Here is a 110,911-nt window from a genome sequence, read left to right as displayed (position 1 = left end):
CCGGTGACCTGTCCGGGCTGGAGGCCTACAGCGCGTCGCGCCCGCCGCACTCCGAGGGCCTCGCCGTCACCATCGCGTCCTACCTCGCCCACGAGACCGGGCTGCCCACGATCAACCTGCTGCACCTGTCGTCGGCGAAGGCGATGGAGGCGGCGATGCTGATGGCGCGGACGTTCCCGCACGTGGACTTCCGCCGGGAGGTGACGATCGGGCACCTGCTCGCCGACGTCACCACGGCCGACGGGATCGGCGGCAAGGTCAACCCGCCACTGCGCCCGCGCGCGGACGTCGAGGCGCTGTGGGAGCACCTGCTCGCCGGGGACGTCAGCTGGGTGGTGTCCGACCACGCCTGCTGCAAGGAGGAGACCAAGTTCGGCGAGGACTCCTCCGACGTCTTCGCGGCGAAGTCCGGCTTCGGCGGCACCGAGTACCTGCTGCCCGGGCTGGTGGGGGAGGGCCGCAAGCGCGGCCTCGCCCTGTCGCGGATCGCGGAGCTGACGTCCGCGACCCCGGCCCGCCGCTTCGGGCTGCCCACCAAGGGCGACATCGCCCCCGGCTTCGACGCCGACATCGCCCTGGTCGACCCCGACACGTCCTTCGTCGTGGACCCGGCCGACTCCGCCTCCACCCAGCAGTACACGCCGTTCCGCGGCTTGGAGATCGGCTCGACGGTCACGTCGACGTTCCTGCGCGGCGAGCTCGTCTTCCACGACGGGGCCGTCGTCGGGTCCCCGACCGGGCAGTACCTGAACCGGTCGCGGAGCACCTGACCAGCCACCCTCCCGCGAGTCGCCCGTTTCCCGTGCGCGAGTCGCCCGTACCGCGAGTGGGTTGTCCGGGGAGACGCCCGCCGCCTACTGGTCCGCCGACCCCGGCTCGGCCATCTGCCGGTGCGCGGCGGCCTTGAGCTTGTCGGGCAGCACCTTGCCTGCGACGCCCTGGGCCTTCGTGCCCACCGACCCGGCGACGATCTTCGCATCACCCTTCATCAGCGCACGGAAACCCTGCTCCGCCACCTGCGCGGGGTCGTCCTTCGCCGAGGCCCCGACCCTGGTGTCGTCCATGTCCGCGCGGTGGAAGAAGTCGGTCTCCGTCGGGCCCGGCATCAACGAGGTGATGGTGATGCCGGTGTCCTTGAGCTCGTTCTGCAGCGCCTCCGCGAACGACTGGAGGAAGGACTTCGACGCGTTGTAGACGGCCTGGAACGACCCCGGCATCGTCGAGGCGATCGACGAGGTGATCAGGATCCGTCCCTCGTCCCGCACGGCCATGTCACGGAGCAGGCGCTTGGCGAGGCGCACCGTCGAGGTGATGTTCAGGTCGATGATGTCGACCTCGTCGGCCAGGTCGGTGTCGAGGAACGCGCCGCCCTGCCCGACACCCGCGTTCAGGGCCGCAGCGGCCACCGGGCGTCCGGTGTCGGTGATCGCCGTGTAGAGCTCCTCCACACCGTCGGCCGTGCGCAGGTCGGCGCGCACCGCCCGGACGTCGGCGCCGGTGGCGCGCAGTTGCGCGGTGGCCTCGTCGAGGCGGACGTCCTCGGCGTTGACGAGAAGGTCGAAGCCGTTCTCGGCGAACTGCTTCGCCAGCTCACGGCCGATTCCACTCGACGCGCCGGTGACGATGGCGAGGGGCCTGGTCTCGGAAGTGGTCATGGAGATCGGCTACCCCGTGAGATTCGGACTATCCCTGGTTTCCCGGACGTAGGTACGGGAACGCCTGGGCCGGACGATCAACCGCAGACGAGGAGGCTCCATGCGAGCGGTCACCTGGCACGGCAAGCGTGATGTCCGGGTCGACACCGTGCCCGACCCGACGATCACGGACCCGACCGACGTGATCGTGAAGATCACCTCCACCGGGATCTGCGGATCCGACCTGCATCTGTACGAGGTGCTCGGGCCGTTCCTCGACGAGGGCGACATCCTCGGCCACGAACCGATGGGCGTGGTCGAGGAGGTGGGAGCCGAGGTCACCGCGGTGCGTCCGGGCGACCGGGTGGTGATCCCCTTCAACGTCTCCTGCGGCACGTGCTTCATGTGTGGCAGCGGCCTGCACTCGCAGTGCGAGACCACGCAGGTCCGGGAGCACGGCAAGGGCGGCTCCCTGTTCGGCTACACGAAGCTGTACGGCCAGGTGCCGGGCGGCCAGGCCGAGTACCTGCGGGTCCCGTTCGGCAACACGCTCCCGATCACGGTTCCCGACGGGCCGCCGGACGACCGGTTCGTCTACCTCTCCGACGTGCTGCCCACGGCGTGGCAGGCGGTCGAGTACGCCGCGGTCCCGCCGGGTGGGTCCCTCCTGGTGCTGGGGCTCGGACCGATCGGCGACATGGCGGCCCGGATCGCGCTCCACCGCGGCGTCGGGAAGGTGATCGGCGTCGACCTCGTGCCGGAGCGGCTGGAACGGGCCCGGGCCCGGGGCGTCACCACGCTCGACCTCACCGGCCACGGCCAGCACCTCGGCGACTACGTCCGCGAGCTGACCGGCGGGCGTGGCCCGGACGCGGTGGTGGAGGCCGTGGGGATGGAGGCGCACGGCTCACCGGTCGGGAAGCTCGCCCACCAGCTCACGGGCCTGCTGCCGGACGCGGTGGCGGCGAAGCTGATGGAGACGGCGGGCACCGACCGGCTCAGCGCGCTCCACTCGGCGATCGACCTGGTGCGCCGCGGGGGCACGATCTCGATCAGCGGCGTGTACGGCGGGATGGCCGACCCGCTGCCGATGCTCACGATCTTCGACAAGCAGATCCAGCTGCGGATGGGCCAGGCCAACGTCCACCGCTGGGTGCCCGAGATCCTCCCGTTGCTGACCGACGGCGACCCGCTCGGTGTCGAGGACTTCGCCACCCACCGGCTGCCGCTTGACGCCGCACCCGAGGCGTACGCGATGTTCCAGGCGAAGAAGGACGGGATGGTGAAGACGCTGCTGCAGCCCGGACTCGGCTGAGAGTTGAGCTACCGGCGCCCCGCCTGGTCGTCGGCCGCTTCACCGCGGGGGCGGGGCACCTCAGGCGCGGGGCCCGGCGCCGGTCCGTAGCTGCCGAGCATCCGGCCCACCCGCTCGATCTCCTCGGACGGCAGGAGGTGGGGCTCCCCGAGCAGGCGCGCCTGGTGGTAGAGGCGGCAGAGCCACTCGAGGTAGATGCTGCGGGTGTAAGCCGCGGCGAGGCTGTCGCCGTAGGTGGTGGCTCCGTGGTTCTGCAGGATCACGCCGAACCGGCCCTCCATCGCGCGCACGCTGTTGTCCGCCAGTTCGACGCTGCCGTAGGTGGCGTAGGGCGCCACCCGCACCGGGCCGCCGAGCAGCGCGACCATGTAGTGCACGGCGGGTAGCTCGGTCACCAGCGTGGAGAGCGCCGTGGCGTAGAGCGGGTGGGTGTGCACGACAGCGACGGCGTCGGTCTGCGCGTAGACCCTGGTGTGCATCGGAACCTCGGACGAGGGCATCAGCCCCTCCTCCATCGGGCGCCCCTCCAGGTCGACGACGCAGATCGACGCGGCCGTCAGGCTCTCGTAGGCCACTCCCGTCGGTGTGATCGCGATGTGGTCGCCGGAGCGCACCGAGATGTTGCCCGACGTGCCCACCGTCAGGTTGTCCGCCTGCATACGGCGGCAGTACTGCACGATCTCGACGCGTTGGTTCGGCAGCAGCATGTCGGATGGTCTCCCCTCGAGCGGCTGTCGGACAGCCCGGTGGTTCCGGCATACCCCGTACAGGCGACTTGGAGCAGCACGACAGAGGGACGGACGTCATGGCCGGCAGGCACGGTGACGTGTAGAAGCCGGCTCCGGACGGCAACAGGTCAGCCGGCCACGACCTCGTCGTGGCCGCGTGACAGCCGGGGAGCCAGTGCTCCCGAGCCGGTGGTGATCAGGGCGATCACCACGAGCAGCAGCGCAGGCGTCCACGACTGCCCGTCGCTGACCGTCAGCAGCGCGGTGGCCAGCAGCGGGACGAACCCGCTCGCCACACTCGCGATGTTGGCCGACAGCGCCACCCCGCTGTAGCGCAGGCGGGCCGGGAAGAGGTCGGTGAGCAGCGCCCCGGACACGGCGTAGGGGATCGAGAGGCAGGCCACGGCGAGCGTCACCCCGAGGATCACGAGCGGGGTGGCCGTCGTGTCGATGAGCCAGAACGTCGGGAACGCGACCGCGGCCGAGACCAGCCCGCCGACCACCGTCACCAGCCCCGGCCCGTAGCGCTCGGCCAGCCGGCCGCCGACGACGAGCACGCCGATCTCGACGACCGCCGCGACCAGCGTGGCCGTCAGCAGGACGGACCTGTCGATCCCCAGGGTCGCCGTGCCGTAGCTGATCACGAACGTGGTGACGAGGTAGAAGCCGCCCACGCCCAGCAGCGTGGAACCTGCTCCCACCAGCAGCTGCGGGAACGTCCGCCGGAACACGTCGGTGACGGGGGAGCGGGCCAGCTCGTCCTCGCGCAGCAACTGCTCGAACAGCGGTGACTCCTCCACCCGCCGCCGGATCCAGACCGCGATGCCGAGCAGCGGGAACGCGGCCAGGAACGGCAGCCGCCAGCCCCAGGAGTCGAAGCTGTCCGGCGGGAGCAGCGACACCGCGAGAAATGCGCCGGAGGACAGCAGGGTGCCGATGGGCGAGCCGATCTGGGGCATCGCGGCGTAGCGGCCGCGGCGCTCCGGTGGGGCGTGCTCGACGGCGAGGGTGACCGCGCCGCCCCACTCGCCGCCGACGGCGACCCCCTGCAGCAGCCGCAGCAGGGTGAGCAGCACGGGCGCGGCTACGCCGATCGAGAAGTACGTGGGCAGCAGCCCGATGGCCCCGGTGACCAGCCCGATCATGGTGACCGTGATGATCAGGCACGTCCGCCTGCCGATCCGGTCGCCGAGATGGCCGAACAGGATCGCGCCCAGTGGCCGGGCCGCGAACCCGACGGCGAACGACGCGAACGCGCCCGCGGTGGCGACCACGGCGTCGTCACTGGCGAAGTACAGCCGGTTGAACACCAGCGACGCCGCGGTGCCGAAGAGGAAGAAGTCGTACCACTCCAGCGCCGTGCCCACGAACGCTCCGAACGCGACCTTGCGGGCGTCCGCGTCGGTGCCGGTCACCGGTCCGGGTCCAGCAGGTCGAGCCATGATCACGCCTCCTGGTCGAGACCGAGCGCCGCGGCCCCATGGACACAGCGGCCGCCGACGAACGTGGCGACCACCCCGGTCGATCCGATCCGATCCGCCGGCACCGCTCGATCGTCGGTGATGTCGTCGGTGAGCACCACGAAGTCGGCGAGCTTCCCGGGAGTCAGGCTGCCGCGGTCGGCCTCCTCACCCGCGATCCACGCCGCGTCGAGGGTGTAGGCCCGCAGGGCCGTGGTGGCGTCGACGCGCTCGTCCGGGCCGATCACGGCGCCGGACGACGAGAGGCGCTGCACCATCGACTGCATGCCCAGCAGCGGCGCCCCCGAGGCGACGGGCCGGTCGGAGCTGCCCGGCACGCGCAGGCCGGCCCGCAGGAAGCTCGCGTGCCGGTAGAGCCCCTCGGCGCGGTCCGGCCCGATCGCGGTGGCCATGGTGTCGCCGATCTCGTACAGGAAGCGGGCCTGCGGTACCGGCGTGACCCCGAGCTGTGCCATCCGGGCGATCTGGGCGGGTGTGGTGACGGCAGCGTGCTCGATGCGGGGCCGGGCGTGCGGGCGCGGGTGGCGGCGCTGCGCCTCGCCGAGCACGTCGAGGGCCAGGTCGACGGCGCGGTCGCCGATCGCGTGCGCGGCGATCCGCCAGCCGGAGCCGTGGGCGTCGAGGATCCGGGCCCGCATGACCTCGGGGTCGTCCTGGAGGTAGCCGTGGGAGTGCCGGTCGCAGAACGGGTCGAGCATCGCGGCGGTGCGGGCCACCAGCGACCCGTCCAGGAAGATCTTCATCGGGCCGATCCGCAGCCGGTCGTCACCGAAGCCGGTGCGGACGCCGAGGTCCAGCCCGAAGCGGACGTCGTCGTCGGCGTGACCGGCCAGGGGGCGCAGCGCGTCGACGCTGGGCATCAGCTGCACCCGCACGCTCAGCGCCCCGGCCTCGCGCGCCTGCTGGTAGGCCGCCAGCTCGATCGGCGACCGACCGACCCAGCCTGCGCCGATCCCGCACTCGGTGACGTGCGTCAGGCCCTCGGCCGCGTACACCGCCGACGCGCGCCCGATCGCCCCGGCCAGCTCATCGACGGGGTAGGGCACCACGAGGTCGATGATCAGGTTCTGCGCCTGCTCCTCCAGCACCCCGGTGGGCTCGCCCGTCCCGTCGGTGACGACCACCCCGCCGGTCGGTACCGTCGCCGAGCCGTCCAGCAGCCCGATCCGCTCCAGCAGCGGACTGTTCACCGTGCAGACGTGCCCCGACCTGTGCTGCAGCCAGACCGGGCGCCCCCCGGCCGCCCGGTCCAGCTCGCGGCGGTGCGGGTGCCCGCCGATCGTGGTGTCGTCGTAGCCGGTGCCGACGACCAGCGCGTGGTCGGGGAGCGTCGCCGCCCGCTGCGCCACGCGGTCATAGAGCTCTCGCAGATCTCCCGAGCCGGCGAGGTCCACCGAGTCGAGGCCCTGGCCGAACCAGGCCATGTGGTTGTGCGCGTCGCCGAAGCCCGGCACGAGCGCGGCGCCCCGGGCATCGATCTCCGTGCGCCCGCGCAGGCCGTCGGGGTCGAGGGCGAGGACGCGGCCGTGGTGGACGGCGAGGCTCCGGGCGCGCGGATACGCCTCGTCCATGGTGAGGACGACCGCGTTGTGCACGATCAGGTCGATGACCACGCTCGGTGTCCATTCCTCATCCCAGGTGGTGCAGCCGGGTCAGCGGCAGCGTCGGTGAGCGGTGCAGGGGGATCTCCCGGCCGTCGGCGCGGACCGGCACGGGCTCCGGTGCCACCTCGACGTCCGGGGTCGCGGTGTTGTGCAGCATGTCCGCGCAGGTCAGGCCGCGGCTGCCGGAGATGGGGGAGTACCGGTGGCCCGTCGGCAGCGCGGCGCGGGCTCCGGCGTCGTCGAGGCAGTGCTGCGACACGAACACGTGGGCCAGCCGGGCGGGTGCGACGCCCTGGCCGCCGTAGAAGGCGCGCATCCGGCGGGGCTGGGTGAGCCGGGTGGAGCCGGAGCCGGAGCCCGCCGCGCCCCAGGCCACGAACCCCGACTTGATCACCAGCTCGGGTTGGGCGCCGAACCACGCCGGGTTCCAGAGCACGATGTCGGCCAGCCGCCCCGGCCGGACGGACCCCACGTGCTCGGCGAGCCCGTGGGCGGCGGCGGGGTTGTGGGTGAGCTTCGCGAGGTACCGCAGCACCCGCGCGTTGTTGACGACGTCGGGCCCCGTCTCGCCGGCCAGCGCGGCCTGCACGTGCGCGACCTGCCAGGTGCGACGCGCGGTCTCGGCGACGCGGCCCATGCCCAGCGCGTCGGAGTTGACGATGCTGATCGCGCCCTGGTCGTGCAGCCAGTTCTCGGCCGAGATGGCGTGCTCGCGGATCCGGCTCGCGGCGATCGCGGCGTCGCTGGGCACGTGGGCGTGGCCGCGGTGCACGGTGAGTGTCATGGGGCCCAGCTCGGCGACGGTCGCCGGTGTGAGCGGCAGCGTCGGGGTCGTCGACGACGTGAGCACGTTGTCCCGGGACACGATGGACAGCAGGTCGGGGTGCCCGCCGCCGCCTTCCACGTGGTACGCGTGCACGGTGCGGCCCCCGACGGCGGCGAGCGTGTCGGCGAGGTAGCCCGACTCGTTGAGCGTGTCGGTGTGCAGCGCCACCGGCAGGTCGGTGGCCTCGGCGACGGTGAGGCACGTGTCGATCACCGGGGGAGTGGCTCCCCAGTCCTCGTGCACCTTGAAGCCGCCGCACCCCGACAGCACGGCCTCCTCCAGCAGGTCCGTCGACGTCGACGAGCCGCGCGCCAGGAACGCGGCGTTCACCGGGACGCCCGCCCAGCCGTCGACGAGCGTGTGCAGGTTGGCGCGCGGGTTGGCCCCGACGTCCCAGACCCCGCCGATGCCCATCCCGACGATCGTCGTGACGCCTGCCGACAGGGCGGCGGGCACCAGGTCGGCGTTGGACAGGTGCACGTGCGAGTCGACGATCCCGGGCGTCGCCAGCAGGCCCTCTCCGGTGATCATCGCGGTGTGCGCGTCGACCTCGAGGTCGACGCCGTCCTGGACGTCGGGGTTGCCGGCGCGGCCGACACCGACCACGCGCCCGTCCTTGATGCCGATGGACGTCTTGCGGATCCCGAGCACCGGGTCGAGCAGCACGACGCCGAGCACCACCATGTCCAGTGCCGATGCCCGGTCGGCCGAACTGCTCACGAGCGCGCCGTGCCGGGCGGTCTTGGCGCAGCCGCCGATCAGCTCCTCGCCGGGCTCGGTGTCGTCGGCCTCGACCTCGATCCACAGGTCGGTGTCGGCGAGGCGGATCCGGTCGCCGGTGGTGGGCCCGTAGAGCCGCGAGTACTCGGCGGCGCCGAGTGCGGTCACGCGCCACCCCCGATCCGGACCACCGCGACCTCGCGCTCCACTCCGGGGTCCACCCGCAGCGCGGTGCCAGCCGGGACGTCGAGCCGGTGCCGCCCCGGCGCGGAGACGCGTACGAGGAGCGCGGGGTTGAGCCGGTCCAGCGGCACGTGCGAGGACACCCAGATCGGCAGGCTGCCCGTGTTGAGCAGGACGGCGCTCGCCCGGGCGCGCCCGGGGGCCAGCGCCACCTCGCCTACCGCGCTGCGGACCGCGCCCGGCCCGTCCGGGGACGGTGGCCCGAAGGGGGCATCGACGTGCACGAGCACGCTGCCGTACGGGAACAGGGCCTCCACCTGCAGCGCCGGCACCGCGGCTGCCACCCCGTCGACGAGCTGGTCGGGGCGCAGCAGTGTGCGGGCGCGGGCCACGACGTCCTCGTAGGGCACGTCGTCCCAGGCCATCTCGCAGATCTCGTCGCACACCAGCGCCACGGCGTCCGGTCCCCCCAGCCGGGCGCCGCGTGCGAGCCGCCTGCGGGCCAGGTCGGCACCGCCGGCCAGCAGCAGACGCTCCTGCTCCCGCGGGGTCAGGTGCACCGGACGAGCATGCGCCCTGCGGAACCCGGTGTGTAGGCCAGTTCTCCACAGAATTCGGCGGTTAGGTTGTGCATATGCACAACGGGCGCGCAGGCAACGACCACGCCGAGCGCTGGACGGCGCTCGTCGGCAGGGTGCGCGCCGACGTGCCCGCGCTCGTGAAGGTGTTCATCCCGCGGGTCCGGGTGATCGCGCCCTACGGCCGCAGCATCGTCCCGATGGACCGGCTGGAGAGCGACGCCCACCTCGCCTTCGACTACCTGCTGCGGCGGCTGGCCGGGAAACCCGTGCCGGATCAGCTGCTCGCCATCGTGCCGGCCATCGGCCGCGACCGGGCGCGGCGCGGCCTGCCGCTCGACGACCTGCTCACCGCCGTGCGGCTGGACTTCCGCGTGCTCTGGACCGCGCTGCGCGAACGCGCCGCCCCGGAGGACGAGGCGGTGCTCGTGGCCCACGCCGAGGACGTCTGGAACGTCGTCGAGGACTATTCGACGCTGGTCCAGGCCAGCTACCAGGCCGAGGCCGCGCTGCTCGCCCGCGACCGGCAGGGGGAGCGCACGATGCTCGTGGCGGCGCTGCTGAGCAGCGAGAGCCCCGACCCCGACGAGGTGACCAGGGTGGCGTTCGCCCTCGACGTCGACGCGGCCGCCGACCTGCTCGTCGCGGCCGCGCCGCCGGCGGCCGGGCAGCTGCTCCGCCGGGCCGCCGACCAGCTCGGGGCCGACGGGCGGGCGGTGCACGTCCAGTCCACCGGACGGCACGTGGTGATGCTCGCCCGCTGGGACGGCGGCACGGGAGCACCGGTGCGGGCGGCGCTCGCCGGCGTGCCGTGCGGGGTGGGACCGCTGGCGCACGGGCTCGCGAAGGTGCCCCGCAGCGCCCGGCTGGCCGGCGAGCTGGCCGACGTCCTGCCCGACCTCGACGGGCCGCGCGAGCTGCCCGACGCGTGGCTCCCGCTCGCCGCCGCGCGCCTGGCCGACACCGCGGACGAACTGGTGGACGCCGTGCTGGCCGGCCTCGCCGCAGCGCCGCCGCGGGAGCGCGACCGGCTGCTGGAGACGGTGCGCGCCTACACGGCAACGGGTTCCGTCGCCGACGTCGCGGCCCGGATGTACTGCCACCGCAACACCGTGCTCAACCGGCTGCGGCGCTTCGCCGAGCTGACCGGGCGCGACGTCACCGTGCCCGTCGACGCCGCGGTCGTCCTCCTGGCGCTGCAGTGCGCTCCGGCCACCCGCTCGTCCTGGCACAGTGACCGGGGAGTGCCGATTGCCGAGGATCGACCCTGAACGAGGAGTGAGCGTGACCGAGCTGTCCCCCTTCCATCTGGCCGTGCCCGTCGACGACATCGGCCGCGCCCGCGAGTTCTACGGCGGCGTGCTCGGCCTGGCCGAGGGCCGCTCGGCCGAACACTGGGTGGACTGGGACCTCGACGGGCACCAGTTCGTCACCCACCGGGCGCCCGGCTCCGGCCCCGTCGGGCACAGCGACGTCGACGGCCACCGGGTTCCGGTCCCGCACTTCGGGCTGGTGCTCACCGTGGAGCGGTTCCAGGACATGGCCGAGCGCCTGCGCGCGGCGGGCACGACGTTCGTCATCGAGCCCTACCTGCGGTTCGCGGGCGAGCCCGGCGAGCAGTGGACCATGTTCCTGCTCGACCCCGCGGGCAACGCGTTGGAGTTCAAGGCGTTCAAGGACCGGGCGCAGCTGTTCGTGAAGTAGCCGGGATCTTCCGGGCTGGCGGGCGGCCCGTGGATGGGTAGTGTCGCCCGTCATGAGCGACACCGCCTTCTGGCACCCGTTCGCCGCGATGGGCGCGGTACGCACCGCCGAGTTCGTGGTCACCCGCGGCGAGGACGTCTGGCTCTGGGACGACTCCGAGCGCCGCTACCTCGACGCCACGGCGAGCCTCTGGTGCGTCAACGTCGGGCACGGGCGTCAGGAGATCGTCGAGGCGGTCGCGGCGCAGATGCGCGAGCTCGCCACTTACCAGACGTTCGGGGACTTCACGAACCGTCCGGCGCTGGAGCTCACCCGCAGGCTCGCCGCGCTGGCGCCGGTGCCGGGGGCGAAGATCTTCCTCGCCAGCGGTGGCGGCGACGCCATCGACACGGCGGCCAAGATGGCCAGGGAGTACTTCGTCCGCACCGGCGAGCCGGAGCGGACGGTGCTCGTCAGCCGGGAGAACGCCTATCACGGCACCCACGGCTTCGGCACGTCGCTCGGCGGGATGCCGGCCAACCGGCTCGCGGCTCCGTTCGTGCCGGACGTCGTCCGCGTCGCCCACGACGACGCCGAGGCGCTGGAGACCGAACTGCTGCGGATCGGACCGGAGCGGGTGGCCGCGTTCTTCATGGAACCGGTGATCGGTGCCGGTGGGGTGCTGCCCCCGCCGCCGGGGTACGTCGAGCGGGTCCGCGAGATCTGCACGCGGCACGGCGTGCTGCTCGTGATCGACAGCGTGATCTGCGGGTTCGGCAGGCTCGGCGACTGGTTCGGTGTCGACCGCTTCGGCATCGTCCCCGACCTCGTGGTCTTCGCGAAGGGTGTGACCAGCGGGTACCTGCCGCTGGGCGGGGTCGTCGCCCACGAGCGCGTGGCGGCGCCGTTCTGGGAGCCGGGGGCGGCCGCGTTCCGGCACGGCGCCACCTACGCCGGGCACCCCACGGCGTGCGCGGCCGCACTGGCGAACCTCGACCTGCTGGAGGGCGACGGCCTGCTCAAGCGCGCCGACTCGCTGGAGCTCACGCTGCACGCGGCGCTGCGCTCGCTGGCCGACCATCCGCTGGTCTCGGAGGTCCGCGGCGGCACCGGGGTGCTCGGGGCGCTGGAGCTCGACGCGGACCGCGTGGCGGCCGATCCGGGGCTGCCTGCCGCGGTCACGCGCGGTGCGCGTGAGCGGGGCGTCCTGATCCGGCCGATGATCAGCTCGGTGGGTTTCTCCCCGCCTCTCACCCTCGCCGACGAGCATCTCGACCTGCTCACCGAGGCCGTGCGCGGGGCGCTCGACGACGCCCGTTGATCGGGCTCGTCACCGCGAGTACGCGACACGCCGAGAAAGCGGCCCGGTAGAGCGCCCACGATCACGGTCCGTGAGTGAAATGGGCCATTCAGGGCCCTAGGCGGGCACGGGTCGTATCCGCACTCACTCAGCCAGGCACCCTCTTGGCCGTACCCGCTCCCTTTGTCGTCACCGGGTCGTTGCTCCGGGTGAGGACAGGCCGGATGGCGGCCGCAGATCGGGGAGTGTGCGATGGCCGGTGAGGTGGCAAGTGGACGACCCATGGCCCGGCACGCTGTGGCTGGTCACGGCGTGAGCGGGGTGCAGAGCGACGCTCGCGAGAGCGTCCTGACCGAGGACCGTCCGTACCCGGGCGACCTTCTGAGCGCCCCCGGGGACGGGTTCGACGAGCTCGCCCACCGGCGGGCCGCGGCGGAGCAGGCCGCGATGATCGCCGAGATCGACGCGGCCGCAGCGGCGGCGCGGGCGGCGGCCGCCATCGCGGCCGCGGCCCGGGCCGCGGAGGAAGCGGAGGTGGCCGCCGATGCGGCCACGCACGCGGCCGAGGAGGCGGCGGCCGCCGCCGCGGAGGAGCGGACCAGCGCCGCGTACCAGGCCGGTGCCCGGTCCGGGGGGCCGGGCGCGCCCGGTCGCGGCGCGTGGGTGCTCGCAGGGGGGGCCGACGGTGACGGCGCAGCGCGCTCGTGGGCCGTCGTGCCGGGCGCAGCCCAGGGGATGGGCGGGGCGCCGCCCGCTCATCCCCTGGCATCCGGGGCCACGTCGTCGTGGCCCACGATGTTCCCGGCGCACCCGGATTCCCCTGGTGCCCCGTGGGACCTGCCGCCGGACGAGACCCCGACCATCGAGGGCGCCGCGGCCGGCGGTCGGGCGGCCCGCCGCCGGTCTGCCGAGGCCGCCGAGGCGGAGACCACGGTGATCCCCGTCGACCGCTCGGAGGTCTCGCCCGCCGATGCGGACGAGGCCGAGTACGACGCGGACTACGACTCCGAGTACGACCCGGAGTACGACCCTGAGTACGACGAAGCCGCCGAGGAAGCTCCCGTGCGGCGGCTGGACCGCAAGCACGCCGAGCAGCCGTCCTCGCGCTTCGGCAGGCGGCCGGTGCTGGTGGTGATCGCGGTCGGTGTGGTGCTGGTCATCGTGTCCCTGCTCGCCGCGATCGTCGGCTGGGGGATGGATCGTCCGCCTGCCGCGGTGGCTCCGCCGGTGCCGTCCGTGGCGCCCGAGGTTCCGGCGGCGCAGGTTCCGCCGCCGCCAGGGCCGGATGCCGCGGCCGTGGAGATCGACCCGACGAGCGACAAGGCCGTCACCTTCGTGAGGGCGTTGCGCGCGGCGGACATCGCGACCAGCCGGTCCGGGCGTGCGGAGACCCAGACGGCCGCGATGATCTGCCTGCGGCTGGACCAGGGTGCCTCGGCGGACACCATCGCCAGGACGATTCCGGCCGCTCTCCCGTCGGTCGAGCGCAAGCAGGCTGCCGAGGTCGTCGACCTCGCCACGCAGCTGTACTGCTGACGATCCCCGGGCCGGTTACGGGGGGCAGAGCGTGCCGGCCTGCGGAGCGATCCCGCTGACCAGCATCGCGTCCACCGCGGTGGTGACGCAGGGGGTGCGCGGGTAGGCGCCGGTGCCGGCGCCCTGCCAGCCCAGGAAGCGAGCCGTGGCGAGGCTGTCGGCGGTACGCCGGGAGCCGTCCTGCGGGCCGCGGGGATCGGCGGCAGTGCCGATCACGAGGATCGGCGGTGCTCCGTCCGCCTGCCCTGCGACGGGGGCGGGGCCGCCGGCGGGCCACGGGGCGCAGGCCAGCAGTCGGAGGGCGAACGTACTGCCGAAGAGGGGGTAGGACGTGCGCCACCGCTGCGCCAGATCCCCGATCTCGCCGGGTGACAGGCGTCTGTGGACGTCGTTGCAGCTGGTGGCGAGCATCCCGTCGAACCGGCCTCTCGGCCCGATCAGCGGTTCGAGCAGGGTGAGCAGGGGGTCCGGGTTCGCGGTTCCGGCCGCGGCCAGCGCGGTGGTGAGGGCGGGCCAGCCGCGAGGTTCGGCCAGCCCCGCCAGCAGCGCCGTGATGGTGGCGCCCGCGGTGAGCCTCCTGCCGTCGGTGGCCGCGAGCGGCTGCCGGCGAAGCTGGTCGACGAGTGCGGTCACCCTGGCCCGCGGATCCGGGCCGAGCGGGCAGTCGGGGCGTGCCGTGCAGGTCACGGCGAACGCCCCGAAGGCCGCCTCCGCCGCCCCCGCCCGGCTCTCGCTGAGGTCGGGCTCGTCGAGTGCGGGATTCGGGGGGCCGTCGAGTACGAGCCTGCCGACGGCCGTCGGGGCGGTCCGCGCCCAGTCGGCGAGGGCCGCGGCTCCGTCCCCCACGCCGATCGCGGACAGCTGGTCGACCCCGAGCGCGGCGCGCAGGATCTCGATGTCGGACACCGTCGCCGAGGTGCGGTAGCCGCTGAGCCCGCCGTCGAGTGCGAGGTTGCACTCCTGCACCACGGATCGGGCCTCTTCCAGGAGCGCGTCGAGGTCCGATTCGGCCGACCGCCCGGGATCGGCGTCGACGATGGCGGCGCGGGCGTCGTCCGGTGCGCAGTCGAGGATGTCCTCACCGGAGCCGCGACGGTCCAGCCCGATCAGGGTGTACTCCTGCAGCACCTCTGGCGAAACCCGCTCGGCGAGCAGCACGGCGTCGCGCGCCGAGGGCTCGAGGGTCGTGTCGCCCAGCACGAGCAGTGGCGGCTGGTTCTCCGGAGCGGAGGCCAGGCTGACGCGCAGCACGGTGAGCGCGGCCGCACCGAGCCCTGGCTGCTCGGGGTCGGCGGGCACCGTGAGCTCTCCGCACTCCACCCGCAGCGGCCGGTCGGCAGGCGGTGGTGCGGGCAGCGTCTCGAGGGTGTCCTGGGTGCACTCGGAGAACGGCATCGCGGCGCGCTGCTCCTGCGGCTCCGGCAGCGTCACGTCGGGAGGGGGCGCCGCCGGGTCCGTGGTGGGAACCACCGGCATGTTGTCCCCACGCACCGCCACCGGCGGACGTTGCGACGGCCCGACCGTGCAGCCGGCGACGAGCATGGCCAGGCAAGCGAGCACGGCGGCGACCGCATGCCGCGGTGGTCGTGCCACGTGCCCTCCCGATCCTGCTGGTCAGAGCCCAGCCTGCCGCACCGCCGGTGTGGGGAGGGTGAACGCGGGGACCGTCAGGCCACCCGCGGCGGGTTCGTCGAGACGTCGAGCTCCAGCCGCACCGCGACCGGAAGCGCGGTGAGACCGAGCGAGGTGCGGGCCGCTCCGAGGACCTCCTCGTCGAGCCGGGTGAGCACGTCCCGGACGTCCGCGTCGTCGGCGAGCCAGAGCGTGACGCGCAGTGCGGGCACCTCGTCCGTGCCGACCATCCGCGCCCTGGCCCGGCGGACGCCGGGGAGGCCGGACGCCTGGGCGGCGACCGCGTCGGCCGCGGCCGACGAGCTGATCACGATCGCCGTGTCCGGGCCGCCGTCGAGCACGAGGTCGGGGTGCCGCTCCGGACGCAGCGACCGCGCGGCCCACGTCAGCCCGACGAGGACCAGGAGGACACCCACGGCGATGGACACCAGCCGGAAGGCATCGGGCCGGGTGCGCAACCCGTCGACGATCAGCGGGTCGAGCACGGGGCGCGCGGCGCGGCCTGCGCCGAAGACGCCGTAGGACAGCAGCGTGACGAGAGTGCCGGCGGCCAGCAGCACGAGCCCGACCAGAACGGCGAGCGAACGGTCGACCGCCGCGGAGCGGGCGAGCGCCGCCCTGGCCTGCCTGCGCAGGGTCGCTTCCGGGATCTTCGGCCGGTCGGACCCGCTGCCGCGCGCCACCGGGGCGCTCACCGCGATCCCTGCCTTTCCTGCAGGTGCACGCTCACCCGCGGGCGACGGCGCAGCGGCACCTCGTCGAGGAGTTCGTCCACGCGGGCGTGGACCGTGTCGCGCAGCTCCGGTGCCGCCTCGTCGAACGCCTGCGCGAGCACGGACACCTTCCGGGGGGAGACGGTGACCGACGCGCTGAAGATGTCATCGGTGGCGCGCACGCGCCTGCCGATGAGCCGGGCCAGTACGCGTGGTGCGGTGACGACGGTGACCTCCGGGACCGGTCCGTCGAGGGCGATGTGCGAGCGCCGGGCCAGCAGCCCGACCACGACCAGCAACAGCCCCAGGACGGCGACCGCGATCGCGATGCCCGGCACCGGAGGGTCCGCCCACGTCACGTTCTCGACCGCGGTGCGCCAGTGGTGCCACGGCACGACGAGGCCGGTCACCACGTTCCGCCGCAGCCACGCCGCGATGACCTCGATCACGATGAGCACCCCCGCGGCGGCCATGGCCAGGCCGATCAGCGGGGCGAGCAGGCGGAGCAGCATGCGCATGTCGTTCCTCCGGTGGCGACCGTGGCGGGCCTGCGTTGGGTGGGTGCCGGGGCTACCGGAGCCGGGCCGCTGTGGAGAGCGGGCTGCGCAGACCGGCCACGGTCACCGTCAGGGACCGCACCCGATGGCCTGCGATGTGGTCGAGCTCCTCGCCCACCCTGGCGCGGACGGCGTCCACCACCGTCCGCACGGCGGCGGGGTACTGCAGATGCAGCTCGAGCCGCACGTCCACCGCGGTCTGGTCACCGGACCCGGTAGTGACCTTCGCGCTGGCGCCGACCTCGCCCACGTCGATCCCGGCGAGGCGCCGTCCGTGCCGCAACGTGCCCGGCACCTGGTCCGCGGCGTGCTCGATGATCTTCCGCAGCACGACCGGGTTGATCTCGAGCAGGCCCCGGTCCTCCGCCGCGGGGAGGGTGGTGCTCACCGGTCCCGGCCCCGGCCGAGCACCGCGTTGAGGTCGAGCCTGCCGTCGATCACGGAACCGACGACGAGGCCGAGCGCGCCCATGACCAGGACGATCAGGAAGATGCCGAAGCCACCGAAGGCCCCGGCGAGGCCGAGGATGAGACCCGCCAGTAGGCCGGTCTGGGTGCTGTTCATCTGGTTCTCCTCACGAGCGTGGCTACTCCACGCGGCGATGGCGTCGCCGGTGCCAGGTGCGGATCAGGGCGACCCCCACCCGGACCGGGAACGGCAGTGGCGCGACCACCTCGACGGGGGCGTCGTAGCGGGCGTCCGATGGATCGTCGACGGCGGCCTGCGACGGCTGCGCGGTGCCGAAGCGGGCGAGCCCCGCCACGAAGACCTCCGGGTCGCCGCCCCGGTCGGGATGGTGTTCGCGGACGAACGCGCGGAACTCCGAGCGCTCCTGCTCGTTCACCGATCCGTCGGTCCCGTCTCGCCGGGAAGGGCCACGTCGCCCACGGTGATGTCGACCGCGGCGCCGTCACACATCCCGGACACCGCGTTGCGCAGATCCCGCACGACCTCCGGGATCGGCCGGTCGAGGAGGAGCACGACGCCCAGTTCGACCGGCTCGTCGCCCTCGCCGACGCGCACCCCGGTGAGCCGGCGTCCCGGCAGGTAGGTGGCGACGTCACCGAAGATCCCGCCGTGCAGCCGGACGACCGACGGGTGCGAGGTCACGACCGCGGCGATCCGCTCGGCGAGCGACGGCGCCTCGGCGGCGGTCGGGACGGTCACGGGCACTTCTCCCTGCAGGGCTGATCCGGGCGGTCGGGACCGGTCACTCCACCCGCGCGGCCTGCACCGTCGGGATCTCCTCGTCATTGTCGGTATCGGGCAGGTGGATGTCGTTGACGGCGATGTTGACCTCGATCACCTCGAGCCCGGTCATCCGCTCGACGGCCGTGATCACGTTACGGCGTACGGCCCTGGCCAGCTCGACGATCGACGCGCCGTACTCGACGACGATGTCCAGATCGACGGCCGCCTGCTTCTCCCCGACCTCGACCTGCACGCCGGCGATGTTGGCGCCCCCGGTGCCGCCACCGGGGATCCGCTCCCGGATGGCGCCGAACGCCCGGGACACGCCGCCGCCCATCGAGTACACGCCGGAGATCTCACGCGCGGCGATACCGGCGATCTTCTGGACGACCGATGCGGCGATGGTGGTGCGGCCCTGCGTGGTGTCGTCGGCGAGCCGGGCAGGCGAGGACACGGTGTTGGTGGGTGTCTTGACTGTGGATGTGGCTGTGGTCTCGCTCACGATGGTTCCTCCGAGCTCGGCTGTGCGGAGTGTTCGCCCTTATGACGTGAGTACCCGCCCACGCCTCACGGGAAGTCACCCGATCGGGGTAGCCCGGCGGTATCGCAGCAGCAGGACGCCTGCCTCGTGCAGGACGCCGGCGAGCTCCAGCCTGCGGGGGTGGCCGCCCGCGGGGCCGTGGCTGATCCGGCCCGCGGTGCCACCCGCCAGCAGCGGCGCGACGGTGAGGCAGAGCTCGTCGACCGCGTCGGCGGCGATCAGCTGGCCGAACAGCCCCGGTCCGCCCTCGCAGAGCACCCGGTTCAGGCCGCGGCGGGCCAGCTCGGCCAGCACGACATCGGGGGTGAGCCGCTCCAGCACGACGACGTCCCCACCGGCCGCGGCGAGCCGCTCCCGCCGCGCCGCCGGAGCAGAGCCGAGGGTGAGGATGATCGGCGGCACGGAGGTGTCGGTGAAGAGCCTGCTCGCCGGGTCGAGGTCGGCCGACCCCGTGACGACGGCGACGGGCGGCGGGGTGTCCGTGCCGAGCGTGGGCAGGCGCGCACCGCGGTAGTCCTCGGCCCGCACCGTTCCGGCGCCCGCGAGCACGACGTCCGCCAGCCTGCGGAGCAACCCGAACACCCGCCGGTCGCCGTCCGATCCCAGCCCGCCCGACCGGCCGTCCACCGTGACGGCCCCGTCGGCGCTCGCCACGAAGTTCACGCGCACGTAGGGCGCCGTGAGCCCCTCGGGGTAGGCGTAGTGCGCCACGAGCCCGGCGTCGTCGAGCCCTGGGTCGTCGGGCCCTGTGTCGTCGAGCCCGGCGCCCGGGGGCAGGAGGGGATGCACGCCGCCATCCCAACACGGCCCACCCCCCGGGCCCGCCCGACCCACGCACCCACCCGGGCGACCCCCCGCGAGTCGCCCGGAACCCGCCCGCGAGTCGCCCGATCCAAGCCCGCGAGTCGCCCGGTTCGCGTGCGCGAGTCGGGGTGATCGTTGCGAGGTCCCGCGGTTCGCCCTCCGCAGGTCCAACACCCGCATCTCAGAACGATCACTCGCCGCCCGCTCCCCGCCCCCGCACTTCGGAGTCCTACTGCTGCTGGCACGCGCCCCTCACAGCAGTACGGCTCCACAGTGCGGGGGCGGTGTACCCCGTCCGCGGGTCGCTCGGGGGCGGATCACGTGGCGCTTCGCCGGGAGGATCACCGGTGCCCGTTCGGCCAAGGCGAGGCTCACCTATGGTGATGCGGCACCGAACCCCGGGTGCAGGGACCGGACCGCGGAGGACCATCCATGGCCGAGCACGGCGTGCTGACTCCTGTCGCGCCACCCCCGGTGCCCGGTGCTCTGCGACGACGACGGCTGCTGGGCCTCGGGCTGCTGGTGGCGGTGCTCGTGGCGTGCTGCCTCGCCAGCATCGCGGTCGGGGCGAAGGCCATCCCGCTCGAGGGCGTCTGGCACGCGCTCGTCAACCCCACCGGTACCGAGGACGACATCGTCATCCGGTCACTGCGCATCCCGCGGACCACGGTCGGCCTGCTGGCCGGCGCCGCCCTCGGGCTGGCAGGTGCCCTGATCCAGGGTCACACCCGCAACCCGCTCGCCGACCCCGGCCTGCTCGGCATCAACAACGGGGCCGCGCTGTTCGTCGTCATCGGCATCTACGCCTTCGGCGTCACGACCCTCGTCGGTTACGTGTGGTTCGCGTTCGCGGGGGCGCTGGTCGCCAGCGTCGCGGTGTTCGTGCTCGGTTCCGTCGGGCGCGGCGGCCCCACCCCGGTGACGTTGGCGCTCGCGGGGGCCGCGGTGTCGGCGCTGCTGGCCGCGCTCACCTCGTCGGTGATCCTGATCGACGTCCAGTCGCTCGACGCCTACCGCTTCTGGTCGGTCGGTTCGATCGCGGGTCGCGATACCGCGGTGGTGGGCCAGGTCCAGTGGTTCCTGCTCGCCGGGCTGCTGATCGGGCTGGCCGGCGCGCCCGCGCTCAACGCGCTGGCCCTCGGTGACGACGTGGCCCGCTCGCTCGGCCACTCGGTGCTGCGCACGCGGGTGTTCGGGATCGTGGCGATCACGCTGCTGGCCGGCTCCGCCACGGCGGCGTGCGGGCCCATCGCGTTCGTCGGGCTCGTGGTGCCGCACGTCGTACGGGCCGTCACCGGGCCCGACTACCGCTGGCTGCTCCCGGCGTCGGCGCTCGCCGGAGCCACCCTGCTGCTCGCGGCGGACGTCATCGGGCGGGTGGTGGTGCGGCCGGGGGAGCTGCAGGTCGGGATCGTGCTGGCGCTCGTGGGCGGCCCGTTCTTCGTGTGGCTGGTGCGGCGCCGGAAGATGGTGGCCGTCTGATGGCCGTGCTGGACAAATCCTCGCCGCCCCGCCGAGCCGTGGCGCAGGTGCCCGGCCGGCCCGCCCTGCGGATCGGGCAGTTCTCGGTCGTGTGGCGGCCGCGCACGGTGCTGGTGCTCGGGATCGGCCTCGCGGTGCTGCTGCTCGCCATGGCGCTGAACATCGGCCGTGGCGACTTCCCGATCAGCGTCGGGGAGGTCCTCTCGGTGCTGGCCGGAGGCGGTGACGCCGGGCAGCGGTTCATCGTGATGGACCTGCGCCTGCCCCGGTCGCTCACCGGCCTGCTCGTCGGCGCGGCGCTGGCGGTGGCGGGGGCGATCACCCAGTCGATCGCCCGCAACCCGCTCGCCAGCCCGGACATGATCGGCTTCACGGCGGGGGCGAGCGCGGCGGCGGTCTCCGTGATCGTGCTCGGCGGGGGTGCCGTGGAGTTCCTCGGGGCGGCAGGCCTGCCGATGGCCGCCCTCGTCGGTGGGCTGGTCAGCGCCTTCGCGATCTACGGGCTGGCCTGGCGACGCGGGGTGCACGGGTTCCGGCTGGTGCTGGTGGGCATCGGGGTCAACGTGACGCTGACCGCCGTCGTGCACTGGCTGCTCGTCGTGGCGGGGATCACCGAGGCCGCCCGCGCCTACGTGTGGCTCAACGGCAGCCTGAACGGACGCGGCTGGGACCACGTGGTCCCGGTCGCGATCGCGCTGGCCGTCCTGGTGCCGGCCGCGCTGATGCTGGCGCACGTCGTCGGCGGCCTGCAGTTCGGCGACGACACGGCGCGCGGGCTCGGCATCCCGGTCGACCGCTCCCGCACGGCGCTGCTGGTCGTGGCCGTCGGGCTCGCGTCGGTGGCCACGGCCTCGGCGGGCCCCATCGCGTTCGTGGCGCTCGTGGCGCCGCAGATCTCCCAGCGCCTGGTCGGGGCGCCCCGGCCCCCGATCGCGGTGTCCCTCGTGGTCGGGGCCGCCCTCACCGTGGTCGCCGACCTGATCGCCCGCACCGCCTTCGGCGCCACCGAGCTGCCGGTCGGCATCGTCACCGCCGTGCTCGGAGCGCCCTACCTGCTGTTCCTGATCGCCCGTTACGGCCGGGAGGCCCGAGGATGACCCAGCTGCGCGCCCCATCGCCGCCCGCCACGCAGGGGGACGCCGCCGTCCGGCTACGGGCGGACCAGGTACGGCTGGGCTACGGCGACCGGACCGTCGTCGACGGGCTGGACCTCGACGTCGTCGCGGGCACGATCACCGCCGTCATCGGGCCGAACGGCTGTGGCAAGTCGACGCTGCTGCGCGCGCTGGGGCGCCTGCTCAAGCCGGCAGCGGGGCAGGTGCTGCTCGACGGCAAGCGGATCGACCGCACCCCCACCCGCGAGGTCGCGAAGGTCCTCGGCCTGTTGCCGCAGGCCCCGAGCGCGCCCGAGGGGCTCACCGTGGCCGATCTCGTCGCCCGGGGCAGGCACCCCCACCAGGCCTGGTACCGGCAGTGGTCGGCCGACGACGAGGACGCCGTCGCCCAGGCGCTCGAGTGGACCGGCATCGCCGACCTCGCCGAGCGTCCCGTCGACGAGCTGTCCGGCGGCCAGCGGCAACGCGCCTGGATCTCCATGGCCCTCGCGCAGGGCACCGACCTGCTCCTGCTCGACGAGCCCACCACGTTCCTCGACCTCGCCCACCAGGTGGACGTGCTCGAGCTCGTGCGGCGGCTGCACACCGAGGCGGGCCGCACCGTCGTGATGGTGCTGCACGATCTCAACCTCGCCGCGCGGTACGCGGATCGGCTCGTCGCCATGCGGGACGGGCAGGTCGTGGCGTCCGGAGAGCCGGCGGAGGTGATCACCGAGGCGTTGCTGGAGGAGGTGTTCGGCCTCGCCGCGCGGGTGATTTCCGACCCCGTGGCCGGTACACCGCTCGTCGTCCCGATCGGTGGTTACGCACGGTCAACCTAGGTTCCCCTGTTCGGGCGTGCCACCATGTGCGCCCGAGCACCGGTGACCGACCGAGAGGTGGCGGCTGTGGACCATCCCGTGTTCGACCACGAAGGCCCGTGGTCGGAGAGCGCGTTCCTTGCGCTGCCCCGCGACGGTCGCGTCGAGGTGGTGGACGGAACCCTGCTCATCGGGCCCGGCGCCAGTGAGCAGCGCACCCGGGTGGTGAGCCGCGTGCGTGCCGCGGTGCGGTCGGCGCTGCCGGAGGGCCTGCAGGTGCGGGGACCGGTGCCGTTGCGCCTCGGCACCGACTGCGTGCTGGTGCCCGATCTGGTGGTCACCGCGGCGCCGGGGGACGAGGGCGGAGACGTGCCCGAGGCCTCCGACGACGTGCTCGACGCCGCGGCGGCGCTGATGGTGATCGAGGTGGTGGGCAGGGACCACGGCATCACCGACCGCTCGTTCAAGCCGCAGCTGTACGCCCGCAGCGGCATCCCGTACTCGCTGGTGATCGACCACGACGGCCCGTTCGCCGTCGCCGACATGATCATCAGCGGGCGCTACCACGAGTACGCGCGCGCCGGGCGCGGGGAGCAGCTGCGCATCGAGGAGCCGTTCGTCCTGGAGCTCGACCTGACGACCGTCACCCGTCCCGGCGCGGAGCAGTCCCGGGCGGATCCACCCGCCCGCGCCACGACCGACCCGGAGAGATTGGCCGGCCGCGGGGCCTGATCCCACTACGCTCGCCCCATGGGGAAGTCGGTGCGCGAGACGTTCCGGGTGGCCGCCGAGCCCGACCTCTCGGTGGTGGACCCCCGGGACCGCCCGATCGGGCCGAAGGACAAGAGCGCCGCCGCGGAGGACATGACCGACCTCGGCGCGTGGCTCGACCGGCTGCAGGAGGCGCTGTACGCGGAGGCGACCGGTGCGGGGCACCGCTCGGTCCTGGTCGTGCTGCAGGGGATGGACACCTCGGGCAAGGGCGGTGTGATCAGGCATGTCGGCGGCCTGGCCAACCCGCAGGGCCTGCACATCGCGTCGTTTAAGAAGCCGACGCCCGAAGAGCTCGAGCACGACTTCCTGTGGCGGGTCCGCAAGCAGGTGCCCCGCCCGGGACTGATCGGCCTGTTCGACCGCTCGCACTACGAGGACGTGCTGGTGCCGCGCGTGGAGGGCTCGATCTCCGAGGACGCCCTGCGTCATCGCTACCAGGAGATCAACGCCTTCGAGGCGGAGCTCGCCGGGCAGGGAGTCACGGTACTGAAGTGCATGCTGCACATCTCGCCCCACGAGCAGGCCGAGCGGTTGCTCGCCCGGCTGGACGACCCGACCAAACGCTGGAAGTACAACCCGGGTGACCTGGACTCCCGCGCGAGGTGGCGCGACTACCAGCGGGCCTACACCGACGCCCTGCGGTACTGCGACTCCGACGCCGCGCCCTGGTACGTCGTGCCGTCGGACCGCAAGTGGTACCGCAACTGGGCCGTCGCCTCGCTGCTCACCGAAACCCTCACCGAGCTCGACCCGCAGTTCCCGCAGCCGACCATCGACGTCGACGCCGAGCGGGCGCGTCTCGCGGCGAGCCTGCTGTTGTGACGCTGGGCGGCGTCCGGGTCGTCGCAGCGGAGGTCAGCCGGCCAGCGGGAGCAGCGCCCAGAACGCCAGTGCGGCGGCGAGTGCCGCCATCGGGATCGTGAGCACCCAGGCGACGGCGATGTTGCCGGCAACGCCCCACCGCACGGCCGAGAGCCGCTTCGTGGCGCCCACCCCGAGGATCGCCGACGTGATCGTCTGCGTGGTGGAGATCGGCGCGGCGAAGACGAAGGCGGTCGTGTAGAGCACCGCCGACGCGGTGCTCTCGGCGGCGAAGCCACGCGGTGGGTCGAGGTCGATGATCCGCCTGCCCAGCGTCCGCATGATCCGCCAGCCGCCGGAGTACGTGCCTGCTGACAGGGCTCCCGCCGAGAGCAGGACGACCCACCAGGGGATCTCGAAGCCCTCGTGATAGCCGCCGACCACCAGGGCCAGCACGATCACACCCATCGTCTTCTGGGCGTCCTGCAAGCCGTGGCCCAGCGCCATCGCCGCGGCCGACACCGTCTGCGCGTGCCGGAACCCGCGCGACAGCCGCTGGGGCCTGCCCCGGCGGAAGATCCAGAGGATCGCCAGCATCACCAGCCCGGCCAGGAGGAACCCCACCACCGGCGAGAGCACCATCGGGATGACGACCTTCTCGATCACCCCACCCCACTGCACGCCACCCGACGACGCGAGCGCGGCTCCCACGAGCCCGCCGATCAGGGCGTGCGACGACGAGGACGGCAGGCCCAGCCGCCACGTGATCAGGTTCCACACGATCGCCCCGACGAGCGCGGCCAGCACCACCAGCAGCCCGGACGAGCCCTGCGGCTCCTGGATGATGCCGCTGCCGACCGTGGAGGCCACCTCGGTGCCGAGGAACGCCCCGACCAGGTTCATCACCGCCGCCAGCGCGAGCGCGGTGCGGGGCGCGAGTGCGCGGGTGGCGACGGAGGTCGCGATCGCGTTCGCAGCGTCGTGGAAGCCGTTCGTGTAGTCGAATGCGAGTGCCACGACGATCACCACGACGATCGCGGCGAGCTCCACTAGGACTCCTTGACCACGATGCTCTCGACGGTGTTGGCCACCGTCTCGAACGCGTCCGCGGCCTCCTCGAGGACCTCCACGACCTCCTTGATCTTCAGGATCGTGAGGACGTCGCCGACAGGTGCGTCGTCGGGCGGGGCGAGCAGGTCGACCAGCAGTGCCCGATACACGGTGTCGGCCTCGTCCTCGAGGGCGTTCACGTGCACCCAGTACTCGCGCAACTCCGACATCGTCGTCAACCGGGGCATCGCCTCCGCGGTGGCCGCTGCGGCGCGGCGCAGGACGTCGACCTGCGCGGTGATCCCGGCCGGGAGGGTGCCGAGCCGGTACAGCACGATCCGGTCGGCGGCCTCCTCCATCGCGTCGACGACGTCGTCGAGCGAGGACGTCAGCCGGTAGATGTCCTCCCGGTCGAAGGGGGTGACGAACGTGGAGTTCAGCTTGACCATGATCTCGTGGGTCAGGTTGTCGCCCGCGTTCTCGGCGTCCTTCACCCGGCGGGCCGACTCGGCGCGACCGGCCGGGTCCGCGGCCACCAGCTCAGCGAGATCGTCGGCCGCGCGGACGATGTTCTCCGCCGCCCGGGTGAACAGCGGGTAGAAGCCTCGTTCATGCGGCGTCAACCTGAAAGCCATCGGGCGGTTCTACCCTAGTTGCGGAGAAACACTCCGTCAGCCCACCACGGCGCGTCCGATGATCTCCTTCATGATCTCGTTGGTGCCCCCGTAGATGGCCTGCACCCGGGAGTCGACGAACGCCTTGGCGATCGGGTATTCGAGCATGTAGCCGTAGCCGCCGTGCAGCTGGACGCAGCGGTCCACCACACGCTTCTGCAGGTCGCTCGTCCACCACTTGGCCTTCGCGGCGTCGGTGACCGAGAGCCTGCCCGCGACGTGCTCGGTGATGCACCTGTCGACGAAGACCTGCGCGATGGTCACCTCGGTGTCCATCTCCGCCAGCTCGAACCGGGTGTTCTGGAAGTTGGCGATCGGACGGCCGAACGCGGTGCGGTCCTTCGTGTAGGCGACCGTCAGCGCCAGCGCGCGTGCCGCCCCCGCGATGCTGCCCACAGCGATCGAGAGCCGCTCCTGCACGAGGTTCTGCATGAGGTAGCCGAACCCGCCGCCCGGTTCGCCGAGGACGTTCGCGGCGGGCACCCGCACGTCGCTGAACGACAGCTCGGCGGTGTCCTGGGCCTTCATGCCGACCTTCTCCAGCCGCCTGCCCCGCTCGAACCCGGGCATTCCCCGCTCGACGACGAGGAGGCTGAACCCCCGGCTGCCGGCGTCCGGGTCGGTCCGCGCGACGACGATCACCAGGTCGGAGAGGATGCCGTTGGTGATGAACGTCTTCGCGCCGTTCAGCACCCAGTCGCCGTTCTCGTCGCGCCGGGCGTGGGTCTGGATGCCCTGCAGGTCCGAGCCCGCGCCGGGTTCGCTCATCGCGATCGCGGTGATGATCTCCCCGGAGCAGAACCCGGGGAGCCACCGCCGCTTCTGCTCGTCGTCGGCCAGGCGCAGCAGGTAGGGCGCGACGACGTCGTTCTGCAGCGGGAAGCCGATGCCGCTCGCGCCCGCGGTGGTGAGCTCCTCGAGGAGTACGGCGTTGTAGCGGAAGTCCGGCACGCCACCGCCGCCGTACTCCTCGGGCACGTCGGTGCCGAGGAGCCCGGCCCGGCCCGCGGCCAGCCACACCTCCCGGCTGACCTGGCCGTCGCGCTCCCACTGGTCGTGGAACGGCGTGATCTCCTTGGCGACGAACGTGCGTGCCAGGTCGCGGAAGGCGTCATGATCGGCGTCGAAGATGTCCCGCTGCATGCGGCGAGTCTCACACGGCAGGCAACCGATCACCCGGGACGGCCGGGGCCGGCGGCTCAGCGCACGTTGGCGCGCAGGAACTCCAGCGTGCGGGCCCACGCGAGGTCGGCCTGCTCCTTGTCGTAGGTGCCCATGTGGTTCTCGTCGTTGAAGAACGCGTGGCCCGCCGGGTACAGGTGGAACTGGGGCTTCACGCCGGACTCCGCCTCGATCCGGGCGGCCAGCGCCGCCACCGAGTCGGGGTCGGCCATCGTGTCCTGCCTGCCGAAGTGGCCCAGCAGGGGAGCGGTGAGCCCGGAGAAGTCCGGGAACTCCTCCTTCAGCACCCCGTAGAACGGCACGGCGGCGCCGATCTTGTCGCCCTGCTGCGCGGCCAGCACGAGCACGAAGCCACCGCCCATGCAGAATCCGACGGCGCCGACCTTGGACGAGGTGACGGCGTCGTGGCCCAGCAGGAAGTCGACGGCCCCGGCGAGGTCGCGCGCAGCGTCCTGCACGGGCAGCTCGCCCATCAGCCGGCCGGCTTCCTCCGAGTCGTGGGTGGTCGAGCCGCCGTAGAGGTCGGGGGCGAGCGCGACGAAACCCTCCGCGGCGAGGCGGTTGGTGACGTCGGCGATATGGCTCGTGAGGCCCCACCACTCCTGGATCACCACGACACCGGGGCCGCTGCCCGATGGCGGGGTGGCGAGGTAGCCGTGGGCCGTTCCGTCGCCGGACGGGAACGTCACGTTCTGGATCGGATTCTCGGTCACGGTCTACATCAGACCATGGCAGCGGGCCCCCCGCCGGGGCCGCCGACCACTGTGGATCGGGCGAATCCGACAACTCGCAAGCTCTGGGCGGACTCATGTGACGAAAGCCCTATCCGAGTGGTTGGGCAGGCTCGCGCGGCCGACTAGCGTTCCCGGTCATGAGCGAGGCCGGAGCAACCGTGTCCGAACCTCCGGTGTCACCGGCGGCCCACGCCGCCGCGGTGGCCGACCTCGTCGGCAAGTACCGGGCCGTGCCGCCGGGCACCCGGGTGCGCCTGGGGAAGAAATCGTCCAACCTCTTCCGCTTCGGTGGACGCCCGGACGACGTGACGCGGCTCGACACGGCCGCACTCACCGGTGTGATCGGGGTCGACACCGCCACCCGCACCGCCGAGGTGCAGGGCATGACCACCTACGAGGACCTCGTCGCCGCCACGCTCGCCCACGGGCTGATGCCGCTGGTCGTCCCGCAGCTGAAGACCATCACGCTCGGGGGAGCGGTCACGGGGCTCGGCATCGAGTCAACGTCGTTCCGGCACGGCCTGCCGCACGAGTCGGTGCTCGAGATGGACGTGCTCACCCCCGGCGGAGAGATCATCACGGCCACCCCGGACGGGGAGCACGCCGATCTCTTCCACGGCTTCCCGAACTCCTACGGCACGCTCGGCTACGCGCTCCGGCTGAAGATCGAGCTGCAGCCGGTGGCTCCGTACGTGCGCCTCGAGCACCGGCGCGTGGCGTCGTCCGAACTCGCATCGACGATCACGCAGCTGTGCGACCTCGACGCCGTGGACGGTCCCGACTTCGTGGACGGCACGGTGTTCACCCCGGGCGAGCAGTACGTCACCGTCGGTACCTTCACCGACGACCCCGGCCCCGGGCCCAGCGACTACACCGGGCAGGAGATCTTCTACCGGTCCATCCGGGAACGGACGGTCGACCACCTCTCGGTGCACGACTACATCTGGCGCTGGGACACCGACTGGTTCTGGTGCTCGCGGGCGTTCGGCGTGCAGAACCCGGCCGTGCGCAGGCTGTGGCCGCGCCGCTACCGCCGGTCCGACGTCTACCGCAGGCTCGTCGCCCTCGACCGGCGCATCGGGCTCAGCAGCCGGATCCACCGCCTCACCCGCACTCCGCAGGAGGAGCCGGTGATCCAGGACGTCGAGATCCCCGTGGACCGGCTGGCGGAGTTCCTCGAGGCGTTCCACACCGACATCGGGATCACCCCCGTGTGGCTGTGCCCGCTGCGCCTGCGAGGGCAGCAGCGCTGGCCGCTGTATCCGATGGAGCCGAACGAGCTCTATGTCAACGTCGGGTTCTGGTCGGCCGTCCCCGAGGTCCCCGGACGGCCGGACGCGCACAACCGCCGGGTGGAAGAGCTCGTCGCGGACCTCGGCGGACACAAGTCGCTGTACTCCACAGTGCACTACGACGAGGGTGAGTTCTGGAAGCACTACAACGGGCCCGCCTACCGTGCGCTCAAGGAGCGCTACGACCCGCACGGCCGGCTGCCCGACCTCTTCTTCAAGGTCACCGGAGCAGGGAGGGCATGATGCAGGTCGCTCAACTCATATCGGAGGTCCTCGGCGAGGACGTTCCGGTCCGCGTCGTGGCTTACGACGGTAGTAAGGCCGGACCGGACAGCTCCGACGTGGCCCTGCGGATCCTGTCGCCGCGGGCGCTGGCCCGGCTCGTCACGGCACCGGGCACGCTGGGCCTTGCGCGGGCGTACGTCACCGGCGAGATCGAGGTCGAGGGCGACGTCTACGAAGTGCTCGACGCGATGGCCGACCTCACGCTGCACGATCTCTCGCGCGGCGAGCGTGCGCAGCTGGCCCGGCGCCTGCTGCCGCTCTGGCTGCGGCACCGCCAGCCGCCGCCCGCCCTCGAGTACCGCCCACCGGGGCGCCTCCACTCCAAGGCGCGGGACCGGAAGGCGATCTCGCACCACTACGACGTCTCCAACAAGTTCTACGAGTGGGTGCTCGGCCCGTCGATGGCCTACACCTGCGCGGTCTACCCCACGGCCACCTCCACGCTGGAGGAGGCACAGGCCGCCAAGTTCGAGCTGGTGTCCCAGAAGCTCGGTCTGCAGCCCGGCATGCGGCTGCTGGACGTCGGCTGCGGCTGGGGCGGCATGGTCATGCACGCCGCCGCCGAGCACGGCGTCAAGGCACTCGGCGTCACCCTCTCGGCCAACCAGGCCGAGTGGGCGCAGGCCGAGATCGCCCGCCGCGGGCTGGGCGACCTCGCCGAGGTGCGCCACCTCGACTACCGCGACGCCCCGGAGTCGGAGTTCGACGCGATCAGCTCGATCGGCCTCACCGAGCACATCGGCAAGGACCAGCTCCCGAACTACTTCCGGTCCCTCTACGAGCGGCTGCGCCCGGGTGGGCGGCTGCTCAACCACTGCATCACCCAGCCCCGCACGCCGCTGGCCCGCAGGCTCGACCCGTTCATCGCCCGCTACGTCTTCCCGGACGGTCAGCTGGAGCCCGTCGGCCATCTGATCTCCGTGATGAACGACGCGGGCTTCGAGGTCCGGCACGAGGAGAACCTCCGCGAGCACTACGCCATGACACTCACCGGGTGGGGCGACAACCTGGAGGAGCACTGGGACGAGGCCGTCGCCGAGGTCGGCCTCGGCCGGGCCCGGGTGTGGCGGCTCTACATGGCCGCGTCCCGGCTCGGGTTCGAGCGCGACAACATCCAGCTGCACCAGGTGCTCGGGGTCAAGCTCCTCGATCAGGGACGGTCGGGCTTCCCCCTGCGCGGCTGGTAGCGCTCCACCGCCCGCACGCCGATACGGGTGCCCCCGCACCCGTATCGGCACACGATCGTGCAGGTCGGAGACAATGGGCACCGTGCCGGACCGCCTCTCCCCGCTCGATGCGTCGTTCCTCTTCGCGGAGCACCGCACGGCAGCGATGCACGTCGGCGCGGTGATGACGTTCGACCCTCCGGAACACGGACCGTTCGACGCCGACGCGTTCACCGAGCTCATCGGCAGCAGGCTCGCGCTCGTCCCGCGGTACCGGCAGAAGGTCCGCGACGTGCCGGGCCGGCTCGGGCTGCCGATGTGGGTGGACGACCCGGACTTCGACCTCCTCTTCCACGTCCGGCGGTCCGCGCTACCAGCCCCGGGCACCGACGACGTCCTGCGTGACCTCGTGGGCAGGCTGCTGGCCCGCCAGCTCGACCGCTCCCGCCCGCTCTGGGAGGTCTACCTGGTGGAGGGACTGGCCGACGGGCGTTTCGCCGTGGTCACCAAGACCCACCACGCCATGGTCGACGGGCTGGCGTCCATGGACATCGGGGCCGCGCTGCTCGACCTCACACCCCAGCCGCGGGAGACCCCACCCGACGACTGGCAGCCCGCGCCGGAGCCGTCGCCGCTGGAGCTCGCGGCGATGGCCGCCGCCCACTCGCTGCGCCGCCCGCGGGCCGCGCTCGACGTCGCAGGCCGGGCCGTCGCCGACGTTCGGGAGGCCGCCACGGTCGTCGGGCGCACCGTCGAGGCCGTCCTCTCGGCCGGGCGCACCGCCGCCGCCACGCGCCCGGTTCAGCCGCTGAACCGGGCCACCGGGGAGCAACGGCGGTACGGCATGGAGCGCACGTCGCTGGCCGACCACCGCGCCGTCCGGAAGAGCCACGGCGGCACCGTCAACGACGTCGTGCTCGCCGTGGTCGCCGGTGGGCTGCGCCGCTGGCTGATCAGCCGGGGCGAACCCCTCACCGCAGGCACCACCGTGCGCGCGATGGTGCCGGTCAGCGTCCGGGCCCGTACCCGCAACGAGGGCTCGGGCAACAGCATCTCCGCCTACCTCGTGGACCTGCCGGTCGCCGAGCCGTCCCCGTTGCTGCGCCTCGCGGCCGTGCGCGACGCCATGGAGATCCACAAGCGGGGCGGTCAGGCCGTCGGTGCCGCGGCGCTGGTCGGGCTCGCCGGGCTCGCCCCACCGATCCTGCACAGCCTCGGCGCGCGGCTGGCCAGCCAGTTCTCCAGCCGCCTCTACAACGTGCTCGTCACCAACGTCCCCGGCCCCCCGCGCCCCCTCTACGCGATGGGCGCTCGGATGCACGACATGTACCCGGTGGTGCCGCTGGCCGGCGGCCAGGCCGTGGCCATCGGCGTCACCTCCTACGACGGCGGGATGCACTACGGCCTCACCGCCGACCGCGACGCCCTCCCCGACGTCGACGTGCTCGCCGGCGCCATGAGCGAGTCACTGGCGGAGCTACGCGCGTCCTCCTGAGCCGCCCACCCCCACCCACCCCCCCGCACCCCCGCGAGCCGCCCGTTCCCGGCCCGCGAGTCGCCCGTTCCGGACCCGCGAGTCGCCCATTTCGGGTGCGCGAGTCGCCCGGATCCGGCCCGCGAGTCGCCCGTTTCCGGTGCGCGAGTCGCCCGGCCGGCGCCGGCCAACCCGTTGATCACTGCGAGATCCGCTTTTCGGCCCCTCGAAGGGCGAACTCCCGGATCTCGCAGCGATCATCCGGCTCGGCCCCGCGAGTCGCCCCGTTCCGCCGCGCGAGTCGCCCGTTTTGCGTGCGCGAGTCGCCCGTCTCAGCCCGGCTCGGTCCCGAGCACCGACCAGCTGCGGTCCGCGAACCCGGCGGCCGAGGCGACGCTCGCCGAGGCGAGGTTGTCGGGCGCGTGCAGGTAGGTGGGGACCGCGCCGTCGTCGAGCACCCGGCGTGCGGCCTGCGCCACCAGCCGGCGGGCCAGCCCGCGGCCCCGGGCGGCCTCGGCCGTCACCACCGCGAGCTCGTGGCCGTGCGCGTCGTGCCGCTTGATCCCGACGCCGGCGAGGTGGACGCCGCTCAGCGGGTCGACGGCGACCAGCACCTCACCTCCGAACGGCCGCAACCACAGGGGGACCGACGGCGCGTCGGCGGCGATCCACTCGCCGGCGTCTGGCAGCGCCGCGGGCGAGGCGGTCCAGCGGAACACACCGGAGAACCACCTGCCGGCGATCCCGGCTGTCGCGGGAACCTGCGCGAGGTCCCCGCTGCCCTCCACCAGCGCCGCGACGGCGGCCACGGCGTGCGGCGGCACCGAGAGCACGCCGGCTTCGGGCGTCGACACCCCCACCACGGCATGCACCGTGCCGTCCCATGCCGGCTCGCGGCGCCGTCGTGAACCGACGACCGTGAGGCCGGGGCCGGCACCCGGCCACCGCCCGAGCCAGCTGGACAGGTGCGCGGTCAGGCGTGGGTCGGGCACACCGGAGTGAACCATGGGCTACCGGACGGCCGACGCTCGCCGAATGGCGTAACCCCGGTGATCCGTTCGGACTAGCCACGGGGCATCCTGCCGCAGTGGAGATCGAGGTGCGGGCCCTCGTCGGGGACGACGTGGAGGGCGCCGACCGCATCCTGCGCACGGCGTTCGGCGCGTTCCTCAACATCGACATGAACGACGACACCGACGTGATCGGCACGCGTTTCCGTGCTTCGCACACCGTCGCGCTCGCCGCGGCCGTCGACGGGACCCTCGCCGGCTCCGCACTGGTGACGCTGTGGGGCAGCGTCGGCTATCTCGGTCCGGTGTCCGTGACGCCGTCGCTCTGGAACTCAGGTGTCGGCAGCCGGCTCGTGCAGGCGGCCACGGAGGTGCTCGACGCGCGGGGCGCGGCCCACCAGGGACTGTTCACCTTCCCGGACAGTCCCAAGCACCACTGGCTGTACCACAAGTTCGGGTTCTGGCCGCGGTTCCTCACGGTGATCATGTCGCGCCCGGTGGCCGGGGAGGCACCCGAGCTGGGATGGCGCATGTCGGCCGCCGCGTCCGACCGGCGGGCAGCGCTGCTGGACGCCTGCGCCGCGGTGACCGACCCGATCATGCCGGGCCTCGACGTCCGCGGCGAGATCACGGCCGTGTTCGACCAGGGTCTCGGCGAGGTCGTGCTCGTCGGCGAGCCGGACACGCCGCGCGGGTTCGCCGTCTGCCACACGGGGCCCGGCACGGAGGCGGGCAGCGGGACCGTCTACGTGAAGTTCGCCGCCGTGCGTCCCGGCCCGCACGTGGCGGACGTGTTCGCTGCCCTGCTTGCCGCCTGCCACGGCTTCGCCGCCGGGGTCGGTGCCCGCCGCCTCGTCCTCGGGGTGAGCACCGCCCGCCACGAGGTGTACCGGCACCTCCTGGCCACCGGTTTCCGCGTCGGCACCGCGGGCGTCACCCTGCACCGGCCGAACGAGCCCGGCTACGACCGCGAGGACGTCTACCTCCTGGATGACTGGCGCTGAGCGGCCGGCCGCTCAGCGCCAGTCCCGTAAGCCACCCACAAATCCGGGCGACTCGCGCACCGAATGCGGGCGACTCGCGGGCGGGATCCGGGCGACTCGCTCACGGAATGCGGGCGACTCGCGGGCGGGAAACGGGCGACTCGCGCACCGATTCCGGGCGACTCGCGGGCAGGATCGGGGCGACTCGCGGGAGGCGGGCCGGGGGGCGACTCGCGCACGCACTTCCCACCGCCGCGTTCCGGAGCCGAAGTGCTGTGCTGGGCCGACGCCCACAGCGTTATGGCTCCGCGCTGCGTTCCCGCAGGGCTGCTCGTGCTGCCGCCGCAGCTTGGGCGGCGTAGCCCCGGCCGAAGAGCACGGTGTGGACGAGCAGGGGGAAGAGCTGGTGCAGCGGGACGCGCTCGGGCCAGCCGTCGGCGAGGGGGGTGGTCTGGTCGTAGGCGCGCAGCACCGCGTCGAGGTGGGGGCAGCCGAACAGCGCCAGCATCGCGAGGTCGGTCTCGCGGTGGCCGCCGTGGGCGGCGGGGTCGATCAGCCACGCGCCGGTGGGGGACCAGAGCACGTTGCCCGACCACAGGTCGCCGTGCAGCCGGGCAGGCGGCTCGGGCGGCCCGGCCAGCGCGGGGAGCCGGTCGCACACCGCCTCGACGACGGCGGCCTCGTCACGGGTCAGGTCACCGGCGTCGGACGCGGCACGCAGGTAGGGGAGCAGCCGGTCGGCGGCGTACCACTCGGGCCAGCTCGGGGACGGCTCGTTGCGCATGGGCGCGCGTCCGATCCAGGCCGCGGACGGCCCGTCCGGCGGGGCGGCACCGAAGGCGGGTACGCCTGCCGCGTGCAGCCGGGCCAGCCCGCTGCCCAGGGCCGCCGCGGCGGCGGCGTCGGGTGCACCGGGCGGGACGAACTCCGTGACCAGCCGCTCCGCGTCGACGTCCAGCACGTCGGGCACGGGCGCCGCGCCGGCCACCCGCAGCCAGCGCAGGCCGGCCGCCTCGGCGTGCAGGGCGCCCGCCCCTGCCTTCTTGACGACGACGATGCGTCCGTCAGCGAGCGTCACCCGCTCGGCGCCGCCGCCGAGCGGAGCGCTCTCCCGCACCGCGACGCCGAGAACGGTCATCGCCGGCTGCGGACCCAGTCGACGAGTCCCGGCATCGCCGCCCGGATCATGGTGAGCACGTCGGTGAACCCCTCGGGGGTGCCGTAGTAGGGGTCGGGCACCTCGGCGTCCGCCGTGGCGGTGGGGTCGAAGGAGCGCAGCAGCCGCACCCGGTCGGGTTCGGAGCCCATCGCCCGCAGCGCCCGGCGGTGGGACTGGTCGAGCGCGACGAGCAGGTCGGCCGACAGCTGCTCCGCGTCGATCTGCCGTGCGGTGTGCGTATCGGGGTAGCCCTCGGCCCGCAGCAGCGCGGCGGCCCGGTCGTCGGCGGGGGAGCCGATGTGCCAGCTGCCGGTGCCCGCGCTGCTGACGCGCACGGCGTCGGCCAGGCCGGCGCGCTCCAGTTCGTGGACGAAGACCTTCTCCGCGATGGGGGAGCGGCAGATGTTGCCGGTGCAGACGAAGACCACGGACAGGGGCGTGGGGGCGTCGCTCACCCCGCCAGTCTGCCGAGGCAGCGGTCCCCGACGTCAACGGCCCCGCTGCTCGCGAAGCGGCCGAGGGTCGCCGGCTCGCCGGGCCGGTCCCCGTAGGCTGCCGCGATGGATCTCGCGCCGGATGGAGCCGCAGCGGACGGTCTGGCGGCCCTGCGTCACCACGGGGACGCCGAGGCCGAGCCCGGCCTGCTCGACTTCGCGGTGAACGTCCAGGGCACCGGGCCGCCGTCGTGGCTGCGTGATCGGCTCGTCGCGGCGCTGCACGGGCTGGGCCGTTACCCGGCGGCCGCGCACGACGTGCTGGCCCGGGAGTCGGTCGCGGCACGGCACGGGCGCAGGCCGGCGGAGGTGCTGGTGCTCGCCGGGAGCGCGGAGGGGTTCGCGCTGCTGCCGGCGTTGCGTCCCCGGCTCGCCGCCGTGCTGCACCCGGGGTTCACCGAGCCCGAGGCCGCCTTGCGGAGTGCCGGGGTGCCGGTGGTGCGGGTGCTGACCAGCGAGTCCGACGGACATCGGCTGCATCCCGGCGACGTCCCACCCGAGGCCGACCTCGTGGTGGTCGGCAACCCCACCAACCCGACGGGAGTGCTGCATCCCGCGTCCGACGTCCGGGCGCTGGCCGCGCCGGGCCGGGTGCTGCTGGTGGACGAGGCGTTCGCCGACGCGGTGCCCGGCGAGCCGGAGTCCCTCGCGGGCGACGGCGACGTGCCGGGCCTGCTCGTGTTCCGCAGTCTCACGAAGACCTGGGCGCTGGCGGGGCTGCGCGCCGGGTACGCCCTCGGCGAGCCCGGCCTGCTGGCCCGGCTCGCCGCGCCGCGCCCCCCGTGGCCGGTCTCGACGCCCGCTCTGGAGGCCGTCATCGCCTGCTCCGAACCGCATGCCGTCGCAGAGGCCCACCGGACGGCCGAACGGCTGGCCGCTGCCCGTGCCGAGCAGGCCGCGGTCCTCGCCGCCGTCCCCGGCGTCACGGTGCTGCCGGGCACCGCGCCCTACCTGCTGCTCCGGCTGCCCGAGGGGCGCGGCGAGCGGGTGCGCACCCTGCTGCGCGAGGCCGGCATCGCGGTGCGTCGCGCCGACACGTTCCCCGGGCTCGGGCCCGATCACATCCGGGTGGCGGTCCGGCCGGCTCCCCAGGTCGCCCGGCTCGCCGCCGTCCTGGCCGACGCGCTCGTGGAGGTGGGCGCATGACGGCCACCGTCGGCGACGTCATCGCCGCGCTGGAGAAGGCGTACCCACCGGCACTGGCGGCCGACTGGGACGCGGTCGGACTCGTCTGCGGTGACCCCGCCGAGCCGGTGTCCTCGGTGCTGTTCGCGGTGGATCCGGTGCCCGAGACGGTCGACGAGGCGATCGACGGCGCCGAGGGTGCGTCCCAGCTGCTCGTCACCCACCACCCGCTGCTGCTGCGCGGCGTGCACGGCGTGGGTGCGGACACACCGAAGGGTGCGCTGCTGCACCGCCTGATCCGTTCGGGCACCGCGCTGTACACCGCGCACACGAACGCCGACTCCGCCGACCCCGGCGTCTCCGACGCGCTGGCGTCCGCGATCGGCCTGGAGGTCACCGGCCCGCTGGTCGGCGCCCCGGGCGAACCGCTCGACAAGATCGTCACGTTCATCCCGGTCGGCCCGGCCATCACCACGGTGCACGACGCGCTGTCCGCGGCCGGTGCCGGCCGGATCGGCAACTACAGCCACTGCTCCTTCGCCACCGCGGGCACCGGCCAGTTCAAGCCCCTCGACGGCGCGGATCCGACGATCGGGTCGGTCGGGAAGCTGGAGCGGGTGGCGGAGACGAGGCTGGAGATGGTGCTCCCGCGCGGGCGCCGGGCGGCCGTGGTCGCCGCGCTCCGGGCGTCGCACCCGTACGAGGAACCCGCGTTCGACGTGTTCGAGCTCGCCGACCTGCCCTCGGCGCAGGGGCTCGGCCGGATCGGCACGCTGCCCGCCGCCGAACCCCTCGCGGCGTTCACCGAGCGCGTCGCGGCGGCGCTGCCGTCCACGGCGTGGGGGATACGGGCCGCGGGTGATCCGGAACGGCTCGTCGAGCGGGTCGCGGTCTGCGGCGGGGCGGGGGACTCCGCGCTGGACGCGGCCGTCCGCGCGGGGGTCGACGCCTACGTCACCGCGGATCTGCGCCACCATCCGGCGTCCGAGCACCTGCTGGCCGGGACACTCGCCGGACGTCCCACCCCGGCGCTCGTCGACGTCGCACACTGGGCGTCGGAGTGGCCGTGGTGCGTGCAGGCGGCGGACGTGGTCCGCACGACGCTTGCCGGTAGCGTCGAGGTTCGCGTTTCGCGCCGCTGCACGGATCCCTGGACGGTGGCGCCGACGACCGGAAGGCACGAAAAAATGGATGTGATGGCTGAGTGAAGGCCGACCCCGCCGTCCAACGGAAGCTGCTGGACCTCTCCGAGGTCGACGCCGAGCTCACCCGGCTCGCCCACCGCCGCCGCACCCTGCCCGAGCACGAGGAGCTGACCCAGGCCGAGGCGGCGGTGCGCCAGGCCAAGGACAAGCTCGTCGAGGTCGAGACCGCCGCGGGCGACCTGGACCGCGACATCCGCCGCATCGAGCGTGACGTCGACGGGGTCCGGGCCCGCACCGAGCGCGACAACCAGATGCTCACCGGCGCCGGTGTCGGCGCGAAGCAGGCCAGCGACCTGCAGCACGAGCTCGAGGCGCTCGCCCGGCGGCAGAGCATCCTCGAGGACGAGCAGCTCGAGATCATGGAGCAGCGCGAGGCCATCGGTGTCGACGTCGACCACTCCCGGGAGTCGCTGGCCGCGGCCGAGCAGAAGCTCTCGGAGCTGGCCGAACGCCGCGACTCGGCGCTCGCCGACATCGACGCGGCGGAGGCCGGCAGGCGCCGCGCCCGCGAGGAGGTGCTCCCCGGCATCCCGGCCGACCTCCTCGCCGCGTACGACAAGCGGCGCGAGCAGCGGGGGGTCGGGGCGGCGCTGCTGCTGCAGCGGCGCTGCCAGGCGTGCCGGTTGGAGCTGGACCGCACCGCCATCTCGGAACTGCGCGGCGCACCCGCCGACGAGGTGGTGCACTGCGAGGAGTGCGGCGTGATCCTCGTCCGGACGAAGGAGTCGGGTTTGTGAAGCTCATCGTCGAGGCCGACGGCGGCTCCCGCGGCAACCCGGGCCCGGCGGGGTACGGCGCCGTCGTGCTCGACCCGGACACCGAGGAGGTGCTCGCGGAGCGCGCCGAGGGCTTGGGGATCAGCACCAACAACGTCGCCGAGTACCAGGGGCTCATCGCGGGCCTGCGGGCGGCGATCGAGCTGGGCGCCACCGAGGTGGAGGTCCGGATGGACTCCAAGCTGGTCGTCGAGCAGATGTCGGGACGGTGGCAGGTCAAGCACCCGGCGATGAAGCCGTTGGCGCTGGAGGCGGGCAGCCTCGTGCGTGAGCTCGGCTCCGTGCGGTTCGGGTGGGTCCCGCGTGCCCGCAACTCGCGGGCGGACGCCCTCGCCAACAGGGCGATGGACGAGCAGGCCGGGGTGACGCGGCAATGACCGAGCCTCCCTCCACCGTGGCGACGGCCCCGGCCTCCGCGTCGTGGACCGGGCAGGTCGGGGCTCCGTCCCGTCTGCTCCTGCTGCGGCACGGGCAGACCGCCCTGTCGGTGGAGCGCCGCTACTCCGGGCACGGTGACCCGGAGCTGACCGAGCTGGGTCGCCGCCAGGCGGCCGGCGCCGCCGAGCGGCTCGCCGCCGTGCCCGACATCGCCGCTGTGCTCACCTCGCCGCTGCTCCGGGCGCGCCAGACCGCCACCGCCGTGGCGGAGGCGACGGGAGCGCCGCTCGTCGTCCGGCAGGGCTTGATCGAGACCGACTTCGGGACCTGGGAAGGGCTGACGTTCGCCGAAGCCCGCGCCCGCGACCCCGAACTGCACGCGGCATGGCTCGGCTCCGAGGACGCCGCGCCACCCGGCGGGGAGAGCTTCGCGGCCGTGGGCAGGCGGATCGAGGCCGAGCGTGCCGCTGTCGTGGAGGAGTTCCCCGGCTCCACGGTGGTGCTGGTGAGCCACGTGACGCCGATCAAGATGCTGCTGCGCGCCGCCCTGGAGGGTGGCCCCGGCATCCTCTACCGCCTGCACCTCGACCTGGCCGCACTGTCCATCGTGGACTTCTACCCCGACGGCGGCGCGAGCGTCCGGCTCGTGAATGACACCAACCACCACCCCGCGGCCTGAGTCCCGCCGGTCACCGGCGCTCACCGAGCAGGACGGCCACCCGGACGTCGTCGACGAAGTCACCCTCGGGCTGCGCCGCCCTGAGCGCGTCATGGACCTGCTGGGCGAAAGCGGGCCGGTCCTCCTCCCGCGGGAGCTGGTGGGGCGACATCGCGGAGTAGAGGTTGCCGACGATCCACTCGACGTCGATCGCCTCGTGGTAGCCGAGCTCGGCGTGGCCCGTGGCGAACCCCGCGCTCTCCAGCTCCGTCCGGTAGCCCTCGCGCGTGACGTCGTCGGTGCCACACGTCGCCGTCAGCGGTCGTCCGAAATGCTGTTCGAGGACGCCCCGCAACGCCTGCGACCAGGCGCTTGCCTGGAGCCAGATGGGCGTCCCGTTGGCGATCACCGCGACCCGTCCACCGGGCGGGAGCAGCTCGCGGAGGCCGACGAAGAGCGCGGCGGAGTCCATGAGGTGGATCGCGCAGCTCACGGTCACGGCGGCGATGTGCGTGCCACCGAGCAGCCCGCGAAGGGTCGGGAGATCGGCGTCGGAACCGAGCACCCAGGACGTCGATCTCGCCCCGTGCTCCCGTGCGGCCCGCCGCGCGTGAGCCAGCATGTCCGGCTCGGGGTCGATGCCGACGACGTGCCGCACCCGGGAGGCGAGCGGGATCGCGAGCTGGCCCGTACCGCACCCGAGGTCGACCACGACGTCCTCGGCTCCGACGCCGAGCGCCCCGAGCAGGAAGTCCGTCACCGGTGGTGGATATCCCCGGCGGAATCGCGAGTAGTAGTCGGCAACCTCTCCGGAGAACGTCACGCACCGAGCCTGCCCGCGCCGGTCGGTTCTGTCCGCGATGTCCGCTCGCGGTGAACGGAGGCGGGCCGAGTACAGTTCGCGGCGCGGACGAGCTGGCCGGGCGGCCGCGGAGGTGCCCTTCGGGTCACCGCCGAGGAAAGTCCGGACTCCGTAGGGCAGGGTGGTTGTCAACGGCAACCCGGGGCGACCCGCGGGACAGTGCCACAGAGAACAAACCGCCTCGGCCCGGACGAGAGTCCGGGAGCGAGGTAAGGGTGAAACGGTGGTGTAAGAGACCACCAGCACCCCGGGTGACCGGGGTGGCTCGGTAAACCCCACCCGGAGCAAGGTCAAAAGGCTCTCCAGCCTGAAGGAACGGGGAGCTGCGCAGGCGTTCGAGGGCGGCCCGTCCGAGCCTGCGGGTAGACCGCTAGAGCCTGCCGGCGACGGCAGGCCCAGATGGATGGTCGCCGAACGGTGCGCCGCAAGGCGCCCGGGAACAGGATCCGGCTTACAGGCCAGCTCGTCCGCCCCAAGCACTCGCCCTGTCACATCCGGGCGAGCACCACGAGTGACTGATGACGGGCGGGGACGGCAGTCACCCAGGCCTGAACCTCACTGGGGCGGACCGAGGCGAGTGCTCTTCTTGGTCGCAATCCCGATCATGCCGTGGCTCTGCTCTCGGTGGTCGCCGGCATAACGCTGAGAACCGTGTCGAGGTAGTCGGCGATTGCGTCTCGGTTGCGGGTCAAGAACTCGATGCGTTCGGACAGCCGAGCTTGTTCGCGACGCAGGGTGGCGATCATTTCGGGTTTCACGTAGGGGACGTAGATCGTCTTCGGTTTGTCCAGGCACGGGAGGAGCTGCTGAATGATGCGGGTCGGCAGTCCGGCATCGAGTAGTCCCTTGATCTGCAGCACGACGTCTACGTGTGGTTCTCCGTACTCGCGGTAACCATTCGGGGCGCGGCTGGGTGTGATCAGCCCCTGCTCCTCGTAGTAGCGCAGTAGCCGACGGGATGCGCCGGTACGCTGCGCGAGCTCTCCGATCTTCATGTGTTCAAGCCTACACTTGACCCTCACATCAGTGTGAGTGTTCAGACTCGGTGGTGGGCCGAGAACAGCCGGAAACTGCGCTCTCCTGGAAAGCCGGGTCATGCCTGAAGTTTGGCTACATTCCTGCTGCGGCCGCGACAATCATGACCACATCGGAGGTTGCACATGAAACTCGGACTTCGTCTGCCCCAGAGATTGGGAGTCGACCTGCAACGCGACTTGGTCGAAGCAGCGAGAACGGCCGAAGCGGCCGGATACGCCAGTCTGTGGACGTACGAACAGCTGCTCTTCGCGGAGACGCCCGTCGAACCCTATGCCCCGCCGAACGTGCCGTGGCCGGAGAGCGGGCGGCAGACCGCCGACCCCCTGGCAGTCCTCACGGCGGCGGCGGTGGCGACCGAAAAGGTGCGCCTCGGTACTGCCGTTCTGATCGCTGCACTCCACACACCCGTCCAGTTGGCGAAGGCGCTGGCCACGGTCGATCAGATCAGCGGCGGTCGTGTGGTCGCCGGTATGGGAGCCGGCTGGTCCACCGACGTACTCCGGGCCACTGGCGCCACCCGAGCGGATCGCGGCCGCTTCCTGGACGAGACGCTGGACGTCTTCGATGCCGTGTGGGGGCCGGACCCCGTGACCTTCCGGAGTCCTCGCGTAGTCATCAACAACGCCTCGATCCTGCCCAAGCCCGTTTCGAAAATCCCCGTGATGATCGCCGGCGGTGCCAGCAACCTGGGCCGCAGCGGCAGTCCCAAAGCCCTGGAGCGCGTCGCCAAACGCGCAGACGGCTGGCTGCCGCTACTTACCACCCCCGGGCCGGCCGGAGCCGAAGAACTGCGCGCAAACTGGGACCACATCCGGCAAATGGCTTCTGGATACGGCCGGGACGCGAGCCGGATGGAGATGGTCGTGGTGGGGAACGTCACCTTCACCGACCGGCCGGCAGGACCTGACCGATCGGCGTTCGTCGGCACTCTCGACCAGATCATGGAGGACATCCACACGGCCGAAGAAGCGGGTGCGGACGAGCTCATCGTGGATCTGAATCTGCAGGACTGGTTCATCAGCACTCGGCAGATGCTCGAGACTGCGGTGGAGATCCGCGAAAGGGTCGCAGCGTCATGACCGATGCTGCCATCCGGACTTCGGGATCCTTCGGCTTACCCGGCCTGATGGGCGGTGTGGTCGACCCAGTGGGTCAACAGGTCGAGGTCGCCTGACGCGTGCAGGCTGTCGTCCAGCGCGGCAGAGATCGACCGACGCCTGGTCAGCACAAGCAGCAACGCGGTCGCCGGCCCGCGGACCGTGATGTCCGCTGCGCCGGGGCGCTGCTGCCACGTCGCTCCCTCAGCGCCGCGTTCGATGAACCACTCGCCGGCCTCACCAAGGCTCGGCTCGTCGCTGGCCTGCAGGTACAACGTCTGGCCGCTGCCGCGAAGCGCCTCGGCGGAGTCCGGCCGCTGAGCCGCCCACCCCGGCGAGGTCATCATCGCCAGGTGGTCGCTGATTGCACCGGCGGCGAGCTCGGCGTCGAGCTGGTAGGCCACGTCCGCGGTGGCGGCGGCATCGGCGCGGTGAATGATCGTCTCCGCGAGGACGCGAGGCAGCCAGAACTGTGTCCCTGACCGAGCGTCGCCCGACGGGTTCCATACCGGCGCGTCCTCGCCGGCATCGACGCAGGCCGCAGCCAGCAGCGATGCGCCGCCGGCCAGCCATGACCCCCATTCGTCCCGGTCGGCCGGCAGCGCCGAGTACGACGTGGGGATCTGAGACGGGTCGGACACCCGCTTCTCCACGAGCGAGGCAACCCAATGCTGTGTCTGACCAACATGCTCGACGAGCTGGCTCAAGGTCCACTCCGGGCACGTCGGCACCGGTGCATCCGCTGCCGCGCGGCGCGCGGTCTCAGCGAACTGCGCGGTCTGGTCCACCAGCGCCTGCCCGTACCGTTCCAGCGTCAGCTCGATCATCGCCCGCCATCTCTCATCTCGTGGTGAAGCGTGGTCAGTCGGTCAGACCCGCGTCTGCACTGAAACTCATCGCGTGAGCAGAGGGACGTCCGTAATCCGAACCGCAGCCGGACGCCGGCCTCACTGCAAAGCCAGTCGAAGGAGCGGCATCGGCCTGATGCCGGCCCGCGCTGACTTGCTGTCAGTGACTCGCCTTCAGGCCGACCACGCCGCCGATGATCATGACGAGGAAGACGATCTTCAGTACTGAGGTGGGCTCTGTGCCGGTGACCATCGCATAGACGACGGTGAGAACGGCCCCGATGCCCACCCATACCGCGTAGGAGGTGCCGATGGGCAGGGCGCGCATGGCGTAGGCGAGGCCGGCCATGCTGCCGATCAGGGCCACGGCGAAGATCACCGACGGGACCAGCCGGGTGAAGCCCTGAGATCTGCTCAAGGCTGTGGCCCACACTGCTTCGAGGACGCCGGACAACACGAGAACGAGCCACGACATGCGAACTCCCGTGTGCCGTCTTGTCGCTGTCCGGGTACGGCACCCTCGTCCGGGAGCCCGGAGGGGCTCTGCACTGAAGATGTCACAGCCTGGGTGAGCCGCGCAAATTCTGTAGTGATCGCCACCGCGAGTGAGATCGCGCATTCGTTGATTCACACCCTACGAATGGTTCGACCTTCCGGGCTTCGAGGGAAAGTTGAGAGATATTGAGGGCGATCCCCGGTGGCGCCACAGGAGGACGACATGCTGGACATGCTGCGCGGCGTTGTGCTGCTCGCGGCCACCCTCACCACGGGGCTGTACGCCGGGCAGTTCTACACCTTCTCGGTCCCGGTCATGGCCGGACTGCGCCAGGTGGATGACCGGACCTTCGTCGACGCCATGCAGCAGATCAACCTCGCGGTCGAGAATGGCTGGTTCATGGGCGTCTTCCTCGGCGCGCCGGTGCTGGCCGCCCTGGCCGCCGTGCTGCATCTCAGCCCGGGCCACCGGCAGGCGCTGCCCTGGACCGCGGCCGGGTTCGTGCTCGCTGCGGCGGCGCTGGTCATCACCGTCGCCGTCCACGTGCCGCTGACCACCGCTATCAACGCCGCCGGTGACCCCGATCAGATCGCCGACCTCGCGGGCCTGCGGGCCGGCTTCGAGGCCACCTGGGTGCCCTGGAACGTCGTCAGGGCCATTACGTCCACCGCCGGGTTCGCCTGCTTCATCTGGGCTGTGGTACTCCACGGGCGGAGCCGCCCGGCCGCCCGAACCCCGGCCAGGCGGCCCACGCCCGCTTCGCGGTGAGCGCCGGTGCGCCCCGCGGGAGACGTCGCTGGTGGTCCGGACAGCAGTGCCACGAGCAGCCGTCGACGTAGCCCGCCAGGCGAGTGCAGCCAGCGCGGTGCCTAAATGCAGCCCGCATCAATACCCGCTCGTGCAGGTCAGCGGGGGCCGAGGCCGGTTTTCCCGTCGATGAGCTCGCGAACGATGTCGAGGTGTCCGGCGTGGCGGGCGGTCTCTTCGATCATGTGGAGGATGATCCCGCGCAGGTCGGTGATCTGGTCCCCGAGGTAGTCGGGGTGACGGGCGCGCGGGGGCGCGGAAGTGGCAGGGCCCTGAGGATCGCGTCGGAGCGCTCGCACTGGTCGCGGTAGAACTCGAGAACTACTGACGGCGACCGCGAGGTGATCAGGGGCGTGTTGTCGTCGGGCCAGGGGAGCGGGTCGGCGGAGCCGGTGGCGATCTCCTGGAACCAGTGCCGCTCGGCGTGGCCGAGATGTTCCACGAGCCCCAGCGGAGTCCAGCCCGACGGCAGGACCGAGGTTGTCAGTGCCTCGGCGTCGAGCCCGTCGATGATCGCCAGGACGCTGGCACGCTGCCACGCGAGGAACTCCAGGAGGGCCCTCTTCTCGTCGTCCACCGAGGCATGCCCTTCTCCGGAAATGGGAGCCGGACGCTAGCGCACTGCCGCGCCCACCGCCGCCGCCCCCGACAACGACGAGACTGTCAGCGGTGGTGTGTGACGGCGTCGTGCAGCGTGGCCGCGTTCTCGGCCAGCCACGCCTGCTGGCGCAGGATGCGGTCGCCGATGCCCTCGTCCCACATGCGCTGCCAGCCGCCGCCCAGCCGGCGCGCTCGGTCCCGCATCAGGAACCAGGAGCGGTCCGCGCTGTTGCGTGCGGTCGCCACGACCTGGCGCCGGTCGATCGGGTCGAGTCCGTACTCGTCGACAAGCAGGGCTGCCCGGGCAACAGCGTCGACGTCCTGGACGGCAGCCTCGCGGTCGACGACCGGCATGAGCGGGGCCCACCACCGCAGCACGTTGCAGACCTCTCCCACCCGGTCGGTGGGGCGGGCCAGGTCGAAGTCGATGAGGGCTGCCGCGCGTCCATCGCGGAACACCACGTTCTCGGGGGGTGATGTCCATGTGCCCCACGAAGCCCGGCGGGCCGGCGATCGAGGGTGGTGTGCCCGGTGGGTCCGGTGGCACGCCCGCCCGCGCGCTCTCCGGGATGCCCAGGGACCGGGCGGCGTCGTCGTACCGGCGGACGAGGCGGGCGACGCCCGCGATCCGCTCATCGTCGGCCACCCAGGCGGGCCACGGCCGCCCGGCGACCTCGCCGTTCACGTAGGACAGCGCTTGGCGGCCACGCGCATCGATCCCGAGGAACCGGGGTGCCCCGTCGAAGCCGACGCGCTCCAGGTGGGTCAGCAGTACCTCGACCAGATCGGAGCCGGGTTGCCGAGGGCGCCGGACGGTGTCCCCGACGCGGACGACGCCCTCGGTGACATCGCCGCCGAGCAACGGCTCCTCGGGGCCGTTCTCGAAGATCATCCCGGCGACGATAGCCCACATGATCTGCCGTACGGTGCTGCTCTTCAGAGCGGAGGGGATGGGTGCCCCCAGTGATCGCCGGGGTCTCCTACGGATACCTTCCGAGGTCCACGCCCGGGAGATGGAGTACCTGCCCGACCCTCCCGCAGATCCCGAGGAAATCGTCGTGGAGTTCGCTCCGGGTTGACCGGTCGCTCGTTCCAGCCCGGCTCAGTGGTGATCGCCGTGGGCGATGAGAGCGATCTTTCCTTGCCGAGGTCCGTGTGCGGCGGCCGCGTGTGCTTCGGCCGCCCGGGTCATGGGAAACGCTTCCTGGACGGGGACGCGAAAACGTCCTTCTTCGGAGAGTGCGGCTGCGAGCGAGAGGCCGTGCCGCCCGTCGGGTTCGCCGCCGAGTTCGCCGAGCGAGAGCCGGACCCCGAGTTCCGGGCCGGAGAAGTCCGCAATCGTGAGGACCGATTCCGGCGTGCCGGTGACGGCGATGAGTTCGGGTAGCGAGCCGGTGCCGGCGACGTCCAGCGCAAGGTCGACCTGCTCGACGTCGAGGGCGTGGACCCGCTCGGCCAGCCCCCTGCCGTAGGTGACGGGGATCGCGCCGAGTCGGGCGATGAAGGTCTGGTTCTCCGGACGTCCCGTGCCGATCACGCGGGCGCCCCGGGCGATCGCCAGTTGCACGACGACGCTTCCGACGCCGCCTGCGGCCCCCTCGACCAGGAGCGTTGTTCCTCCGCGCACGTCGAGGCGGTCGAGCGCCCGGGTGGCGGTCTCGATGCTCGTGCCGGCGGCGCCGGCCTCGGCCCACGACATCGAGGTCGGCTTCACGGTCCAGAACCTCAGGACGGCGAACTCAGCGCTCGCCCCACCCAGCCGGGCGACGTCGACCGCACCGAAGACCTCGTCTCCGGTGGCGGACCCGACCACATCCGGGCCGACTTCGTCGATCGCTCCGGCCGCGTCGACGCCGGGGACGTGGGGCAAGGCGAGCCGTGCGCCCGACGGTGACAGGCCGGCGCGCAACGCGACATCGACCGGTGATACCCCGGCGGCCCGAACCCTGATTCGTACTTCTGCTGGACCGGCATGCGGCTCGGGAAACTCTCTTCGCTCGTGCCGCTCTCGCCACCCCTGGCGGGCGCTGTCCGGAACCATTCACCGGTTCGCGGAACACCAGCTGCGGGACCGGCGCCTGAACGAGGCGTTGCTCGGTTCCCACGCGGCAGGACTCGGGTTCGTCGAACAGCGGCGCACCCACGCGGGGGGCTCGCCGTCCGGAGGTTGGCGAACCTGTTGCTGGCGGGCCTGTCGCACTCGTCCCGCTAGGCGGGTGACGTTTCCGGAGCGGGCGAAGGCGGCACGACCACCGCTGTCAGCACCGCCCCGGCAACGGCGACCAGCACGGCGGCGTTGACCGCCACGCCCAGGCCCGCCACCTGCGCCAGGGCCGGCCCGAGGATGGCGCCGGCAAGCGTCGCTGCCGCTTCCACGATCCCGAAGACCGCGCCGACCCGCCCGAGCGCGGAGCCGGGAATGGTTCGCTGCCAGACGGTCCGTGGTGCACCGAGCACCACCGATCCGGACGTGCCGATGACGACGGCCGCGATGAGCGCCAGCGGCAGTGCGGTCGCGTTGACCAGAAGGGCGAACCCCACCGCCGTCACGGTCTGGGCGCTCGCGAGCAATGGGCGGATCGACATCCTGTCCACGAGGAGCCGGAGCAGTGGGGCGCCGAGGAGGAACCCGACGCCGAGTGCGGACAGGACGAGACCGATGGCGGTCGGTCCGCCGAGCCGTTGGACGCCCAGCGGCACCAGTAGCGCGCTGAGCGCGGCGTTCGCCAGCAGGAACACGCCGGTGGCCGGCAGCAGCGCCGCGATCAGGGGGTGCGCGCGCAGGACCTGCAGGCCGGCGCGGAAGGACTCCCGCCCGCCCCGCGGATCGGGCCGGTCCCGTGGCCTGGTTGCGGCGATGGTGACGGCGGAGAGCAGGTAGGTCGCGACGTCGATGGTTACCAGCGCCGGAAACCCCGCCGTGAGCAGCAGCGCGGCACCGAGCGGCCCCCCGACCAGCCGAACGGTGCCGTTGATGACGGCGTTGAGGGCGTTCGCGCTGCTGAGCAGCGCGCCTGTGCCGACGACGGCGGGCACGTGCGCCTGCATCGCGGGCATGAAGACGACGGTTGCGGCGCTCTCGATGAGCACGGCCACGTGCACCATCCACGGTGCCGTGTCGGCGGTGAACAGCAGGGCGATGGCGGCGGCGCGCAGCAGGTCGGTGCAGACCAGGAGCTTCCGGCGGTCCATCCGGTCGGCCAGGACACCCGCGACCGGACCGAGCAGCAGGAACGGGAGGTACTCGGCAGCGACGACGAGCCCGGTCGCCAGCAGCGAGTCGGTGGCGGCCAGCACGTGCGCGGGCGCGGCGATGGCCAGCAGCCAGGACCCGAGCCCGCTCACCAGGTTGGCGCTCCACAGCAGCCTGAAGTCGCGCACCCGCAACGCCTGGAGCATGGGATCCCTCGATGGTGTCCGGCTGGAATCATGTTCTGTAGAGATAGAAGTACCAGAACAGATTCTGTGAAGATAGGGTGCTCGCATGGAGCAGCTCGGCAGGCGGCTACGCGCGTTGCGTGCCGCGGCAGGCCGCACGGTCGCCTCGGTCGCGGCCGACGCCGGCCTGTCGGTGCCCTACATCGCGAACCTGGAGAACGGGCGGGGCAACCCGACCATCGCCGCGCTCGACCGGCTGGCCCGCGCACTGGGAACCGAGCTGTCCGTGGAGCTCGGCCAGCCGGGATCGGAGCCGGCGGTGGGACCGCCCGCTTCGCTGGTTCGTGTGGCCCGCACCGAGCGGTTCCGGAGGGTCACGATCGAGCTCGCCGGGCCGAACCGGAGCCCGGGCGAGGTGGCGACCGCGCTGGTCGACCTGCTCGCGCGCGTGGGTCCGGCGCTCGGCGCGGAGCCCGATGACATCGACTGGTGGCGGCTGCTCGACGCGCTACTGCTCATCGGCCTGCACTCCCACCGGGACGAGCCGAGGAATACCGGACGATCCTCGCGCGCCGGGTTGCAACCCGACCAGGGGTGACGTCGGCATGGTCCGTCTCGGGCTCGTCGCGATCGAATGTCCTGACTAATCCTATGTTCTGCTCCGGCAGGGCAATACCCGTGCAGATCGGCGAACTCAAGGACGGCGGCCAGGCGCGCCTGTGAGTTGCGCGGCGAAGCTGTTGATCTGCTGTGAGTGGGCCCACGAAGGGCAACGAAGCGCCACCGTGCTTCGTCAACAGATCGTGAGGGGAAAACAGTGGCGCGGACTCCCGAGGAACACCCTGCTCGTCGTGATCCTGGCCGTGCTCGTGGGAGCGGGCACCGTGATGGTCGAGGATCACACTGAAGCCGGCACTCCGGTTGCCGCCGCCGTTCTACCCGGACCCGTCGACGCACCCATGGCGATGCCCGCCCGTGCTGCTGATGACGCTGCCGGAGCGGCAGCGTCATCCTCGGCGGCCGTCAACGCGGCGACGCAGGCCGTGGACGCCTTCGACCGTTCGAACGGCAACACCCAGATCGGGGTCGCGGTTCTCGACCGGTCGACCGGGCAGGAGTCCGTCGGCGCCGAAGGCACCACGGACTTCTACTCGGCGTCGGTCGTCAAGCTCTACACGGTGGTTGCCATCCTGCACCGCGTCGAGACCGGGGCCGTGACGCTGACCCCTACGGACACCTCCGACATCCAGCGCGCACTCGTCGCCAGTGACGACAACGCGATGGACGCGCTGTGGGAGAAGTTCGGTGGCGCCCAGACCGTCGCGCAGACCATCTCGCTGGTCGGGCTCAAGGACAGCAAACCGCCGACCGACCCTTCCCAGTGGGGCGAGACGTTGATCTCCGCCCGCGATGTGGTGGCGGTGTACGAGTACGTGCTGACGTCGATGAGCCCGAGCAGCCGGGCCATGATCGTGAACAACCTGGGGAACGCGCACGACCTCGGTGCGGACGGCTTCAACCAGGCATTCGGGCTGATCGCTCCGCCCCGGCAGGCCAACGTCGCGGCCAAGCAGGGTTGGATGTGGATCGGCTCGGACTTCGACCTGCACACCACCGGCGTGCTCGGAGCCGACCACCGTTATGTGATCGCCGTGCTCAGCAAGAACCCGGCGCGGCTGGGTTCCGCTGCCGTCCGCGCGACCGTGACGACAGCTGCCCATGACGCCGAGGCCGCGCTGCCCCAGCCCTGATGGCGGCCGAGGCGACAGCGGACGGCGGGGCACTCGTGGGGGAGTTCGTGCTGGTCACGACCTCGCCTCCTTCGAGCACGACCCGCATAGCACGAAGGCCGTAGTACAGCCGGGACTTGACGGTGCCCTCGGGCACCCCGAACTCCCGGGCGGCTTCGCGAACCGAGCGGCCGTGGAAGTAGCACGCATGCAGGGCGGACCGGTGCTCCCGGGACAGCCGGTTCAACGCCGCGGTGACCGTCCAGCGCTGAACGGCCCGGTCGATGGCGTCCTCCGCGATCAACTCCGGGACCGTGTCGGTCGGGCACTCCACGCGCTCGGGACGTGACCGCCACTCGTCGATCGCGATGCGTCGGGCGACGGTGAACAACCAGGTGCGCTGGGAACCCCGGGCCTCGTCGAGAGCGTCGAGGTGGCGCCACGCCCGCAGCATCGTCTCCTGCACGACGTCCTCGGCCTTGCTCGCATTTCCACTCGTGAGGCGCATGGCGAACGATCGGAGCGCCCCACTGTGACGGTCGTGCACGAGCTGCATCAATGCCGCCGCCTCGGACGGATCTTCGTGACGCAGGCGGGGATCACGCAGCGGATTGTCCTTCTGGTCCGGCACCCGGCCAGCATATCGGAGTGATCGTCTCCCTTCGGACCGGCGTTCTCCGAGCGGAATGCAATCGTCCGTTTGGGTGTCGTTTTACGTCGAAGAATCGGACGAATGGCGAGGATATCGTACTTCTTACGAAAAGCTGAATGGCAGATCCGACCGTAATGTCTCAATATTTGTGCCTCATGCGACGGCGACTGGGCAAAACTTTCCTCGCGCCCGGGCCAACAACTGGTGATGGCCTGGGCCACATCTGCGCCCCAGGTGAACCGGATGCCATCGTGGCTCGTCAAGGGGCACGTGATGCCGTCAGCAGGTTTCCCTGGTGTGGTGCCGTCGTGAGCGGACACGAGGACGTCTGTCTTGCCCTGGGCGCCTACCTGGTCGGCAGCCTCGTGGCGGCCGAACGCATGGAGTTCGACGTCCATCTCGCCGGTTGCGCGGCGTGCCAGAGCGAACTCGCGGAGCTGGCGCCGGTGCTGGTACTTCTGAGCTGTGTCGACGCTACCGAGTGGGGTAACCGTGCCCAGGCTGTGGGCGGGAGTCCCTGCTCCGGATGGCCGCGGCGGCGTGCCCCGGAGAGGCGCAGTACCGGCATCGGTGGCTGTGGCGGTCGTCGGCAGGCGTGGTGGCCGAGGTGGCCCGGGTACTGATCATCCGAGTTGCGGTGGGTCCTGGAGGGGCGGCGCGTGAAGAACTCCGGGAACGTCATCCGTCCCGGTATGTGGACTGTGACGGAGATCGCACCACGAGAGTGATCTTGCCCGCTGCGCGGTGCGCGCCCACCCACCGGCATACTTTACTGGTCCTTTGCTGGTGGGATCCACGGCACATGGGGTTCCGCTGAACCTTGGGGCACTCCACATCGTGGTCAGAAGTGTTGCAGCCGCGGTGCCTTTCGAGGTGCCACCAGCGATCAGGAGGTACAGATGCACCGCAACCGACTCGGCGTCCCCTCCGGCGTTCTGTTTGCCGTCTCAAGAGGATCGCTGATCCACCACATTGTGGAGGATGCTCTGTCCGGCCGTGGTGGGCAGGATGTCCGGTTCGCTCTGCCTCCGATGCGTGGCGCGGCGAACTGATGGAGGAATCACGTCCGCCGGTCACGGGGGAACCGGCGCCGCCGACTCCCCCGTCGGGTTCGGTAGCGGTCACCGCAAGCGGATCCGACACCGCAGCCGACCGGCTCGTCCTGTCCATCTGCCGCGCGCTGAGTGCAGCGCTGCTGCTGGTGGTGGGGGGCAGCCATCTGGTGCTCTACTTCGTCGGCTACGGCAGCATTCCGCTGATCGGCGTGGCGTTCCTGCTCAACGCGATCGGGGGCACCCTGCTGGCGCTGGCAGTGGTCGTCGTCCGACCGCGGTACCTCCGCCTCGTGACGGTGCTGGGGGCCCTGTTCATGGCGGCCACCCTCGGGGCACTCGCACTCGCTCTGACCGTGGGGCTGTTCGGTTTCGTCGACGAGCTCACGACGCCTCTGGTCCCGACCACGCTGGTCCTCGAGTTGGCCGGGGTCGTGGTCCTCACGGTGACCGCCGTGATCGCGAACCGCATCCGCCGGTCTCGCTGACGCGCCGGCCCGCCGGCTCGTAGCCCGGTCCCCGCACGGGAGGTGCCAGGGTCGTCTCCGGCGTATATTGTTGGCAATGCTAAGGACATTGCCGGACGAGCGCTACAAGTGGGTCGCGCTCTCGAACACGACGATCGGAGTGTTGATCGTCACGATCAACATGTCGATCCTCCTCATCGCGCTGCCGGACATCTTCCGCGGAATCGGCATCGACCCGCTCGCGCCGGCGAACATCAGCTACCTGCTCTGGCTGATCATGGGCTATCTCGTGGTCACCGCCGTGCTCGTGGTCAGCTTCGGACGGCTCGGCGACATGTTCGGGCGCACCCGGATGTACAACCTCGGCTTCGCTGTCTTCACCGTCTTCTCCGTGCTGCTGGCCGTCACCTGGACCCACGGTGCCGCCGCCGCGATCTGGCTGATCAGCATGCGGGTGCTGCAAGGCGTCGGCGGCGCTCTGCTGCTCGCCAACTCCACGGCGATCCTCACCGACGCGTTCCCCGCCGACCAGCGCGGCCTGGCACTGGGTATCAACCAGGTGGCTGCGATCGCCGGATCGTTCCTCGGGCTCGTCATCGGCGGCCTGCTCGCGCCGGTGAACTGGCACTGGATCTTCCTGGTGTCCGTGCCCGTCGGGATGTTCGGCACGATCTGGGCCTACCTCAAGCTGCGCGAGACCGGAGTCCGCAGGCCCGCCCGGCTGGACTGGTGGGGCAATGTCACGTTCGCGGTGGGGCTCGTCGCGGTCCTCACCGGCATCACCTACGGCATCCAGCCCTACGGCACGCACGTCATGGGGTGGACGAGTCCGACGGTGCTCGGGCTGGTCTTCGGCGGCATCGTCGTGCTGATCGGCTTCGCGGTGATCGAGACCCGGGTGCCCGACCCGATGTTCCGGCTCACGCTGTTCCGGATTCGGGCCTTCACCGCCGGCAACCTGGCCAGCCTGCTCGCCGCGCTGGGCCGAGGTGGGCTGCAGTTCATCCTGATCATCTGGTTGCAGGGGATCTGGCTGCCCGAGCACGGCTACGACTTCGAGCAGACGCCGCTGTGGGCCGGCATCTACATGGTGCCGCTGACGGTGGGCTTCCTGGTCGCGGGACCGGTGTCCGGCATGCTCTCCGACCGGTTCGGGGCGCGGGCGTTCGCGACCGGGGGGATGGTGCTCGCCGCCGTCAGCTTCCTCCTGCTCGACCTGCTTCCCGTCGACTTCGACTACCGGGCGTTCGCGGCCCTGCTCCTGCTGAACGGGCTGGCGATGGGGCTGTTCAGCTCGCCCAACCGCGCCGCGATCATGAACAGCCTGCCCGTCGACCAGCGCGGGGCAGGCGCCGGCATGACCTCGACGTTCCAGAACGCGGCCACGGTCCTGTCGATCGGCGTGTTCTTCACGCTGCTCATCGTGGGTCTGTCCGGGACGCTGCCGGGCGCCCTGTCCTCCGGACTCGTCGCGCACGGCGTGCCCGCCGACGTCGCGGCCCGGGTGGCGGGCCTGCCGCCGGTCGGCACCCTCTTCGCCGCGCTGCTGGGTGACAACCCGATCCAGAACCTGCTCGGCCCGCAGGTGCTCGCCGGGCTGCCGCCGTCGCAGGCGCAGTTCCTCACCGGGCGGGCGTTCTTCCCCGAACTGATCTCCGGGCCGTTCGCGGCCGGCCTCACGCTGGCTCTGGGCTTCGCCGCGGTGGCCTGCCTGGTGGCGGCGGTCGCGTCGGCGCTGCGCGGTGGGAAGTACCACCACGGGTCCGACCGGCCCGTGCCGGACACGGCACACGCCCAGGTCTGATCCGCGGACCCTCAGCGCAGCGGAAGGCCCTCGACGCCGTCCTGCAGCAGCCGGTCCTGCACCGGGTGGCCCGTGAAGTGCACCCCGAACATCTCGTGGGTCTCCCGCTCGTGCCGGCTCGCGCCGCGGTACACGCCGGTCGCGGTGGGCAGCCGGAGGTCGTAGGCCGGCACGAGCGTGCGCAGGAGGAGGTGGTGGCGTCGCGAGAGGCACTGCAAGTGCGCCACGACCAGGACCCCGGCGGGCTCGGCGCCGAGATCGTCGACGCCGTACAGGAAGTCGAGATGCGAGCAGTCGAGGCCGTCACGCGCCCATTCCAGGGCGTGGCACCACGCGGCGGGGGTCACCGTCACCGTCAGCATCCCGTGGCCGATCTCCGGCTCGCCCATCGCCAGCGCGGCCCCGGCGAGCAGGGCGATGTCCTCGGTGTCCATGCCCGTCACCCCGGCCCGGCCGGCGCGTACGACCTCGGGTACTCGTCCATGGGACATCCCGTCGCTGGGGGCCGGGGGAGAGACCGGCGCTGCACCTACGGTGATGCCGGACGCGTCGGCCGTCCATGGAGAGTTGCCGGCGAACCGTCAACCATTCACTCAAGGGTCGCGGCCGCCGAACCGCCGGCCGGGGCTGGGCGTGATGCTTGAGGGAATGGTGAAGGGTTGGCCCGGAAGTCTTGATTGATCGGTCAGGCTTGGGGGCCCATGCTCGGCCCATGTCGGACCGGTGGAGTGCAGGCGTCATCCCCTACGCGGAGATGGGCTATTGGCAGCCCGACTACGTGCCGAAGGACACCGACATCCTGTGCGCCTTCCGCATCACCCCGCAGGAGGGGGTGCCGCCCGAAGAGGCCGGCGCCGCCGTGGCGGGGGAGTCGAGCACCGCCACCTGGACCGTGGTCTGGACCGACCGGCTCACCGCCCACGAGCACTACCAGGCGAAGTGCTACAAGGTCGAGGCGGTGCCCGGCTCGCCGGGGCAGTACATCGCGTGGATCGCCTACGACCTCGACCTGTTCGAGGAAGGCTCGATCGCCAACCTGACGAGCTCGATCATCGGCAACGTGTTCGGCTTCAAGGCGCTCAAGGCCCTGCGCCTGGAGGACATGCGGATCCCCACTCACTACGTGAAGACGTTCGCCGGACCGCCGCACGGGATCGTGATGGAGCGGGAGTACCTGGGCAAGTACGGCCGCCCGCTGCTGGGGGCGACCACCAAGCCCAAGCTCGGGCTCTCCGCCCGCAACTACGGCCGCGTCGTCTACGAGGCATTGCGCGGCGGGCTGGACTTCACGAAGGACGACGAGAACATCAACTCCCAGCCGTTCATGCGCTGGCGCGACCGCTACCTGTTCTGCATGGAGGCGGTCAACCGTGCGCAGGCGGCGACCGGGGAGGTCAAGGGCCACTACGTCAACGTCACCGCAGGCACGATGGAACAGATGTACGAGCGGGCGGACTTCGCCCGCGAACTCGGCAGCGTCATCGTGATGCTCGACCTGACGGTCGGCTACACCGCGATCCAGTCGATGAGCGCGTGGGCGCGACGCCACGGCGTGCTGCTGCATCTGCACCGGGCCGGGCACGGCACCTACACGCGGCAGAAGACCCACGGCGTGAGCTTCCGGGTGATCTCCAAGTGGATGCGCCTCGCCGGGGTCGACCACATCCACGCCGGCACCGTGGTGGGCAAGCTGGAGGGCGACCCGACGATCGTCGCCGGGTTCTACGACACGCTGCGGCTCGACCACGTGCCGGCCGACCCGGTGAAGGGCCTGTACTTCGACCAGGACTGGGCGTCGCTGCCCGGGGTGATGCCGGTGGCGTCCGGCGGGATCCACGCCGGTCAGATGCACCAGTTGCTGCACCACCTCGGTGAGGACGTCGTCCTGCAGTTCGGTGGCGGCACGATCGGCCACCCCATGGGCATCGCCGCGGGAGCCACCGCCAACCGCGTCGCCGTCGAGGCGATGATCAAGGCCCGCAACGAGGGACGCGACGTCATGGTGGAGGGCCCCGAGATCCTCAAGACGGCAGGGAGCCGCTGTCGCGAGCTCGACGTCGCGCTGGCCACCTGGGGTGACATCACGTTCGACTACGCCGCCACCGACACCCCGGACGTGGTCGCCACGCCCACCGGGGTCTGAGGAGCCTCCGTGCGCATCACCCAGGGGACCTTTTCCCACCTTCCCGACCTGACCGACGCCGAGATCACCGCCCAGATCGGGTACTGCCTCGACAACGGCTGGCCGCTGTCGGTGGAGTTCACCGACGACCCGCACCCGCGCAACACCTACTGGGAGATGTGGGGCCTGCCGATGTTCGACCTGGCCGACCCGGCCGGGGTGATGCTCGAGGTGGACGCCTGCCGCACCGCCCATCCCGACTGCTACGTGAAGCTCAACGCGTACGACGCCAGGCTGGGCAGGCAGACGACCGCGCTGTCGTTCATCGTGCAGCGCCCCGAGCCCGAGCCCGGTTTCCGCCTGGAGCGCCACGAGGGCGCGGACCGGCGGATCACGTACACGACCACGTCCTACGCGACGGGCCGCCCGCAGGGTGAGCGGTACGACGCGCGCCCCGTTGCAGCAAAGCCACGTTGATGCAACGAGGTTGCGTGAAAGTGGCTTTGCTGCAACCCGGGCGGGGGCTCGCGTGAGCTCCGGCGCCCGGCCGGGGTTCGCGATGCCGGGTGGTGCGGTGGCGTCCGAACCGGAGGTCACGCCGGACGACGACGGGGCCCCGCCCCCGCTGGCTCCTGACGCGGTGGTCGACCTCGCCGCCGAGCGCAGCGCCACCGGGGTGGACGACGTGCTCGACGCGCTCGACGCCGAGCTGGTGGGGCTGGCGCCGGTGAAGGCGCGGATCGCCGAGATCGCCGCGCTGCTGCTCGTGGACCGCACCCGCTCGCGGTTCGGCATCACGACCGCGCCGCCGAACCTGCACATGTGCTTCACGGGCGGCCCGGGCACCGGCAAGACGACGGTGGCGCTGCGGATGGCGGGCCTGCTGCACCGGATGGGCTACCTCCGCCGCGGGCACCTCGTGACCGTCACCCGCGACGACCTGGTCGGGCAGTACGTGGGGCACACCGCGCCCAAGACCCGCGACGTCCTCAAGCGCGCGATGGGTGGCGTGCTGTTCATCGACGAGGCCTACTACCTGCACAAGGCGGAGAACGAGCGGGACTACGGGAGCGAGTCCATCGAGATCCTCCTGCAGGTGATGGAGAATCACCGCGACGACGTGGTGGTCATCCTCGCCGGGTACGCCGACGAGATGGACGTGTTCTTCCGCAGCAACCCGGGCATGAGCTCGCGGATCGCCCACCACATCACCTTCCCCGCCTACACCGCCGACGAGCTGGAGCAGATCGCCGACCGGATGGCCGACCAGCTGGGGTACGCCTTCGCCGCCGATGCCCGGCCGGTACTGCGCGACTACCTGGAACGCCGGATGGCCCGCCCCCGCTTCGCCAACGCGCGCAGCGTCCGCAATGCCGTGGAACGGGCCCGGCTGCGCCAGGCGCGCCGGCTGGTCGACGGGGCGGATTCGCGGGTCGACCGCGACGCACTGACCACGATCGAGGCGGCCGACCTGCTCGCGAGCCGGGTGTTCGACCCCCATCCGGGCAGTTCAGAGCCGGGTGAGCGGGGTACCGCCGGAGGTGGTGGGTCCGGGACCATGCTCGTGTGACCACCAATGCCCGCCTGCGGGCACTCGTCGAGCTGGCCGACGCCGGCTCGGTGCGGGGTGCTGCCCAGCGCCTGGTGGTCACCGAGTCGTCGGTGTCGGCTGCGGTGAGCGCGCTGGCGGCGGACGTCGGGGTGCCGCTCGTGCGCCGCAACGGTCGCGGGGTGCTGCTCACCCCGGCCGGGGAGCGCTACGCCGGCTACGCCCGCCGCATCCTGGGCCTGCACGACGAGGCGATGGCCGCGGCACGCGGCGAGGCCGACCCGGAGCGGGGGCTGCTGCGGCTGGCCGCCGTGACGATGGCGGGGGAGCACGTCGTCCCGGCTCTGCTCGCCTCCTTTCACCGGCGCCATCCGAACGTGACGCTGCGGCTGGAGGTCGACCACCGGGCGCGGGTGTGGCCGCTGCTGGCCCAGCACGAGGTCGACCTCGTGCTCGCCGGGCGTCCGCCCGACGACCTGGCAGGCGGGATCCGCGCGGTCAGCGCCAACAGCCTGGTCGTGGTGGGCGCACCGCTGTCGGCCGATGGCTTCTCCCCGGCGGACACGACGTGGCTGATGCGCGAAGCCGGTTCTGGCACCCGCGCCACCTGCGAGGCGCTCCTCGCCGCCCTGGAGGCCGACCCCCCGAAGCTCGTACTCGGCTCGCCGGGTGCGGTGATCGCGGCGGCCGAAGCGGGGCTGGGCGTGACACTGGCGTCCCGGCAGGCCGTCGCCCGGCAGCTCGACGGCGGAGAGCTCGTGGAGCTGCCGATGCCGGGCACCCCCCTGCACCGCCCGTGGCACGCCGTGAGCCAGCGGCACGCCACGGCAGCAACCGACATGTTCGTGAAGCACCTGTTGACGCACCCGGAGCTGGGCTGGACGGCGCCACCGCCGCGCTGACCCGGGAGAGCCCTTACAGCGTCGGGACAGCCACCGTCACGGTGACCGTCGTGCCCGCCCCACGGCGCGAGCGCACGGTCAGGGTGCCGCCCACGAGCTCGGCCCGCTCGGACATGCTGCGCATCCCGTAGCCCGCGGAGTCCGGCTGCTGGTCACGCGCCTCGAACCCGCCCGGCCCGGTGTCGAACCCGCAGCCGTCGTCGCCGACCTCCAGCCGGGCCGTGCCGTCCCGTACGGCGAACCGCAGCTCCACGCGGGTGGCCCGAGCGTGCTTCTGCACGTTCTGCAGGGCCTCCTGAGCGATGCGGTACAGCGCGATCTCGACGTGCTCGGGCAGGCGTTCGTCACCGAGGTCCAGCTCGCAGTCGAGATCGGGCACCGTCCGGCACAGGCTGGCCAGGCCGCCGGCGAGCCCGAGGTCGTCGAGCACCGGGGGACGCAGGCCGCCGACGGCGAGCCGTGCCTCGTCCACCGTGATGTCGGCCAGCTCGCGGGCACGGATCAGCTGCTGCTCGGCGTACGCCGGGTCGGTGCGCAGCGTGCCTGCTGCCGCGTCGAGGTGGTACCCGAGGCTGACCAGGCGCTGGGAGATCCCGTCGTGGATGTCGCCTGCGAGCCGGCGCCGCTCGGTCTCCTGGGCGGCGATCACCTGCTCGGTGAACTGCTCGTGGGCGCGTTCCCTGGCGGCGAGCCTGCGGTGCAGCCGGGCGGAGTGCAGGGCACCCGCCACCAGCCTGCCGATCGAGGTGAGCAGCCGGATGTCGCGGGCGGTGAACTCGCGGCGGGCCACCGTGTGCACGTTGAGCACGCCGACCAGGCCGGCCAGGTCGCTCGTCATCGGCACGGAGGCCATCGAGGTGTAGTCGGCGCCGCGCAGGGCCGGGATCGGCAGGTAGCGCGCGTCCGCGTGCTTGTCGTCGACGATGACGGCGGGCTCGCCGTGCGCGGCGACCCAGCCCGCGACGCCGATGCCGATCGGCAGCCGCACCCTGCCGACCTCGGCGTCGAACGGCGGGGTCGCACCGGCGAGGGTGAGCGAGCGGCCTGCGTCGTCGAGCACGTGCACGAAACAGACGTCGGTGGCCGTGGCCTCCACGATCAACCGGGCGACGGCGGCGGCCAGCGGCTCGACCTCCGGGCCGGACGAGGTCGCCTCCACGATGGCCAGCAACAGCGCGTTCTCCGCCTCGAGGTCGGCGAGACCGCCGAGGGCGGGCCGCCGTGCCGTGGTCACTGGAAGATGCCTTCGCGCAGAGCGGCGGCCACGGCACCGGCACGGTCGTTCACCACGAGCTTGCGGTAGATCGAGCGCAGGTGGCTCTTCACCGTCTCGTCGCCGACCATCAGGCGGGTGGCGATCGCGCGGTTGGACAGGCCGCTCACGATCAGCGAGAGCACCTCGCTCTCGCGGTGGGTGAGGCCGTGGCGCGCTCCGGGCCAGAACTCCCCGCTGTGCAGCCGGGCCGCGGAGGCGACGGCGCGACCGGCCAGGCCGGGGTCGATGACGGTCTCCCCGGCGTGCACCAGTTCCAGGTGGCGCACCAGGTCCTCGCCGGTGATGCGCTTGATCAGGTAGCCCGCCGCGCCCGCCCGCAGTGCCTGGAACAGGTACTGCTCGTCGTCGTACACCGACAGGAGCACCACCCGCCGCCCCGCCCGCTCCTGGCAGAGCCGCCGGCACAGGTCGAGGCCGCTCGCCCCGTTCAGCCGGACGTCGGACAGCACGATGTCGGGGTCCAGGCCGTCGACCAGCGGGACCGCGTCGTCGGCGCCCTCGGCCTCGCCGACCACCCTGACCCGGCTGCGGAACGGCGCGAGCATCGCCTTCAGGCCGTGGCGCACCATCTCGTGGTCGTCCACGAGGACGATGCGCAGCGGCCCGGGCATCTACCGACGATAGGTCCGTGGCCCCCGGCCGAACAGCCTTCGCACGTGCGGATCCCCCGCCCTACCCCCGTTGCGGGGGACTCGGTCAGGTTCTGACCGGCCTACGGTCGGTCCATGGCGGACAAGGCGTTCCGGATCGTGCGTGCCGGCCCGGGCTCACGCCCGGTGATGCTCGCGATCGCGGGGGACAGCGCGGCCGGCAAGACCACCCTCACCCGTGGGCTGGTGCAGGCGCTGGGCCCGGACAACTGCGTCTCGATCTGCGTGGACGACTACCACCGGTACGACCGGGCCGAGCGGCGCGACCTGCCCTTCACCGCGCTGCATCCGGACTGCAACCACCTCGACATCATGGAGCAGCACCTGCAGCTGCTGGCCAGTGGCCAGCCCATCCTCAAGCCGGTGTACGACCACTCCACGGGGGAGCTGGCCCGGCCCGAGCGCGTCGAGCCCAACCGGTACATCATCGTGGAGGGCCTGCTCCCGCTGCACAGCAAGCTCTCCCGCGCCTGCTTCGACGTCACGGTGTTCCTCGACCCGCCGGAGGACATCCGCCGCAGCTGGAAGCTGTCGCGGGACACCACGGCGCGGGGCTACTCCCGCCGGCAGGTGCTCGCCGAGCTCGACCGGCGGACCAACGAGTCGGAGGCCCACATCCGCCCGCAGCGCAGCCACGCCGACATCGTGGTCCGGTTCGCGCCGATCGCCGTGCGCGACGATCCGCCGGGCACCCCGCTCTCCGCCGAGCTCGTGCTCCGGCCGACCATCCGCCATCCCGACCTCGGTGGCGTGCTGGCCAACCACCGGACGATGCACGTGAAGCTGTGCCGCGACACCGACGGCAGGCCGGTCGACACGCTGCACGTGCACGGCTACGTCCCCACCGAGGAGAGCCGCAGCCTCGAGAAGGCGATGTGGGCGCTGCTCGACCAGCCCGGTGACGTGCCCGACGGGCTGGGCGTGCTCGGCGAGGGGCAGCGCAGCGAACCGCTGGCGATCACCCAGCTCCTGCTGCTCTTCCACATGCTGGACGCCGCCTAGCCACTCGGCGCGCGACCCGGCACGGTCAGAATGACGCCATGACATCCCGATCGCTGCCGGCACCCGAGCTCGTCGAGGTGGCGCCCGGCGCCTTCGCCTACGTCCAGCCGGACGGCAGCTGGATGGTGAACAACACCGGTGTCGTCACCGGCGGGGACGGCGGCTACCTCCTGGTCGACACCACCTCGACGGAGGCCCGCAACCGCGCGTTGCTGGCCTCGGTGGAGACGATCAGCGCCGAGGCGCCGCGGGCGCTGGTGAACACCCACCACCACGGCGACCACACCTTCGGCAACTGGCTGATGCCGGCGAGCACCCCGATCATCGGCCACGTCACCTGCCGGGAGGACGCGCTCGCCGCCGGTCTGCTCGCCGCCCAGGTACTGACCGGGCCGGACTACGGGCACATCGAGGTCCGCCCGCCCGACGTCACATTCACCGGTGGCATGACGCTGCACCTCGCCGCCCGGGAGGTGCAGCTCATCCACGTCGGACCGGCGCACACCCGCAGCGACGTCCTGGTCTGGCTGCCCGAGCAGCGCACGCTGTTCGCAGGCGACCTCGCATTCGCCGGCGGCCAGCCGTTCCTGGCGGAGGGCAGCGTCGCGGGCTACCCGGCGGCGCTCGGGGTGATCCGCGACCTCCGGCCCGAGGTGCTCGTGCCGGGCCACGGGCCCGTCCGGCGGGGTGACCAGGTCGGTGAGCTGCTCGACGACATGGCGGAGTACGTGGCGTTCGTCGACTCCGTGGCGCGGGACGGGCACGGCGCGGGACGCACACCGCTGGAGGCGGCCACGGCCGCCCGGGACAACCGGTTCGCCGCCTGGCAGGAGAGTGAGCGGCTGGTCGGCAACCTGCACCGGGCCTACTCCGAGCTCGACGGCCACCCGCTCGGCGCTCCGCTCTCGCTGGCGGCGGTGTGGCCGGACATGGTGACGTTCAACGGCGGTCCGATCGGCTGCTTCGCCTGACGCGGCAGCCTTGGTGCTCTGGAGGAGGATACGCACGTGAAGGCCCGCGGGATGGTGACCCACGTCGAGCATCCGGTGGACGGCACAGTTCCGGTGCTGGCCTCGCCGCTACGGCTCAGCACCACACCGGTGACGGTGCGGCGGCCGCCGCCGCTGCTGGGCGAGCACACCGACGAGGTGCTCGGAGCCGCGGCATCGGACCGGACCGGCCGGTGACCCCCGTCGACCGCGTCCCCGCCGTCGACGCGCACCACCACTTCTGGCGGACCGACGAGCAGGAGCAGCCGTGGCGCATCGGCGCCCACGCCGCGCTCGCCCGCGACTTCGAGCCGGCCGACCTGCTGCCCCTGCTCGACGGGGCGGGCGTCGACGCCACCGTGCTCGTGGAGTCCGTGGACACGCCGGAGGAGAACGACCGGCTCGCCAGGTACGCCGCCGCGTCCTCCCGCGTGGCAGGCGTCGTCGGCTGGCTGCCCCTCGACGATCCGGAGGTCGCGCGCGCCGAGCTGAGCAGGGCCGACCGGGACCGGTGGTGCGGCGTGCGCTGCCTCGTCGGGCGCGCCCCTCTCGGCTGGCTGGCCGCCCCCGGCACGGTCTCGCTCCTGCGCGAGCTGGCGGCCGAGGGCCTCGCCTGGGACGTCGTCCCGGTCACCGACGAGCAGGCAGAAGCGGTGGTGGAGCTGGCGCGCCGGGTGCCGCAGCTGAGAATCGTCGTCGACCACCTGGCTCGGCCACCGCTCGACACCGGAGATCCCGCCGGCTGGGGGAGGAGGCTGTCCTCGCTCGCTGCCTGTGAGAACGTCGCGCTCAAGGTGTCGGTGGGCATCGACGTACTGACCGCGTGGGCGCAATGGCGACCGGCGGACCTGGTCCCCTACGTCTCCCGTGCCGTGGACCTGTTCGGGCCGCGCCGGCTGATGCTGGCCAGCAACTGGCCGGTCGTCACGCTGCGGGCCGGCTACGGCCGAGCACTGCGTGATCTCGACGACGCGGTGGCGGGCTGCGGACTGACCCCGGCCGAGCTGGCGGAGGTCCGGGGCGGCACCGCCGTCCGCTGGTATGCCCTGCCGTCCGGCCTCTGACCTCCGAGCGAGGAGTCCATCACCCCCTCGACGAGAGGCTGGTGGAGCGGTTCCGCGACTTCCTCGAAAAGCACGAGGGGCTGGGCATGACCTCGGTCCCGACATTCATCGTCGGACACATGTCGGGCGCGAGCTGGGACCCGGCGTGGCGGAACGGGCGCGACATCTTCGGTGACGTCTGGTTCGTCGCGCGGCAGGCCTGGTACGTCCGGGAGCTGACGGCCCGGTTCGCCGATCATCCCGCGGTGGGAGGCTGGCTGCTCACCAACGAGATCCCGATCTACGGCGACTGGCGCTCCCGAGGTATCGGCACGCTCGACCCGGAGCAGGTCGCGAGCTGGGCGCAGATCCTGATCGACGCGGTGCGCGGGCGGTGGCAGGCAGCCGGTCTCGGTGGGCGACGGGGCCTGGGGCGTCGAGGTGACCGGAGCGGACAACGGGTTCCGGGTGCGCGAGATGGCGCAGCTCGTGGACTTCCTCGGCCCGCACGTCCATCGGATGGAGACCGACCCGGTGCGCCAGCACCTGGGCGCTGCGTTCATCTGCGAGCTGCTGGACGTTGCCGGGCTCCCGGTGGTGCTGGAGGAGTTCGGGCTGGAGAACGCGGCCCACTACTACCGGCAGGTGCTGCACAACTCGCTGCTCGCCGGGGCCACCGGGTGGATCACCTGGAACAACACCGACTACGACGACCTCGCCGACCAGGACCCGTACCGCCACCATCCGTTCGAGATGCACTTCGGGCTCACCGACTCGCTCGGGGCCCCCAAGCCGCAGGCGCTGGAGGTCCGCGGCTTCGCGGCGACGGTGGAGCGTGTCGACCTCGCCCGGTGCACGCGACCGGACACCGAGGTGGCAATGGTCGTCTCGTCGTTCCTGGAGAAGCAGTACCCGTTCACCGCTCCGCGGGACGCCACGGTCGTTTTCGACGTGTGCCGTCAGGCGTACGTGGCCGCGCGGGAGGCGGACCTGCCCGTCGGGGTCGCGCGCGAGGCCGACGGCCTGCCCCGGGACTGCCGGCTCTACCTCGTGCCGTCGTCCAAACAGCTCACCGCGCCCACCTGGCGGCGGCTCGTCGAGCTCGCCGAGAGCGGCGCCACCGTCTACGCCTCGTACTTCGTGGGCGACCACACGAACCAGCGCGGACCGTGGTGGCCCGACCTCGACACGACCTTCGGAGTACGCAAGCGGCTGCGCTACGGCCTGGTCGACCCCATCGAGGACGCCGAGCTGCGGGTCACCTTCCGCACCGCCTTCGGATCGATCCGTGCGGGCGAGGAGCTCGTCTTCCCGGTGGGTGGTACGGAGAACTCGCGGGCGTTCCTGCCGGTGGACCCGGTCGACGCCGAGGTGCTCGCCGAGGACGCGCACGGGCGCCCTGTGCTGCTGCGCCGCAGAGTCGGGCAGGGTGTCGGTCGGGGCGCGCTGGTGTTGTGCACCTACCCCGTCGAGTACATGGCGGCTGTGACGCCGAGGTCCAATCCGGAGCCCACCTGGCGGCTCTACGACGCGCTGGCGGCCGAGGCGGGGGTGCGGCCCGCCGTGCGCGTGGACGACCCGCGCGTGCTGGTGGGTGAGCTGCACCACGAGGACGGCAGGCGGTTCACCTGGTTCGTCAGCCAGCACCCCGAGCCGCTCGTCGTCCAGCCCGAGGTGGACGGGCAGATCCTGGTGAACGACACGGGCGCCGCGATGACGGAGGTCGAGCTGGGCGCCTACGGCGTCGTGGTGGTGGAGCGACGCGCACAGGCCGGCTGACGGGAGCCACGCGCCCCCGCTCGTGGTTGTCTGGCTGTGACTGGCCCACGAGCGGGGAGGACGTCCCGATGCACACACTCGACGCCGAGGAGTCGGCGATCGTCGACACGGTCCGCGACTTCGTCGAACGCGACATCCGGCCGGTGGTGCGGGAGCTGGAGCACAGCAACACCTATCCCGAGAAGCTGATCGACCAGATGAAGCAGCTGGGGATCTTCGGGCTGGCGATCCCCGAGCCCTACGGGGACGTGCGCGTGTCGACGCCGTGCTACGCGATGGTCACCGAGGAGCTGTCGCGGGGCTGGATGAGCCTGGCCGGTGCGATGGGTGGCCACACCGTGGTGGCGAAGCTGCTGCTCGATCACGGCACGGAGGAGCAGAAGCAGCGCTACCTGCCGCGGATGGCCACCGGTGAGCTGCGCGCGACGATGGCGCTCACCGAGCCGGGTGGCGGCTCGGACCTGCAGGCCATGCGCACGGTCGCCCGCCGCGACGGCGACTCCTACGTGATCAACGGTGGCAAGACCTGGATCACCAACGCCCGCCGGGCGGGCGTGGTCGCGCTGCTGTGCAAGACCGACCCGCAGGCGCAGCCCGCCCACAGCGGGGTCAGCGTGCTGCTGGTGGAGAAGGTCCCGGGGTTCACCGTGTCCGCGGACCTGCCGAAGCTGGGGTACAAGGGCGTCGAGAGCTGCGAGCTGTCGTTCGACGACTGCCGGGTGCCGGCCGACGCGCTGCTCGGCGGGGTGGAGGGCCGCGGCTTCGCGCAGATGATGCGCGGGCTGGAGATCGGCCGGATCCAGGTCGCCGCCCGGGCCACCGGCGTCGCCCGCGCCGCGTTCGACGACGCGCTGCGCTACGCCCAGGAGCGGGAGACCTTCGGCAAGCCGATCTGGCAGCACCAGTCGGTGGGCAACCTCCTCGCCGACATGGGCACGAAGATCACCGCGGCCCGGCAGCTGCTGCTGCATGCGGCGCAGCGCTACGACTCGGCCGAGCGGGCCGACCTCGAGGCCGGGATGGCGAAGCTCTTCTGCTCGGAGACCGCGATGCAGGTGGCCATCGACGCGATCCGGGTGCACGGCGGCTACGGCTACTCCACCGAGTTCGACGTGGAGCGCTACTTCCGCGACGCCCCGCTGATGATCGTGGGCGAGGGCACCAACGAGATCCAGCGGAACGTGATCGTGCGCCAGCTGGTGTCACGCGGCGGGCTCTGAGCCTGCCGCGTCAGCGGATGCCGCCGCGCTCGTGGGCCTCCTCGATCGCGGCGAGGGTAGAGCGCAGGTGGGCCACGGTGAGCTCGACCGCCCCGTCGGCGTCGCGCGCGCGGTAGAGCCGCACCAGCGCGTCGTGTTCGTGGTTGGCCTGGGGCACCTGCTCCGGCCGGGCTTCGAGCGACAGGCTGACGTAGGCCGACGCGCTGTCGCGCAGGCTCGCCAGCATCCCGGCCAGCCTGCTGCCCTCGCCGATCTCGCTGAACACGGCGTGGAAGTCGCGGTTCAGCTCGACCCAGGTGGACAGGTTCGTCTCGGTCTGCATGCGCAACGCGAGCGCTTCGGCGCGGTCGAGCTGCTCGTCGGTGATGCGGTCGACGACGCGGCGGACCATCAGCGGTTCGAGCGTGACCCGCAGCTCGTAGATCTCGCGGACCTCGGCGATGGCGAGCGGACGGACGATCGCTCCGCGGTGCGGGTCGAAGACGACCAGACCCTCGGTGGCCATGTCCCGCAGGGCCTCGCGCACCGGCGTGGTGCTCACTCCCAGCTGGCTGGCGAGCTCGGCCTGCACGAGCCGGGTGCCGCCGGCGAGCGAGCCGCCCAGGATCGCGGACCGCAGGGTCCCGAGCACGTACTCGTGAGCCGTCCTGGACCGTCCGACCGGCCTCAGGTTACCGAGAGTCAACGATGCCTCCACCCTGTGCGGTTGTCCGGGCGATTCTAGATCTGATCCGGACCACCGGGATGTCCGCCTCGCGCGGTTACCACCTCGCGGATCCGGCTCAGTGGGCTCCCGGCCGCCAGGAGTGACCACAGCAGGATGCGCGCCTTGCGCCCGTCCAGCCAGCCGGCCGGCATCACCCCCCGCGCGAGCAGGTCCTCCTCGGAGCCTGCGAACCCGTAGGTGTGGGAGAGCACCGAGCCCTTCCCGGTACGGCTGGCGAGGAGCACCGGGCCGTTCTCGACCGCCTCGGACACGACGTCGGCGACAGCGGCAGGCACATGGCCCGCACCGAAGGCGGAGAGCACGACACCGTCGTATCCCGCCTCGCACACGATGCGCAGCAGGGTGCCGTCGTCGCCGAGGCTGCTCTCGAGCAGCGCCACCCGCGGGACGTGGGCGCCGGCCGGCCGGGGGAGGGGTGCCCAGCGCCGGGGCCGGTTCGCGTAGGTGACGTTCCCCTCACTGATGCGCCCGAGCGGTCCGAACGGCGCCGAGGTGAAGGCGTCCATCGCGGTGCTGTCGGCCTTGCGGACGCGCGCCGCGGCGTGCACCTCGTCGTTGATGGCGACCAGGACTCCGAGGCCGCGGGATGACGGAGCGGTCGCCACCGCAGAGGCCGCGAGGATGTTGGCCGGACCGTCGGCGCCCGCCTGCCGGGGCGAGCGCATGGCCCCGGTGAGCACGAGCGGCTCTTCCCGGTCCCAGTGCAGGTCCAGCAGGTAGGAGGTCTCTTCCAGGGTGTCCGTGCCCTGGACGAGAACGGCTCCGGCGGCCCCGGCGTCCACGGCGGAGCGGGCCCAGTCCAGAGCGATGAACAGGTCACTGAAGGTCAGGGACGCGCCCGGTGCGGTGGCCAGGGTGCGCGTCTGCAGTTCGGTCGAGTCCGCGAGCGCCGGCACCGCGGCCAGCAGGTCGGCCACGGCGAGGGAGGGAGTGACTCCCGCGCCGTTGGCGCTGGTCATCGTGATGGTGCCCCCGAGCGAGCCCACCGCCAGACACGACTTGGTCATCCCACGTTCTCCTCACCTTGACGCCCTGCAGTGTGCACTTTATATGATGCAAAATCGAAGCCTGTCGCGAAGAAGGGCGTTGCCGTGGCTCGTACCGAAGTGGAAGACCCCGCCGTCGGCCGGCCGGCCGGCGCCGCCCGCCTGACCACGGCCGTCGCGATCACCAGCCTCGTCGTGCTGGCCGGCTCCTACGTCGTCAATGCGATGGACCGGCAGGTCTTCCCGGTCCTACTGACGTCGATCCGAGGCGAGTACGGCTTCTCGCTCGACCAGGGAGGCCTGCTGGCCACGATCTTCACCCTGGGGATCGGCGTCTCCGGCGTTCCCGCCGGCTATCTGCTCGACCGGCTCTCCCGCAAGACGGTGATCATCGTCGGGGTCCTGATCTACTCGGGATTCACCCTGCTCACGGCGGTTGCGGCCGGCTTCTGGGACATGCTGGCCTACCGGGCGCTGTCCGGGGTGGGGGAGGCGCTGCAGAACGCGGCGCTGTTCGCCGCGGTCGGGGCCTACTTCTTCGCCAACCGCTCGCTGGCGCTGGGCAGCCTGAACTTCGCCTACGGCCTCGGCGGGTTCCTCGGCCCGGTCGTGGGCGCGAAGCTGGCAGGCACCGACCAGTGGCGCGTGCCGTTCATCGTCTACGGCCTGATCGGGCTGGGGTTCTGCGTCCTCATCGGGGTGGTCATCCGCAAGGCCTTCACCGAGCGGAAGGAGGTGGCCGGGGACCTCGACCGGCGGCCCGCCGTCGACCACGTGCCGGTACGGCTCTACAACCGCAACATCGTGGCGCTGGGAGCCACCGGCGTCGTGGTGGGGATCTCGATGTACGGCTACATCGGGCTCTACCCCACGTTCCTGGTCACCCAGCTGCACTGGACCAGCGGGCAGGCCGCGCTGGCCGCGAGCATGTTCGGGCTCGGCGCGCTGCTGGGAATCCCCGCAGGCTGGCTGGGGGACCGCTTCAACCAGCGCACGGTGATGATCGTGTCCCTGGTGGCGGGTGCGGTGGTCGGCTACCTGTTGTTCAACGGGCCGACCGGCGCCGCCGCGCAGTACGTGCTCTCCTTCGCCGAAGGCGCGATCGCCAGCGGCTTCCTGTTCGTCAACATCTACTCGGCGATGCAGCGCGCGGTCCGCCCGCACCTGATCGGCCGGGCGTCGGGCGTCTACGTGAGCGCGTTCTACATCCCGGCCGCGTTCGCCGGCTACCTGTTCTCCGCGCTGGTCGCCGCAGCGGGCTGGGGTGGCGCCGCGGTCTGGCAGCTCACCGTGCTGCCGCTGGTCGGGGTGGTCGCCCTGCTCTTCGTCGACGTCGGCAAGTTCGCGAACGCCCGGGTCCGGACGCGGGCACCGCGCTCATCGGAAGGAATGGCGTGACCATGGACCAGCACCAGCTCGGCCCGCGCCGGTGGCGTGAGCAGCGCTGGATCACCGATTCCGTGCTGCGCACCGACGGGCTGGAGTGGGACCAGCCGCGCGTGGCCTACACCCTGCGCCCGATGGGCGTGGACGCCGTGCCGGACTTCCGGGTGGCCGAGTCGCGCATCCACAAGTTCGCCGACATGGTGCCGGTCTTCACGGAGCTGGCGCAGCGCCGCGAGCGGCTCGCCGAGGCGGCCGCCAACCCGGTGGCGGCCCGCGAGCACTGGTTCCACGCCGCGCTGCTCTACGTCACCGCGGAATGGCCGATCTGGCAGGACTGCCCGCAGCTCGTGGATCTCGACGACCGCAAGAACGCCTGCTACGAGGCATACGCCGAGCTGGCGGACCACCACGTCGAGCGGGTGGACATCCCGTTCGACGGCGGCGCCATCCCGGCCTGGTTCCACCTGCCCCGCGGCTACACGAGCGGCGCGCTGCCCACCGTCATCTCCTGCGGCGGGATGGACGCTCCGAAGGAGCTCAACGTCAACCTGTACGGCGACAAGTTCCTCGAGCGCGGCTTCGCGGTGCTGGCGTTCGACGGGCCGGGCCAGGGCGAGGCGCCGGTGCGCGGCGTGAAGTTCACCCCCACGGCCTGGATCGAGGCGGGCGAGAAGATCGTCGACTGGTGCCGCTCGCGTGCCGAGGTCGACTCCGATCGCATCGTCGGCTTCGGTCTCTCCTTCGGCTCGTACTGGATGTCGCAGATCGCGGCCACCCAGCCCGCGCTGCGGGGCTCGGCTGTCGGGCTCGTCTGCCACGAACCCGGTTGCCACATGATCTTCGAGATGGCCTCGCCGTCGTTCAAGGCCCGCTACATGTGGATGTCCGGCCTCGAACGCGACGAGGCCGCCTTCGACAAGATGGCCGAGCAGATCGACCTGCGGCCGCTGATCGGGCAGATGTCGGCTCCGTGGCTGGTGGTGGCGGGCGACGAGGACGAGCTCTCGCCCATGGAGCACAGCTACGACCTGGCGCGGCGCTGCCCCAGCCCTGCCCCGATGTTGGTCTACCAGCAGGGCAGGCACGCGCTGTCCCTGCCGACGCCGTCGGTGGCACTCGGGCCCAACTGGCTGACCTACGCCGCCGACTGGCTGCTCGAACGCACCGAGGGCAAGCCCGCCGAGGACGTCGTCGACTACGTGTTGCCCTCCGGCCGGATCGAACGCCGCTCCCACCCGAAGGAGGCCGCTGCGGCATGACCCTCCCCCTACTGACCGGCCGGCGCCCTGCCGTCGTGACCATCGACCTGCACCGCGGCCATCTCGACCCCGAGGTCGCCACGATGCCCTTGCCCGCGGAGACGGCCGCCCGGGTGACGAAGGCCAACGCCGAGTTCCTGCACGAGGTCCGGCGGCGGGAGGTGCCGGTGGTGCACGTCGTCACCTCCTACCTGTCCGCCGCGGAGATCGCGTCCAACCCCTGGTGGGTCGCCGTCGCCGACACCGACGCCAGCCGCGCGAACGTGCTGCGTCACCAACTGCCCGGCAGCCCCGGTCTCGAGCTGATGCCCGAGGTCTACGACGAGGACTACGACCTGGTGGTGACGGGTAAGAAGCGCTACGACTGCTTCGCGGCCACCGATCTGGACCACGTGCTGCGTTCCCGGTCGCTGGACACCGTGCTGCTGACGGGCGTGAACACCAACAGCTGTGTCCTGGCCACCACCGTCGCAGCGAATACCCGCGACTACGCACCGGTGGTGGTGGAGGACTGCGTCGACACCATGGACCGGCAGGCGCACGAGGCGGCGCTGACCGTCATCCGGCAGGCATTCGGCTGGGTCGCCCCGGCTGGGGAAGTTCTGGAGGCACTGTGAGATCTGTCGACACCCACGCCCACGTCATCCCCCCGGCCCTGGTGGACGCGATGTACGAGGGGAGCGCCCCCGACGGCATCGCGATCGCGGAGCGCGACGGCGCGCCCTGGGTGGTGCACCCGCAGGGCTACCGCTACCCGCTGCTCCCCGAGTTCCACGACGTGCAGGTGCGGCTCAAGGCGATGGACGCCGCCGGCATCGACGCCGCCGTCCTGTCCGTGGCGCCGACGATGTTCCTCTACTGGATCGAGGCCGCCCAGGCCGTCGAGGCCGCGCGGGTCGTCAACGACGCCATCGCGGGGATGGTCGCCCAGGCGACCGACCGGTTCACCGGGCTGGCGACCCTGCCGATGCAGGATCCCCGCGCGGCGGTGGCGGAGCTGCGCCGGTGCGTCACGGAGTACGGGTTCCGCGGCGCCCACGTGGGCCCGCACATCGAGGGGCTCCCGCTCGACCACGAGAGCCTGCGGCCCGTGCTGGCCACGGCGGAGGAGCTGTCCGTCCCGCTGCTGGTGCACCCGTACTACGTGGGCGCGACGGGTGACTGGCTCACCGACTTCTACCTGACCAACCTGCAGGGCAACCCGTGGCAGACCGCGGTCTGCGCGTCCCGGCTGATCTTCTCCGGCACCCTCGACGCCCTGCCCGGCCTCGATATCGTGCTGGTCCACGGCGGCGGACATCTGCCCTACCAGGTGGGCAGGCTCGACCACGGGCATCGGGTGCGGCCGGAGGCGAAGGGTTGCGAGCTCCCGCCGAGTGAGTACCTGCGCCGGTTCCACTTCGACACCCTCACCCACAGCACGGCCGCGGTGCGCTTCCTCATCGAGCAGGTCGGCTCGGACCGCGTGGTGCTGGGCACCGACATGCCGTTCGACATGGGCGCGGGCGGCATCGACGACCAGCTGGCGGGGCTGGACCTGAGCGAGGCGGAGATCGAGTCGATCGCGCACGTCAACGCCGAACGGCTCTTCGGCAGGCCGCAGGGAGACGACGAGAAGTGACGGACAGCATCCTGGCGGGCCCCCTCCTGCTGCACATCGACGGCAAGCAGCTTGCCGCCGCCGACGGCGCGACGTTCCCACTGCGCAACCCGGCCACGGGGGAGCAGCTGTGCGAGGTCGCGCACGCCGGCGCCGCCGATGTGGACTCCGCCGTCGCCGCGGCCAGGGCCGCGTTCGAGGACCGGCGCTGGAGCGGGATGCGGCCACGGGACCGGGCCCGCATCCTCAACCGCGCGGCCGCGCTGCTCGCCGACCGCATCGACTCCTACGCCCGCCTGGAGACCCTGCAGATCGGGCGCCCGATCCGGGAGATGCGCGCCCAGCTGCGTCGCCTGCCGGAGTGGCTCGAGTACTTCGGTGCGGTGGCGCAGTCGGCCGAGGGGACCGCCCCCGACTTCGGGAGCGACTACCTCAACGTCGTGCGGCGCGTTCCGCTCGGCGTGGCCGGCCTGATCACGCCGTGGAACCACCCGCTGCTGATCACCATGAAGAAGCTCTCGGCGGCGCTCGCGGCCGGCAACTCCATCGTGGTCAAGCCGAGCGAGCTCGGCCCCGCGGTGCCCACGGCGCTCGTCGGCCTGCTGGAGGAGGCGGGAGTGCCGGCAGGCGTGGTCAACACGGTCACCGGCCTCGGCGCCACCACCGGCCGGTTCCTGTCCGAGCACCAGGGCCTGGACAAGCTCGACATCACCGGCGGCACCGAGACCGGGCGGGTGGTGGCGGCCAACGCGGGCCGCGCGCTCATCCCGGTCACGGCGGAGCTCGGCGGCAAGGCGCCCGTCATCGTCTTCGACGACGTGGACGTCGACGACGCCGTAGCCGGCGCGCTGTTCGCGGCGTTCATCGCCACCGGCCAGACCTGCGTGCAGGGAGCCCGCGTACTGGTCGCCGAGGACCGGTACGACGCCGTCGTGGAGCGCCTTCTCGAACGCACCGCGCGGCTGCGGCTGGGCGACCCGCTCGACCCCGAGACGCAGATCGGCCCGCTCGTCTCCGGGCCGCAGCGGGAGAAGGTGGCAGCGGCCGTCGACCGCGCCCGCGAGCAGGGCGCCTCGGTACTGTGCGGTGGCCGCATACCGGACGAGCCGCGGTTCGCCGACGGCTGGTTCTACGAGCCGACGGTCGTCGCCGACGTCACCCCGGCCCACGACCTCTGGTACGACGAGGTCTTCGGCCCGGTCACCCTGGTCCGCCCGTTCCGGGACGAGGCCGACGCGATCGCGCAGGCCAACGACTGCCCGTTCGGTCTCGCCGCGTCCGTCTGGACCAGGGATGTCGGGCGTGCCGTGCGCGTCGCCGACCAGCTCGACATCGGCATCGTGTGGATCAACGACCACCACCGCATCGACCCCGCGTCGCCGTGGGGCGGGTCGAAGGACAGCGGTATCGGCTCGGAGAACGGCTGGGACTCCTACCGTGGCTACACCCGCACCCAGAGCGTGATCATCAACTCGGCGGCCGGCTCTCCGGACTGGTTCGCCAGCAGCGCGGACCTGCGCTACTCGTAGCCGCGGCCCCACGACCAAGGACGGACCAATGCCCGACATGGACCTCGTCGTCGCCGGCGGAACGGTGGTCACCGCACAGGGACGCAGCCGTGTGAACGTGGCCGTGCAGGACGGCCGGATCAGCTATGTCGGACCGGACCAGCCGTCGGCCCGCGAGACCGTGGACGCCGCCGGGTTGCTCGTGCTTCCCGGTGGCGTCGACACGCACGTACACCTCATGGACCCGGGCAGCACCGACCGGGAGGACTTCCCGACCGGCACGAGCGCCGCGGCCGCCTCCGGCGTGACCACGATCATCGAGCACAGCCACGGCCAGCCGGTGGTGAGCGTGGACGATCTGCGCGCCAAGCGCGAGTACCTGCGTGAGCGGTCCAACGTGGACTACGGGCTCGCGGCGCACGCGTGGCCGGGGCGCGCATCGGCCGTCGCAGACCTCGCGGCTGCCGGCGTGGCCTTCTTCAAGGTGTTCACGTGCACCACCCACGGCGTGCCCGGCCACGACGCCGCGGCGCTCAAGGAGCACCTCACGCAGACGGCGCTCGTCGACGCCGTGAGCCTCATGCACTGCGAGGACGAGTCGCTCACCGGAGCCGCCGAGAAGCTCCTGCGGGAGGCCGGTCGCGACGACGGCGGGCTGCTGCCCGAGTGGCGCAACCGGGACGCCGAGGTGGTGGCGGCGGCGGTCGCCGCCTTGCTCGTGCGGCGCACCGGGGCCACGGCCACGATCGCGCACGTCAGCCACCCCGAGGTGGCGGAGTACGTGGCGCAGGAGCGCGCCCGTGGCGGGCGGCTGGCGGCCGAGGCCTGCCCGCAGTACTTCCTGCTCCGCGAGGAGGAGGTGATCGAGCAGGGCGCGCTGCGCAAGTTCACCCCGCCCGCCCGGGCCCGCACCGACGACGACGAGACGCAGATGTGGCAGCTGTTGCGGCGGGGCGCGCTCACCCACATGTCGACCGACCACGCGCCGTCCACCCTGGAGCAGAAGCGGGCGGGCGACATCTGGAACGTCCACTTCGGGCTCCCGGGCCTGGACAGCACGATGTCGCTGTTGTTGGACGCGGTGGCGCGCGGCCAGCTGTCCTACGAGGACGTCGTCAGGGTGTACGCGGAGAGCCCGGCCCGCACCTACGGGCTGTGGCCGCGCAAGGGCCGGATCGCGCCGGGCGCCGACGCGGATCTCGTGCTGGTCGACCCCTCGGGCGAGCGCACGCTGCGCAACCAGGACGTGCTGTCCAAGGCAGGCTGGACTCCCTTCGACGGGCGCCGGGTGCGCGGCCTGGCCGTGCGGACCTACCTGCGCGGGAACCTGATCGCCGAGGAGGGCAAGCCGGTGGGTGCCCGCGGTGGCCGGTTCGTGCCCGGCCGCGGCGCCGCCGCCCGCTAGTGGGGTGAAGCTCCGAGCGCGAGACCGGACGATCAGCCAAACTGGCGGAGGTGAATGCCGTGACTTCTGCACCGCCTGAGCAGGTAGTTCTCCTCGACGAGGACGGACGCCCGATCGGAGTGGCCGACAAGGCCACCGTGCACAGCGCCAGCACCCCGTTGCACCTCGCCTTCTCCTGCTACGGCTTCGACGCGTCGGGCCGCCTGCTCGTCACGCGCCGGGCCCGGGACAAGCGGACCTTCCCCGGCGTCCGCACCAACACCTGCTGCGGCCACCCGGCCCCGGGCGAGGCGGCCGAGGACGCCGTGCGGCGACGGCTGGCCGACGAGCTCGGGATGGGTGCGGAGGACCTCCGGCTGGTCCTGCCCGACTTCGCCTACCGGGCGTCGTCCGGCGGGGTCGAGGAGAACGAGCTGTGCCCGGTGTTCGTGTGCACGCTGGTGGGGGAGCCGCGCCCGCAGCCTGCGGAGGTGGACTCCTGGGAGTGGTGCAGCTGGGAGTCGTTCGTCTCCGACGCGCGCGCAGCCGACACCGACGTGTCCCCGTGGGCCCGGCTGCAGGCGCCGCTGCTCGACGGGTGCCGCGACACCTGGATGCCCCAGCCGGCCTGACCCGCACCTGTGCGAAGCTCTGATCCCAACCGTCCCTGAGCCCGATGGTCGCCGGGGGGCAGCGATGCACGAGATCACCATCTTCAGCGGTTCCGCCCACCGGGAGCTCGCCGCGGCGATCTGCCACCACCTCGACGTGCCGCTCGCCCCGTCGCGGGTCACGCGGTTCGCCAACGACTGCCTCGAAGTACAGCTGCTCGCCAACTGCCGTGAGCGCGACGTGTTCGTCGTGCAGCCGCTCGTGCCGCCCGTGCAGGAGAACCTCGTCGAGCTGCTGCTGATGCTCGACGCCGCGCGCGGAGCGTCGGCAGCACGGATCACCGTGGTCATGCCGCACTACGCCTACGCCCGCGCGGACAAGAAGAACGCCCCGCGGATCTCGATCGCCGGACGGCTGGTGGCCGACCTCCTGCAGACCGCGGGTGCGGACCGCGTCCTGACGATGACGCTGCACTCACCGCAGGTCCACGGGTTCTTCGGGGTGCCCGTCGACCACCTGCACGCCCTGCACGAGCTCGCCGGCCACTTCCGCGGCAGCGATCTCGGCAACTCCGTCGTCGTCTCCCCGGACCTGGGCAACGCGAAGGAGGCGTCGCGGTTCGCCCGCCTGCTGGGCCTGCCGGTGGCGGCCGCCGCGAAGGAACGGCTCGCCGACGACAAGGTGGTGATCAGCTCGATCATCGGCGACGTCGCGGGCAAGGACGTCGTGGTGCTCGACGACGAGATCGCCCGCGGCAGCACCATCCTGGAGCTGCTCGACCGGCTCGCCGAGCACCACGTGGCATCGGTGCGGGTGGCCTGCACCCACGGCCTGTTCACCGACGGCGCGCTGACCCGGATCGGGGAGCGCGACGACGTCGCGGAGATCGTCTGCACGAACACCGTGCCGGTGCCGGGGGCCGAGCTGGCTCCCAAGCTGACGGTGCTCTCGATCGCGCCCGCGCTGGCCGAGGCGGTCCGCCGGATCCACAACGGTGAGTCGGTCAGCGTGCTGTTCGACGAGCACTAGCACCTCCGTGCTGGTCGCGGACGCGCTCGCAGCCGGGCGGAGCTGGGTGCTCGCTCACGGGCCGACGGTTCCCGGCTTCCGTGGCGCCTTCTTCAGCGGCTCGGTCGCCTCCCGGCCCGCAACGGCCGAGCACGCGCTGTGGTCCGATGTGGACGTGATGGTGGTGCTGGCCGACGAGCCGGTGCCACCGAAACTCGGCAAGATCCGCCATCGGGGCGCCCTGCTCGACGTCACCTACCTGCCCTGGAGCCTCGTCGCCGACGTCGATGCGGTCGCCACCTCCTACCACCTCGCGCACTGCTTCGCCCGCGATCAGGTGATCCTCGATCCGACCGGGCACCTGCGGCTGCTTCGGGAGACGATCGCGCCGACCTTCGCCGATCCGGCCGCGGTGCGGCGGCGGTCCGAGAACGTCATCGCGACGCTGGAGTCCCGGCTCTCCGCGCTCGACCCGTCGCTGGCCTGGCACGAGCAGGTGACGGCGTGGATGTTCCCCGCCAGCCTGCCCACGCACGTGGTGCTGGTGGCCGCGTGCCGCAACCCGACGGTGCGCCTGCGCTACCTCGCCGCGCGGGATGTCCTGGCCGCCTGCGGCCGGGATGCGCTCTACGACGGGCTGCTCTCGGTGCTCGGCTGCGCCGGGTGCCGTCCCGGGACGGTGCGGCGCCACCTCGATCGGCTGGCCACGGTGTTCGACCAGGCGGCCGCGGTGGCCCGCACCCCGTTCTTCTTCTCCAGTGACATCACCGCCGCCGCGCGGCCGATCGCCGTCGACGGGAGCCGGCACCTCGTGGACGGCGGTGACCACCGGGAGGCCGTCTTCTGAATCATCGCGACGTTCGCCCGCTGTCTGCAGATCCTCAGCGCGGACGCCCCGGTGGCCGTGCAGCGCAGCGGCGCGGCCGCGTTCCGGGACGCCGTCGAGGACCTGCTGGGCCTGCGTGGCCCCGATGATCTGCCGGCCCGGACGGATGCCGTGCTTTCCCTGCTGCCCGAACTGCGGCGGGCGGCGGCGTCGATCGGCGCCGCCGGGACGGAACCGGACGGCACGGCCAGGTACTCCTCCCGGTAGACAACTTTCGCGAGGAGGACAGAGTGGGGCGCGACGACGAGGGGTTCCGGTCCTTCGCCGCCGCGCGGTACGCGCCGCTCGTGCGGGCCGCCGTGCTGCTGGGCTGCAGCCGCCCGGACGCCGAGGACGCCGCGCAGGAGGCGTTGAGCCGCTGCTACGCGGCGTGGTCGCGGGTGCGCGCCGCCGACGACCCGGAGGCCTACGCCTACCGCGTGCTGGTCAACGGCGTCGCCAGGGGCAGGCGCAGGCGCTGGCGGGGCGAGGTGCCCCACGCCGATCTTCCCGAGCCGGCCGCCCGGCCCGATCCGGAGCCCGACATCCTGCTGCGCGCCGCCGTCGGTGCGGCACTGGGGCGGCTGAGCCGCGAGCACCGGCAGGTCGTGGTGCTGCGCTTCTTCGCCGACCTCGGGGAACGCCGCACCGCGGACGTCCTCGGTGTCCCGCCGGGCACCGTGAAGAGCCGTACCGCCAGGGCGATCGCGGTGCTCGCCGCCGACCCCGCGCTCGCCGACCTCCTGCCGACCGCCGAGAGGGAGCCGGGATGACCGAGGACGACATCACCACGTTGCTCCGGCGTGCCGCGTCCGGCCTCGACGTGCGGGACGCGCCGGTCGACGAGATCGTCCGGGCCGGTCGCCGCCGGGCCCGCACCCGGCTGGCGGCGCAGGTGACCGGCACGGTCGCGGCGGTTGCCGCGGTCGCCGTGCTCGTACCGGTCGGGATGGGCGCGTGGCATGCGGAACCGGCGGCCCCGCCGGCGTGTGTCGCGACCGTGGCACCCGCGGTGCTGCCTGAGTGGGCCCGCACCGGCTTCAGCGAACCCGAGCCGGCGGCGCCGTACGTGCTCGGTGACAGCGGCCGGATCCTCGCGGTCCTGTTCGGCGCCCCCTACAGCGCTCCGCCCGCGGCCGACCGCGCCAACAAGATCCTCTGGGTGGCCCGGGAGCCCGCGCCCCCCGGCCCGTTGCGGATCGTGGCACACCGTGGTGACGAGCCCCCGGTCGTGCGGGAGGTGCCCGGCGGCCCCGGGCCGTCCACGATCGACCTGCCCGCGCCCGGCTGCTGGACCCTCGACCTGCACTGGGCCGACCGCACCGACACCCTCCGGCTGGATTACCGGACCGGCTGATGCGCGAGGATCCGGCCGTGCGTAGCGAAGTGCCCGACATGCTTAGCGAAGTCGTGGCCGTGGCGGTCGACTGTCTCGACGCCGAGCGGTGCGCCGAGTTCTGGTGCGCGGCACTCGGCGCCGAGGTGCGCGGCCGATGGCGGGACGCCCATCAGGTGGAGTACGTCGAGATCGGCACGGGCGACGGGCGGCCGATCCTGGTCTTCCAGCCCGTCCCCGAGGCCAAGGCCGGGAAGAACCGGCTGCACCTCGACATCGCCCCCGCGACCGGGTCGCAGGAGGACGAGGCCGAGCGGCTGGTGCGGCTGGGCGCCACGCGGGTGGTGGACGCGCCAGAGCACCCGTGGGTGGTGCTCGCCGACCCCGAGGGCAACGAGTTCTGCGTGCTGCCCCCGCGCTCCGGGTGAGCTCCCTCAGAGCCAGGCAGGCAGCGAGGGTAACCCGGAGGGGCACCCGAGTTCGGTGCCGCCGGACCGGCCGGTGAGCCAGGCGAGCAGCGCCGCGGCCTCCCCGCTGACACGCACGGCGCCGCCGTTCTCGCCCACCCGCCACTGGCGGTCGCGGTCGGTGGCGACCAGTTCCAGCCTTGGTGTGCCGTCCCGGCTGCCGAACGCGCCCGTCACGTCGTCGAGCAGCGTCTCCACCACCTCCACCGGCAGCTCGGTGACCCGGGCGCCGGTGTCGAGGTCGACCGCGTGCAGCCAGACCTCCCGCACCCGCATCCACAGCACCTCGGCGGCCGGGATCCGCCGTCCCAGCGCGCTGCGGACCTCGGCCCGCCAGGCCTCGTCCGGGAGCCCGGCGATCGCCGCGTCCAGGCGCGCTGCGGTGCGGGCGACGTCCACGCGCAGCTCTGCGTCCGGTGCCCCGGCCCCCTCCTCGATCTCCGCCGCGCGCTGGGCGCGGTCGGCGTACATCGGGGTCTCGACGCCGGTGGCGGCCCAGGCCAGCAGGCGGCGCAGGGCGTCGGCGTTGCGGGCGACGTGCGCCGTGACGTGGGCCCGGGTCCAGCCCGGGAGGCGGGACGGCGCGCGGAACCCGCCGTCCGGTACCCGCTCCAGCGCCGTCGCGAAGAACGCGGTGCCCGTGCCCAGCCAGCGACCGGTGGTCAGCACGTCGTGCCGGATCGGTGGGTCGAGGGTGCTCACGCGGTCGCGCCTTCGACGCGGCAGGTGTTGCGGCACTCGCCGACCCCCTCGACCCGGGTGACGACCTCGGAGCCTGCCCCGAGGTAGCGCGGTGGCTTGCGGGCGTGGCCGACGCCACCGGGGGTGCCGGTGGCGATCAGGTCGCCGGGAACCAGTGTGATGATCGACGACACATAGGCGACCAGCGCGGCGGCGTCGAACACGAGGTCACCGGTGTCGGCCTTCTGCACCAGCTCGCCGTCGACGGTGCAGCTGAGCTCGCCGGGCACCGAGCCGTCCTCGGTGGTGACCAGCCACGGCCCGACCGGCGTGCTCGCCTCGAACGTCTTGCCCTGCAGCCACTGCAGCGTCCGGTACTGATAGTCCCGCGCGGTGATGTCGTTGACCACGGTGTACCCGGCGATGGCCGCCGCGGCCTGCTCCGGACTGGCGTGGCGCACCTCGGCCCCGACCACGACGCCGAGCTCGGCCTCCCAGTCCACCTGCTCCGACCCGGCCGGGAGCGTGATCGGGTCGAAGGCGCCGATCAGTGAGCGCGCGTACTTCGCGAACAGCGTGGGAACGTCGGGGAGCTCGCGGCCCATCTCCAGGATGTGCGCGCGGTAGTTCAGCCCGACGCACACGATCTTCTCGGGGAACGGGACGACGGGCGCGTAGTCCAGCGTGGCCAGGTCGTGGCGGGCGCCGTCGGCAGCGGCGGCCTCGGCCCGCCAGTCCGGCCGGCGCAGGAGCGCGCCGAGGTTCGGATGGCCGAGGTCGACGGCGTCCCCGTCCTCGACGCGGACGGCGCGGGTGCCCTCGGCGGTGCGGACGGTGGCGAGTCTCATGCCTGCTCCTGCTCGTCGTCGACGGCGGTACGGGAGAGGCCGAGCGCCTCGAAGACCGGGTCGTCGCCGAACCGGAACGCGTCGAGGCCGTCGTCGGTCGTGATCGTCACCGGGGCCCAGGACGGCACCGCGAACAGGTCGCCCGTCGCGACCTCGTACCGCTGCGCGCCGACCGTCACCACCCCGGAGCCGGAGAACACCTGCCACACCGCCGAACCGGCCACGCGCCTGGTGGCCGACCGGGCGCCCGGAGCGAGCCGGTGCATCTCGCAGCGCATCGTCGAGAGGGCGTCGCCGCCGGTGGCGGGGTTGCTGAACCGGACGGCGGCGTGCCCGGGGGAGACCACACCGGGGTGCCCCTCCCGCTCCAGCTCGATCTGGGCCGCGAGTGCGGTGTCGGTGTGCTCCCAGCGGTAGGCCATGAGCGGCGACGCCGGCGCGGGCGGCGCCCCGATCGGCCGCAGCCCGGGATGTCCCCACAGCCGTTCGTTGCGCGACGCCGCAGGCGTGGCCCGGGTATCGAGCTCGTCCGGGCCGAACTCGAAGAACCCGGCGTCGAGCTGGCGGACCAGCGGGATGTCCAGGCCGTCGACCCAGGCCATCGGGTGGTCGGTGGTGTTGTGGTGCTCGTGGAAGTGCATGCCCGGCGTGAGCAGGAGATCGCCGCGGCGCATCGCGACCGGGTCGCCCGCCACGTTCGTCCACACGCCCTCACCCTCGACGACGAAGCGGAACGCCGTCTGCGCGTGCCGGTGCGCGGGTGCCTCCTCACGCGGGCCGAGGTACTGGATCGCCGCCCAGAGCGTCGGCGTGGCGTACGCCGTGCCCGGGAGCCCGGGGTTGGCCAGCGCGATCGCCCGCCGCTCGCCACCGCGTCCCACCGGGACCAGTTCGCCGCTGCGGGCGGCCAGCGGGTAGAGGGTGGACCAGCGCCAGAGCATCGGGACAGCGGCGGGCTGCGGGGTCTCCGGCATGAGCCCGGCCCGCTGGGTCCACAGCGGCGCCATGTCGGCCGCGGCGAAGTCGGCGTAGAGCTGCTCGAGCGCCGCCGCCTCCTCGGCGGTGGGTTCGGCGACGGCGTGCGCGTCGGTGCTCGTCATCGAGGTGCTCCTTCCGGATCATGGTGTCTCTCCCGACGCTAGGAACCGCCACGGGCCTCGTCCCGTCCCGCGCTCGAGATTCGGTCCTGCAGAATCTCGGGGATGCCGCCCGGCCCGAGCTCCGCCGACCGGGTACTGGAGCTGCTCGCGCTCCTGCACGCCCGCGGTCGGCTCCGGGTGCGCGACGCGGCACGGGCGCTCGACGTCGCCCCGTCCACCGCGCACCGGCTGCTCACCACGCTGGTGCGGCACGGCTTCGCCCGCCGGGACGTGCGGCACGAGTACTTCCCCGGCACGCCGGCGGCCCCGTCGGCCGGCGCCGAAGCGGCGGCCGTGGCGGTCGTCGCCCGCCCGCACCTGGAGGCGCTCGCCGCCGAGGTCGGCGAGACCGTGCACCTGATGGTGCTGGAAGGGGCGAGCGCGCGGTTCGTCGCGGTGGTGGAGGGCGGCCCCGCCTGGCGCGTCGCCCCGCGGGTCGGGCTCCTGATGCCCGCCCACCTGACGTCCGGCGGGAAGGCGCTGCTCGCCGAGCTCACCGTCGACGAGCTTCGGGAGCTGTATCCACGCGGTCTGCCGCTCACGCCGGACGCGGCCGGTCCGGCAGCGGGCGTGCTGCGCCGCGAGCTCGACGCCATCCGCAGGCGGGGCTACGCGCGCAACGTCGAGGAGACCGAGCGCGGGGTCAGCGCGGTGGGCGCGTGCGTGCGCGAGGGGCGCCATCGTGCGGTCGCCGCGATCGTCATCGCCGCACCCAGCTCGCGGGCACAGGGCCGTTCGCTCGACCGGCTCAGCGGACCCCTCCTGGTCACGACGGCGGCCGTCACCGCGCAGCTCGCGGCCCGTGGGCGCCCTCATGCCGCCGGATCCGTGAGGAAGGGGTTCCGCAGTACGGAATAGGACGATCTCTCCTTCCTTTCCGAGGAACCAGCTCGTAGCGTTTTGCTCACGTTCGGCGGGCTGCCGACGTCGCTGACCCGCGCGCGGGAGGGGGAGCAGATGGACCACCACCGGACCGGCCGATGAGCACCCGGCTCGAGCCGACGGTGCCGCAGGCACTGCGCGAGGTGCTGGACCGGGACGACGACGTGGGCTTCACGGTGGAGCTGCTGACCGTCACCGAGGAGGCGTTCCCGCACCAGGCGCTGCTGAGCGTCGGCGAGATCGTCGTACTGGACCACGAGCACATCCGCCTCGCCACGTGGCCGGCGAGCACCACCACCCGCAACATGGCGAGAACCGGACGGTGCACGCTCACCGCGGTCGTCGACGGCGTGGCCTACACCGTGCTGCTCGCCCTCGTGCCACACGGCGAGCTCGCGTCCTCGGCGTCGCCGCTGACCGTGGTCGACGGGCGCGTCGTGGAGGCCAGGGCCGACACGGCGCCGTACGCGGTGCTCGAGTCCGGCATCCGCTTCCGGCTCACCGATCCGGACGCCGTCCTGGAGCGCTGGGCCACCACCCGGCGCCTCCTGCGCGAGCTCGGTCCGTCCGCCTGGTCTACCACCCGAACGACAGGAGCCCGGTCCCCGTCATGACCCCCACGCACCGCGGTCACCCCGAGATCGTCATCGTCGGAGCCGGAGTGGCCGGCCTCGTGCTGGCTCTCGAGCTGCACGACGCCGGCATCCCGTGCCGCGTCTACGAGTCGGTGTCCGAGATCAAGGCGCTCGGGGTGGGGATCAACGTCCTGCCGCACGCCGCGGCCGTCCTCGGGCGGCTCGGTCTCGAGGACGACCTCACGGCGGCCGCCGTGCTGACGCAGGAGTCGGTGTTCTTCACCCGGTTCGGCCAGCTCGCCTACCGCGAGCCCGCCGGCCGCCTCGCCGGCTACCCCGACCCGCAGTACTCCATCCACCGGGGCGACCTGCAGGCCGTGCTCCTGTCGGCCGTGCGCGAGCGCCTCGGCGCCGACGCCGTCGTCACGGGCCACACCTGCACCGGGGTCCGCGACGCCGACGGCGTCGCCGTCGCCGAGTTCCGCACCGCGGACGGTGCCGTCGTCCGGGTCCGGGGCGACGCGGTGATCGCCTGCGACGGGGTCAACTCGGCGATCCGCAGGCAGCTGCACCCCGAGGAGGGCCCGCCGCGCTACTCCGGGGTGACCATGTGGCGCGGGGTCGCCGCCTGGGAGCCGTTCCTGTCCGGCGGCAGCATGGTGCGCATCGGGTGGCTCGACCGGGGCAAGCTCGTGGTCTACCCGATCCGGGACGACGTCGACGGCCAGGGGCGGCAGCTGGTCAACTGGGTGGCCGAGCGCCAGACCCCGCAGCGCAGCGAGCGCGACTGGGTCCGTCGTGGCGAGCTCGCGGACTTCGCCGACGCGTACTCCGACTGGCACTTCGACTGGCTGGACGTACCCGCACTGTTGGAGGCGTCCGAGACCGTCCTGGAGTACCCGATGGTCGACCAGGAGCCGCTGCCCTGGTGGACGGCCGGGCGCGTCACGCTGCTCGGCGACGCGGCACACCCCATGGTGCCGCGCGGTTCGAACGGTGCCGGGCAGGCCGTTCTCGACGCCGGGGCGCTGCGGCGGGCCCTCGTCGCGGAGCCGGACGTGGCCGCCGCGCTCCAGGCCTACGAGAGCGAGCGCAGACCCGCCACGGCGCTGGTGGTGCGCACCAACCGCACCAACCCGCCGGACGCGATCCTCCGCGAGGTGAGCAGGCGCAGCGGCGACCGGCCTTTCGAGCGCATCGAGGACGTGATCAGCACCGAGGAGCTCGCCGCCATCTCCGACGGGTACAAGAACGTGGCGGGCTACGCGCTGCCCACTCCCTGAGCTCCCGCACACGAGCTCCACCGACGGCGGAAACCTGGCGGGACAGATCTCGGCCGACCCCGTTGACCCGCGACGTCCACCGGATCGGCGGGGCACAAGAGGTGGATCAGCGGCGCGGACACCGCCCGCTACGGCATCGTCTACGCCCGCACCCACCGTGCGGATCCTCGCCGACAGCGGGGAGGTCGACGCCGTGGTGCTCGTGGCGACGCTTGCCGGCCAGAAGCAGCTCGGACGCGAGCGGGAGTAGCCCGTCCTCGCTGGCCGCGTCGGTGCCGCTGGTGATCTACAGCTACACGCGCCCCGGGCAGGCCGGCATCGACCTGCTCGAGGAGCTCGGCATCGCCTACCTCACCAGCATCGCCCGCGCGGCAGGCGCGTCGGCGGCGCTGGCTCCCCGCGATCAGCCGAGGTAGGGCGGGGCCTCGCCCCAGCCCCACCGCGGGGTGGGCGCGTTCTGCATGGGGGTGGCGTCCGGCGCCGCGTTGGCCCGGGCGATGCGTGTGCCCCACTCCACGTAGGCGACGAAGGCGGAGCGGAACTCGGGGTCATCGGGGAGCCCCGCCTCGTCGGCGCTCGACGCGATGAGGGTCTCCCACCGCACCCGCTGCTCCTCCGTGATGCCGAGGCCGATGTGGTGGCGCAGCATCGCGGGGTAGCCGCCGAGCTCGTCGGTGTAGTCGGTGGGGCCGCCGAACACCTCCCCGAGCCAGCGGGCCACGTGGTCGCGGTGATCCGGCCCCATGTGCCGGAACACGGGTTCGAGCACCGGGTCGGCGAGCACCCGGTCGTAGAAGACCTCGGTGAGGCGGTGCAGGGCCGCGGAACCGCCGCACCAGTCGTAGAGGGTCGGGACGGGAGTGGTTGACACTGAGACTTCTCCATTGATTACGCCATTACAGCTGTCAGTTCACTGCGGCATCCTGCCGCGAGTCGGCCAGATGCGCCAGTGCCGCGGCGCGGAGCATCGCCGCCTCCGACAGCAGGGCGAAGAAGGTGAACCCGAGCGCGCGGAAGCGGTGGACGTGCGCCGGTGAGGCGCAGTAGATGCCGACCGGGAGGTCCCGCGCCCGGCAGGCGGCGACGACGTCGCGCAGCAGGCGTTCGTAACCCGGGTCGTCCACCTGGGCGCTCGGCGGCAGGCCGGCGCTGAACGCCAGGTCCGACGGTCCGACGAACACCGCGTCCAGACCCTCGACCGCCGCGATGTCGGGTAGCGCCTCGACCGCCGCGAGGGTCTCCGCCATGACGATGCACAGCGGGTCCGGCCGGCCGGGCGACCAGGCCGCTCGCGTCGGACCGTAGCTGCGTCCGCCGCGGGGCGGGTAGTGGCAGGCGGCGACGGCACGGGCCGCATCGGCCGCGGTGTCGACCATCGGCACGATGACGGCCGCGGCGCCGCGGTCCAGTGCCCGGCCGATGGCGCCTGCCTCGTTGCCGGTGACCCGCACGACCACCGGAGTGCCGGTCGAGTCCAGCGCCTGGGCCATGGGGAGCAGTGCGTCGTCGCCGATGAGGCCGTGCTGCTGGTCGATGCACACGAACCCGAAGCCCACCGAGCCGATGAGCTCGGCGGAGGCGGATCCGGGAAGCTGCAGCCAGCCGCCCACGACGTCGGCGGTCAGATCGAGAGGGAGAGCGTTCACCCGTCGCACTCTAGGGAACAGATGTACATCTGCTTGCGTTCGCAACTACTATCACCGTCGATGAAGGGGAGAACGAGATGAGCACTATCGCTCCGCACGGCCTGCACCACGTCACGGCGATCGCGTCGGACCCGCAGCGCAACGTCGACTTCTACACCCGGGTGCTGGGACTGCGGCTGGTCAAGCAGACCGTGAACTTCGATGCGCCCGACACCTACCACCTGTACTACGGCGACGCGCGGGGTGCGCCGTCCACGCTCCTGACCTTCTTCCCGTGGCGGGGCGTCCCCGCCGGGCGCCAGGGCAGCGGCCTGACCACGGCCACCGCGTTCAGCGTGCCGCCGGAGTCGATGGGCTGGTGGCAGCGCCACCTCACCGGTGCCGGGCTCGAGCTCGACGGCCCGCGCACCCGCGACGGCGAGGAGGTGCTGACCCTGCGCGACCCCGACGGCATGGTGATCGACATCGTCGCGGCTCCCGGCGACACCCGCTCGGGCTGGGACGGCGTGGCCGGCGTCCCGGCCGAGCACGCCGTGCGCGGCCTGCACTCGGTGACGATGTCGGAGCGCCTGCCCGACGCCACCGCGGAGATGCTCGCGGGTGTGCTCGGGATGCACCTGCAGGGCGAGGACGGCGACCGCGCCCGCTTCGCCCTGGCCGGGGGTGGCGCAGGCGCCGTCGTCGACGTGGCCGCCGACGCGCGCCCGCGGGGCCTGCAGGCCGGTGGCACCGTGCACCACATCGCGTTCCGCGCACCCGACCAGGAGACCCAGGCCCGGTGGCGCCGGGAGCTCGTCGAGGCGGGCCTGCGGGTCACCGAGATCGTCGACCGGCAGTACTTCACCTCCATCTACTTCCACGAACCCGGGGGAGTGCTGCTGGAGATCGCGACCGACCAGCCCGGCTTCGCCATCGACGAGCCGCTGCTGGAACTGGGCCGGTCCCTGAAGCTGCCGCCGTGGCTGGAGCCCAGCCGTGAGCAGATCGCGCGGGCACTCCCGCCGCTGCACGTCGACGCCCCGGTGACGCCGTGACGGCCGCGCAGGGGCACCCGGCCGTGGCGCGTCCGCACGTGTGGGTCCCGGGCACCGCCGCCCCGCCGCTGCTGCTCCTGCACGGCACCGGCGGTGACGAGCACGACCTGCTGCCCCTGCGCGACCACCTCGCGCCGGACGCCCCCGTGCTCTCCCCCCGGGGCACGGTGCTGGAGAACGGCATGCCGCGGTTCTTCCGCAGGCTCCAGGAGGGCGTCTTCGACGAGGACGACCTGCGCGCGCGGGTGGACGAGCTGGCGGCGTTCCTGGCGGCGGCGGAGACCGAGCACGACGTCGCGGCCGGGTCGTGGGTCGCGGTCGGTTTCTCCAACGGCGCGAACATCGCGTCCGCGCTGCTGTTCCGCCGCCCGGAGGCGCTGGCCGGCGCGGTGCTGCTGGCGGCGATGGTGCCGTTCCGCGACGGGCCGGACCCCGACGTCGACCTCACCGGGAAGCGTGTGGCCGTGTCCAACGGCCGCCGCGACCCGATGGCGACCGCGGCCCACACCCGCACCCTGGTCGCGCAGCTGCGCGACCACGGCGCGGAGGTGGTGGAGTTCCCGCACGACGGCGGCCATGGCATCGACCCGCGGACCCTCCCGGCCCTCCGCGCTTTCGTGGCCGGGAGCTGACCACCGAAGTTCAGGAAAGCCACTTTCCTGCCCTGTGCGGGCCTGAAAGTGGCTTTCCTGAACCCGGGAGTCAGGTACCCGCTCCGGCGGAGCTCGCGGGCGACCTGTCGCCGCCGGTCACCTCCGGCCGCATCCGTAGAACGGCCCGGGCCCGGGTGCTGTCGAAGTCCTTCTCCCACTTCCCCACCACGATCGCCGCGACGGCGTTGCCGAGCACGTTGATGAAGACCCGGCCCTCGTTGAGCAGGCGGTCGACACCGACGATCAGCGCAAGCGCCGCGAGCGGCACGTGCCCGATGGCGGTGATGCTGCTGGCCAGCACGATGAACGCACCACCGGCGATCCCGGCGGTTCCCTTGCTCGTCAGCATCATGATCCCGACCATCGTCAGCTGTTGCTGCCACGACAGGTCGATCCCCACGGCCTGCGCGAGGAAGAGCGAGGCCATTGTCAGGTAGATCGCCGAGCCGTCGAGGTTGAAGGAGAAGCCGGCGGGAATCGTGATGCCCACGACGGGGCGGCCGACGCCGAGGGCCTCGAGCTTCTGCACCATCTGCGGGAGCACCGCCTCGCTCGACCAGGTGCTCAGTGCGACCAGCAGTTCCGCCCGCAGGAAGCGCATGAGCCCGAACAGGCTCAGCCGGCACGCACGCATGATCGCCCCGAGCACCACGAGGATGTAGACGACGCACGTCGCGGTGAACAGGATCACCAGGTAGCCGAGCTGTTGCAGGCTGGCTGCTCCGTAGGTGCTGACCACCGTGGCCAGAGCTCCGAACGTACCGATGGGCGCGAGTCGCATCACCCACGAGACGATCGTGAAGACGACGTCGGACAGCGCCCCGATGCCCCGGGTGAGGATCTGCGCCCGCTCTCCCGAGACGTTGAGCGCCACACCGAACAGGATCGACACCAGCAGCGCCGCGAGGATGTTGTCCCCGGTGAGCGCGCCGAACAGCGACTCCGGGATCAGGCTCGACACGAAGTCCGTGAAGCTCGCGTGTCCGCCTCCGCTCACGCCGGGGATGTTTCCCGCGTCGAGGGTGGCCGGGTCGATGTTCATCCCCGCGCCGGGATGGAACACGTTGGCCACCACGAGGCCGATCACCATCGACACCAGCGAGAAGACGATGAAATAGGCGATCGCCTTGATCCCGATCCGCCCGGCCTTGCGCAGATCCTCCATCGCGGCGATACCCGTGGTGACGACACAGAAGACGACCGGGATGACGATCATCTTGACCAGCGCGATGAACCAGTCGTTCAGAGGTTTCATCGCGGCGCCGAAGCCGGGGAAGAGAACGCCGACGGCGATGCCGAGTACGGCACCCAGTACCACCTGGAACCACAGCTCACCCAGCAGCCGGACGGGGCGGGACCGAGGCGGATGGTCGGCGATGTTCGACTGGGACATACCGAACTCCTTGCACAGCAGTGTGTGGCGTTTCAGCCAGGGGAGGAGGCGAGGCGCGTCAGCTGTGCAGCTCGCGCAGCACCGGGTAGAACTCGGCCTTCGCCTCGAGGCCGATCCCCGGCAGATCCGTCAGGCCGACGTACCCGTCGCGCACCACGGCGCCGTCGGCGAAGCCTCCGGCGGGCTTGAACTCCCCGGGGTACGACTCGTTGCCACCGAGCTTCAGCGCGGCGGCGATGTGCAGGGAGAACTGGTGGCCGCCGTGCGGGATGCACCGGCGGGAGTCCCAGCCGTGCTGCCGCAGCATGTCCTGGATGCGCAGGTACTCGACCAGGCCGTAGCTGAGGGCCGGGTCGACCTGGATGGTGTCGCGGTCGGGCCGCATCCCCGCGTACCGCACCAGGTTGCGGGCGTCCGGAAGCGAGAACAGGTTCTCGCCGGTGGCCAGTGGGCCCCGGTAGTGCTCGGCCAGAGTGGCGTGCAGGTGGAAGTCGAGCGGGTTGCCGGGCTCCTCGTACCAGAACAGGCCGTAGGGCTCCATCGCGCGGCCGTACTCCAGGGCGGTCTCCAGGTCGAAACGACCGTTGACGTCCACCGCCAGCCGGGACCCGTCGCCGCCGACGACGTCCAGCACGGCCTCGATCCGCCGCAGGTCCTCCGCCAGCCCGGCGCCGCCGATCTTCATCTTGACCACGCGGTAGCCGAGGTCGAGGAAGCCCCTCATCTCGTCCTGCAGCTCGCGCAGGCCCTTGCCGGGCGCGTAGTAGCCACCGGCGGCGTAGACGAAGACGGACTCGTCGGGCCGGCCGTCGCCGTAGTGCTCGGACAGGAACCGGTAGAGCGGCTGATCGGCGATCTTCGCGGCGAGATCGAACAGCGCCATGTCGACGGCGCCGACCGCGACCGAACGTTCACCGTGACCGCCCGGCTTCTCGTTCCGCATCATCACGTCCCACGCCTTCGCCGGGTCGACAAAGGTGCCGTCGTCGGCGAGGAGGTCGTCCGGGGAAGCCTGCATGAGCCGAGGCAGCATGCGCCGACGCAGGATCTCCCCCGCGCTGTAGCGACCGTTGGAGGTGAACCCGTACCCCACGACGGGTTCACCATCACGGACCACGTCGCTGACGACCGCGACGATCGAGCAGTCCATCGAGCTGAAGTCGATCCACGCGTTGCGGATCGACGAGCTGATCGGCACGACACCCTCGTGCACGGAGACGATCTTCATGAGCTCCTCGTAACTTATAAGATGTGAGAGACGCTAGGCTCCGTGCGAGTCCGAGCGCAAGGGCGACGTGGTCTCGACAGAAGTGGTGGGCCGATGACCAGCACGAACGTGTTCTCGAGCAAGAGCGAGGTCGCGTACGCCGAGATCCGCGACCGCATCCTCTCGGGAGCTCTCCCCCCCGGTTCACGGCTGGCGCAGTACGAGCTCGCCGAGTCCCTGCACATGAGCATCACGCCGCTGCGCGAGGCCATCCGACGGCTCAGCAGCGAAGGCCTGATCGACCTCGACACGCACCGGGACGCGCGCGTCGCACGCATGGACGCCGCCGAGGCCCGCCAGCTGTTCGAGGTGCGCATGTCGCTCGACCCCTCAGCGGTCGAGCTCGCGGCGACCCGTCGTACCGAGGCCGACATCGACGCGATGCGGGCCGCCGTCGAACGACTGTTGCCCGTGACCAGGCAGTGGGGCGAGGAGGCGCTCACCGCGCACCGGGAGTTCCACCAGGCGCTGTACCGGGCGTCCCACAACGACGTCATGGTGCGGCTGCTCGACGACCTGTGGGACAAGTCGGACCGCTACCGGCGCATCGGCCTCGTGTTGCCGCCGGGCGACGAGCCGCGCACCCGCGACCTCGACGAACATCGTCAGATGATGGACCTCGTCATCCGTGGTGACGGCGAGGGTGCGGCCGAGCTGATGCGCAACCACATCCGGCTGAGCCTCACGGCGTCGGCGATCGAGGTGCTCGAAGCACGCTGAGGGATCGGCGTCCGGCCGGCAGCCACTCACCGCCGAGGTTCAGGAAAGCCACTTTCCTGCCCTGTGCGGGCCTGAAAGTGGCTTTCCTGAACTCGAGGCCGGCGCTCAGCCCGCCGGGGGTGCTGCCGGGATGCCGTTCGCCGGGGGAGCCGCCGTCTCGCCGGTGGCTTCCGTGATGGGGGCGTCGCCGTTGTCCGTCACGAGAACGGGGGTCAGGCTCTCCGTGGTGCCGCCCGTGATCCGGGCGACCTCCACCCCGGAGACGCCGGCGTGCCGGTCGGCCGAGTACCGGAACGGCGCCACCCACGGGCCCTGGAACTGCGCGCCCGACCGCTCGACGGCCGCCACGATGCCCTCGCGCGTGGGGTCGGCACCGGCCGCCTGCAGCGCCTGCACGAACGTGTACGCCTGGGACATGCCGTAGATGCGGTAGTTGGTCAGCTCGCCGTCGCCGCCGTGCTCGTCCCACACCCGCTGGAACAGCTGGATCCACGGGTCGTCCGGCGCATCGACGCCGGGCAGGTACTCGGTGGTGATCACGCCGTCGAGCAGCCCGGCGTCGGTGACGGCGCCCTCGGAGAAGCGGGCCAGCAGGGAGCCGACGAGCCCCGGGTCGGAGCCGACGTTCGAGTAGATCCACTGCGGCTTGTAGTTCAGGCGCAGCGACTGGAGCTGTGAGAGCGCCGTGTACGACGGCACGTTGAAGCCGATCACGAGGTCGGCGCCTGCCGCCTGCAGCGCCGCGATCTGCGGGGCCACGTCGGTGTTGCCGGGCGTGTACCGCTCCGCCGCCACGATCTGCTTGTCGAGGAAGCGGCGGGCGCCGAGCTCGCCGTCGCGGCCGAAGTCGTCGTCCTGGAGGAACAGGCCGACCTTCGCCTGCGGGAAGTTCTGCGCCACGTACTGCCCGACGATCTTCCCCTCGATCTCGTAGTCGGGCTGCCAGCCGAAGGTCTGCGGGTTCTTGGCCGGCTGGTCCCACAGCAGGGAGCCGGAGGAGACGAACAGGTCCGGCACACCCTCGCTGTTGAGGTAGTCGAGCACGGCCGAGTGGGTGGGGGTGCCCAGGCCGCCCAGCAGCGCGAACACCTGGTCCTGCAGGACGAGCTCGTTGACCACCTGGCTGGTCTGCGTCGGGTTGTAGGCGTCGTCGCGGAAGATGTAGTCGATCGTCCGGCCGTTGATCCCGCCCGCGGCGTTGACGAAGTCGAAGTAGGCCTTCGCGCCGGTCGGGATCTCGCTGTAGCCGGGCGCCGCGACGCCGGTGAGCGGGAAGTGCGCCCCGATCTTCACCGACGTGTCGGTGATGCCGACGGCGGGGGCGGCATCGGCCCCGGACCCCCCGTCGGGACGCCCGCCCGCACCGCACGCACTGAGAACCAGCGCCGCCGCGACCGCCGTCGCGGCGAGCACCGAGCGCCTGCTCCTCCTGGTCATCCTGTCCTCCTCGTCGAGGGTCCCCGGCGGTTCGTCCTGCTCCGGTTCCAGTTCTTCTTGATCACGCCCACGGCTCCCGACGGCGCGAGCAGCATCACGAGCACGAGCACCACGCCGTAGACGAACGGCGCGAGCTGCGCGGCCTGCGTCCCGTCCAGCCCGGCACCGATGCCGAGGTTGGTGACGGCAGGCGGCAGGAACACCAGCAGCGCGCTGCCGAGCAGTGCACCCACGAGGCTGCCGAGGCCGCCGACGACCACTGCGGTGAGCAACCCGAGCGAGAGCACGATCGTGAACCCGCTGGGCGCGGCCAGCCGCACGACGATGCCGAGCACCGAGCCCGCCAGCCCCGCGCAGACCGCGCTGACCACGAACGCGAGCACCCGCACCCGGCCCAGCCGGATCCCGGCCAGCTCCGCGGCGACCTCGTCGTCGCGCACGGCCCGCCAGACCCGGCCGATGCGCCCGGCCATCAGGTTGGCCAGCAGCAGGAGCACCACCAGCAGCGTCCCCCAGCCGAGATAGGCGAGGTACTTGGCGGTGGGCGTCTCGTTGGCGGAGAGGAAGTAGACGGCGTCGGCGAACCAGTCGGGCACGTCGGGCGAGGCGACCGGGAGCCCCTGTTCCCCGCCGAGGGTGTGGTCGAAGTAGATCGCCAGGCCCGGCACCGCGACGGCCAGCGCGAGCGTGGCGCCCGCCAGGTAGGGCCCGTGCAGCCGGGCGGCTGCCGCCCCGACCACGGCTCCCACCAGCGCGGTGACGGCGGCCGCGATGACCATGACCAACAGCAGCGGGAGGCCGGTGCCGTCGTCCCCGAGCAGCAGCCCGGTGGTGTAGGCGCCCACGGCCATCAGCGCGCCGTGGCCGAGCGAGATCTGCCCGTTGAGACCCGTGAGCACGGTGAGCCCCGCCGCGGCGATCGCGTAGTAGGACATGGTGGCGAACTGCGAGTTGCGGAACGGGCTGGTCAGCTCCAGCACGAGCACCACGGCCACGAGCGCGAGGAGCACCACCAGCGCGTGCCTGCCGAAGGTGGAGCGCGGCAGCCTGCGGCGTATCGCATCCAGGGGCCCGGGCCTCGCAGCCCCGGTCGCGACGGGGGAGGACGCCTGCGCGGCGGCAGGCTCGTCGGTCTGCTGGGACATCAGACCCTCCGCGCCGCGGTGCGGGCGAACAGGCCCTGCGGCCGCACCAGCAGCACCGCCACCAGGATCGCGAGCGCGGCCAGCGCCACCAGTTCGCTGCCGAGGTAGCCGCTGACGTAGGACAGCAGCAGCCCGATCGTCAGCCCGCCGACCACCGCACCGGCCGGCGAGTCGAGACCGCCGAGCACGGCGGCGACGAACCCGTAGACGATCACGGCGTCCATGTAGGCGGGGAACACCAGGCTGCCGCCCGCGATCAGCAGGCCGGAGAGCGACCCGACACCCGCGGCCAGCGCCCAGCCGAGTGTGAGCATCCGCCCGACGGGCACGCCGAGCAGCCGCGACACCTCCTGGCTGAACGCGGCGGCCCGCATCTTCAGGCCGAGGTCGGTGAAGCGGAAGAGCGCGACGAGGGCGAGCATCACCACCACGACGGCGACGATGATGTAGATGCTGTTCGGGGTGAACGCGATGTTGACCCCGCCCACCGTGAACCCGCGCAGGTCGAACGGCGCCGGGAACGACCGGAACGTGGACCCGAACAGGATCGCGGCCAGCGCCTGCAGCGCCACGAACAGCCCGAGCGTCACGATCACGGCGTTGAGCTCAGGACCCCCCTCCACCGGGCGGATCACCAGCCGCTCGATCACCGCACCCAGCACCAGCCCGGCGACCAGCGCGACGACGAGACCGACCCAGTACGACTGGCCGCCCTCGATCACGGTGAGCGCCAGGTAGGTGGTGAACATGGCCATGGCGCCCTGTGCGAAGTTGACGACCCGGGTGGAGCGCCAGATCAGCACCAGGGCCAGCGCGAAGGCGGCGTAGACGGCTCCCTGACCGAGACCGGTCAGCGTGACGTTGAGGAACTGCTGCACTGCTCTCCTCTCCTGCTCAGAAGCCGAGGTAGGCGTGACGAAGACCGTCGTCCGCGGCGAGCGCGGCGGCGTTGTCGCGGGCCACCACGTGCCCCAGGTTGAGCACGACGCCGATGTCGGCGATCGAGAGGGCGCTGCGCGCGTTCTGCTCGACGAGCAGCACGGTGACCCCGTCGCTGTCGACGAGGTCGCGCAACATCCCGAAGATCTGCGCGACGATCCGGGGCGCCAGACCCAGCGACGGTTCGTCGAGCAGCAGGACGTCCGGACCGGACAGCAGGGCGCGGCCGATCACGAGCATCTGCCGTTCGCCGCCCGAGAGCACGTGCGCGTCGTGGCGGCGGCGCTGCGCCAGCGGCGGGAACATCTCGTACACCTGGGCCAGCCCGCGCTCGGTGCGCCGGCGGGACGCGCCGAGCATCGCGCCCAGGCGCAGGTTCTCCTCCACCGTGAGCTCGGTGATCACCCCGCGGCCCTCGGGGACGTGCGCGATCCCGGCGCGCGCGATGGCCTCGGCGGGGGCGTGGGTGAGGTCGGTGCCGTCGAGGAGAACCTGTCCCGCTGCGGGCCGGACCAGGCCGGAGATCGTGCGCAGCAACGTCGACTTGCCTGCCCCGTTGGCGCCGAGCACGGCGGTGACCTGGCCCCGCTCCGCGGTGATGTCGACGGAGTCGAGCGCCGTGACCGGGCCGTAGGCCGTGGTGAGACCGGAGATCTCCAACGTGCCGGCACTCATGAGTGGGTGGCCTCCTCGCCCAGGTAGGCGTCGATCACCGCGGGGTCGTCGCGGACCTCGTCGGGGGTGCCGTCGGCCACGACCTTGCCGAAGTCGAGCACCGTGATCCGGTCGCAGACCGCCATCACCAGGTCCATGTGGTGCTCGACCAGCACCACCGACATGCGGTCGGTCAAGGTCCGGATCAGCTCTCCCAGTTCGGTCATCTCGTCGTTGCCCAGCCCGCTCGCGGGCTCGTCGAGCAGCAGGAGGTCGGGTTCTCCTGCGAGCGCGCGGGCCAGCGCGACCCGTTTCTGCACCGGGTAGGGGAGGCTGCCGGGCAACCGGCCGGCGTAGCCGTCGGCGCCGAGTTCGGTGAGGGCGGCCATCGCGCGCTCGCGCAGCGCCCGCTCGTCGCGGTCGGATCGGGCCAGCGCGAACAGGGTGGAGGCGAAGCCCGCGCGGCGGTGCCGGTCGGCGCCGACCATCACGTTCTCCACCACGGTGAGCCCGCGGAAGAGCCCGACTCCCTGCAGGGTGCGGGCGATGCCCATCCCCGCGAGCCGGTGCGGACGCAGGTCGCGCACCGGTTGCCCGTGGCGCAGCACGGTGCCCGTGTCGGGGCGGACGAAGCCGCAGCAGACGTTGAACAGGGTGGTCTTGCCCGCACCGTTCGGCCCGATCACGCCGTGCACCTGGCCGCCGCCGACGGCGAACGACACGTCGTCCAGCGCGACGAGGCCACCGAACCGGACCCCGATCCCGCTGACGGCGAAGACGGTCGAGGCGTCCGGGGACGCCGTCGGCCCGGTGGGCGATGTCGACAGTGACATGTGGGGCGTCTCCCGGGGTGCGGGCGGCGGTGACCCCGATCACCGGGGGTGGCCCCACTTTGGGCGCAGCGCCCAGCGCGCACCATGTGCGCGGCGCCCAGGATCGTGGCCACGGGACTGGGCAGAGCGCCCGAATGGGTGGACGGCGCTGTGCGGGCTGCTGCACAGTGCCGGAATGCTGCCCACCCGGCAGGGCGCCGGCGAGAGCCGCCCCGGTACCGGAACCCGCCCCGGCACCGGGGGACGGCCGCTGCCGCCCGAGTCCGCCGACGCCCTGCGGGTGCTCGGCGGCGTCCTGATGGACGAGGTCGACGGGCTGGCCGACCGGCTGACGGTGATGGTGCTGCAACGCGAGCCGACCTACGCCGAGCTGGACATGGTGGAGGAGCTGCGCGGTGCCTGCCGGGCCAACATGGAGCGCGGGGTGCAGACGCTCGCCGAGCAGGTGCCGGGCGGGGTGGACCCCGAGGACACCTCGCGGCAGACCGGGAGGCGCCGGGCCCGTCAGGGCGTGCCGCTCGAGGTGGTGCTGCGCGCCTACCGGCTGGGCGGGCGCGTCATGTGGGAAGCCCTGCTGACCACCTCCCGCGGCCGGTTCTCCGGGCGGTACGACACCGCGCTGCTGGACGCCGCGAGCTACGTCTGGCGCGTCAACGACCGCAGTGCCACCGCGCTCGTCGAGGCCTACCGGCTGGAGGAGCTTCGGCTGCAGAGCCACGACCTGAGCAGGCGCCACGCCGTGCTCGACGGTCTCATCGAGGGCCGCGGGGGCGACCCGACGTTCCTGCGGGACGCGGCCACGGTGCTCGGACTGCCCGAGCGCGGCCCGATGCTGTGCGTGGTGACGCCGGTGGAGCCGTCGGGGGAGGACTCGCTGCGGTCGCCGCAGGAGGCGCTGGCGCCGCTGGGGATCGTCTCGTCCTGGTTCCTGCGGCCGCGCGACGAGGTCGGGGTGGTGGCGCTCGGCTCCCGGCCGCCCGAAGTGGTGGTCGACGCGCTGCGCCCGTGCGTGGCGGGCCGGGTGGGCGTCTCCCCCGTGGTGGACGGGCTGGGCGCGATCGACGCGGGGTACCGGATGGCGCACACGGCCGCCCGCACGCTGGTGGGACCGGGCCTGGCGGTGCTCGACGAGCGACTCCCCGAAGCACTGCTGGTGGACAGCCCGGAGCTGGTGCCACGGGTGGTGCGCACCGCGCTCGGCGGCCTGCTCGATCTGCCCCCGGCCGACCGCGACACGCTGCTGGAGACGCTGCAGCAGCTACTGGCGAACGGCGGCTCCCCGACCCATGCCGCTGCGGCGCTGTTCTGCCACCGCAACACGGTGATCTACCGGGTGCGCCGGATCGAGGCGGCCACCGGCCGCTCCATCGCCGACCCGCGGGACCGGCTGCTGCTCACTCTCGGCGTACTGGCCGCGCAGGCAGGCGGCCTCCCCTGAAGCCCCACCCCGTTGCAGCAAAGCCACTTTCACGCAACGACGTTGCATGAAAGTGGCTTTGCTGCAATCTCGGGGGGCCTAGGCGCCGAGTTCGCGTTCCAGGGGGGTGCGGAAGCGGGGGGTGACCCGGACGTCGCCGATCCGGGCCGCGAGCCGCTCGGCCGTGGCGTGGACGGCCGTGGTCGCCTCGCTACCGATGTCCTCCAGCAGCCGCAGCGCGACCGTCCCGTCGCCGCGTTGCGCCCAGCCGCCCACGATCCGGCCGTCGCTCCAGATCGTCGGACCGATGTTGCCGCTGCGGTCGAACAGAGCCGCCTTGTGGAGGCCGAGGTACCAGCCGCGGTCCTGCCAGCCCATCGCCGTCGGGTCCAGTCCGGGCAGCAGCGCCACCCACGGCTCGGGCTGCGCGACGGGCTCGACGTCGTCGGGCAGCACCACGCCCGGGATGCCGTCGAGGTCCACCGGGACGGCGCCGACCGCGGTGAGCGCGGCGCGGGTGCGCGCCACGGTCCAGCCCGTCCACCACTTCAGGTCGGCCACCGGGGCGGGGCCGAACGCGGCGAGCCAGCGGCGCGCGAGCTCAGCGCGGGCGGCCGCCGGGTCCAGCTTGGGCATCCCACCCGGCCACCACGCCGAGGTCGGTGACCAGCGGTACTGCGTGGACGTCCACCCGCCGAGCGGGCGGCCGCGGGCGATGTGGCCGTCCGCCGCGAGCACCAGGAGCGCCCGGCTCGTCATGTTCTGCGGGGTGTCGTCGGGGGGCACGACGATCCGGGTGCGCAGCCTCGGCTCGTCGGCCACCAGTTCCACCGCGGTGGCCTCGCCCCGCGCGACCAGCGCCCGCAACGCCGACGCCTCGACGTCGGCGAGCCACGCCGCCGGGTCCTCGGCCACCCCGGCGCGCTCGATGTGCTGCACCAGCTTGCGGCGTTGCACCGCGGCCACGTCGAGCGTGCACGCGGCCTGCAGGACCGGTGCGACGTCCAGCGCCGTCACCCACACCGTGCGCCGCATCGACAGCATCCGCACCAGCGCGCGCTCGTCGTGCAGGGCCCGCTCGACCGTGGGAACGCCGGCGTCGGACCGGGCGAGCACCGCCAGCACGACGGACGCGGGGTCCGTGGCGTGCAGCGCGACGAGTGCGTCGGCCACAGCCACCACCCCGGCCACCGAGTCCGGGGCGGCGTGGCCGCGCGCGAGGCGATGGCGCCGCCCGAGCCGGGCCCGCCGCTGCGCCGTGTCGATCATCGGGGTGCCTGCCACGCGACGATGATGACGTACGCCGGAAAGCTGCTGAATCGGGCCGGATTCCGGAGTGGCGCCGGGCGCGCAACCGCTGCTTATGACGTGAGCTCTTCCTTCAGGAGTGTGGCCGGCACGGCCGGCATGGAGAGGAAAGATGAGTGGGAGGAGTCGAGTTGGTGCACCCGTTCGGCTCGCTGAACCATTGCTTCCTGGGTGAACGGAGGATTGCATTGTCGGCCGTGTATGTGATGTACGTGCGGGGCATGGTGTGCCAGGCTGCCGCGGAGACCTCGTAGGTGGGGTAGGCGTGGTGACGGGATGTGCGCGGTGCTCATCGTCGGTCGAGAACAGTAGTCCGACGGCTGGGGAGCGGAGACTGTGGGGTTTGATTCTGTCGATAATCTATCTCGGAAGGGTGGCCACCGCAAGCGCCGAATACTCTGGGAATCGGGCGTTTACTCGCTTTTGCCGTGAGTTGTAGTGAGTGCGACTATCGCGGCCGGAACCGTCAACCCGCGATCGTGGTGCGTTCCAGTGCGTGCTCCACCAGGGCGATGATCGTCGCGAGGCACGAGCCGTCGCTGCGGGCGTCCATCCGCACGACCGGCACGTCGGGCGCCAGGGCGAGCGCCTCGCGCACGGTCTCCGCGGAGAAGCCCGTGGTGCCGGGGAAGTCGTTCAACGCCACGACGAACGGCAGTTGCCGGTTCTCGCAGTAGTCGACGGCAGGGAAGCAGTCCTCGATCCGGCGCAGGTCGACGAGCACGACGGCGCCGACGGAGCCGCGGGCGAGTTCGTCCCACATGAACCAGAAGCGGTCCTGCCCCGGTGTGCCGAACAGGTAGAGGATCAGCGCGTCGTCGACGGTGATCCGGCCGAAGTCCATCGCGACCGTGGTGGTGGTCTTGCCCGGGACCGCCGCGATGTCGTCGACCCCCACCGACGCCGCGGTCAGCGGCTCCTCGGTCAGCAGCGGCGGGATCTCCGACAGGGCGCGCACGAGCGTGGTCTTGCCCACCCCGAAGCCACCGGCCACGACGACCTTCAGCGGGATCAGCCCGTTGTCATCGTGCACGGAGACCCGCCAGCAACCGGTCCAGCACCTCCGCGGCGGGGCGTCCACCGACGCCTGCCGGTGCCGGGGCGTGCACCACGAGGAAGCCGGAGTCGGCCAGGTCGCTCACGAGCACCCGGGCCACCCCGACCGGGACGCGCAGTGCCGCCCCGACCTCCATGAGCGACACCGGCCGCACGGCCAGCTCGATGATCATCCGATGCTCTTTCTGCAGGTCACCGGCCCACCGGTCGGTCGCGAGGACGAGGGACTCGACCGGCAGGTCGCGTCCCGAGGACCGGGTACGGCCGCCGGTCACGGCGTACACGGGAACGACCCGGTCGTCGTGTCGCCCCGAGTCGGTATGCCGTGTCGGCTCGTCCGGGATCACTGCGGGGGAGCTCCGGCGTCGGCCCTGGCCGCCGGGGTCAGCGCGTGCCCGACCCGGGAGGCCAGCATGGTCATCTCGTAGCCGACCATCCCCATGTCGCAGCGCCGCCCGGCGTGCACGGCGAGGGTGGCGCCATGGCTGATCGCCGTGACGAACAGGTAGCCGTCGTCCATCTCGAGGATCGTCTGCGTGACCGGGCCGGCGTGCAGCAGGTGAGCCGTTCCCTTGGCCAGGCTGACCAGCCCGGACGCCGCAGCGGAGAGCTGGTCGGCCAGGCCCTCGTCCATTCCCGGTGAGGTGGCGAGCCGCAGGCCGTCGCCCGAGACGACGAGTGCCCGCACGACGCCCGGTGTCTCCCGCGCGAACTCCACGAGCAGCCAGTCGAGCGACCTGTCGGTCACGACCGCCCCCCGCTCTCGGTGGCGGCGAGCGCGGCGAGCCGGCTGGCCTGGTAGCGCGACAGGGCCCCCACGGCCTCGGCGCTGCGCTCGGGGACGGCCGTGTCGCGTTCGGGTTCGAGGGGGTGGCGCAGCTCCGGCGCGAGGCTGGCCTGCGGGACGCGCCGACGCAGGACGCGCTCACCGGGGTTGGGGTCCTGCGCTCCCCGGGGTGCCGGGATCGGGCCGGGTGGATCGGCGCGAAGTGGGCCGGCAGGCGGGGCAGGGCGTGGGGCAGGCGGTGCAGGCCGGGCGGGCGGCGCCCCCGGGGGCGGGGACGGGGTCGGGCGGGAGGGCGGCGGGGTGGGGACGGGCGGTGGCTTCGGGACGGGCGCCGCCGGCCGGGGAGTGGGGCTGCCCGGGGGCGGGGGCGGCGCCGGGATCGGTGCTGCGGGTTGCGCGGCTCGGGTGGCTGGCGGTGGGGTGGGGGCCGGCGCCGCAGGCTGCGGGTCGGGAATGGTCCACGCCGCGTACAGGCCCGGAGCTATCACGTGGGTCGCCACTGCCGGGCGCGGTGCCGGGACGGTGACGGCCAGCAGTGCGGGCTCCGTCCTGGCCTCGGCGTTCTCGTCCCACCAGCCTTCCCAGGTTCCCCCGCGTCCGACGGGCCCGGGTTCGGCCGGCAGCGGCGGCGGGGCGACCACCGGGACGAGCCGGGGCGACTCCATCACCCCGGCGGGCAGCGCGATCACTGCGGTGACACCCGACCCGGGGCTGGCGGTGAGCGACACGCGGATGCGGTGCCGCGCGGCGAGCCGGGCGACGACGTGGAACCCCAGGCGCTGGGCGACCGAGAGGTCGACCTCGGGCGGGTCGGCGAGCAGCCCGTTCGCCGACGCCAGCTCGTCCCGGGGCATCCCGACACCCCAGTCCTCCACCGTGACCAGCTGACCGCCGCGCCCGCCCCGGTCGGGACAGGTGCGGATGGTGACCACCGTGTCGGGAGGGGAGTACCGCACGGCGTTCTCGGTGAGCTCTGCGATCAGGTGCGTCAGGTCGGTGACGGTCTGCCCGGACACCGACGGCAGTTCGTCGACGACCAGCACGACGCGGTCGAGGTGCTCGGTCTCCGCGACCGCCGCCCGCAGCACGTCGCGCAGCGGCACGGGCTCGCTCCACGTGCGGGACGGTTTCTCGCCCGAGAGCACCAGCAGGCTCTCGGCGTTGCGCCGGACCCGGGTGGCGAGGTGGTCGAGCTTGAACAGCTCGGCCAGCGCGTCGGGGTCACGCTCGGACTCCTCGAGCTGGTTGAGGATGTCGAGCTGCCGGTAGAGCATGCTCTGGTTGCGCCGCACGAGGTTCACCAGCAGGTCGGAGGTGAACTGGCGGCGTCCGATCTCCGCGTTCGCGAGCCGGCGGGACAGGATGTCCTTCTCCCGCTGTGACTCCTCCGTGATCCGCCAGAACAACATCATTCCCGCGCACGCGAACAGAACGGCGATGCCGTGGATCGCCGACCAGAGCCACGGATTTCCCTGCCCGGCCGGGTGGTTGAAGATCAGGTTCTGGTGCCAGCCGGAGCCGATCCCGTGGCTGATCACCGTGAAGACGATGTTGAAAAGGAAAGGCGCCCAGTCCTGGTAGAGGGCGATGAACCCGATGATGATGAAGAAATGGAAGTGGGCCTCGATGGCGCCCCCGGAGAGCCCTACCAGCGCGGCCGAGGAGTAGACGAGACCCGCTGTCGCCAGCACCGACGCCGTCCGCCGTCGCTGCCGTAGCCAGGAACCGAGCAGCAGGCAGGCCAGTGGCGTGACCAGCACGTACAGCACCGTGAGCGGACGATGTCCGAGGAGCACGCCGAACAGTGCGAGGCCCGGGACGTGCGCGGCGAGCACTACCAGCAGGAGCCGGTGGCGGCGTTGCCAGTCCCGTTCGCCGATGTTGTGACCGCGGGGGAGCGTATCGAGGACTGATCTCCACATCGTGCGTTGCACCGTTTCTGAGACCTCGTCACTGGGGAGTCGCCCGGGGGAGCCGGCGGACGAGCGGGGAGGCTACAACGATCTGACGCCATGTGAGCAACCGCTCACGGAATGCAGGCGAAATTGCACGCGGCCGGCCCATCGTTCGCACCCTGGATGCAGTAGTGCGGCTAGGGGGAACGGGGGAGATGTGAACCCCCGGCCGGGTCGGTCAGCTCCAGATGGTGACGTACACCGGTGGCCGGAACCGCGACGGTGGCACGCCCGCACCGGGGGAGCGCAGCAGCTTCATCGCCTCGGGGGTGCCGAGGAAGTGCCGCAGGGACGCGGCGGCGACCGAACGCCGGTCGACGGGTGGCGTGGTGGCATGCCAGCACAGCTCCATCGGAGTGCCCGGCACGTCCATGACCTGCAGTTCGCGTCGGCGCAACTGGTGAACGGCGAGGTGCGCGATCCCCGGGGCGACGCCTGCCCCGCGCGCCGCGGCGTCCCACGCCGCGGTCTGGTTGGGGAAGACGCTGAGGCGCGACTCGGGGACGCCGAGCCCGCGCAGCAACCTGCTCACGTCGCTGCCCGGATCGGTGGCACCGGGCTCGACCAGCCACTGCCAGGTGGCGGGCGCTCCGCGCAGCCGCGCGTCCGGTGCCGCGAGCACCACGAGCCGGCACCGGAAGATCGGTTCACTGACCAGCCCGAGGCTGCGGTCGGTGCCGAGGTAGGGGCCGAGTGCCACGTCCGCGAGCCGCTGAGAGACCAGCACCGCCATCTCCGCGGTGGCCGACACCCCGGCCGACACCTCGATCGAGCCGGCCGAGCGGGCGGTGAACGCGTCGGCCAGCGGGCCTGCGACGAACTCGACGATCGCACTGGGCGCGACCAGCCGCAGCTGCTCCGCCGCGCCCTGCGCCGACCGCACCGCCGACTCGGCCTCGGCGCCGAGCGACACCATCTGCGCGGCGATGGTCAGCAGCCTGCTCCCGCCCGCGGTCATCGCCATCCCGCCGCCGCTGCGCGTGAGCAGGGGGTCGTCGAGGTACTTGCGCAGCGCGGCGAGTGCCTGGGACACCGCCGGCTCGCTCACCCCGAGCGCGTTGGCGGCGGCCTTCACCGACCCGAGCCGGGCGACCAGCACGAAGGCGCTCAGCTGCGTCAACGTCATGGCCTGATTGTGACCCCGCACACGCCTAAGCAAAGGGTTATTCGCCGATTGCCCCTCGTCTGCAGGTCCAGCACCATGACCAGCCGACTAGCCTGGTGTCTTCCCGCAGTGCCGCGAGGGGGGTTCGGACATGACCCACGACCATCACGACGCGCCCGAGGGCGGGGCGCTCCCGGTACTGCGCGGGATCTGGAACGCGCAGCGCCAGAGCGGGGCCGACATCGAGGCGCCCAGCACCACCAAGGTCTGCAAGAACATGAAGAACATCGGCTTCGGCGGTATCGCCGAGGGCGGCGCCGACGCCGACTCCACTGCCGGTCCGGTCGGCGACGAGCTGCGCAGCGCGTGGCGCGACCGGCTCGCCCGCGAGGGCAAGCTCGCTCCCGGCGCCACGAGCGTGCGCGACCTCGTCATGAAGCCGTCGGGGCAGCAGAAACCCTGACCCAGCGCACCCGCCCGCTGACAACACCAGCCTGCTCGCATCTCGGCAGCCGGAGGACCCAGACGTGAGCCCACCCACCAGCGTCGCCGAGCTGACCGAGACGCTGCGCCGGGGTGACTACCTCGCCGACCGGGGCCTCTCCACGGCGGTGTTCGTCGCGCTCTCGCTGCGGCGCCCGCTCCTGCTGGAGGGCGAGCCGGGGGTGGGCAAGACGGAGATCGCCAAGGTACTGGCCACCGTGCTCGGCCGGGAGCTGATCCGCCTGCAGTGCTACGAGGGCATCGACACCAACCAGGCGCTCTACGAGTGGGACTACGCCCGGCAGCTGCTCCACATCCGGGCCATGTCGGAGCGCGCCACCGGGGGGGAGAACGAGGACGCGGCTGTCGACAAGCTGTTCGGCCCGCGGTTCCTGCTGGAACGGCCGCTGCTGCAGGCGGTCCGGTCCGGTGACCGCGCCGTGCTCCTGATCGACGAGATCGACCGCGCCGACGACGAGTTCGAAGCGTTCCTGCTGGAGATGCTCTCCGACTTCCAGATCACCATCCCCGAGGTGGGCACGATCGCGGCAGCGGCGCCGCCGCTCGTGGTGCTCACCTCCAACCGCACCCGCGAGCTGCACGACGCCCTGAAGCGCCGGTGCATGTACCACTGGATCGACTACCCGACGCTGGAGCGGGAGGTCGAGATCGTCATGGTCCGCCGGCCGGGCGTGGGCCAGGAGCTCGCTCGCAAGGTCGTCGCCGCGGTGCACCGCCTGCGTGAGCTCGACCTCGCCAAGCCGCCCGGCGTCGCGGAGACGATCGACTGGGTGCGCACGCTGGACTTCCTCGGCGAGATCACGCTCACCGCCGACGCGGCCGACCTCACCCTCGGCTCGGTGCTCAAGGAGCGCGAGGACATGGAGCTCGCCCGCGAGAGCCTCGGCGAGATCGCCTCACACGGGTGAGTGCACGCCCATGACCGGTGACCGTGAGCTCGTGCGGGTGCTCGTCGCCTTCGGCCGCGCCCTGCGCGCCCACGGGATCGCGGTGGGCTCCGGCGACATCTCCACCTACTGCGCGGCGATGGGGCCGCTCGACCCCACCGACCTGGTCGATCTCTACTGGGCCGGCCGTACCTCGCTGATCAGCCGCAGGGAGGACATCGCAGGCTACGACGAGGTCTTCCGCGAGTTCTTCCTCGGCGAGCGCAACCCCGTCGAGGAGCTCCTCCAGCTCACGGCGCGGTCCACCGCGGAGGCCGAGGCGGTGCTGCAGGTCCCTGCTGTGGACCCGCCCGGATCCGAGCAGGAGGAGGACGAAGCCCTGATGGGGCTCGTGGCGTCGAACGTCGAGACGCTGCGGCACAAGTCGTTCGCCGCCTGCACTCCCGACGAGCTCGCCGCGCTGCGGCGGATCATGGAGCAGGTGCGGCTCACGCCACCGCGGCGCCGTACCCGTCGCACGCGCCCGTCGTCGCGGGGTCGTCGTCCCGACCTGCGCCGGACCGTCCGGGAGTCGTTACGGATGCACGGGGAGCCGGTCCACCTCCGGTGGCAGCGGCGGCAGGTCAAGCTCCGGCCGCTGGTGCTCATCCTCGACGTCTCCGGTTCGATGGCCGACTACTCGCGCGCGCTCCTGCAGTTCGCCCACTCGGCACGGCGCGCGGCGCAGCGGGTCGAGGTGTTCTGCTTCGGCACCCGGCTGACCAGGATCACCGTGCCGTTGCAGAGACGCAGCCCCGACCAGGCGTTGGCGGCGGCCGCCGAACTGGTCGTCGACTGGGAGGGCGGCACCCGCATCGGCGACTCGCTCGACGAGTTCGTGCGGGGCTGGGGCCGGCGCGGTGTGTGCCGCGGGGGAGTGGTCGTGATCTGCTCCGACGGGCTGGACCGCGGCGCTCCCGACACGCTGGCCACCGCCATGGAACGGCTCGGCAGGCTGTGCCACCACATCGTCTGGATGAACCCGCACAAGGGCGACGATGCGGGCTACCGGCCGCAGACGGTCGGCATGATGGTCGCCGAGCCGCACATCGACGTCCTGTTGTCCGGGCACGACCTGAGCAGCCTCGCCGAGCTCGCGGTGCTGCTCCCGAAGCTGGCGCGGTGAGAGGGGAAGAGCGGACATGGTCAGGTGGAGCGTCGGCATCGAAGCCGAGGGCGACCGCGTGATGGAGCTCGAGGAGGTCGTCGAACTGGCCGATGCGGTCGCCCCGAGCGGGGGCATCGCCACCGGGATCGGCACCACTCGCTACGGCGCACAGCTCGTGGTGCTCGCCGACACCCGCGACGAGGCCGTCGAGAAGGGCCGCGCCGAGTTCGCGGCGGCGGTGGCCAAGGCGGGGCTGCCGGGCTACCCGGTGGTCCGGGTGGAGGCGGTGAGCGAGGACGAGGGCAGGGAGTTCGACCCGGACCTGGACGCTGCGGGCGGATGATCCGCCTCGGCTCCCTCGCGGGATACGCGTTCTCCGGGCCCCGCGTGCTGGGCGGCTGGACGCCGCCCGCCCGGCCGGGGGTCTACGCCATCCTCTACAAGCCCGATCCCGAGACGAAGCCCGAGAAGTACGCGGTGATCTACGTGGGGCACGCCGACGACCTCGCGGCGGAGGGCTTCCCGTTCCGGCACCGGCGGTCCCACTGCTGGACGCAGCGGGCCGGTTCGAAGTGGAAGGTGCACATCGCGTTCCTGGAGGTGCCCGGTGGCAACCGTTCCCACCGGGAGATGATCACCAACGAGTTGGTGGCGGTGTACCACCCGTTCTGCAACGAGCAGCAGTACGACAACTCCTGGCGCGACGAATGGATCGGCGAGTACTCCGACGCCCCCAACACGGCCCCGCTGCCCCCGCACCGAACCGGCCCGGGTGATCCTGCTTAGGACGACAGAAGGCCCCAAGGCCTGCCGGTAACGTTCGTGGGCCGGTCGACGAGACTTCGTGCACTGCGCCTTTGGTAGCTCATCACGCGTTGGGAAAGGTCGAGCGGGTACGCGCGAGAAGTGCCGAATCGCCCCTTCTTGCGGCGCCGGCGCGCCGACCGCAGTGGACGGGAGACGGCCATGGACGTAGCACGCGCCCCGACGCCTCCACCGCGAAGCGTGCGGGTTCCGCGGGCGGTTCTCGCCCTCCTCTGCCTCGTCGGAATGTGCACATCCTGCATGTCCCCGATCGCCTCCTCGCCGTCCTCGTCGCCAGGTTCGACGGATGTCGCGAGTGCCGGACCGCACCCACCGTCCTCGGCCGACCCGGCCGCCGCCGAGATGGTGATGAAGGTCGTCAATGACACGATGGAGAACGACCATCTGAAAGCGGTGATCGTCCGAGTCACGGTCGACGGCAAGGAGATCCTCACCCAGGCCACCGGCGAATCCGTGACAGGTGTACCCGCGGCCACGAATATGCACTTCCGCAACGGCGCGGTGGCCATCTCCTACGTCTCCACGCTGTTGCTGCAACTCGTCGACGAGAAGACGGTGACCCTCGACGACAAGGTGTCGACGTGGCTACCCGAGATCCCGTACACCGACAGGGTGACGTTGGGGCAGCTGGCCCAGATGACCTCGGGTTACGTCGACTACGTGAGCACTCCCGAGCTGACCGACGAGCAGTACGCGAACCCGTTCCGGAGCGTCACCCCGCAAGAGCTCATCGCGATCAGCACGAAACACCCGCTCCTCTACGAGCCCGGAACGAACTGGAACTACTCGCACACGAACTACGTCATCCTCGGGCTGGCCCTGGAGAAGATCACCGGGAAGAACATGTCCGCGCTGATGCAGGAGAAGGTGCTGGGCCCTCTCGGGCTGAACAACACCACCGACCCGGGAACACCGGCGGTCACCCAGCCTGCGTTGCACTCCTTCACCTCCGAGCGCCGGCAGACCCTCAAGATTCCCACCGGCACCCCCTTCTACGAGGAATCGACCTTCTGGAACCCGTCGTGGACCATCACCCACGGCGCCATCCAGACCACGAACATCCGTGATCTGCATACCACCGCTATCGCCATCGGAACCGGACAGCTCCTGTCGCCCGAGTCCTACCAGAAGATGGTGACGAAGGATCTCATCGGCAGGACGACGACGCTGGACGGATGCACCACCTGCCTCCCCCAGTTCGCCGGCTACACCTACGGGCTCGGAATCGTCTCGTCCGGTAACTGGCTGATGCAGAACCCCCTTTTCAGCGGAGAAGCCGGAGCATTCGCCTACCTCCCCTCCCGGAAGGTCGCCATCGCCGTGGCCGTGACCTTCGACGAGGCCGCTTTCGACCCGGTCACCGGTGCGTACAGCAACTCCGGCGATCTTCTGTGGCGGAGGATCGGAGCGGCGCTGGTTCCCGACGACGCCCCACCGATGCCGGCCGGCGGGTGACGGCGCACGAACCGACCGCCTCGCCGTCGTTCCGGCCGGCTCAGAACGGTGGCTCCTCGTCATTGAGAGCTGTGGCCTTCTTCTGGGGGCGGGGTTCGGTGAGTGGTGGTGGGTCGACGCGGTAGGTGTGGCCGCTGGGTGTGGTCCAGAGGATCGACCCGTCGGGGTACTGGCTGACGCTCCAGCCCGGCATGGCTTTGAGTCGGTGGTGGGGCCGGCATTTAGGGCCCAGATTGGCCGCCGATGTCGGGCCCTCCCCGGCGATGGGGTCGAAGGGCACGTTGTGGTCGAGGTCGCACCGGTCTGCGGGCACGCGGCAGCCCGGTCCTTGGCAGTACTGGTGGCGAGCGGTGACGTGGTCGGTGAGGTGGGGTGGGGGTCGGTAGCGGGTGGTGCCGTAGTCGAGCAGGGCGCCGGTGAGGGGGTCGGTGACCAGCCGTCGCCAGGTGCTGTTGGGGTCGGCGGCCAACTCGCGGGCGGTCTGGGCGGGGATGGGGCCGTAGCCGGCGAGTTCGCCGGGTTCGTCGGAGGTGCCGCGGAGGGTGTCGAGGGGGACGGTGACCCGGATGTGGACCGAGACCGTGTTGGTGACGGTGGGGATACCACCCTGGGGCGCGACCCCGGGTAGCCGGTCGGACCCGGGTACGGCTGGTCCGGTCCCTGCCGGGGGACTGGTGGCATCAGGCTCGGTTGCGGCCACCAGTCGACCGGCGCTCCGGGTGTCACCGTTCCCGGTGCCGGCACTGCCGGTGCCGGTGCCGGTGGTTGTCGACCGAGGGGCGGCGGCAGAGGTGCCGGCTTCCGGGTGAGTCTGAGTAGTGGTGGCCGAGGAAGCGGGGGCCGGGGGACTACTGGCGGCCTGCTGTCCGGCGGTGCTGCAGAACCCGGTCTCGCGCAGCACCAGATCCACCAGCGCATCCGCCCGCCGGGCCGCCATCGGCCGCTCATCGGCACTGCCGCAGCCGCGGGCGTGCTGATCGAGCACCGCGAACACCCCGACCGCCTCCGCCGCCGGCAACGTGGCCGACAGCGTGGCCATCCCATCGCGCTCGGGGTAGAGCACCACGGCCGGTCCCGCCGCTTGCGCTCCCGCCGCCGCGCGGCCGCCTCACTGTCGGCGCGCAGCACCGCCCGCCGCAGCGCGGCCCGCAACTGACCGGTGGTCTGCTGCGGCGCCCGCGCCAGCACCTTC

At 72.2% G+C, this 110,911-nt stretch carries 116 protein-coding genes, 1 other RNA gene, 3 pseudogenes and 1 riboswitch (1 of these 121 cut by a window edge); of the genes and pseudogenes, 65 read left to right on the top strand and 55 right to left on the bottom strand.

Going from position 1 to position 110,911, the window contains the following annotated elements; translation table 11 throughout:
- Positions 1–770 carry the 3' portion of a dihydroorotase gene (locus AC5L35_RS00600; RefSeq protein ID WP_495057505.1) on the top strand. It extends 697 nt beyond the left edge of the window, so only the last 770 of its 1,467 coding nucleotides appear in the window; its start codon lies beyond the left edge, outside the window; the stop codon is at positions 768–770.
- A gap of 84 nt (positions 771–854) precedes the next feature.
- Here AC5L35_RS00600 and AC5L35_RS00595 read toward each other — a convergent pair whose 3' ends face one another.
- The gene (locus tag AC5L35_RS00595; protein ID WP_495057504.1) at positions 855–1,655 is read right to left on the bottom strand and encodes an SDR family NAD(P)-dependent oxidoreductase; all 801 of its coding nucleotides are present in this window, start codon (positions 1,653–1,655) and stop codon (positions 855–857) included.
- A 100-nt stretch (positions 1,656–1,755) separates the two neighbouring features.
- Here AC5L35_RS00595 and AC5L35_RS00590 point away from each other — a divergent pair, with 100 nt between their 5' ends.
- Positions 1,756–2,949, top strand: a complete 1,194-nt coding sequence (locus AC5L35_RS00590; RefSeq protein ID WP_495057503.1) for a zinc-dependent alcohol dehydrogenase — start codon at positions 1,756–1,758, stop codon at positions 2,947–2,949.
- An 8-nt stretch (positions 2,950–2,957) separates the two neighbouring features.
- On the opposite strand, the gene AC5L35_RS00585 is transcribed toward AC5L35_RS00590, so the two are convergent.
- The 5 genes from AC5L35_RS00585 to AC5L35_RS00565 form a co-directional block, all read right to left on the bottom strand.
- Positions 2,958–3,656, bottom strand: a complete 699-nt coding sequence (locus AC5L35_RS00585) for a class II aldolase/adducin family protein (protein WP_495057502.1) — start codon at positions 3,654–3,656, stop codon at positions 2,958–2,960.
- A 149-nt stretch (positions 3,657–3,805) separates the two neighbouring features.
- On the bottom strand, positions 3,806–5,119 hold the full coding sequence (locus tag AC5L35_RS00580; RefSeq protein ID WP_495057501.1) for an MFS transporter: 1,314 nt from the start codon (positions 5,117–5,119) through the stop codon (positions 3,806–3,808).
- A 2-nt stretch (positions 5,120–5,121) separates the two neighbouring features.
- Entirely contained in the window at positions 5,122–6,729 is a 1,608-nt protein-coding gene (locus AC5L35_RS00575) for an amidohydrolase (protein WP_495058057.1), read from the bottom strand.
- Positions 6,730–6,787: 58 nt separating this feature from the next.
- Entirely contained in the window at positions 6,788–8,476 is a 1,689-nt protein-coding gene (locus tag AC5L35_RS00570) for an urease subunit alpha (RefSeq protein ID WP_495057500.1), read from the bottom strand.
- Positions 8,473–9,051, bottom strand: a complete 579-nt coding sequence (locus tag AC5L35_RS00565; protein ID WP_495057499.1) for an urease subunit gamma — start codon at positions 9,049–9,051, stop codon at positions 8,473–8,475. The genes AC5L35_RS00570 and AC5L35_RS00565 overlap by 4 nt, the downstream gene beginning before the upstream one ends.
- A 74-nt stretch (positions 9,052–9,125) precedes the next feature.
- Here AC5L35_RS00565 and AC5L35_RS00560 point away from each other — a divergent pair, with 74 nt between their 5' ends.
- The 4 genes from AC5L35_RS00560 (at position 9,126) to AC5L35_RS00545 (ending at position 13,588) form a co-directional block, all read left to right on the top strand.
- Positions 9,126–10,340, top strand: a complete 1,215-nt coding sequence (locus AC5L35_RS00560) for a PucR family transcriptional regulator (RefSeq protein ID WP_495057498.1) — start codon at positions 9,126–9,128, stop codon at positions 10,338–10,340.
- A gap of 13 nt (positions 10,341–10,353) precedes the next feature.
- The gene (locus AC5L35_RS00555) at positions 10,354–10,773 is read left to right on the top strand and encodes a VOC family protein (protein ID WP_495057497.1); all 420 of its coding nucleotides are present in this window, start codon (positions 10,354–10,356) and stop codon (positions 10,771–10,773) included.
- A 52-nt stretch (positions 10,774–10,825) separates the two neighbouring features.
- Complete coding sequence (locus tag AC5L35_RS00550) at positions 10,826–12,073, top strand: aminotransferase family protein (protein ID WP_495057496.1); 1,248 nt, start codon at positions 10,826–10,828, stop codon at positions 12,071–12,073.
- Between the two features lie 261 nt (positions 12,074–12,334).
- Positions 12,335–13,588, top strand: a complete 1,254-nt coding sequence (locus AC5L35_RS00545) for a DUF732 domain-containing protein (protein ID WP_495057495.1) — start codon at positions 12,335–12,337, stop codon at positions 13,586–13,588.
- Between the two features lie 15 nt (positions 13,589–13,603).
- Here the strand turns inward: AC5L35_RS00545 and AC5L35_RS00540 are convergent, their stop codons facing one another.
- The 9 genes from AC5L35_RS00540 to AC5L35_RS00500 all read right to left on the bottom strand — a co-directional run bounded on the left by AC5L35_RS00540 (position 13,604) and on the right by AC5L35_RS00500 (position 19,011).
- The gene (locus tag AC5L35_RS00540) at positions 13,604–15,181 is read right to left on the bottom strand and encodes an alpha/beta hydrolase (RefSeq protein ID WP_495057494.1); all 1,578 of its coding nucleotides are present in this window, start codon (positions 15,179–15,181) and stop codon (positions 13,604–13,606) included.
- Between the two features lie 74 nt (positions 15,182–15,255).
- Positions 15,256–15,915, bottom strand: coding sequence for an alkaline shock response membrane anchor protein AmaP (locus AC5L35_RS00535; protein WP_495057493.1), 660 nt, complete (start codon positions 15,913–15,915; stop codon positions 15,256–15,258).
- Positions 15,912–16,451: a DUF6286 domain-containing protein gene (locus tag AC5L35_RS00530; protein WP_495057492.1), complete on the bottom strand. Its 540-nt coding sequence runs from the start codon at positions 16,449–16,451 to the stop codon at positions 15,912–15,914. The genes AC5L35_RS00535 and AC5L35_RS00530 overlap by 4 nt, the downstream gene beginning before the upstream one ends.
- 52 nt (positions 16,452–16,503) lie before the next feature.
- Positions 16,504–16,878, bottom strand: coding sequence for an Asp23/Gls24 family envelope stress response protein (locus tag AC5L35_RS00525; protein WP_495057491.1), 375 nt, complete (start codon positions 16,876–16,878; stop codon positions 16,504–16,506).
- The gene (locus AC5L35_RS00520) at positions 16,875–17,054 is read right to left on the bottom strand and encodes a hypothetical protein (protein WP_495057490.1); all 180 of its coding nucleotides are present in this window, start codon (positions 17,052–17,054) and stop codon (positions 16,875–16,877) included. The genes AC5L35_RS00525 and AC5L35_RS00520 overlap by 4 nt, the downstream gene beginning before the upstream one ends.
- 22 nt (positions 17,055–17,076) lie before the next feature.
- Positions 17,077–17,334: a hypothetical protein gene (locus tag AC5L35_RS00515; protein ID WP_495057489.1), complete on the bottom strand. Its 258-nt coding sequence runs from the start codon at positions 17,332–17,334 to the stop codon at positions 17,077–17,079.
- Positions 17,331–17,657 (bottom strand): hypothetical protein, encoded by a 327-nt coding sequence (locus AC5L35_RS00510; RefSeq protein ID WP_495057488.1) that lies wholly within the window; start codon positions 17,655–17,657, stop codon positions 17,331–17,333. Before AC5L35_RS00510 ends, AC5L35_RS00515 begins: the two co-directional genes overlap by 4 nt.
- A 43-nt stretch (positions 17,658–17,700) precedes the next feature.
- The gene (locus AC5L35_RS00505) at positions 17,701–18,183 is read right to left on the bottom strand and encodes an Asp23/Gls24 family envelope stress response protein (protein WP_495057487.1); all 483 of its coding nucleotides are present in this window, start codon (positions 18,181–18,183) and stop codon (positions 17,701–17,703) included.
- A gap of 75 nt (positions 18,184–18,258) precedes the next feature.
- Positions 18,259–19,011 carry a pyrimidine reductase family protein gene (locus AC5L35_RS00500; RefSeq protein WP_495057486.1) on the bottom strand — a complete coding sequence of 251 codons (753 nt, stop codon included), beginning with the start codon at positions 19,009–19,011 and terminating at the stop codon, positions 18,259–18,261.
- 447 nt (positions 19,012–19,458) lie between these two features.
- On the opposite strand from AC5L35_RS00500, the gene AC5L35_RS00495 reads away from it, so the two are divergent.
- The 5 genes from AC5L35_RS00495 to AC5L35_RS00475 all read left to right on the top strand — a co-directional run bounded on the left by AC5L35_RS00495 (position 19,459) and on the right by AC5L35_RS00475 (position 24,019).
- A complete protein-coding gene (locus tag AC5L35_RS00495; protein WP_495057485.1) occupies positions 19,459–20,508 on the top strand; it encodes a FecCD family ABC transporter permease in 1,050 nt (349 codons plus the stop codon).
- Entirely contained in the window at positions 20,508–21,605 is a 1,098-nt protein-coding gene (locus AC5L35_RS00490) for a FecCD family ABC transporter permease (RefSeq protein WP_495057484.1), read from the top strand. Before AC5L35_RS00495 ends, AC5L35_RS00490 begins: the two co-directional genes overlap by 1 nt.
- On the top strand, positions 21,602–22,444 hold the full coding sequence (locus AC5L35_RS00485) for an ABC transporter ATP-binding protein (protein WP_495057483.1): 843 nt from the start codon (positions 21,602–21,604) through the stop codon (positions 22,442–22,444). Before AC5L35_RS00490 ends, AC5L35_RS00485 begins: the two co-directional genes overlap by 4 nt.
- Before the next feature lie 66 nt (positions 22,445–22,510).
- Positions 22,511–23,155: a Uma2 family endonuclease gene (locus tag AC5L35_RS00480; RefSeq protein ID WP_495057482.1), complete on the top strand. Its 645-nt coding sequence runs from the start codon at positions 22,511–22,513 to the stop codon at positions 23,153–23,155.
- An 18-nt stretch (positions 23,156–23,173) separates the two neighbouring features.
- Complete coding sequence (locus AC5L35_RS00475; protein WP_495057481.1) at positions 23,174–24,019, top strand: PPK2 family polyphosphate kinase; 846 nt, start codon at positions 23,174–23,176, stop codon at positions 24,017–24,019.
- Positions 24,020–24,052: 33 nt separating this feature from the next.
- Here AC5L35_RS00475 and AC5L35_RS00470 read toward each other — a convergent pair whose 3' ends face one another.
- From AC5L35_RS00470 to AC5L35_RS00455, 4 genes are read right to left on the bottom strand one after another with little or no spacing between them, the layout of a single operon-like run.
- Positions 24,053–25,048: an inorganic phosphate transporter gene (locus AC5L35_RS00470; protein ID WP_495057480.1), complete on the bottom strand. Its 996-nt coding sequence runs from the start codon at positions 25,046–25,048 to the stop codon at positions 24,053–24,055.
- Complete coding sequence (locus AC5L35_RS00465; RefSeq protein ID WP_495057479.1) at positions 25,048–25,683, bottom strand: DUF47 domain-containing protein; 636 nt, start codon at positions 25,681–25,683, stop codon at positions 25,048–25,050. Before AC5L35_RS00465 ends, AC5L35_RS00470 begins: the two co-directional genes overlap by 1 nt.
- A 36-nt stretch (positions 25,684–25,719) precedes the next feature.
- Positions 25,720–26,865, bottom strand: coding sequence for an acyl-CoA dehydrogenase family protein (locus AC5L35_RS00460; protein ID WP_495057478.1), 1,146 nt, complete (start codon positions 26,863–26,865; stop codon positions 25,720–25,722).
- 56 nt (positions 26,866–26,921) lie between these two features.
- Positions 26,922–27,617, bottom strand: coding sequence for a dienelactone hydrolase family protein (locus AC5L35_RS00455; protein WP_495057477.1), 696 nt, complete (start codon positions 27,615–27,617; stop codon positions 26,922–26,924).
- 158 nt (positions 27,618–27,775) lie between these two features.
- Between AC5L35_RS00455 and AC5L35_RS00450 the strand changes: the two genes are divergently transcribed.
- The 3 genes from AC5L35_RS00450 (at position 27,776) to AC5L35_RS00440 (ending at position 31,876) form a co-directional block, all read left to right on the top strand.
- Positions 27,776–29,173 (top strand): FAD-binding oxidoreductase, encoded by a 1,398-nt coding sequence (locus AC5L35_RS00450; RefSeq protein WP_495057476.1) that lies wholly within the window; start codon positions 27,776–27,778, stop codon positions 29,171–29,173.
- Positions 29,173–30,402, top strand: coding sequence for a class I SAM-dependent methyltransferase (locus tag AC5L35_RS00445; protein WP_495058056.1), 1,230 nt, complete (start codon positions 29,173–29,175; stop codon positions 30,400–30,402). Before AC5L35_RS00450 ends, AC5L35_RS00445 begins: the two co-directional genes overlap by 1 nt.
- 82 nt (positions 30,403–30,484) lie before the next feature.
- Positions 30,485–31,876: a WS/DGAT/MGAT family O-acyltransferase gene (locus AC5L35_RS00440; RefSeq protein ID WP_495058055.1), complete on the top strand. Its 1,392-nt coding sequence runs from the start codon at positions 30,485–30,487 to the stop codon at positions 31,874–31,876.
- A 311-nt stretch (positions 31,877–32,187) separates the two neighbouring features.
- Here the strand turns inward: AC5L35_RS00440 and AC5L35_RS00435 are convergent, their stop codons facing one another.
- Positions 32,188–32,847: a GNAT family N-acetyltransferase gene (locus tag AC5L35_RS00435; RefSeq protein ID WP_495057475.1), complete on the bottom strand. Its 660-nt coding sequence runs from the start codon at positions 32,845–32,847 to the stop codon at positions 32,188–32,190.
- A 95-nt stretch (positions 32,848–32,942) separates the two neighbouring features.
- Here AC5L35_RS00435 and AC5L35_RS00430 point away from each other — a divergent pair, with 95 nt between their 5' ends.
- Positions 32,943–33,869 carry a GNAT family N-acetyltransferase gene (locus AC5L35_RS00430; RefSeq protein WP_495057474.1) on the top strand — a complete coding sequence of 309 codons (927 nt, stop codon included), beginning with the start codon at positions 32,943–32,945 and terminating at the stop codon, positions 33,867–33,869.
- Positions 33,870–34,146: 277 nt separating this feature from the next.
- Here AC5L35_RS00430 and AC5L35_RS00425 read toward each other — a convergent pair whose 3' ends face one another.
- Positions 34,147–34,986, bottom strand: coding sequence for a fructosamine kinase family protein (locus AC5L35_RS00425; RefSeq protein WP_495057473.1), 840 nt, complete (start codon positions 34,984–34,986; stop codon positions 34,147–34,149).
- A complete protein-coding gene (locus AC5L35_RS00420; RefSeq protein WP_495057472.1) occupies positions 34,983–35,462 on the bottom strand; it encodes a low molecular weight protein-tyrosine-phosphatase in 480 nt (159 codons plus the stop codon). The genes AC5L35_RS00425 and AC5L35_RS00420 overlap by 4 nt, the downstream gene beginning before the upstream one ends.
- A 105-nt stretch (positions 35,463–35,567) precedes the next feature.
- On the opposite strand from AC5L35_RS00420, the gene cobC reads away from it, so the two are divergent.
- From cobC to AC5L35_RS00400, 4 genes and pseudogenes are all read left to right on the top strand, one after another.
- Positions 35,568–36,647: an Rv2231c family histidinol phosphate aminotransferase CobC gene (gene cobC, locus AC5L35_RS00415; protein ID WP_495057471.1), complete on the top strand. Its 1,080-nt coding sequence runs from the start codon at positions 35,568–35,570 to the stop codon at positions 36,645–36,647.
- Positions 36,644–37,834 carry a Nif3-like dinuclear metal center hexameric protein gene (locus AC5L35_RS00410; RefSeq protein WP_495057470.1) on the top strand — a complete coding sequence of 397 codons (1,191 nt, stop codon included), beginning with the start codon at positions 36,644–36,646 and terminating at the stop codon, positions 37,832–37,834. Before cobC ends, AC5L35_RS00410 begins: the two co-directional genes overlap by 4 nt.
- Positions 37,831–38,568, top strand: coding sequence for a zinc ribbon domain-containing protein (locus AC5L35_RS00405; protein WP_495057469.1), 738 nt, complete (start codon positions 37,831–37,833; stop codon positions 38,566–38,568). Before AC5L35_RS00410 ends, AC5L35_RS00405 begins: the two co-directional genes overlap by 4 nt.
- Positions 38,565–39,664 (top strand): annotated as a pseudogene (locus AC5L35_RS00400) (bifunctional RNase H/acid phosphatase). The gene AC5L35_RS00405 and the pseudogene AC5L35_RS00400 overlap by 4 nt, the downstream one beginning before the upstream one ends.
- 10 nt (positions 39,665–39,674) lie before the next feature.
- Here the strand turns inward: AC5L35_RS00400 and AC5L35_RS00395 are convergent.
- A complete protein-coding gene (locus AC5L35_RS00395) occupies positions 39,675–40,466 on the bottom strand; it encodes a class I SAM-dependent methyltransferase (protein WP_495057468.1) in 792 nt (263 codons plus the stop codon).
- A gap of 88 nt (positions 40,467–40,554) precedes the next feature.
- Here AC5L35_RS00395 and rnpB point away from each other — a divergent pair.
- Positions 40,555–40,975, top strand: an RNA gene (rnpB, locus tag AC5L35_RS00390) — RNase P RNA component class A.
- 132 nt (positions 40,976–41,107) lie between these two features.
- On the opposite strand, the gene AC5L35_RS00385 is transcribed toward rnpB, so the two are convergent.
- The gene (locus AC5L35_RS00385) at positions 41,108–41,500 is read right to left on the bottom strand and encodes a MerR family transcriptional regulator (RefSeq protein WP_495057467.1); all 393 of its coding nucleotides are present in this window, start codon (positions 41,498–41,500) and stop codon (positions 41,108–41,110) included.
- A 165-nt stretch (positions 41,501–41,665) separates the two neighbouring features.
- Between AC5L35_RS00385 and AC5L35_RS00380 the strand changes: the two genes are divergently transcribed.
- Complete coding sequence (locus AC5L35_RS00380; protein WP_495057466.1) at positions 41,666–42,622, top strand: TIGR03619 family F420-dependent LLM class oxidoreductase; 957 nt, start codon at positions 41,666–41,668, stop codon at positions 42,620–42,622.
- A 35-nt stretch (positions 42,623–42,657) separates the two neighbouring features.
- Here AC5L35_RS00380 and AC5L35_RS00375 read toward each other — a convergent pair whose 3' ends face one another.
- Together AC5L35_RS00375 and AC5L35_RS00370 are read right to left on the bottom strand one after the other, a co-directional pair.
- Positions 42,658–43,467 carry a maleylpyruvate isomerase family mycothiol-dependent enzyme gene (locus tag AC5L35_RS00375; RefSeq protein ID WP_495057465.1) on the bottom strand — a complete coding sequence of 270 codons (810 nt, stop codon included), beginning with the start codon at positions 43,465–43,467 and terminating at the stop codon, positions 42,658–42,660.
- A gap of 181 nt (positions 43,468–43,648) precedes the next feature.
- The gene (locus AC5L35_RS00370; protein ID WP_495057464.1) at positions 43,649–43,963 is read right to left on the bottom strand and encodes a DMT family transporter; all 315 of its coding nucleotides are present in this window, start codon (positions 43,961–43,963) and stop codon (positions 43,649–43,651) included.
- Positions 43,964–43,972: 9 nt separating this feature from the next.
- A riboswitch (guanidine-III (ykkC-III) riboswitch) is annotated at positions 43,973–44,035 on the bottom strand.
- A gap of 171 nt (positions 44,036–44,206) precedes the next feature.
- Here AC5L35_RS00370 and AC5L35_RS00365 point away from each other — a divergent pair.
- Complete coding sequence (locus AC5L35_RS00365) at positions 44,207–44,752, top strand: anthrone oxygenase family protein (RefSeq protein ID WP_495057463.1); 546 nt, start codon at positions 44,207–44,209, stop codon at positions 44,750–44,752.
- A gap of 137 nt (positions 44,753–44,889) precedes the next feature.
- On the opposite strand, the pseudogene AC5L35_RS00360 reads toward AC5L35_RS00365, so the two are convergent.
- A pseudogene (locus AC5L35_RS00360) lies at positions 44,890–45,368 on the bottom strand (DinB family protein).
- Between the two features lie 86 nt (positions 45,369–45,454).
- Positions 45,455–45,853 carry a hypothetical protein gene (locus tag AC5L35_RS00355; RefSeq protein WP_495057462.1) on the bottom strand — a complete coding sequence of 133 codons (399 nt, stop codon included), beginning with the start codon at positions 45,851–45,853 and terminating at the stop codon, positions 45,455–45,457.
- Between the two features lie 235 nt (positions 45,854–46,088).
- Here AC5L35_RS00355 and AC5L35_RS00350 point away from each other — a divergent pair, with 235 nt between their 5' ends.
- A complete protein-coding gene (locus AC5L35_RS00350) occupies positions 46,089–46,358 on the top strand; it encodes a hypothetical protein (RefSeq protein ID WP_495057461.1) in 270 nt (89 codons plus the stop codon).
- Positions 46,359–46,493: 135 nt separating this feature from the next.
- Here the strand turns inward: AC5L35_RS00350 and AC5L35_RS00345 are convergent, their stop codons facing one another.
- Complete coding sequence (locus tag AC5L35_RS00345; protein ID WP_495057460.1) at positions 46,494–47,432, bottom strand: NADP-dependent oxidoreductase; 939 nt, start codon at positions 47,430–47,432, stop codon at positions 46,494–46,496.
- 167 nt (positions 47,433–47,599) lie between these two features.
- Entirely contained in the window at positions 47,600–48,790 is a 1,191-nt protein-coding gene (locus AC5L35_RS00340) for an MFS transporter (protein ID WP_495057459.1), read from the bottom strand.
- A gap of 85 nt (positions 48,791–48,875) precedes the next feature.
- Between AC5L35_RS00340 and AC5L35_RS00335 the strand changes: the two genes are divergently transcribed.
- Together AC5L35_RS00335 and AC5L35_RS00330 are read left to right on the top strand one after the other, a co-directional pair.
- A complete protein-coding gene (locus tag AC5L35_RS00335; RefSeq protein ID WP_495057458.1) occupies positions 48,876–49,367 on the top strand; it encodes a helix-turn-helix domain-containing protein in 492 nt (163 codons plus the stop codon).
- A 253-nt stretch (positions 49,368–49,620) separates the two neighbouring features.
- Entirely contained in the window at positions 49,621–50,520 is a 900-nt protein-coding gene (locus AC5L35_RS00330) for a serine hydrolase (RefSeq protein ID WP_495057457.1), read from the top strand.
- On the opposite strand, the gene AC5L35_RS00325 is transcribed toward AC5L35_RS00330, so the two are convergent.
- A complete protein-coding gene (locus AC5L35_RS00325) occupies positions 50,426–51,130 on the bottom strand; it encodes a sigma-70 family RNA polymerase sigma factor (RefSeq protein WP_495057456.1) in 705 nt (234 codons plus the stop codon). The genes AC5L35_RS00330 and AC5L35_RS00325 overlap by 95 nt on opposite strands.
- A gap of 137 nt (positions 51,131–51,267) precedes the next feature.
- Between AC5L35_RS00325 and AC5L35_RS00320 the strand changes: the two genes are divergently transcribed.
- The 3 genes from AC5L35_RS00320 (at position 51,268) to AC5L35_RS00310 (ending at position 54,474) form a co-directional block, all read left to right on the top strand.
- Entirely contained in the window at positions 51,268–51,774 is a 507-nt protein-coding gene (locus AC5L35_RS00320) for an anti-sigma factor family protein (protein WP_495057455.1), read from the top strand.
- A 428-nt stretch (positions 51,775–52,202) separates the two neighbouring features.
- Entirely contained in the window at positions 52,203–52,691 is a 489-nt protein-coding gene (locus tag AC5L35_RS00315) for a hypothetical protein (protein WP_495057454.1), read from the top strand.
- Positions 52,692–52,767: 76 nt separating this feature from the next.
- Positions 52,768–54,474: an MFS transporter gene (locus AC5L35_RS00310; RefSeq protein ID WP_495057453.1), complete on the top strand. Its 1,707-nt coding sequence runs from the start codon at positions 52,768–52,770 to the stop codon at positions 54,472–54,474.
- An 11-nt stretch (positions 54,475–54,485) separates the two neighbouring features.
- On the opposite strand, the gene AC5L35_RS00305 is transcribed toward AC5L35_RS00310, so the two are convergent.
- The gene (locus AC5L35_RS00305) at positions 54,486–54,908 is read right to left on the bottom strand and encodes an NADH-quinone oxidoreductase subunit C (protein WP_495057452.1); all 423 of its coding nucleotides are present in this window, start codon (positions 54,906–54,908) and stop codon (positions 54,486–54,488) included.
- Positions 54,909–55,186: 278 nt separating this feature from the next.
- Here AC5L35_RS00305 and AC5L35_RS00300 point away from each other — a divergent pair, with 278 nt between their 5' ends.
- From AC5L35_RS00300 to AC5L35_RS00285, 4 genes are read left to right on the top strand one after another with little or no spacing between them, the layout of a single operon-like run.
- Positions 55,187–56,617: a form I ribulose bisphosphate carboxylase large subunit gene (locus tag AC5L35_RS00300; protein WP_495057451.1), complete on the top strand. Its 1,431-nt coding sequence runs from the start codon at positions 55,187–55,189 to the stop codon at positions 56,615–56,617.
- A 9-nt stretch (positions 56,618–56,626) separates the two neighbouring features.
- Positions 56,627–57,073, top strand: coding sequence for a ribulose bisphosphate carboxylase small subunit (locus AC5L35_RS00295; protein ID WP_495057450.1), 447 nt, complete (start codon positions 56,627–56,629; stop codon positions 57,071–57,073).
- 52 nt (positions 57,074–57,125) lie between these two features.
- Positions 57,126–58,166 (top strand): CbbX protein, encoded by a 1,041-nt coding sequence (cbbX, locus tag AC5L35_RS00290; RefSeq protein WP_495057449.1) that lies wholly within the window; start codon positions 57,126–57,128, stop codon positions 58,164–58,166.
- A complete protein-coding gene (locus tag AC5L35_RS00285; protein WP_495057448.1) occupies positions 58,163–59,047 on the top strand; it encodes a LysR substrate-binding domain-containing protein in 885 nt (294 codons plus the stop codon). Before cbbX ends, AC5L35_RS00285 begins: the two co-directional genes overlap by 4 nt.
- Positions 59,048–59,060: 13 nt before the next feature.
- Here AC5L35_RS00285 and AC5L35_RS00280 read toward each other — a convergent pair whose 3' ends face one another.
- The gene (locus AC5L35_RS00280; protein WP_495057447.1) at positions 59,061–60,281 is read right to left on the bottom strand and encodes a GAF domain-containing sensor histidine kinase; all 1,221 of its coding nucleotides are present in this window, start codon (positions 60,279–60,281) and stop codon (positions 59,061–59,063) included.
- Positions 60,278–60,934 carry a response regulator gene (locus tag AC5L35_RS00275; RefSeq protein ID WP_495057446.1) on the bottom strand — a complete coding sequence of 219 codons (657 nt, stop codon included), beginning with the start codon at positions 60,932–60,934 and terminating at the stop codon, positions 60,278–60,280. Before AC5L35_RS00275 ends, AC5L35_RS00280 begins: the two co-directional genes overlap by 4 nt.
- Positions 60,935–61,048: 114 nt before the next feature.
- Between AC5L35_RS00275 and AC5L35_RS00270 the strand changes: the two genes are divergently transcribed.
- From AC5L35_RS00270 to AC5L35_RS00245, 6 genes are all read left to right on the top strand, one after another.
- Complete coding sequence (locus AC5L35_RS00270) at positions 61,049–61,975, top strand: phosphoribulokinase (protein ID WP_495057445.1); 927 nt, start codon at positions 61,049–61,051, stop codon at positions 61,973–61,975.
- 38 nt (positions 61,976–62,013) lie between these two features.
- A complete protein-coding gene (locus AC5L35_RS00265) occupies positions 62,014–62,946 on the top strand; it encodes an MBL fold metallo-hydrolase (protein WP_495057444.1) in 933 nt (310 codons plus the stop codon).
- An 18-nt stretch (positions 62,947–62,964) separates the two neighbouring features.
- Positions 62,965–63,162, top strand: a complete 198-nt coding sequence (locus AC5L35_RS00260; protein ID WP_495058054.1) for a CoA transferase — start codon at positions 62,965–62,967, stop codon at positions 63,160–63,162.
- Positions 63,159–64,028, top strand: coding sequence for an amidohydrolase family protein (locus tag AC5L35_RS00255; protein ID WP_495057443.1), 870 nt, complete (start codon positions 63,159–63,161; stop codon positions 64,026–64,028). Before AC5L35_RS00260 ends, AC5L35_RS00255 begins: the two co-directional genes overlap by 4 nt.
- A 393-nt stretch (positions 64,029–64,421) precedes the next feature.
- A complete protein-coding gene (locus tag AC5L35_RS00250) occupies positions 64,422–65,786 on the top strand; it encodes a hypothetical protein (RefSeq protein ID WP_495057442.1) in 1,365 nt (454 codons plus the stop codon).
- Positions 65,787–65,854: 68 nt separating this feature from the next.
- Entirely contained in the window at positions 65,855–67,006 is a 1,152-nt protein-coding gene (locus AC5L35_RS00245; RefSeq protein ID WP_495057441.1) for an acyl-CoA dehydrogenase family protein, read from the top strand.
- Between the two features lie 10 nt (positions 67,007–67,016).
- Here the strand turns inward: AC5L35_RS00245 and AC5L35_RS00240 are convergent, their stop codons facing one another.
- The gene (locus tag AC5L35_RS00240; protein WP_495057440.1) at positions 67,017–67,637 is read right to left on the bottom strand and encodes a GntR family transcriptional regulator; all 621 of its coding nucleotides are present in this window, start codon (positions 67,635–67,637) and stop codon (positions 67,017–67,019) included.
- An 89-nt stretch (positions 67,638–67,726) separates the two neighbouring features.
- Positions 67,727–68,740, bottom strand: coding sequence for an asparaginase (locus AC5L35_RS00235; protein ID WP_495057439.1), 1,014 nt, complete (start codon positions 68,738–68,740; stop codon positions 67,727–67,729).
- Positions 68,741–68,824: 84 nt separating this feature from the next.
- On the opposite strand from AC5L35_RS00235, the gene AC5L35_RS00230 reads away from it, so the two are divergent.
- The 13 genes from AC5L35_RS00230 to AC5L35_RS00170 all read left to right on the top strand — a co-directional run bounded on the left by AC5L35_RS00230 (position 68,825) and on the right by AC5L35_RS00170 (position 80,105).
- Positions 68,825–70,117: an MFS transporter gene (locus AC5L35_RS00230; RefSeq protein ID WP_495057438.1), complete on the top strand. Its 1,293-nt coding sequence runs from the start codon at positions 68,825–68,827 to the stop codon at positions 70,115–70,117.
- A gap of 2 nt (positions 70,118–70,119) precedes the next feature.
- On the top strand, positions 70,120–71,364 hold the full coding sequence (locus AC5L35_RS00225) for an alpha/beta hydrolase family protein (protein WP_495058053.1): 1,245 nt from the start codon (positions 70,120–70,122) through the stop codon (positions 71,362–71,364).
- Positions 71,361–71,981 carry a cysteine hydrolase family protein gene (locus AC5L35_RS00220; protein WP_495057437.1) on the top strand — a complete coding sequence of 207 codons (621 nt, stop codon included), beginning with the start codon at positions 71,361–71,363 and terminating at the stop codon, positions 71,979–71,981. Before AC5L35_RS00225 ends, AC5L35_RS00220 begins: the two co-directional genes overlap by 4 nt.
- Positions 71,978–72,985: an amidohydrolase family protein gene (locus tag AC5L35_RS00215; RefSeq protein ID WP_495057436.1), complete on the top strand. Its 1,008-nt coding sequence runs from the start codon at positions 71,978–71,980 to the stop codon at positions 72,983–72,985. The genes AC5L35_RS00220 and AC5L35_RS00215 overlap by 4 nt, the downstream gene beginning before the upstream one ends.
- Positions 72,982–74,493, top strand: a complete 1,512-nt coding sequence (locus tag AC5L35_RS00210) for an aldehyde dehydrogenase family protein (RefSeq protein ID WP_495057435.1) — start codon at positions 72,982–72,984, stop codon at positions 74,491–74,493. The genes AC5L35_RS00215 and AC5L35_RS00210 overlap by 4 nt, the downstream gene beginning before the upstream one ends.
- A 28-nt stretch (positions 74,494–74,521) precedes the next feature.
- Positions 74,522–75,877: a dihydroorotase gene (locus AC5L35_RS00205; protein WP_495057434.1), complete on the top strand. Its 1,356-nt coding sequence runs from the start codon at positions 74,522–74,524 to the stop codon at positions 75,875–75,877.
- A gap of 59 nt (positions 75,878–75,936) precedes the next feature.
- Positions 75,937–76,488 carry an isopentenyl-diphosphate Delta-isomerase gene (gene idi / locus AC5L35_RS00200; RefSeq protein ID WP_495057433.1) on the top strand — a complete coding sequence of 184 codons (552 nt, stop codon included), beginning with the start codon at positions 75,937–75,939 and terminating at the stop codon, positions 76,486–76,488.
- A 64-nt stretch (positions 76,489–76,552) separates the two neighbouring features.
- Positions 76,553–77,497 (top strand): ribose-phosphate diphosphokinase, encoded by a 945-nt coding sequence (locus AC5L35_RS00195; RefSeq protein WP_495057432.1) that lies wholly within the window; start codon positions 76,553–76,555, stop codon positions 77,495–77,497.
- Between the two features lie 7 nt (positions 77,498–77,504).
- Entirely contained in the window at positions 77,505–78,323 is an 819-nt protein-coding gene (locus AC5L35_RS00190) for a hypothetical protein (RefSeq protein WP_495057431.1), read from the top strand.
- A 51-nt stretch (positions 78,324–78,374) separates the two neighbouring features.
- Positions 78,375–78,569, top strand: coding sequence for a hypothetical protein (locus tag AC5L35_RS00185; protein WP_495057430.1), 195 nt, complete (start codon positions 78,375–78,377; stop codon positions 78,567–78,569).
- Between the two features lie 23 nt (positions 78,570–78,592).
- Positions 78,593–79,114: a SigE family RNA polymerase sigma factor gene (locus AC5L35_RS00180; RefSeq protein WP_495057429.1), complete on the top strand. Its 522-nt coding sequence runs from the start codon at positions 78,593–78,595 to the stop codon at positions 79,112–79,114.
- Complete coding sequence (locus AC5L35_RS00175) at positions 79,111–79,698, top strand: hypothetical protein (protein WP_495057428.1); 588 nt, start codon at positions 79,111–79,113, stop codon at positions 79,696–79,698. The genes AC5L35_RS00180 and AC5L35_RS00175 overlap by 4 nt, the downstream gene beginning before the upstream one ends.
- A 38-nt stretch (positions 79,699–79,736) precedes the next feature.
- The gene (locus AC5L35_RS00170) at positions 79,737–80,105 is read left to right on the top strand and encodes a VOC family protein (protein ID WP_495057427.1); all 369 of its coding nucleotides are present in this window, start codon (positions 79,737–79,739) and stop codon (positions 80,103–80,105) included.
- A gap of 6 nt (positions 80,106–80,111) precedes the next feature.
- Here the strand turns inward: AC5L35_RS00170 and AC5L35_RS00165 are convergent, their stop codons facing one another.
- The 3 genes from AC5L35_RS00165 to AC5L35_RS00155 are packed head-to-tail and all read right to left on the bottom strand — an operon-like array spanning position 80,112 to position 82,773.
- Positions 80,112–80,846 carry a maleylpyruvate isomerase family mycothiol-dependent enzyme gene (locus AC5L35_RS00165; protein WP_495057426.1) on the bottom strand — a complete coding sequence of 245 codons (735 nt, stop codon included), beginning with the start codon at positions 80,844–80,846 and terminating at the stop codon, positions 80,112–80,114.
- Positions 80,843–81,673, bottom strand: coding sequence for a fumarylacetoacetate hydrolase family protein (locus AC5L35_RS00160; RefSeq protein ID WP_495057425.1), 831 nt, complete (start codon positions 81,671–81,673; stop codon positions 80,843–80,845). Before AC5L35_RS00160 ends, AC5L35_RS00165 begins: the two co-directional genes overlap by 4 nt.
- The gene (locus AC5L35_RS00155) at positions 81,670–82,773 is read right to left on the bottom strand and encodes a cupin domain-containing protein (RefSeq protein ID WP_495057424.1); all 1,104 of its coding nucleotides are present in this window, start codon (positions 82,771–82,773) and stop codon (positions 81,670–81,672) included. Before AC5L35_RS00155 ends, AC5L35_RS00160 begins: the two co-directional genes overlap by 4 nt.
- A 102-nt stretch (positions 82,774–82,875) precedes the next feature.
- Here AC5L35_RS00155 and AC5L35_RS00150 point away from each other — a divergent pair, with 102 nt between their 5' ends.
- The 4 genes from AC5L35_RS00150 (at position 82,876) to AC5L35_RS00135 (ending at position 85,968) form a co-directional block, all read left to right on the top strand.
- A complete protein-coding gene (locus tag AC5L35_RS00150) occupies positions 82,876–83,670 on the top strand; it encodes an IclR family transcriptional regulator (RefSeq protein WP_495057423.1) in 795 nt (264 codons plus the stop codon).
- Positions 83,671–83,792: 122 nt separating this feature from the next.
- Positions 83,793–84,308 carry a hypothetical protein gene (locus AC5L35_RS00145; protein WP_495057422.1) on the top strand — a complete coding sequence of 172 codons (516 nt, stop codon included), beginning with the start codon at positions 83,793–83,795 and terminating at the stop codon, positions 84,306–84,308.
- The gene (locus tag AC5L35_RS00140) at positions 84,305–85,552 is read left to right on the top strand and encodes a flavin-dependent oxidoreductase (RefSeq protein WP_495057421.1); all 1,248 of its coding nucleotides are present in this window, start codon (positions 84,305–84,307) and stop codon (positions 85,550–85,552) included. Before AC5L35_RS00145 ends, AC5L35_RS00140 begins: the two co-directional genes overlap by 4 nt.
- A 281-nt stretch (positions 85,553–85,833) precedes the next feature.
- A complete protein-coding gene (locus AC5L35_RS00135) occupies positions 85,834–85,968 on the top strand; it encodes a hypothetical protein (RefSeq protein ID WP_495057420.1) in 135 nt (44 codons plus the stop codon).
- Here AC5L35_RS00135 and AC5L35_RS00130 read toward each other — a convergent pair.
- Both AC5L35_RS00130 and AC5L35_RS00125 read right to left on the bottom strand, forming a co-directional pair.
- The gene (locus AC5L35_RS00130; RefSeq protein WP_495057419.1) at positions 85,956–86,423 is read right to left on the bottom strand and encodes a group II truncated hemoglobin; all 468 of its coding nucleotides are present in this window, start codon (positions 86,421–86,423) and stop codon (positions 85,956–85,958) included. The two genes, AC5L35_RS00135 and AC5L35_RS00130, sit on opposite strands and share 13 nt — an antisense overlap.
- Before the next feature lie 34 nt (positions 86,424–86,457).
- The gene (locus AC5L35_RS00125; RefSeq protein ID WP_495057418.1) at positions 86,458–87,198 is read right to left on the bottom strand and encodes an HpcH/HpaI aldolase family protein; all 741 of its coding nucleotides are present in this window, start codon (positions 87,196–87,198) and stop codon (positions 86,458–86,460) included.
- A gap of 77 nt (positions 87,199–87,275) precedes the next feature.
- On the opposite strand from AC5L35_RS00125, the gene AC5L35_RS00120 reads away from it, so the two are divergent.
- Both AC5L35_RS00120 and AC5L35_RS00115 read left to right on the top strand, forming a co-directional pair.
- Complete coding sequence (locus tag AC5L35_RS00120) at positions 87,276–88,232, top strand: ring-cleaving dioxygenase (RefSeq protein WP_495057417.1); 957 nt, start codon at positions 87,276–87,278, stop codon at positions 88,230–88,232.
- Entirely contained in the window at positions 88,229–88,864 is a 636-nt protein-coding gene (locus AC5L35_RS00115) for an alpha/beta hydrolase (protein ID WP_495057416.1), read from the top strand. The genes AC5L35_RS00120 and AC5L35_RS00115 overlap by 4 nt, the downstream gene beginning before the upstream one ends.
- Before the next feature lie 70 nt (positions 88,865–88,934).
- Here AC5L35_RS00115 and AC5L35_RS00110 read toward each other — a convergent pair whose 3' ends face one another.
- Both AC5L35_RS00110 and AC5L35_RS00105 read right to left on the bottom strand, forming a co-directional pair.
- Positions 88,935–90,278: a cation:dicarboxylate symporter family transporter gene (locus tag AC5L35_RS00110; RefSeq protein ID WP_495057415.1), complete on the bottom strand. Its 1,344-nt coding sequence runs from the start codon at positions 90,276–90,278 to the stop codon at positions 88,935–88,937.
- 58 nt (positions 90,279–90,336) lie between these two features.
- Positions 90,337–91,506 carry a mandelate racemase/muconate lactonizing enzyme family protein gene (locus tag AC5L35_RS00105; protein ID WP_495057414.1) on the bottom strand — a complete coding sequence of 390 codons (1,170 nt, stop codon included), beginning with the start codon at positions 91,504–91,506 and terminating at the stop codon, positions 90,337–90,339.
- A gap of 93 nt (positions 91,507–91,599) precedes the next feature.
- Between AC5L35_RS00105 and AC5L35_RS00100 the strand changes: the two genes are divergently transcribed.
- A complete protein-coding gene (locus AC5L35_RS00100) occupies positions 91,600–92,265 on the top strand; it encodes a GntR family transcriptional regulator (RefSeq protein ID WP_495057413.1) in 666 nt (221 codons plus the stop codon).
- A gap of 105 nt (positions 92,266–92,370) precedes the next feature.
- Here AC5L35_RS00100 and AC5L35_RS00095 read toward each other — a convergent pair whose 3' ends face one another.
- The 5 genes from AC5L35_RS00095 to AC5L35_RS00075 are packed head-to-tail and all read right to left on the bottom strand — an operon-like array spanning position 92,371 to position 97,273.
- The gene (locus tag AC5L35_RS00095) at positions 92,371–93,702 is read right to left on the bottom strand and encodes an ABC transporter substrate-binding protein (RefSeq protein WP_495057412.1); all 1,332 of its coding nucleotides are present in this window, start codon (positions 93,700–93,702) and stop codon (positions 92,371–92,373) included.
- Positions 93,699–94,847, bottom strand: coding sequence for a branched-chain amino acid ABC transporter permease (locus tag AC5L35_RS00090; RefSeq protein WP_495057411.1), 1,149 nt, complete (start codon positions 94,845–94,847; stop codon positions 93,699–93,701). The genes AC5L35_RS00095 and AC5L35_RS00090 overlap by 4 nt, the downstream gene beginning before the upstream one ends.
- Positions 94,847–95,725 carry a branched-chain amino acid ABC transporter permease gene (locus AC5L35_RS00085; RefSeq protein WP_169399654.1) on the bottom strand — a complete coding sequence of 293 codons (879 nt, stop codon included), beginning with the start codon at positions 95,723–95,725 and terminating at the stop codon, positions 94,847–94,849. Before AC5L35_RS00085 ends, AC5L35_RS00090 begins: the two co-directional genes overlap by 1 nt.
- Positions 95,726–95,741: 16 nt before the next feature.
- Positions 95,742–96,461 carry an ABC transporter ATP-binding protein gene (locus AC5L35_RS00080; protein WP_495057410.1) on the bottom strand — a complete coding sequence of 240 codons (720 nt, stop codon included), beginning with the start codon at positions 96,459–96,461 and terminating at the stop codon, positions 95,742–95,744.
- Entirely contained in the window at positions 96,458–97,273 is an 816-nt protein-coding gene (locus AC5L35_RS00075; RefSeq protein WP_495057409.1) for an ABC transporter ATP-binding protein, read from the bottom strand. Before AC5L35_RS00075 ends, AC5L35_RS00080 begins: the two co-directional genes overlap by 4 nt.
- 175 nt (positions 97,274–97,448) lie before the next feature.
- On the opposite strand from AC5L35_RS00075, the gene AC5L35_RS00070 reads away from it, so the two are divergent.
- Complete coding sequence (locus AC5L35_RS00070; protein ID WP_495057408.1) at positions 97,449–98,711, top strand: PucR family transcriptional regulator; 1,263 nt, start codon at positions 97,449–97,451, stop codon at positions 98,709–98,711.
- 78 nt (positions 98,712–98,789) lie between these two features.
- On the opposite strand, the gene AC5L35_RS00065 is transcribed toward AC5L35_RS00070, so the two are convergent.
- From AC5L35_RS00065 to AC5L35_RS00040, 6 genes are all read right to left on the bottom strand, one after another.
- Positions 98,790–99,959, bottom strand: coding sequence for a winged helix DNA-binding domain-containing protein (locus AC5L35_RS00065; RefSeq protein ID WP_495058052.1), 1,170 nt, complete (start codon positions 99,957–99,959; stop codon positions 98,790–98,792).
- Positions 99,960–100,464: 505 nt separating this feature from the next.
- Positions 100,465–101,031: a GTP-binding protein gene (locus tag AC5L35_RS00060; protein WP_495057407.1), complete on the bottom strand. Its 567-nt coding sequence runs from the start codon at positions 101,029–101,031 to the stop codon at positions 100,465–100,467.
- Positions 101,021–101,329, bottom strand: coding sequence for a DUF742 domain-containing protein (locus AC5L35_RS00055; protein WP_495057406.1), 309 nt, complete (start codon positions 101,327–101,329; stop codon positions 101,021–101,023). The genes AC5L35_RS00060 and AC5L35_RS00055 overlap by 11 nt, the downstream gene beginning before the upstream one ends.
- A 68-nt stretch (positions 101,330–101,397) precedes the next feature.
- Complete coding sequence (locus tag AC5L35_RS00050; protein ID WP_495057405.1) at positions 101,398–101,802, bottom strand: roadblock/LC7 domain-containing protein; 405 nt, start codon at positions 101,800–101,802, stop codon at positions 101,398–101,400.
- Positions 101,799–103,763, bottom strand: a complete 1,965-nt coding sequence (locus AC5L35_RS00045) for a sensor histidine kinase (RefSeq protein WP_495057404.1) — start codon at positions 103,761–103,763, stop codon at positions 101,799–101,801. Before AC5L35_RS00045 ends, AC5L35_RS00050 begins: the two co-directional genes overlap by 4 nt.
- A gap of 211 nt (positions 103,764–103,974) precedes the next feature.
- Positions 103,975–104,922 carry a LysR family transcriptional regulator gene (locus AC5L35_RS00040; RefSeq protein WP_495057403.1) on the bottom strand — a complete coding sequence of 316 codons (948 nt, stop codon included), beginning with the start codon at positions 104,920–104,922 and terminating at the stop codon, positions 103,975–103,977.
- Between the two features lie 130 nt (positions 104,923–105,052).
- Between AC5L35_RS00040 and AC5L35_RS00035 the strand changes: the two genes are divergently transcribed.
- From AC5L35_RS00035 to AC5L35_RS00010, 6 genes are all read left to right on the top strand, one after another.
- Positions 105,053–105,364, top strand: coding sequence for a hypothetical protein (locus AC5L35_RS00035; protein WP_495057402.1), 312 nt, complete (start codon positions 105,053–105,055; stop codon positions 105,362–105,364).
- A gap of 64 nt (positions 105,365–105,428) precedes the next feature.
- On the top strand, positions 105,429–106,313 hold the full coding sequence (locus AC5L35_RS00030) for an AAA family ATPase (protein ID WP_495057401.1): 885 nt from the start codon (positions 105,429–105,431) through the stop codon (positions 106,311–106,313).
- Positions 106,314–106,323: 10 nt separating this feature from the next.
- Positions 106,324–107,457, top strand: coding sequence for a vWA domain-containing protein (locus AC5L35_RS00025; RefSeq protein ID WP_495057400.1), 1,134 nt, complete (start codon positions 106,324–106,326; stop codon positions 107,455–107,457).
- Between the two features lie 16 nt (positions 107,458–107,473).
- A complete protein-coding gene (locus AC5L35_RS00020) occupies positions 107,474–107,782 on the top strand; it encodes a hypothetical protein (RefSeq protein WP_495057399.1) in 309 nt (102 codons plus the stop codon).
- Complete coding sequence (locus AC5L35_RS00015) at positions 107,779–108,225, top strand: GIY-YIG nuclease family protein (protein WP_495057398.1); 447 nt, start codon at positions 107,779–107,781, stop codon at positions 108,223–108,225. The genes AC5L35_RS00020 and AC5L35_RS00015 overlap by 4 nt, the downstream gene beginning before the upstream one ends.
- Positions 108,226–108,504: 279 nt before the next feature.
- Positions 108,505–109,719 carry a serine hydrolase domain-containing protein gene (locus tag AC5L35_RS00010; protein ID WP_495057397.1) on the top strand — a complete coding sequence of 405 codons (1,215 nt, stop codon included), beginning with the start codon at positions 108,505–108,507 and terminating at the stop codon, positions 109,717–109,719.
- A gap of 40 nt (positions 109,720–109,759) precedes the next feature.
- On the opposite strand, the pseudogene AC5L35_RS00005 reads toward AC5L35_RS00010, so the two are convergent.
- Positions 109,760–110,797, bottom strand: a pseudogene (locus AC5L35_RS00005) (HNH endonuclease signature motif containing protein); the annotation flags it as partial.
- Between the last annotated feature and the right edge of the window lie 114 nt (positions 110,798–110,911).

This window comes from Pseudonocardia sp. OZ21 (genome assembly GCF_059359135.1).
Note: the sequence above shows the minus strand (reverse complement) of the source record. Positions and strands in the feature narration are given on the sequence as shown.

Bases quoted from the DNA above. Each gene is read 5' to 3' on its own strand.
- AC5L35_RS00595 (WP_495057504.1), bottom strand. From the start codon at position 1,655: ATGACCACTTCCGAGACCAGGCCCCTCGCCATCGTCACCGGCGCGTCG.
- AC5L35_RS00590 (WP_495057503.1), top strand. From the start codon at position 1,756: ATGCGAGCGGTCACCTGGCACGGCAAGCGTGATGTCCGGGTCGACACC.
- AC5L35_RS00585 (WP_495057502.1), bottom strand. From the start codon at position 3,656: ATGCTGCTGCCGAACCAACGCGTCGAGATCGTGCAGTACTGCCGCCGT.
- AC5L35_RS00580 (WP_495057501.1), bottom strand. From the start codon at position 5,119: ATGGCTCGACCTGCTGGACCCGGACCGGTGACCGGCACCGACGCGGAC.
- AC5L35_RS00575 (WP_495058057.1), bottom strand. From the start codon at position 6,729: ATGGACGAGGCGTATCCGCGCGCCCGGAGCCTCGCCGTCCACCACGGC.
- AC5L35_RS00560 (WP_495057498.1), top strand. From the start codon at position 9,126: ATGCACAACGGGCGCGCAGGCAACGACCACGCCGAGCGCTGGACGGCG.
- AC5L35_RS00550 (WP_495057496.1), top strand. From the start codon at position 10,826: ATGAGCGACACCGCCTTCTGGCACCCGTTCGCCGCGATGGGCGCGGTA.
- AC5L35_RS00545 (WP_495057495.1), top strand. From the start codon at position 12,335: ATGGCCCGGCACGCTGTGGCTGGTCACGGCGTGAGCGGGGTGCAGAGC.
- AC5L35_RS00530 (WP_495057492.1), bottom strand. From the start codon at position 16,451: ATGCGCATGCTGCTCCGCCTGCTCGCCCCGCTGATCGGCCTGGCCATG.
- AC5L35_RS00520 (WP_495057490.1), bottom strand. From the start codon at position 17,054: ATGAACAGCACCCAGACCGGCCTACTGGCGGGTCTCATCCTCGGCCTC.
- AC5L35_RS00495 (WP_495057485.1), top strand. From the start codon at position 19,459: ATGGCCGAGCACGGCGTGCTGACTCCTGTCGCGCCACCCCCGGTGCCC.
- AC5L35_RS00490 (WP_495057484.1), top strand. From the start codon at position 20,508: ATGGCCGTGCTGGACAAATCCTCGCCGCCCCGCCGAGCCGTGGCGCAG.
- AC5L35_RS00485 (WP_495057483.1), top strand. From the start codon at position 21,602: ATGACCCAGCTGCGCGCCCCATCGCCGCCCGCCACGCAGGGGGACGCC.
- AC5L35_RS00475 (WP_495057481.1), top strand. From the start codon at position 23,174: ATGGGGAAGTCGGTGCGCGAGACGTTCCGGGTGGCCGCCGAGCCCGAC.
- AC5L35_RS00465 (WP_495057479.1), bottom strand. From the start codon at position 25,683: ATGGCTTTCAGGTTGACGCCGCATGAACGAGGCTTCTACCCGCTGTTC.
- AC5L35_RS00460 (WP_495057478.1), bottom strand. From the start codon at position 26,865: ATGCAGCGGGACATCTTCGACGCCGATCATGACGCCTTCCGCGACCTG.
- AC5L35_RS00450 (WP_495057476.1), top strand. From the start codon at position 27,776: ATGAGCGAGGCCGGAGCAACCGTGTCCGAACCTCCGGTGTCACCGGCG.
- AC5L35_RS00445 (WP_495058056.1), top strand. From the start codon at position 29,173: ATGCAGGTCGCTCAACTCATATCGGAGGTCCTCGGCGAGGACGTTCCG.
- AC5L35_RS00425 (WP_495057473.1), bottom strand. From the start codon at position 34,986: ATGACCGTTCTCGGCGTCGCGGTGCGGGAGAGCGCTCCGCTCGGCGGC.
- cobC (WP_495057471.1), top strand. From the start codon at position 35,568: ATGGATCTCGCGCCGGATGGAGCCGCAGCGGACGGTCTGGCGGCCCTG.
- AC5L35_RS00410 (WP_495057470.1), top strand. From the start codon at position 36,644: ATGACGGCCACCGTCGGCGACGTCATCGCCGCGCTGGAGAAGGCGTAC.
- AC5L35_RS00385 (WP_495057467.1), bottom strand. From the start codon at position 41,500: ATGAAGATCGGAGAGCTCGCGCAGCGTACCGGCGCATCCCGTCGGCTA.
- AC5L35_RS00380 (WP_495057466.1), top strand. From the start codon at position 41,666: ATGAAACTCGGACTTCGTCTGCCCCAGAGATTGGGAGTCGACCTGCAA.
- AC5L35_RS00375 (WP_495057465.1), bottom strand. From the start codon at position 43,467: ATGATCGAGCTGACGCTGGAACGGTACGGGCAGGCGCTGGTGGACCAG.
- AC5L35_RS00370 (WP_495057464.1), bottom strand. From the start codon at position 43,963: ATGTCGTGGCTCGTTCTCGTGTTGTCCGGCGTCCTCGAAGCAGTGTGG.
- AC5L35_RS00365 (WP_495057463.1), top strand. From the start codon at position 44,207: ATGCTGGACATGCTGCGCGGCGTTGTGCTGCTCGCGGCCACCCTCACC.
- AC5L35_RS00345 (WP_495057460.1), bottom strand. From the start codon at position 47,432: ATGGTTCCGGACAGCGCCCGCCAGGGGTGGCGAGAGCGGCACGAGCGA.
- AC5L35_RS00340 (WP_495057459.1), bottom strand. From the start codon at position 48,790: ATGCTCCAGGCGTTGCGGGTGCGCGACTTCAGGCTGCTGTGGAGCGCC.
- AC5L35_RS00335 (WP_495057458.1), top strand. From the start codon at position 48,876: ATGGAGCAGCTCGGCAGGCGGCTACGCGCGTTGCGTGCCGCGGCAGGC.
- AC5L35_RS00320 (WP_495057455.1), top strand. From the start codon at position 51,268: ATGGCAGATCCGACCGTAATGTCTCAATATTTGTGCCTCATGCGACGG.
- AC5L35_RS00315 (WP_495057454.1), top strand. From the start codon at position 52,203: ATGGAGGAATCACGTCCGCCGGTCACGGGGGAACCGGCGCCGCCGACT.
- AC5L35_RS00310 (WP_495057453.1), top strand. From the start codon at position 52,768: ATGCTAAGGACATTGCCGGACGAGCGCTACAAGTGGGTCGCGCTCTCG.
- AC5L35_RS00305 (WP_495057452.1), bottom strand. From the start codon at position 54,908: ATGGACACCGAGGACATCGCCCTGCTCGCCGGGGCCGCGCTGGCGATG.
- AC5L35_RS00300 (WP_495057451.1), top strand. From the start codon at position 55,187: ATGTCGGACCGGTGGAGTGCAGGCGTCATCCCCTACGCGGAGATGGGC.
- AC5L35_RS00275 (WP_495057446.1), bottom strand. From the start codon at position 60,934: ATGCCCGGGCCGCTGCGCATCGTCCTCGTGGACGACCACGAGATGGTG.
- AC5L35_RS00270 (WP_495057445.1), top strand. From the start codon at position 61,049: ATGGCGGACAAGGCGTTCCGGATCGTGCGTGCCGGCCCGGGCTCACGC.
- AC5L35_RS00265 (WP_495057444.1), top strand. From the start codon at position 62,014: ATGACATCCCGATCGCTGCCGGCACCCGAGCTCGTCGAGGTGGCGCCC.
- AC5L35_RS00245 (WP_495057441.1), top strand. From the start codon at position 65,855: ATGCACACACTCGACGCCGAGGAGTCGGCGATCGTCGACACGGTCCGC.
- AC5L35_RS00235 (WP_495057439.1), bottom strand. From the start codon at position 68,740: ATGACCAAGTCGTGTCTGGCGGTGGGCTCGCTCGGGGGCACCATCACG.
- AC5L35_RS00225 (WP_495058053.1), top strand. From the start codon at position 70,120: ATGGACCAGCACCAGCTCGGCCCGCGCCGGTGGCGTGAGCAGCGCTGG.
- AC5L35_RS00220 (WP_495057437.1), top strand. From the start codon at position 71,361: ATGACCCTCCCCCTACTGACCGGCCGGCGCCCTGCCGTCGTGACCATC.
- AC5L35_RS00205 (WP_495057434.1), top strand. From the start codon at position 74,522: ATGCCCGACATGGACCTCGTCGTCGCCGGCGGAACGGTGGTCACCGCA.
- AC5L35_RS00195 (WP_495057432.1), top strand. From the start codon at position 76,553: ATGCACGAGATCACCATCTTCAGCGGTTCCGCCCACCGGGAGCTCGCC.
- AC5L35_RS00175 (WP_495057428.1), top strand. From the start codon at position 79,111: ATGACCGAGGACGACATCACCACGTTGCTCCGGCGTGCCGCGTCCGGC.
- AC5L35_RS00170 (WP_495057427.1), top strand. From the start codon at position 79,737: ATGCTTAGCGAAGTCGTGGCCGTGGCGGTCGACTGTCTCGACGCCGAG.
- AC5L35_RS00160 (WP_495057425.1), bottom strand. From the start codon at position 81,673: ATGAGACTCGCCACCGTCCGCACCGCCGAGGGCACCCGCGCCGTCCGC.
- AC5L35_RS00155 (WP_495057424.1), bottom strand. From the start codon at position 82,773: ATGACGAGCACCGACGCGCACGCCGTCGCCGAACCCACCGCCGAGGAG.
- AC5L35_RS00150 (WP_495057423.1), top strand. From the start codon at position 82,876: ATGCCGCCCGGCCCGAGCTCCGCCGACCGGGTACTGGAGCTGCTCGCG.
- AC5L35_RS00145 (WP_495057422.1), top strand. From the start codon at position 83,793: ATGAGCACCCGGCTCGAGCCGACGGTGCCGCAGGCACTGCGCGAGGTG.
- AC5L35_RS00140 (WP_495057421.1), top strand. From the start codon at position 84,305: ATGACCCCCACGCACCGCGGTCACCCCGAGATCGTCATCGTCGGAGCC.
- AC5L35_RS00120 (WP_495057417.1), top strand. From the start codon at position 87,276: ATGAGCACTATCGCTCCGCACGGCCTGCACCACGTCACGGCGATCGCG.
- AC5L35_RS00110 (WP_495057415.1), bottom strand. From the start codon at position 90,278: ATGTCCCAGTCGAACATCGCCGACCATCCGCCTCGGTCCCGCCCCGTC.
- AC5L35_RS00105 (WP_495057414.1), bottom strand. From the start codon at position 91,506: ATGAAGATCGTCTCCGTGCACGAGGGTGTCGTGCCGATCAGCTCGTCG.
- AC5L35_RS00100 (WP_495057413.1), top strand. From the start codon at position 91,600: ATGACCAGCACGAACGTGTTCTCGAGCAAGAGCGAGGTCGCGTACGCC.
- AC5L35_RS00095 (WP_495057412.1), bottom strand. From the start codon at position 93,702: ATGACCAGGAGGAGCAGGCGCTCGGTGCTCGCCGCGACGGCGGTCGCG.
- AC5L35_RS00090 (WP_495057411.1), bottom strand. From the start codon at position 94,847: ATGTCCCAGCAGACCGACGAGCCTGCCGCCGCGCAGGCGTCCTCCCCC.
- AC5L35_RS00080 (WP_495057410.1), bottom strand. From the start codon at position 96,461: ATGAGTGCCGGCACGTTGGAGATCTCCGGTCTCACCACGGCCTACGGC.
- AC5L35_RS00075 (WP_495057409.1), bottom strand. From the start codon at position 97,273: ATGTCACTGTCGACATCGCCCACCGGGCCGACGGCGTCCCCGGACGCC.
- AC5L35_RS00070 (WP_495057408.1), top strand. From the start codon at position 97,449: ATGCTGCCCACCCGGCAGGGCGCCGGCGAGAGCCGCCCCGGTACCGGA.
- AC5L35_RS00065 (WP_495058052.1), bottom strand. From the start codon at position 99,959: ATGATCGACACGGCGCAGCGGCGGGCCCGGCTCGGGCGGCGCCATCGC.
- AC5L35_RS00045 (WP_495057404.1), bottom strand. From the start codon at position 103,763: ATGTGGAGATCAGTCCTCGATACGCTCCCCCGCGGTCACAACATCGGC.
- AC5L35_RS00040 (WP_495057403.1), bottom strand. From the start codon at position 104,922: ATGACGTTGACGCAGCTGAGCGCCTTCGTGCTGGTCGCCCGGCTCGGG.
- AC5L35_RS00035 (WP_495057402.1), top strand. From the start codon at position 105,053: ATGACCCACGACCATCACGACGCGCCCGAGGGCGGGGCGCTCCCGGTA.
- AC5L35_RS00025 (WP_495057400.1), top strand. From the start codon at position 106,324: ATGACCGGTGACCGTGAGCTCGTGCGGGTGCTCGTCGCCTTCGGCCGC.
- AC5L35_RS00020 (WP_495057399.1), top strand. From the start codon at position 107,474: ATGGTCAGGTGGAGCGTCGGCATCGAAGCCGAGGGCGACCGCGTGATG.
- AC5L35_RS00015 (WP_495057398.1), top strand. From the start codon at position 107,779: ATGATCCGCCTCGGCTCCCTCGCGGGATACGCGTTCTCCGGGCCCCGC.
- AC5L35_RS00010 (WP_495057397.1), top strand. From the start codon at position 108,505: ATGTCCCCGATCGCCTCCTCGCCGTCCTCGTCGCCAGGTTCGACGGAT.